The organism is Arthrobacter sp. BG3 (genome assembly GCF_056680185.1).
On the sequence record NZ_CM155270.1, the window covers coordinates 3,142,055 to 3,255,886 of the forward strand.

Consider the following 113,832-nt stretch of genomic DNA (forward strand, 5'->3'; position numbering starts at 1 on the left):
GAACCAGGTCGACGTTTCCGGTTTGCAGGGTTCTTGTGCAACGTATGCCACATTTTCGCATGCCTAGGGGCAATCCGGGATGAAAGTCCGTGGTTCCCGGCGTGCGGTCCGACTATTAAGGCTTCGCCTCAGCCGCTCCGGAGAGAACTTCAAAGCTCGAGCGGCGGGGCGCAGCGACAAGAGAGCGGCTGCCAACGGCCGCTCCGGATAAAACGGAGAACACGAGAGTGCCTACGATTAACCAGCTGGTCCGCAAGGGCCGCACGCCTAAGGTCAAGAAGACCAAGGCCCCCGCGCTTAACGGCAGCCCCATGCGCCGCGGTGTCTGCACCCGCGTTTACACGACGACCCCGAAGAAGCCGAACTCGGCTCTGCGTAAGGTTGCACGTGTGCGCCTCAACGGTGGCGTTGAAGTCACCGCTTACATCCCCGGTGTAGGCCACAACCTGCAGGAGCACTCCATTGTGCTCGTCCGTGGCGGCCGCGTTAAGGACCTTCCGGGTGTCCGTTACAAGATCGTCCGTGGTGCCCTCGATACCCAGGGTGTCAAGAACCGTAAGCAGGCTCGTAGCCGCTACGGCGCAAAGATGGAGAAGAAGTAATATGCCTCGCAAGGGTCCGGCCCCCAAGCGGCCGCTAGTTCTAGATCCCGTTTACGGCTCCCCGCTGGTCACCCAGCTGATCAACAAGGTGCTCGTTGACGGCAAGAAGTCCACCGCAGAGCGCATCGTTTACGGTGCACTCGAAGGTGCTCGTGCCAAGTCCGGCGGCGACCCGGTTGCAGCCCTCAAGAAGGCCATGGAGAACGTCAAGCCTTCCCTCGAGGTCCGCTCCCGCCGCGTCGGTGGCGCCACCTACCAGGTTCCGGTTGAGGTCAAGCCGGGCCGCTCCACCGCACTCGCACTGCGCTGGCTGGTTGGCTACTCCAAGGCCCGCCGCGAGAAGACCATGACCGAGCGCCTCCAGAACGAGATTCTGGATGCCTCCAACGGTCTCGGTGCCGCTGTGAAGCGTCGCGAAGACACGCACAAGATGGCCGAGTCCAACAAGGCCTTCGCACACTACCGCTGGTAATACTTCCCGGACGCCGCCGGCTCTACCGAGCCGGCGGCGAACGTGCAGTCCATCCGAAAGGGAGACACCGTGGCACAGGACGTGCTTACCGACCTTAGCAAGGTCCGCAATATCGGCATCATGGCCCACATTGACGCCGGCAAGACCACTACTACCGAGCGCATTCTGTTCTACACAGGTGTGAACCACAAGATCGGCGAAACGCACGACGGCGCTTCGACGACTGACTGGATGGAACAGGAAAAGGAACGCGGCATCACCATCACGTCTGCCGCCGTGACCTGCTTCTGGGAAAACAACCAGATCAACATCATCGACACCCCCGGCCACGTTGACTTCACGGTTGAGGTTGAGCGCTCCCTGCGCGTCCTCGACGGTGCAGTTGCTGTGTTCGATGGCAAGGAAGGCGTGGAGCCGCAGTCTGAGACTGTCTGGCGCCAGGCTGACAAGTACAACGTTCCGCGCATCTGCTTCGTCAACAAGATGGACAAGCTCGGCGCTGACTTCTACTTCACCGTCGACACCATCATCAGCCGCCTCGGTGCCAAGCCGCTCGTCATGCAGCTTCCGATCGGCGCCGAGAACGACTTCATCGGCGTCGTCGACCTGCTTTACATGCGCGCACTGGTCTGGCCCGGCGACTCCAAGGGTGACGTCACCATGGGTGCCAAGTACGAGATCCAGGAGATCCCGGCTGACCTCAAGGAAAAGGCCGAAGAGTACCGCGCAACGCTCGTTGAGACCGTTGCTGAGTCCTCCGAAGAGCTCATGGAGAAGTACCTCGAAGGTGAAGAAATCACCACCGACGAGCTCAAGGCCGGCATCCGCAAGATGACGATCAGCTCCGAGCTCTACCCGGTCTTCTGCGGCTCCGCGTTCAAGAACCGCGGCGTCCAGCCGATGCTTGACGCTGTCGTGGACTACCTGCCGAACCCGCTCGACGTCCCGCCGATGATCGGTCACGATCCCCGCGACGAAGAAAAGGAACTGACGCGCAAGCCGTCTGCCGATGAGCCGTTCTCGGCTCTGGCGTTCAAGATTGCCACGCACCCGTTCTTCGGTCAGCTCACCTTCATCCGCGTGTACTCCGGTCACGTGGAAGCAGGCTCCCAGGTGGTCAACTCCACCAAGGGCAAGAAGGAGCGCATCGGCAAGCTGTTCCAGATGCACGCCAACAAGGAAATGCCCGTTGACGGCGCTACCGCTGGCCACATCTACGCAGCGATCGGTCTGAAGGACACCACCACGGGCGACACCCTGTGTGATCCGAGCAACCAGATCGTCCTCGAGTCCATGAGCTTCCCGGAGCCCGTGATCTCTGTTGCGATCGAGCCGAACACCAAGGGTGACCAGGAGAAGCTCTCCACGGCCATCCAGAAGCTCTCCGCTGAGGACCCGACCTTCCAGGTCTCCCTCAACGAGGACACCGGCCAGACCATCATCGCCGGCATGGGCGAGCTCCACCTGGATATCCTGGTGGACCGCATGCGCCGCGAATTCAAGGTCGAGGCAAACGTGGGCAAGCCCCAGGTTGCCTACCGCGAAACCATCAAGCGTGCTGTAGAGCGTCACGACTACACGCACAAGAAGCAGACCGGTGGTTCCGGCCAGTTCGCAAAGATCCAGATCGCGATCGAGCCGCTGGACACGTCCGAGGGCGAGCTGTACGAGTTCTCGAACAAGGTCACCGGTGGACGTATTCCGCGCGAATACATCCCCTCGGTCGACGCCGGTATCCAGGATGCGCTGAACGACGGCGTCCTCGCGGGCTACCCGGTTGTCGGCATCAAGGCCACGCTGATTGACGGCGCGTACCACGATGTTGACTCCTCGGAAATGGCGTTCAAGATCGCCGGGCGTATGGCTTTCAAGGAAGCCGCACGCAAGGCGAACCCCATCCTGCTCGAACCGCTGATGGATGTCGAGGTCCGCACCCCTGAGGAATACATGGGTGAAGTTATCGGTGACCTCAACTCCCGCCGTGGCCAGATGCAGTCCATGGAAGATGCCCAGGGCGTCAAGGTCATCCGCGCGCACGTCCCGCTGTCCGGCATGTTCGGCTACATCGGTGACCTGCGCTCGAAGACCCAGGGCCGCGCTGTGTACTCCATGACGTTCCACAGCTACGCCGAGGTCCCGAAGGCATTTGCCGACGAGATCATCCAGAAGAACCGCGGCGAGTAGTCCCTAGGGCTCTCGCAGCAACAAACTCGGGTGCGTTTCCGTCAACGGAGATTCGCCCGGTGCAGGTGGCCGGTTCCGGCCAGCCGCTTTTCCGGGCAAGCCGGGCTGCCATCTGCACCGGCAGACTCGAGGGACTAGTATTAGTTCCTGAATCTGCAATTTCATCAATCCAAAGCCCCCCAAGTAGACTTACTGAAGTTTCGCCGCGACAAGCGCGGTCGAAGAGTAAGTCATTTGAAAACGTTCTAGGAGGAACCTGTGGCAAAGGCAAAGTTCGAGCGGACTAAGCCGCACGTCAACATCGGCACCATTGGTCACGTTGACCACGGTAAGACGACGCTGACGGCCGCGATTTCCAAGGTGCTGTACGACAAGTACCCGACACTCAACGAGCAGCGCGACTTCGCGTCCATTGACTCTGCTCCCGAAGAGCGTCAGCGCGGCATTACCATCAACATCTCCCACGTTGAGTACCAGACCGAGAAGCGCCACTACGCACACGTAGACGCCCCGGGTCACGCTGACTACATCAAGAACATGATCACCGGCGCTGCACAGATGGACGGTGCAATCCTCGTGGTTGCCGCCACTGACGGCCCGATGGCTCAGACCCGCGAGCACGTCCTGCTCGCCCGCCAGGTTGGCGTTCCCTACCTGCTGGTTGCACTGAACAAGTCGGACATGGTCGATGACGAAGAGCTCCTCGACCTCGTCGAAATGGAAGTTCGCGAGCTGCTTTCGGCTCAGGGCTTCGATGGCGATGAGGCTCCGGTCGTTCGCGTTTCAGGCCTGAAGGCTCTCGAAGGCGACCCGGTTTGGGTCAAGTCCGTCGAGGACCTCATGGAAGCTGTCGACAACTCCGTGCCGGACCCGGTACGCGACCGCGACAAGCCCTTCCTGATGCCGATCGAAGATGTCTTCACGATCACCGGCCGTGGCACCGTTGTTACGGGCCGCGCCGAGCGCGGAACCCTCGCCATCAACTCCGAGGTCGAGATCGTCGGCATCCGCCCGGTCCAGAAGACCACGGTTACCGGTATCGAGATGTTCCACAAGCAGCTCGACGAAGCATGGGCCGGCGAGAACTGTGGCCTCCTGCTCCGCGGTCTGAAGCGCGACGATGTTGAGCGTGGCCAGGTTGTCGTCAAGCCGGGTTCCATTACCCCGCACACCGACTTCGAGGCTAACGTCTACATCCTCTCCAAGGACGAAGGCGGGCGTCACAACCCGTTCTACTCCAACTACCGCCCGCAGTTCTACTTCCGCACCACGGACGTAACCGGCGTTATCACCCTGCCGGAAGGCACGGAAATGGTTATGCCCGGCGACAACACTGAGATGACCGTTGCGCTCATCCAGCCCATCGCCATGGAAGAGGGCCTCGGCTTCGCTATCCGCGAAGGCGGCCGCACCGTTGGTTCGGGACGCGTTACCAAGATCCTCAAGTAGTACTTGCTGATCTGAGTTAGACCCCTGATCGGGTGGCCGTCTGACGGCCCCCGTGAAGCAAAGAACAGCCCCGCTGCAGTCGCAGCGGGGCTGTTCTTTTTGCTGCGCCACTGCTGCGACGCCGCTGCGCCGCCTCCGACGGCCCTACTGCGCCTCCTCCGCCACCGACGCCGCGTCCGCCGCCAGGGCGGGCAGGTCCAAGGCCCCTTACCCGGCCGCGCGCGCCGGACCGACGATGGTCTGATGAATGACCTTGTCACGACGGTTCACGGGGTGCTGCGCGGGAGCTTTGCCGACGGCGTTCACACCTTTCTCGACGTACCGTATGCCGCGCCGCCCTTCGGCGCGGGCCGGCTGCGGCCGCCCCGGCCGGTTACGCCGTGGCCCGGCGTGCGTGATGCCACAGCCCTTGGGCCGGAGCCCCCTCAGGTGGCGCCGCCGACCCCCAGCGGCCCGGCCGCCGGGGCATCCGAGGACTGGGAAGCCGTCGGGCCCGCGTTCGCGGCCGTGGACCGGGCTGCCCCGGCCGAGGACTGCCTGAACCTCAACATCTGGACGCCGGAGACCGGCCCGGCAAGGTTGCCCGTCATGGTCTGGATCCAGGGCGGCATGTTCGAGCTCAGCTCGACGGCGGCCTACGACGGTAGCCGTTTCGCCCGGGACGGCGTGGTCTGTGTCGTCATCAACTGGCGTCCGGGCGCGGAAGGCTTCCTCTACCTCGGCGACGGCATCGCCAACCTCGGACTTCTCGACCAGGTCGCTGCGCTCCAGTGGCTACGGGACAACATCGCTGCTTTCGGCGGGGACCCCGGCAACGTCACTGTCTTCGGCGAGTCCGCCGGTGCGATGAGCATCGGGATGCTGCTCGCCATGCCCCGCGCGGACGGGCTCTTCCGGCGGGCGATCCTGCAAAGCGGCGCAGCCCACCAGGTCACGCCCGCCGGGGATGCGCTGCGCATCGCCGGCTACCTGGCCGGCAAGCTCGGGGTGCCCGCGACCCGTGAGGCGATCGCGGGCGCCGGCGTCGCGCGTCTGCTGGCGGCCCAGGCCGGACTGAAGGACGAACTGCTCGCCGACCCCGACCCGGAGCGCTGGGGCGAAGCGGTGGTGGCCAGTACGATGCCGTGGCAGCCCGTCGTCGACGGCGACATTCTGCCGGGGCCGCCGATCGATCGGATCGCTGCCGGAGCCGGCAGACAGGTCGACGTGATCGTCGGCACCAACGCCGACGACTGGCGGCTCTGGCTGGTCGCCAGCGGCGCGATCGCCGGGATCACTGACGAGATCCTGGGCGGACCGGTCCGTTCCTTCGGACACCAGGCTTTGGCCACGTACGGGCTGCCGGCCGGGGAGGCGCTGGCGGCTTACCGGGCGCACTACCCGTCGGCAACTCCCGGTGATCTGCTGGCTGCGGTCCAGACTGACTGGTGGATGCGGATCCCTGCGATCCGTCTGGCCGACGCGCATGCCCGCGCCAGCTCCGCGGCGGGGACCTACATGTACGAATTCCACTGGGCCGCACCGGGTCTCGGTGCAGTCCATGCCCTTGAGGTTGCATTTGTCTTCGACACGGCGACGCCGGACGCACCGCTGTTCGGTCCGCTGCTGGGCAACGATCCGCCGCAGGAACTCGCGCGCACCATGCACGCCGCGTGGGTGGCGTTTGCGGGCACGGGTGACCCGGGCTGGCCGCAGTATGACCCGGGGCGGAGGGCCACGATGCTGTTCGACGCGGTTTCCCGGGTTGTGGAGGATCCCCGGTCGTGGGAGCGTGCCCTGTGGGCAGGCATCCGTTGACTGCCCGCCGGTGATATATTTCATCTAGTCATTGGATTTAATGGGCTGGGCGGATCCGGACAGCCAGAATCACGAAGGGCATCTATGTCGACCGCTGTCCCGCCCCTGCTTGTTCTGCTTCTGCTGGCGGGCGCCCTCCTGGCGGGTGTCCGCTGGGGGAGAGCGCGGGAGCGCCGGCGCAGCGAGGCGGAGAGCAGGGGGACCTTCGCGGCGGGTTTCCGTGCCGGGCACCTTCAGGGCTGGAGGGATGCGGAGGCCGCCCCCGGGCAGGCAGCATCGACCATCCCGTCTTCCGCACTGACAGTGCCGCCAGCCCCAACCCAGCGGTTCCAGCCGGTCCGGCAGGAACTGTCTCGACCCCTGCCACTGCAGCCGCCCGCTCCGCCGCCCCCGCGTCCGGCTGGTCCGCAGGAATCCGCCGCGGAGCGGGCCGCCCGCAAGGAGAAGCGGGACCGCCAGAACATCAACATCACCCTCTACGTCGCCAGCCTCCTGCTGGTGGCTGCCGGCGCCCTGTTCGTCGGCACGGCCCTGCCGGAAGTCCTCCGCTTCGCCGGCGTCGCCGCGATCACTGCACTGTTCTTTACCGGTGGGCTGATCCTGCACGCGAAGGCCCCGCGGCTCAGGCCCGCCGCCGTCGCATTCACCGGTACCGGACTGGCACTGATCCCGGTGGCCGGCCTGGCCCTGTACAACTTCACCCTGCCCGACGGCCCTGCCGCCTGGCTGGTCACCTCAGCCATCGGCACCGTCGCCTATGTTGCCGCCGCCGTCCGGATGGACAGCAAGGTCCTCGCCTATCTGTCCCTGACGTTCGCCGTGTCGACGACGTGGTCCGGAATTTCGGTCCTGGGCGGGGCCCTCGTCTGGTATTTCGCTGCGCTGATCGCCATGGTGGTCGTCCTGACACTGCTGGCCCTGACCAGGCCCCGCTGGATGCCGTCGGTCTTCCTCAAGCCGCTCATGGACCTGCACCCGTTTGTGGTTCCCGCCGTCGCGGTCGCGGTGACCTTCATTCCGCTGCTGCTCGGCAGGGGCGAGTACGCGCTCATCATGTTCCTGTGTGGCGCCTACTTCGCCCTGATGGCGGCTGTTCCGCAGAGCCGATTCCGGGTCGCCCAGTACTACGGGGCGCGCTTCAGCCTCACCGTGGCGCCGGCGGCCGCGGTCTGGGCGGCGAGCGACAGCCTGCCGTGGATGCTGCTGACAGCCCTCGTGCTGGCAGCCCTCCAGGCTGTCCTGTTGGCCTCGGGGCGGGACGTCGTTCCTGCCGCACTGCTGGGGTCGGCCGGCCGCAGGCGGGCGGACGCCCTCGGCACCTTCGGGCTGCAACTGCTCCTGACCCTGTCCTGGCGTGCGGTGACCCTGCTGGATGTTCCGGCCGACCCAAATGCCGACGTGCCGGTATGGGCGCCGCTGCTGCTGGCGTTGCTCACCGCCATGGCCCTCGCGGTGGGCCTCGGCGGACTGGCGGAATGGGCGCCGCTGGCTGCCCTCGTGCTGTCAGCCGCCATCGGTGACCCTGCCGGCGGCTGGACCCCGGCGGGCTTCCTGCTGCTGGCAGCGCTGTTCTGGGCGGGCCGCTCGAGGCCCCCGGCGGAGCCCTTGCGGCTGCACTTCGTTCTCGCCGCCCGCACCGCAGCGACGCTGGCCGTTCCCGCGGCCACCGCGGCGGTGACCGGCGAACTCCCCGGTTCGCTTCCGGTGGTGTCCGCTTTCCTGCTGGCCCTCGTGGCGCAGCAGCTCGCCACCGCGGTCCTCGTCCGGGCGGCCGTGCCCTCGCTGGCCCCCAACCAGACCCTGGCCGCCTTCACCGTCGCGGCGCTTCCCGCCCTCGCCGCCATGGCGTTCGTCGACGACACGCAGGGGAGAGCGCTCACCGGCGCCGCCATCGTGCTCCAGCTCCTCGTCTGCCTGGGTATCGGCTGGGCCCTCACCGCTCAAGCGGCAGCAGGGTCCCCGTGGCGTGCCGGGATCCCTGAGCTGCTGCCCGTGGGCATGGCGGCGGCGCTGTGCGGCATGGCGTTTGCCGGCGTCTCGCTCCGGGCCGGCAACATCAGCCTGGTCCTGACCGTGCTTTATCTGGCGGCAACTGCCCTGCGACGCATCGGGATGCAGCAGCGGTGGAGCTACTGGTGGCTGGCCCGCGGGACCGGCACCGTCCTGGTCCTGACGGGCTACCAGCAGCTCCGGCAGGACGCCGGCCCGCTGCTGATCGGCGGCGGCGAAGTCGCGGGCGCCTCGCTTGCGGAACTGGCGTTGGGGCTGCAGCTGGTATTCCCCCTGCTGGCCGAGGCCCGGGGACGGGCTCCCCGCGGCGTGCTCACCGACGCCGCCGTCGTGCTCGGACTACAGGCTGCCGGCCTGTCCCTGCTCAGGTTCTCCGGCCTCCAGGACCAGGCAGCCGGGGGCTGGCAGCTGACCGCCGCCGTCGTCGTGATGTCCCTCAGCGCAGCGGCTGCGGGGTTCGTGCTGCGTGCCCGCCCAGGGGCGGCTGTGTTTGCCCCCGCGGCGCTGTTGGTGCTGCTGCCGGCCCGTGCGGGTATGGCGCTCGACGTCGAGCTGGTCCTGGGCATCTTTGCGGCCTTCAGTGCCGCGATGGTGGTGGCTGCCACTTCGCGCACGGCCAAAGGCAGCTACTTCGCTGCGGCCCGGGTGCTGACCCTGGCACTGGCACTCGTGCTCAGCTATGACGCAACGGTCTCGGTCACCGCCGTCTCGGTAACGTTCGGGCTGGTCCTCGCGGCCCAGCACGTGATCCGCTGGCTCATGCGGCACCGGCTGCTGGAAGTCCCGTTCCAGCAGGCGGCGGTGTGGATCACGCTCGCCGCCCAGACGGCGCTGCCGCTCGGCTACCTTGCGGCAGCGCCGGACAACGGCGGACGCTGGGTCGTCCTGCTGCACGTGAGCCTGCTGCTGGTTTCCGCCGCAGCCGCCAGCCGGGTGTTCGCGGCCCGCGGGGCGGCCTATCTGACGGTCTATGCCGCCGTGCTCGGCACCGTGGCGCTGGGTCCGCTGGCGCAGTTCGACGGCCCTGCGGCTGCCGGCGTTTTCCTTGGCCGGCCGTTGCTGAGCTCCGACGGGGTCGTGGTTGTGCTGCTCGTACTGGCGCTGGCCGCCACCGGCGCAGGCCTGCTCTTCCGTCGGAACGCGCGGGCCGACGTCGAACGCTGGCTCTGGCTGGCCGGCTCCGGTGCCTTCGTCGGGTCGGCCCTGCTGCTGGCGCCTGCGGCCGCTGACTGGCTGACCGGGGCATCGGTGCTGGTGCTCGCGGTGGTCCTCTTTGGGGCGTCGCACCTGGAGCGGTGGCCGGCGGTGTATGTGCCCGCGGTGGCGGCGGTGCTGGCAGGTGCCACGCTGGCAGCCGCCCAGATGCTGGACGCCGTTCCGGGCGCGTGGGGCAGTTACCTGCCGTGGCTGGCCGGCTGCGCTCCGGCTGCTGCGGCAATGTACGCCATCCGGTGGCTGCGCCGCGGCCCGCTGGGCGCCGATCCGGTCCGGCGCTTCTCGCTCGCGGCCGCCGGAGTCCTGGGTCTGGGCCTCGCCGCGGCCGCCGGGCTGCGGTGGGACGTGACGTCCTGGGCCGGTGCGGTGCTCGTGGCGGCCACCGCCGCGGCCTGCTGCGCCGAAGCACCGGCTCGTGCCCGCCGGGTGGCCGCGGAGCTGGGAGCCTTTGCCACGACGGCGGCCGTGCAGCGCACGGTGCTGTTCACCGGACTCGACGCGGGGTCCGGCTGGCCCGACTGGTTCTGGACCCTGCAGTGGTACGTGGTTCTCGCGGCGGTGCTGGGCGCACTCCGCCAACTGTCCGGAAACCGGGCAGCAGTCCGGGTGCTGTGGTCCGGCGGCGCAGGACTCCTGACGCTGTCCGGGCTGGGAATCATCCTCGGCGGTGATCCGGGGCAGCAGCTCTGGGTCCTGGCGCTGATGGCCGTGCTGCTCATGGCCGGGCTGGCCGTGGGGGAACGGTTGTTTGTCTGGTGGGGCGCCGCGGGGGTGGCGCTGTGTATCCTGTGGGCGATGCGCCAGTACACCTTCGTTTTGCTGGCCCTCATTGCCCTGGCCCTGATCGCAATCGCGGTCTGGCGGCTGAACCGCAGCAAGCCCGCCCCGCCCGAGCCGGCGGCGCACCGCGAGCCGGTGGACCATGGTTGACGGGGACCGGGCGCTGATATCGTTGCTCCCAACGAAGGGAGCTCACAATGGGCTGGTTTATTTTCCTGTTGGTGGCCGTTGCCGTCGTCGCCGGTGTCTTTTGGGCCAAGAAGCACTTCCGCCACGAGATTGAGCGGGCCAAACGCATCAGCCGGGCAAACCGGGAGAAATAGGCGCAAAGACGGGCAGCCGGCCGGAGCACCACGGTCCGGACTGCCTGGTCGTCCGGACTGACCCGTCAGTCCGGCAACGCCCCTGTCCGGTCAGCCTTTGCGGGCCCGGCTGAGTGCCTGGTACCAGTAGTAGGAATCCTTGGGCGTGCGTTCCTGGGTGTCGAAGTCCACATGGACCAGGCCGAAGCGTTGCGAGTAGCCGGCCGCCCACTCGAAGTTGTCCATCAGCGTCCAGACGTAGTAGCCCAGCAGTTCGACGTCCTCGGCGATGCCGCCGGGCGCCGTGGCGGCCAGGGCGTGGCCGAGGTGGGAGGCGATGTAGCTGATCCGTTCGGTATCCGCGATGGGGCCGGACACATGGTCGGGTTCGGGGAAGCTGGCCCCGCTTTCGGTGATGTACAGCGGCGGGAGCGCCCCGGCATACCGGTCCTTCAGCTCGCGCAGCAGCGGCCCCAGATGGTCCGGTGCCACCGGCCAGCCGAAACCCGTGGTGGCATACTCCGGGAACGCTGCCATGTGGAACGGCATCTTCAGCATCGCGTCCGTGGTCCCCACGGGGCTTTCGGCCGGTCCGGCGCCCGTCGCGACCTTCACGGGGTAGTAGTAGTTCAGCCCGTAGAAGTCCAGGGGCTGGTGGATGGTCCGCAGGTCGGCGTCGGAGCTCTTCCCCAGCGAACGGAACCAGGGCTTTGCGATCAGGGGCACCTTCGGGTACCGGCCCAGGAGGATGGGGTCCGCATAGACGCGGTTCAGCACGAGGTCGAAGATGTTGGCCAGGAACCGGTCCGTCACCGAGCGGGACGCTGGCCGTACCGGGGAGTGCAGGTTGGTGACTCCCACGGCGCCGCTGACCCCCTCCGCTCGCAGCGCCTGCACGGCGAGGCCGTGGCCGAGGAGCTGGTGGTGCACAGCGGGCAGGGCATCGAAGAGCAGGTCGCGGCCCGGGGCGTGGACGCCCAGGGCGTAACCGTTGAGCGTCACTGACACCGGTTCGTTCAGCGTCACCCACTGGGCCACACGGTCGCCGAACCGCCGGCCGGCCGCCGCGCTGTACTCGGCGAAGCGTTCCGCGGTGGAGCGGTTCAGCCAGCCGCCGCGGTGTTCCAGCGGCAAGGGGGTGTCCCAGTGGTACAGGGTGGCCATCGGTGAGATGCCGGCCTCGAGCAGCTGGTCGATCAGCCGGTCGTAAAAATCGAGCCCTTCACTGTTGAACGGACCGGTCCCCTCGGGCTGGATCCGCGGCCAGGAAAGGGAGAAACGGTACGAGTCGATGCCGAGCGTGCGCATCAGGTTAATGTCTTCGGGGGTGCGGTTGTAGTGGTCGCAGGCGACGGCGGGGGAGTGGCCGCCCCGGATGCTGCCGGGTTTCTCGACGAAGGCGTCCCAGCCGGAGGGGCCACGGCCGCCGGCGGCAAGGGAGCCCTCGATCTGGAAGGCGGCGGAGGCAACGCCCAGCTGGAAATCGGGGCTCAGGCGCGCGGCGAGGGCCTGAACTGCTACAGAGTCCTGCACAGTCATGTCCCTATCATCCCCACGCGGCCCGCTGAAGGCAATGACCCGCCGGCACCCCTCCACGTTGCCCCTGATTCGCTTCTGCCCGTTAATTCCGGCATACTAGATGAGTTGTTCAAGCGCTCCTTCGCGTCCCGATCCGGATAATGCCGGGTGCCAGGGTCCAAGTGGGAGACCAAACATAACCCACTCCCAATGGAACTGCGGGCTGGTTCGCGTGAAAAGCGCGACACGCCCGACCGCGGGGGTCGGTTACGCCGGCAGATTGAGGAACCCGGATTTATCCGGATTCAGTTTGTGCGGCGGGTGGTAGTTACGACTTCAATTGCTTCGGCAGCCACATGCAACATGCAAGTAAACAGAGCAGCCCTCACTGGAGCAGCACCAACGAAAGAGAGTCAGGCGACATGGCGGGACAAAAAATCCGCATCCGGCTGAAGTCATACGACCACGAGGTCATTGACTCTTCAGCACGGAAGATCGTTGAGACGGTCACGCGCGCAGGCGCCACGGTAGTAGGCCCTGTGCCGCTGCCGACGGAGAAGAACATCTACTGCGTAATCCGCTCTCCGCACAAGTACAAGGACAGCCGTGAGCACTTCGAAATGCGTACTCACAAGCGTCTGATCGACATCATCGACCCCACGCCGAAGGCTGTTGATTCGCTCATGCGTCTCGACCTGCCGGCCGACGTGAACATCGAAATCAAGCTTTAGGGAGGTGCTGAGAAACTATGACCGCAACCCGTAACGTAAAGGGCCTGCTGGGCACGAAGCTCGGCATGACCCAGGTCTGGGACGAGAACAACAAGCTCATCCCCGTCACTGTGGTCCAGGCTGACTCGAACGTCATCACGCAGCTGCGCAATGCAGACACTGATGGCTATGTCGCCGTTCAGATCGGCTACGGCCAGATCGATCCCCGCAAGGTCACCAAGCCGCTGGCTGGTCACTTTGAAAAGGCGGGCGTCACGCCTCGCCGCCACGTCGTAGAACTGCGCACTGCAGATGCTGCATCTTACGAGCTGGGCCAGGAGCTCTCTGTAGAGCTCTTCGAAGCCGGCCAGAAGATCGACGTCGTTGGCACCACCAAGGGTAAGGGCTTCGCCGGTGTTATGAAGCGTCACGGCTTCCACGGCGTTGGAGCTTCCCACGGTGCCCACAAGAACCACCGTAAGCCCGGTTCTATCGGTGGCGCATCCACCCCGAGCCGCGTCTTCAAGGGCATGAAAATGGCCGGCCGCATGGGCGCCGTTCGTCACACCACGCTGAACCTCACGGTCCACGCGGTTGACGTCGAGAAGTCGCTGCTCCTGATCAAGGGCGCCGTCCCCGGCGCCCGCGGCCAGGTCGTACTCGTACGCACCGCCGTGAAGGGAGCCTAGTTCAATGACTAGCACTGTCAAGGTTGACCTGCCTGCAGAGATCTTCGACGTACAGACCAACGTGCCGCTGCTGCACCAGGTCGTCGTTGCCCAGCTCGCTGCTGCTCGCCAGGGTACCCACAAGACCAAGACCCGCGCCGAAGTTTCCGGTGCAGGTCGCAAGCCGTTCAAGCAGAAGGGCACCGGCCGCGCCCGTCAGGGTTCAATCCGTGCTCCTCACATGACCGGTGGTGGCGTTGTCCACGGCCCCACGCCGCGTGACTACAGCCAGCGCACCCCCAAGAAGATGATTGCTGCTGCACTGCGCGGCGCTCTCTCTGACCGCGCCCGTAACGGCCGCATCCACGTTGTTGCTGAACTGGTAGCCGGCACCAAGCCGTCCTCCAGCGCGGCACTGGCAACTCTGCGAGGTGTCTCCGAGCGCAAGAACCTGCTCGTCGTCATCGAGCGCGCCAACGATGTTGCTGCACTCTCCGTGCGCAACCTCACTGATGTTCACGTTCTGTACGCAGACCAGCTGAACACCTACGACGTTCTCGTCTCCGATGACGTTGTCTTCACCAAGGCTGCCTACGAAGCATTCGTTGCTCACCGGGCAGTGGCAAAGAACCAGGAGGATGCCAAGTGAGTGCAGCCACCCTCAAGGACCCGCGCGACGTCGTGCTTGCACCCGTCGTTTCGGAAAAGAGCTACGGCCTGATCGATGAGGGCAAGTACACCTTCCTGGTGGACCCCCGCTCGAACAAGACCGAGATCAAGCTGGCCGTGGAGAAAATCTTCTCCGTCAAGGTCGACTCGATCAACACCATCAACCGTGCCGGTAAGCGCAAGCGCACCAAATTCGGATGGGGTACCCGCAAGAACACCAAGCGTGCAATTGTGAGCCTCAAAGAAGGCACTATCGACATCTTCGGCGGTCCGCTCTCGTAGCGGAGACCACTTTAACGAGGAAATAAATTATGGGAATCCGTAAATATAAGCCGACTACCCCGGGCCGTCGCGGCTCGAGCGTAGCGGACTTCACTGAAATCACGCGGTCGACGCCGGAAAAGTCGTTGGTTCGTCCCCTCCCGAAAAAGGGTGGACGTAACAACACCGGCAAGATCACGACCCGTCACAAGGGTGGTGGCCACAAGCGCCAGTACCGTCTGATCGACTTCCGTCGCCACGACAAAGACGGCGTCAACGCCCGCGTTGCCGAAATCGAGTACGATCCGAACCGCACGGCTCGCATCGCACTCCTGCACTACATTGATGGCACCAAGCGGTACATCATTGCCCCGAACAAGCTGGCCCAGGGTGACACGGTAGAGGCAGGTGCCGACGCTGACATCAAGCCCGGCAACAACCTTCCGCTGCGCAACATCCCGGTCGGTACCGTTATCCACGCAGTCGAACTGCGTCCGGGTGGCGGCGCCAAGATGGGCCGCTCCGCCGGCGCATCGATCCAGCTCGTTGCTAAGGAAGGCCGTTTCGCCCAGCTGCGTCTGCCTTCCGGCGAAATCCGCAACGTTGACGTGCGCTGCCGCGCAACCGTCGGCGAGGTCGGCAACGCCGAGCAGTCGAACATCAACTGGGGTAAGGCCGGCCGTATGCGGTGGAAGGGCGTTCGCCCGACCGTCCGTGGTGTCGCCATGAACCCGGTCGACCACCCCCACGGTGGTGGCGAGGGTAAGACGTCCGGTGGACGTCACCCCGTCAACCCGAACGGTAAGCGCGAAGGCCGCACCCGCCGTCCCAACAAAGAGAGCGACAAGCTTATTGTTCGTCGCCGTCGTACTGGCAAGAACAAGCGATAGGAGCCTGGACACATGCCACGCAGCCTGAAAAAAGGTCCTTTCGTTGACCAGCACCTCTTTGTAAAGGTAGCCAGGGAAAACGAAAAGGGCACCAAGAACGTCATCAAGACCTGGTCCCGCCGCTCGATGATCGTCCCCGACATGCTCGGCCACACGATCGCCGTACACGACGGACGCAAGCACATCCCCGTGTTTGTCACTGAGTCGATGGTCGGGCACAAGCTCGGCGAATTCGCTCCCACGCGGACATTCCGCGGCCATGTCAAGGACGACCGTAAGGGCAAGCGCCGCTAGGCGCCTGCACTTACGTCAAAGACGAGAGAAGGAAAGCAATGGAAGCCAAGGCAATTGCGCGTCACATCCGCGTAACGCCTATGAAGGCCCGGCGCGTCGTCAACCTTGTTCGTGGTAAGCAAGCGAATGAGGCTCTGGCAATTCTGAAGTTTGCCCCCCAGGCAGCTTCGGAGCCGGTATTCAAGGTAGTTCAGTCGGCAATCTCCAACGCCCGGGTCCTCGCGGACCGCGACGGCGTGGCGTTTGACGAGGGTGACCTCATCATCAGCGAAATGTATGTTGATGAAGGCCCGACCATGAAGCGGTTCCAGCCGCGAGCCCAGGGTCGTGCATTTCAGATCAAGAAGCGCACGAGCCACATCACCGTGGTAGTCGCTACCCCGGAGAAAGAGGAGGCTCGCTAAGTGGGACAGAAAGTTAACCCGCACGGGTTCCGACTCGGCATCACCACCGATCACGTATCGCACTGGTTTGCTGACAGCACCAAGCCCGGACAGCGGTACAAGGACTTCGTTCGCGAAGACATCCGTATCCGCCAGCTCATGTCCACGGGCATGGAGCGCGCCGGCATCGCCAAGGTTGAAATCGAGCGCACCCGCGACCGTGTCCGTGTGGATATCCACACGGCACGTCCGGGCATCGTTATCGGCCGCCGCGGTGCAGAAGCAGACCGCATCCGCGGCGAGCTCGAAAAGCTCACCGGCAAGCAGGTTCAGCTGAACATCCTCGAGGTCAAGAACCCCGAGATGGAAGCACAGCTTGTTGCCCAGGGCGTAGCTGAGCAGCTGACTTCCCGCGTGGCTTTCCGCCGCGCGATGAAGAAGGCCATGCAGTCCGCGCAGCGTGCAGGTGCCAAGGGCATCCGTATCGCTTGCTCGGGTCGACTGGGCGGCGCAGAAATGTCCCGCTCGGAGTTCTACCGCGAAGGCCGTGTGCCCCTGCACACCCTCCGCGCGAACATCGACTACGGCTTCTACGAGGCCAAGACCACCTTCGGCCGCATTGGCGTGAAGGTCTGGATCTACAAGGGTGACATCACCGCCAAGGAACTGGCTCAGCAGGCAGCTGCTGCTCCGTCCCGCGGCCGTGGTGCCAGCGACCGCCCGGGCCGCCCGAGTGGCGCTGACCGTGGAGACCGCCGTCGTCGCCCTGACCGCCCGGCCGAGGCTGCTGCACCCGCTGCTGCCGAAGCTCCGGTGGTTGAAGCAGCTGCACCGGCAGTAGAAGGAGGACAGGCTTAAATGCTTATCCCACGTCGAGTCAAGCACCGTAAGCAGCACCACCCGGGTCGTTCCGGCGCTGCAACGGGCGGCACCAAGGTCTCCTTCGGTGAGTGGGGTATCCAGGCTCTGAGCCCGGCATACGTCACCAACCGTCAGATCGAGTCTGCCCGTATCGCGATGACCCGCCACATCAAGCGTGGCGGCAAGGTCTGGATCAACATCTATCCTGACCGTCCGCTGACGAAGAAGCCGGCCGAAACCCGCATGGGTTCCGGTAAGGGTTCTCCGGAATGGTGGGTCTCAAACGTCAAGCCGGGCCGGGTTCTCTTCGAGATCTCCGGTGTCGATGAGGCAACTGCCCGCGAGGCACTGCGCCTGGCGATCCACAAGCTCCCGTTGAAGGCACGCATTCTGCGTCGCGAAGGTGGTGAATAGAAATGTCAGTAGGATCCAAGGAACTTGCATCTGCACAGCTGGACGGTTTCGACAACGAGCGACTCGTTGAGGAACTCCGTAAGGCGAAGGAAGAGCTGTTCAATCTGCGTTTCCAGTCCGCCACCGGTCAGCTGGAGAACCACGGTCGGCTGCGCGCGGTAAAGAAGGACATCGCACGCATCTACACCGTTCTCCGTGAGCGCGAGCTGGGCATTCGTGTCGAGGTTGCCGCACCGGTTGTGGAAGCCAAGGAAGAAAAGAAGTCCAAGAAGGCTGCAACCAAGAAGGCTGACAAGGCTGAAACGGTTGAGACCGAGGAGGACTCCAAGTGAGTGAAAAGGACGAGAACGTGACGGAAACTGTTTCCGGCGCAGCTACGGCTGACGAGCGCGGTTACCGTAAGACGAAGCGCGGTTTTGTGGTCTCGGACAAGATGGAAAAGACCATCGTTGTCCAGGTCGAGGACCGTGTGAAGCACGCCCTCTACGGCAAGGTTCTTCGCCGCAACACGAAGATCAAGGCTCACGACGAAGAGAACAGCGCCGGCATCGGCGACCTCGTTCTCCTCGCCGAGACCCGCCCGCTCTCCGCTACCAAGCGGTGGCGTCTGGTGGAGATCCTCGAGAAGGCCAAGTAATACCTGCAGCCATGCTGTAAGTCGAGAAACCCCCGTTCCCTTCTGGGAGCGGGGGTTTCCCCGTTTCCGAGCGCAGGGGTCCCCGCGTGGCCCGGGACGAGCAACACGCGTCACGGGCCCCGGGACCCGAGTCACGGGACCCGAGTCACGCGTCACGCGTCACGCAGGGCAGCGTTTCGGCAGGCAGGCAGGCGACGCCGGCGGGCCGGGATTCCGGGGGAGTGCGGCACGAGCGGGGCCAAAAGGCTGCCGGGCGTGACGCCGTCGGGGGCTGCTGTGCCGTGCCGGCCTGTACAACCCCGTTCGGCTGCTGCCGCGTTGCCTGCGTTGCCTCGTACTGCCCTGGACTTTGCGGCGTTGGCCTGTGCTGCGGCGGCGAAGCTGTGATATGGGGATACGGCCTAAACGTGCTAAGATTTTGAGTTTGTATGGCGCCCTCTGTGCGCCGTCATCAACCTCGTAAACAAGCGTGCCACGGCATAGTGCCCCCTAGCGCCCCGATCCGTCGGAATCCGCCTGGGAAGCAAATGTTTTTGGCACGGGAGTTTAGGCCTGGTCTGGCAAAATCCAGGCAGGTCAAGAGACACCCCGATCAACCGTTCCGCAAGGCTCATTCCGTAGGAAGACTTTCGGTCTGAGAACCAGCGCGACGCAAGGAGTAAATAGTGATTCAGCAGGAGTCGCGACTCAAGGTCGCCGACAACACGGGTGCTAAGGAAATCCTTACCATTCGCGTTCTCGGTGGATCTGGCCGTCGCTACGCAGGCATTGGCGACGTAATCGTCGCTACCGTCAAGGACGCAATTCCGGGCGGCAACGTAAAGAAGGGCGACGTCGTCAAGGCTGTCATCGTCCGTACCAAGAAGGAACGCCGCCGTGCGGATGGTTCCTATATCAAGTTTGACGAGAACGCAGCTGTGATCCTGAAGAACGACGGTGACCCCCGCGGTACCCGTATCTTCGGACCGGTTGGTCGTGAACTTCGCGATAAGAAGTTCATGAAGATCGTTTCTCTGGCTCCGGAGGTGCTTTAGTCCATGGCTAAGATCAAAAAGGGTGACCTCGTTCAGGTCATCACTGGCGCCAAGGCTGAGCGCGGCGGCGACAAAGGCAAGCAGGGCAAGGTTCTGCGCGTGTTCCCCGAGTCCAACCGCGTGCTGGTCGAGGGAATTAACCGCGTAACCAAGCACACCAAGGTCGGTCAGTCGCAGCGCGGCACCAAGACCGGTGGCATCGAAGTCGTCGAGGCTACGATCCACATCTCCAACGTGGCTCTGGTTGACCCGTCCACCAAGAAGCCCACCCGCGTCGGTTTCCGCACCGAGACCGTTGAGCGCGATGGCGTGAAGCGCGACGTGCGTGTCCGCGTGGCCAAGAGCTCAGGGAAGGACATCTAATGACTGAGACTCTCGAGACTCCGGCAAGCAAGATCGTTCCTCGTCTGAAGACCAAGTACGCGGATTCCATCAAGAGCACGCTCGTTGAGGAATTCAAGTACGAGAACGTCAACCAGGTTCCCCGTCTGGTCAAGGTCGTTGTGAACATGGGTGTTGGAGATGCCGCCAAGGACTCCAAGCTGATCGACGGCGCTGTCCGCGATCTGACCCTGATCACCGGCCAGAAGCCGCAGGTAACCAAAGCCCGCAAGTCGATCGCACAGTTCAAGCTGCGCGAAGGCATGCCGATCGGTGCACACGCAACTCTGCGTGGGGACCGCATGTGGGAATTCCTGGACCGTCTGGTCACGCTGGCTCTGCCGCGTATCCGTGACTTCCGGGGCCTCAGCGGCAAGCAGTTCGACGGCAACGGCAACTACACCTTCGGTCTGACCGAGCAGGTTATGTTCCACGAGATCGACCAGGATTCCATCGACCGCGTTCGCGGTATGGACATCACCGTCGTGACCACTGCCAAGACCGACGACGAAGGCCGCGCGCTGCTCAAGGCGCTTGGCTTCCCGTTCAAGACCGAAGATTAATCTAGCTACGTAAAAGGTCCGTCCGCGCAGGTTCCCCCGGGAAAGACTGCACGGCGGAAACCGTTATGAGGAAGGGCAAGAGCCCACCATGACAATGACAGATCCCGTCGCAGACATGCTTACGCGTCTGCGCAACGCAAACTCGGCATACCACGATTCCGTGTCCATGCCGTACAGCAAGCTCAAGGCACGCGTTGCCGACATCCTGAAGGCCGAAGGTTACATCGCCTCCTGGAAAGAAGAAGACGCGGAGGTTGGCAAGAAGCTGACCCTCGAGCTCAAGTTCGGTCCGAACCGCGAGCGTTCAATCGCTGGCGTTCGTCGTATTTCCAAGCCGGGACTGCGCGTTTACGCAAAGTCCACCAACCTGCCGCACGTGCTCGGTGGCCTGGGTGTCGCAATCCTGTCCACCTCTTCCGGCCTCTTGACTGACAAGCAGGCCGGCAAGAAGGGCGTGGGCGGCGAAGTCCTCGCTTACGTCTGGTAACGGGAAAGGAAGAGAATAATGTCACGTATTGGACGTCTCCCCATCACCGTTCCTGCCGGCGTTGAGGTCAAGGTTGACGGCTCTGTCGTCAATGTCAAGGGTTCCAAAGGCGAGCTGAGCCACACTGTGCCCAGCCCGATCGAGGTTTCCCTGGAAGATGGCACCCTGACTGTCGCCCGCCCGAACGACGAGCGCGCCTCACGTTCGCTGCACGGCCTGACCCGCACCCTGATCGCCAACATGATCCAGGGTGTCACCGCAGGCTACGAGAAGAAGCTTGAAATTGTCGGTACCGGTTACCGCGTTCAGGCCAAGGGTGCTGACCTGGAGTTCGCTCTGGGCTACAGCCACCCGGTTAACATCTCGGCACCGAACGGCATCACCTTTGCAGTAGAGACCCCGACCAAGCTCTCTGTTTCAGGTATCTCCAAGCAGCAGGTCGGCGAGGTTGCTGCCAACATTCGCAAGCTGCGGAAGCCGGACCCCTACAAGGGCAAGGGCATCCGTTACGCAGGCGAAGTCATCCGCCGCAAGGTCGGAAAGGCTGGTAAGTAACCATGGCGATCGCAATTAACAAGAAGCGTACGAACAAGAGCAAGTCTGCCCAGCGCAGCCGCCGCCAGCTTCGTATCCGCAAGCGCATCTCCGGAACGGCTGTACGTCCTCGTCTGGTCGTCAACCGCTCCGCACGCCACGTATTCGTCCAGGTTGTCGATGACACCCAGGGCCTGACCGTAGCGAGCGCCTCCACTTTGGAAGCCGACCTTCGTGCATTCGAAGGTGACAAGACTGCCAAGGCCAAGCGCGTTGGCGAGCTCGTCGCCGAGCGTGCCAAGGCTGCCGGTATCGAAGCCGTTGTCTTCGACCGCGGTGGTAACAAGTACCACGGCCGGATCGCCGCCGTCGCTGACGGCGCACGTGAAGGTGGGCTGTCACTGTGACCGAAAATAACGAAAAGGACATTCAGGTGACTGAAGCTGTAGCTGCTCCGGCAACTGAGACCGCTGCGCCTGCTACCACCGACGGCGCCCGTGGTGGCGCTGCTCGTCGTGGCGAGCGTGGCGACCGCGGCCAGGGCCGTGGCGACCGTGGTGGCCGTGGTGGCCGCGATGGTGGCCGCGAAGCCGAAAAGAGCCAGTTCGTAGAGCGCGTCGTAACCATCAACCGTGTTTCCAAGGTCGTCAAGGGTGGTCGTCGCTTCAGCTTCACCGCCCTCGTCGTCGTCGGTGACGGCAACGGTATGGTCGGCGTTGGCTACGGCAAGGCTAAGGAAGTTCCTGCCGCAATCGCGAAGGGCGTCGAAGAAGCCAAGAAGTCCTTCTTCCGCGTTCCCCGCATCGGCAGCACCATCCCGCACCGCGTACAGGGTGAGGCCGCCGCAGGCGTCGTCATGCTGCGTCCGGCTTCCGCCGGTACCGGTGTTATCGCCGGCGGTCCGGTCCGCGCAGTACTGGAGTGCGTGGGCATCCACGACATCCTCTCCAAGTCGCTCGGATCTTCCAACGCCATCAACATCGTGCACGCGACTGTTGACGCGCTGAAGCGCCTCGAAGAGCCGGCAGCAGTGGCAGCACGCCGCGGCCTCCCGCTCGACGAGATCGCTCCGCCGGCAATGGTGAAGGCGCTTTTGAACCAGAAGGCAGGTGTCTGAGTTGGCTAAGAACGTGCTTGTCTCCGACGCAAAGTTGGAGATCACTCAGATCAGGTCCGCCATTGGCGGCAAGCAGAACCAGCGCGACACCCTGCGGTCCCTCGGCCTGAAGCGGATCGGACACACCGTTGTCCGCACCGCCGACGCCGTGACCGTCGGGATGCTCAACACGGTTCCGCACCTGGTAAAGGTAGAGGAGGCGAAGTAAATGGCAGAGAAGAACACCGCCGAGAAGGCACAGGGCGCCGCTGCTGAGAAGCAGAACGCACTGAAGGTGCACCACCTGCGTCCCGCCCCGGGTGCCAAGACCGCCAAGACCCGAGTTGGTCGTGGTGAAGGTTCCAAGGGTAAGACCGCTGGTCGCGGTACCAAGGGTACGAAGGCCCGCTACCAGATCAAGGCTGGCTTTGCCGGCGGCCAGCTGCCGCTGCACATGCGCCTGCCGAAGCTGCGCGGCTTCAAGAACCCGTTCCGGGTTGAGTACCAGGTTGTAAACCTGGACAAGCTCAACGAGCTGTTCCCGGAAGGTGGCGCAGTCACCGTGGAGAACCTGGTCGAAAAGGGTGCCGTTCGCAAGAACCAGCCCGTCAAGGTGCTTGGCACCGGCGACATCACCGTCAAGGTTGACGTCACCGTCCACGCATTCTCGGCCAGCGCCGCAGAAAAGATTGCTGCAGCAGGCGGAAGCACCACCGCCCTCTAACGAGGCGGCGGGGCAGTTGCCCGTTGTGAAAACTCCCGGCACCCGGGGCTCAGGCCCTTAGGTGCCGGGAGTTTTTTTATTTTCAGGGCCCGGCGATTGTTCGCGGGGCGCGTCCACCCGCTAGACTCGGTTGTTGGGTTTATTTGACCTATCTCACACGACTTTACTTATTACTCAGGAGGACGCTTGCTTAGCGCATTTGGCCGGGCCTTTCGCACGCCTGATCTGCGACGCAAGTTGTTGTTCACGCTGGCAATCATCACAATCTTCCGCTTGGGTGCCTTCATCCCCTCGCCTGGTGTGAGCTACCAGAATGTCCAGCAATGCTTGCAGAACGGTCAGACCTCGGGCGGCATTTACCAGCTCGTCAACCTGTTCAGCGGCGGTGCACTACTGCAGGTGTCCGTCTTCGCCCTGGGCATCATGCCCTACATCACGGCGAGCATCATCGTCCAGCTGCTCCGGGTGGTCATTCCCCGGTTCCAGGAGCTGTACGACGAAGGAGCCTCGGGCCAGTCGAAGCTGACGCAGTACACGCGTTACCTCACGATCGCCCTGGGCCTGCTGAACGCCACGACCCTCGTGTCCCTGGCCCGTTCCGGCCAGCTGCTGCCGAACTGCCAGCTTCCGGTCATCCCCGATGACAGCATCATCACCACGATCCTCATCGTCATCACGCTGACGGCCGGCACCGGCCTCATCATGTGGATGGGTGAGCTGGTCACGGAAAAGGGTGTCGGCAACGGCATGTCGCTGCTGATCTTCACCTCCATCGTCTCGAGCTTCCCCACCTCGCTGGGTGCCATCTGGACCTCGCAGGGTCCGGGGACGTTCTTTATGGTCCTTGTCATCGGCCTGCTGACCGTGGCCGCGGTGGTCTTCGTGGAGCAGTCCCAGCGCCGCATCCCGGTGCAGTACGCCAAGCGGATGATCGGCCGCCGCACCGTGGGCGGCACCAGCACGTACATCCCCATCAAGGTGAACATGGCCGGCGTCGTGCCCGTCATCTTCGCATCCTCGATGCTGTACCTGCCGGGCCTGATCTCCCAGTTCAACCAGCCCAAGCCGGGCGAGGCAATGGCACCGTGGGTTGAGTGGATCAACAACAACCTGACCCGCGGCGACCACCCGATCTACATGGTGCTCTACTTCGCCATGATTGTGTTCTTCACTTACTTCTATGTTGCGATCACTTTCAACCCTGAAGAAGTTTCTGACAACATGAAGAAGTACGGCGGCTTCATTCCTGGTATCCGTGCCGGCAAGCCGACCGCGGATTACCTGCAGTATGTGCTTTCCAGGATCACCCTCCCGGGTGCCATGTACCTGGGCTTTGTAGCACTGATCCCGCTGGTCGCACTGGTCCTGATCAATGCCAACCAGAACTTCCCGTTCGGTGGCACCTCGATCCTGATCATGGTCGGCGTCGGTTTGGAGACCGTCAAGCAGATAGATGCGCAGCTACAGCAGCGTCACTACGAAGGGCTTTTGCGATGACGAGAATGTTGATTATCGGACCTCCCGGATCCGGCAAGGGAACGCAGGCGGAGCGCATTTCAGAGCGCCTCGGCGTCATAGCGATTTCCACGGGAGACATCTTCCGCGCCAACGTTAAGGGTGAGACCCCGCTTGGCATTGAAGCCAAGAAGTACATGGACGCGGGCGACTTCGTCCCGGACAGCGTGACCAACAAAATGGTCCGCGACCGCCTCGGCGAGGACGACGTCGAAAACGGCTTCCTCCTGGACGGCTACCCGCGCACCACCGCGCAGGTGGATTACCTCGACGGGATCCTGGCCGACGGCGACCAGAAGCTCGACGTCGTCCTGCAGCTCACGGCCGACGATGAGGAACTCGTCACCCGCCTGCTGGGCCGCGCCCTGGAAACCGGACGCACGGACGACAACGAGGCAGTCATCCGGCACCGCCTGGACCTGTACCACGGCCAGACGGAGGCTGTGGTCGCCAAGTATGCCGACCGCGGCATCCTGACCCGCGTCGACGGCATCGGCGGCATCGACGAGGTCACCGACCGCGTCATGGAAGCCATCAAAGAGGCTCAGTCGGCCTGATTCAGGCCGCGAACTTTGAGGCCCCTCCCGGGACACCGGGAGGGGCCTCAGCCATTTGGCCGTCCGCCTCCCGGGGCGGCACAGCCCCAACGAAAGGAAGTCGCGGATGGCATTCGGCCAGCCACGCATCGAATACAAGACCAGCGCCCAGATGCGCTCCATGCAGGCGGCCGGGCTGGTACTCAGCCGCGCCCTCGACGCCGCCGTGGCCGCTGCCGCCCCGGGAAAGACCACCAAGGACCTCGACGCCGTGTTCGCCGCGGTCCTCAAGGACGCCGGCGCCACCTCCAATTTCCTTGGCTACCACGGCTTTCCCGCCACGATCTGCACCTCGGTCAACGAGGAAGTCGTGCACGGCATCCCCGGCGGCCGCGTCCTGCAGGACGGGGATATCCTCTCGATCGACGGCGGCGCGATCCTGGACGGCTGGCACTCCGACTCGGCCCGCACCGTGATCGTGGGCACCGCCGACCCCGAGGACCAGCGGCTCTCCGACGTCACCGAGGCCGCGATGTGGCACGGGATTGCCGCCCTGGCGACCGGCAAGTTCGTCGGCGACATCGGCAACGCCGTGGACGATTATGTCTCCTCGGTGCCCGGCAAGCCGCTGGGCATCCTCGAGGACTACGTGGGCCACGGGATTGGCTCCGAGATGCACATGTCCCCGGACGTGCCGAACTACCGCACCAACCACCGCGGCCCCAAGATCCGCCCGGGGCTGTGCCTGGCCATCGAGCCCATGCTGGTGCGCGGAAGCATCGAAACCGCCGTGCTCGAGGATGACTGGACGGTGGTGACCACCGACGGCAAGCGGTCCTGCCAGTGGGAGCACTCCGTGGCTGTCCACGAGAAGGGCATCTGGGTTCTCTCCGCGCCGGACGGCGGAGCCGCGAAACTGGCCCCGCTCGGCGTCGTGCCCGTCCCGATTCCCTGACCTCCGGCACGCGGCGACGCGCAAAGTCGCCGGCGACGCGCAGCGTCGTAGCAGAAGGGACCTTGCGCCGCGTTAGCTCTTGAGCTTGGGCTTGACGTCCTTGGTGTAGATGCCTTCCAGGGTGGCCTTGAGCGCCGTCATGGTGGCCTTGACGTCGCCCTGCTGGGTGAGGATGGCCGCGGCGGACTTGGCCATCTCCTGGTCCGCGCCCGGGAGGAACACCCGGGCGTTGTCCTGCACGCGGGTCACGGTGAGCTGGTCCATGGCGGTCTTGATCTGCGGGGTGGCGGCCAGCACCGCGGTCATGTCGGCCGAGGTGCGGGTGGGCATGTAGCCGGTCGCGGCGGAGAACTGCACGGTGTTTTCCGGCTCCGTCATGAACTTCAGGAAGGTGGCGGCCGCGAGCTGGACCTCCTTGCTGACCCCGCTGGGGATGCCGAGGCCTGCGCCGCCGGTGGGGCACACCGGGCTTTCGTTCTTCGGACCGCCCGGCAGGTAACCGACCCCCACGTTGAACGTCGCGGACTTCAGCACGCCCAGCAGCGAGCCCGTGGACGAGATCGTGGAGGAGGTGATCCCGGCGGCGAAGTCATCGGCGGCTTCCTTGGACGAGACCCCGGCCCACTTGTCCTTGAAGATGGAGTCCTGCGCCCACTGCAGTGCGGCGACCGACTCGGCCGAGTCGCAGTTGACGGTCCACTCGTTGGACCAGCTGCCGCCCCAGCCCCACAGGTTGTTCTGCAGCGTCCAGCCGGCGTAACCGGCCAGTGCCGGGTAGATGTAGGCGTACTGGGCTCCGGAGGTGGCCTTCAGCTTGGGCGCCCACTCGGCAAACTCCTGCCAGGTCTTCGGGGCGCGGTCCGGCAGCCCGGCAGCCTTGAAGTGGTCCCTGTTGTAGTAGAACAGCGGGGTTGAGCGGCCGTAGGGGAGCGCCCACTGCTTGTCGGCGTACTTGTAGTCGGCGACGAGGGACTTCTGGAAGTCATCCACCTTGATGTCCAGCTGCTTGATCGCGCTGTCGAGGGCGATGATGTTGCCGTTGGAGTAGTACCGGAACCACCAGACGTCGGAGAGGACCACGAGGCCCGGGAGGCCGGATTTCGCGGCCTGCGAGGTCTGGAACTTCTGGGCGATTTCCTCGTAGTTGGCCCCGGCGGTGACCAGGTTGACCTTGATGTCCGGGAACTTGGCCTGGAACTGGTCGATGATCGCCTTTTCCACGTCCTGGGACTTGCCCGGGTGGTTGGACCAGAAATCGAACGAGGCTGCGGGCTTGACCCCGCTGAAGTCGATGTCGGCGGCCGCGGTTGGGGCTGCCGAACCTGCGGTGGACGGGCCTCCGCAGGCGGACAGGGCGGCGGCGCCGGCGCCGGCACCTGCCAGTCCCAGGAAATGCCTCCGGTCAAGGTTCAATGCCATGGTGGATCCTCTCGATGATGCTGACTCGTTGATTGGCTGTCTTGCGTTGAACGAATGCGGGTGAAGTGGGAAAGGCGGCGGCGGCGTCACCCGGTGACGCTGCCTTGGGTAAGCCCGGCCACGATGTAACGCTGCAGGGCCGCGAAGACCAGCAGGATGGGAAAGATCACGAGCACGGCACCGGCCATCAGGATGCCCCAGCCGGAGCCGTTGCCTTCAGAGTTCTGCAGCAGTGTCAGGCCCACCGGCAGCGTCATCGTCTCGGGGCGGTCGGTGATGATGAGCGGCCAGATGTAGTCGTTCCATTCGCTTACGACGACGACGAGGGCCACCGTTGCGATCGAGGGGCCGGAGACCGGCACCACGATCCGCCAGAGGCGGCGCCAGTGGCCGGCGCCGTCGATCTCGGCCGATTCGAGGATGGAGGCAGGGAGCGTCATGAAGTGCTGGCGGAGCAGGAAGGTGCCGAACGCCGTGCCCAGGCCCGGCAGGATGATGCCCCACAGGGTGTTCTTGCCGCCCATGCCCGCGATCAGGATGTAGTTGGGCAGGATGGACACCTGCGGCGGGACCATCAGGGCCACGAGGATCAGCACGAAGATGGCGTTCTTGTAGGGGAAGCGGACAAAGACCAGGGCGTAGGCGGTCAGGATGGCCAGGAGGACCTTGATGGTGGCGCCCACACTGGTGACGATCAGGCTGTTCACGAAGAACTGGGTGAACGGCACGGTCGTCATGGCGATGTTGTAGTTTTCGACGTTCAGGCTTTCCGGCAGGATCTTCAGGTCCATCGTGATGATCTCGCCGGGCTGCTTGAGGGAACTCAGCACCATCCACAGCAGGGGCAGGAAAACCACCAGGGTGGCCAGGACCAGCGGAAGGTAGCCGCCGGCAATCGTCTGGGCGAGGTTGGCCCGGGAGAAGGGCCGGTGACGCTGCAGCGGAATCCCGGGGCCGGCGTCGGGAGCGGGCTCCGGCCCGGCGGCAGGGTCAGGGCTGACGGGGGACAGTGTGCTCACGAGTAGTGCACCTTCCGTTCGACGAACCGCAACTGCAGCAGCGTGATGATGAGCAGGATGGCGAACAGCACCACGGAGATCGCGGCCGAGTAGCCCGCCCGGTTGAACGCCCCGAAGGCCTGGAGGTAGGCCTCGTAGATTAGCGTGCTGGTGCCGTTGCCCAGCGGGGTCATGATCCGGATCAGGTCGAAGGCCTGCAGCGAGCTCAGCATCGTGGTGATGAGCAGGAAGAACGTGGTGGGGGAGAGCAGCGGCAGCGACATGCTCACGAAGCGCCGGAAGCCGTTGGCGCCATCGAGCGACGCGGCCTCCATGACATCCTGCGGCAGCGACTGCAGCCCGGCCAGATAGACCACCGCGCAGTAGCCCAGGTTTTTCCAGACGTAGACGATGATGACCATGACCAGGGACAACTGCGGATCATTGATCCACTGCGGGCTCTGCTGGCCGATGCCGCGCAGCAGCCAGGCCAGCACGCCGTAGCCGGGATCGAAAATGAACAGCCAGACGAGGCCGACGCCGACACCGCTCAGCACGTACGGGGCGAAGACTGCTGAGCGCGCGAAGGTTGTGCCGCGGATTTTGGAGTTCAGGGCAAGGGCCACGAGCAGGCCGAGGAGCATGGAGCCGCCGACCGTGATGAGGGTGAACACGGCGGTGGTGCCCAGGACCTTGGTGGCGTCCGTGCTCGTGAAGAACGTGACGTAGTTGTCCAGGCCCACCACCGTGGCCGAGGCTGAGCCCAGGGTCCAGTCGAGGGTGGAGTAGTAGATGTTGTTGAAGAGCGGAAGGTAGGTGAAAACTGCAATCAGGAGAAGGTTGGGCAGAGCCAGGGCCAGAAAGGCAAAGAAGTCCCGGCGGGCTCTGGGCGACCAGCGGCGCCGCGGGGTCTCGGCCGGTTTGGTCTCGACGGCGGCGCGGGGCCGGTCGGTCAATTGTCGCGTCATTCAGGTCTCTAACGGGGCCAGGCCTGCGGTGGCAGGCGGGTGGGCGGGGATACCTTGCTATCACTTCACCACATGGTTGGTGGGCAGAACCCCGCACAAGACCCCAAGGGAGCTTTTGTTGTCCAAGGCTTCGTCGCCTGTTAACGCTGTGTTGCCTGCAGTATTACATACAGCTCGCCCGCGATCCGGATATCATCTCGCGATTCGTCAGGTCGGTGGGGAGTTCCGTTGAGGCGGTGGTGCTGACCCGGAGCGCACAATAGATCCATGACTGCGATAACGGACGTGCCGGGACTGAGGGTCGGCCATGCCGGCCGGACGGGCGGCGGCTGGCTGAGCGGGGTGACGGTCGTGCTGCCTCCGGCCGGGACGGTGGGTTCCGTCGATGTCCGGGGCGGGGGCCCCGGGACGCACGAGACTGACGCCCTCGACCCCACGACGCTGAGCCGTACCGTGGACGCCGTCGTGCTCACCGGGGGAAGCGCCTTCGGCCTCGCCGCGGCCCACGGGGCCCAGCAATGGTGCGAGGAGAACGGCAGGGGCTTCCCGGTCACGGGCGGCGTGGTTCCGATCGTGCCGGCGGCGGCCATCTTCGACCTCGGCCGGGGCGGGGACTTCTCCGCCCGCCCTGACGCCGCCATGGGCTACGCGGCCACCACGGACGCCGCCGCCCGCCAGGAAGGGCACGACGTCGAACGCGGCAACATCGGCGCCGGCACCGGAGCAGCAATCGGCCGCGGGACATACAAGGGGGGAGTGGGCACAGCCTCCATCACCCTCGAGAACGGGGTCGTCGTAGGAGCGATAGCGGTAGTCAATGCGCTGGGCCTGCCCTTCAAGGGCTTCGACAAGCTCGATGACCAGCCGGAGAGGGCGGCGGATCTGGAACCCGGCAGCGTGCGTCTAAGCGGGGGCCACGACGGCGGGGTTCCCTGGCCGAGCTTGCGAGGCGACGGGGCCGGTGGGGAGGAACGAGCGAGCACGCAGAGGGTTTCGGATCCGCCGTCCTTGAACACCACCCTCGTCGTCGTCGCCACGAACGCGGTCCTGGACAAGGCCGAATGCAAACGCACCGCGTCGGCCGCCCACGCCGGGCTGGCCCGGGCGCTGAATCCCAGCCACACCCTGGCGGACGGGGACACGGTGTTTTGCCTCGCCACAGGTGGGCTCGCGCTGGACCGCAGCAGCGAGAGCGCCCGGCAGCTGAGTCTCATCACCCTGCAGAGTGCGGCAGCCGACGTCGTGCGCCTTGCCATCCTTGACGGGATCGCCTGCGCGGAGGCCGTGAGCACGCCGGCGGGCGAATTTGGTGCATACGGGGGCTGAGTAGGCTACGATTGCTGGATTTAACATTCGGCCCGTAATGGCGTAATGTTGTCTGTTGGTTGTCTGCCCTGTTGTGCCCTTTTGGGGCCGGGAGGCATCAGCCAATCAATCAAAAAACGTCCGCGGTGATTTTCGGTGCAAACCGAGGGGCTGCGGCAAACAACAGTTAGCGGAGGGTATGGCCAAGAAGGACGGGGTCATTGAGATCGAGGGCGTTGTGACAGAGGCGCTGCCTAACGCGATGTTTCGCGTTGAGCTCACCAACAAGCACATCGTTCTGGCACACATCTCTGGAAAGATGCGCCAGCACTACATCAGGATTCTCCCTGAGGACCGGGTAGTGGTGGAGCTGAGCCCGTACGACCTGACACGTGGTCGTATCGTCTACCGCTACAAGTAAACACTGGGCGGCCAGAGCAACAGCCGAAGGCCGGTCCAGCTGACCACTGCAACACGCAAAGGAACGCCATGAAGGTCAAGCCGAGCGTCAAGCAGATCTGCGAAAAGTGCAAAGTGATCCGCCGTAATGGCCGGGTCATGGTGATCTGCGAGAACCCGCGCCACAAGCAGCGCCAGGGCTAATTTCCCTCTTCGGGAAATCCTGGGTTGCTAACCCACGCAAGTAAATAAAAGGCAGCACAAGCTGATTTGGGACGTATGGGCCCGTACAGCTAACCCCCGGTCGGAGGCTGGGGCCGCACGGATCGTGCGGGTGTACTGCCTACGACCTCCGGTTTATACAAGGAGCACTGCCTCTATGGCTCGTCTCGCTGGCGTAGACATTCCCCGCGAAAAGCGGTTGGAAATTGCGCTTACTTACATCTACGGCGTGGGCAAGACCCGTGCACACGAAACCCTGGCTGCCACCGGCATCAGCGCGGACGTTCGGGTCAAGGACCTGTCCGACGCCGAGCTCGTCCAGCTGCGTGATTACATTGAAGGCAACTACAAGGTTGAGGGTGACCTTCGCCGCGAAGTAGCAGCAGATATCCGCCGCAAGGTTGAAATCGGCAGCTACGAAGGTATTCGCCACCGTAAGGGCCTGCCAGTGCGCGGACAGCGTACGAAGACGAACGCACGTACCCGTAAGGGTCCGAAGCGCACCGTTGCAGGCAAGAAGAAGACCCGCTAAACCGCTCGTCTTCCCCCCGATAACTTTCTGTAGGAGAAATAATGCCCCCGAAGACTCGTGGCGCGGTTCGCAAGCCGCGTAAGAAGGACAAAAAGAATATCGCGCTGGGCCAGGCGCACATCAAGAGCACCTTTAACAACACCATCGTGTCCATCACGGACCCGAACGGTGCTGTCATCTCCTGGGCTTCCTCCGGTGAGGTTGGCTTCAAGGGCTCACGTAAGTCCACCCCGTTCGCAGCCCAGATGGCCGCCGAAGCCGCCGCAAAGCGTGCGCAGGAGCACGGCATGCGCAAGGTTGACGTATTCGTCAAGGGCCCGGGTTCGGGTCGCGAAACGGCTATCCGTTCGCTGCAGGCTGCTGGCCTTGAGGTTGGATCCATCCAGGATGTAACCCCCAGCGCCCACAACGGCTGCCGTCCGCCGAAGCGCCGCCGCGTCTAAGGCTTTCCAACGCACCGGTGCTTGCCCGGACCTTCACGGGTCCGGGCAAGCCCAGCCGCGTTAAGTCTCAGACCGATCTTTCCACCACCTGTGTTGCGTCATATAGCGGATGCTCGCCGAAAGGAAACCTAAGTGCTCATTGCACAGCGCCCCACCCTCTCCGAAGAGGTCGTCTCTGACAACCGCTCCCGTTTCATTATTGAACCGCTGGAGCCCGGTTTCGGTTACACCCTCGGAAACTCCCTCCGCCGTACCCTGCTCTCCTCCATCCCCGGTGCCTCTGTCACGAGCATCCGGATCGATGGCGTGCTGCACGAGTTCACCACGGTTCCGGGTGTCAAGGAAGATGTCACTGAGATCATCCTGAACATCAAGAACCTGTCGGTGTCCTCCGAGCACGACGAGCCGGTTGTTGCTTACCTGCGCAAGCAGGGCCCGGGAGTCGTCACCGCCGCGGACATCGCTCCGCCGGCCGGCGTCGAATTCCACAACCCGGATCTGCACATTGCCACGCTGAACTCGAAGGGCAAGTTCGAACTCGAACTGACCATCGAGCGCGGCCGCGGCTACGTTTCGGCAGCTCAGAACAAGTCCGGCGACTCCGAGATCGGCCGCATTCCGGTCGACTCGATCTACTCGCCGGTCCTGAAGGTTACTTTCCGCGTGGAAGCTACCCGTGTTGAGCAGCGCACTGACTTCGACAAGCTCATTGTCGACGTCGAGACCAAGCAGGCCATCGCCCCGCGCGATGCCGTTGCTTCGGCAGGTACCACCCTGGTGGAACTGTTCGGTCTGGCCCGCGAGCTGAACACCGCAGCTGAAGGTATCGAGATTGGCCCGTCGCCGACGGATGCTGCCCTGGCAGCAGACATGGCCCTGCCGATCGAGGATCTGGACCTCACCGTCCGTTCCTACAACTGCCTCAAGCGTGAGGGCATCCACACCGTGGGTGAACTCGTGGCCCGCTCCGAGGCCGACCTCATGGACATCCGTAACTTCGGTGCGAAGTCCATCGATGAGGTCAAGGCAAAGCTGGTTGAACTGGGCCTGTCCCTCAAGGACTCGCCTCCCGGTTTTGACCTCGCAGCACGCGCCGCAGCAATTGAAGAGGACGACGCCGCTTTCAGCGACGACGAGCTCTAACAAACAGATCTTGGCCTGCCGGCTGATGCACCATGGTGTGCGCAGCCCAACGGCTTCCATATGAGGAGAAACTATTATGCCTACCCCCGCTAAGGGTCCGCGCCTCGGAGGCGGAGCAAGTCACGAGCGTCTGATGCTCGCGAACCTGTCCGCCGCACTGTTCGAGCACAAGCGGATCACCACCACGGTGACCAAGGCCAAGCGACTGAAGCCGTACGCCGAGCGCCTGGTGACCTTCGCCAAGCGTGGCGACCTGGCTTCCCGCCGCCGTGTACTCGGCTTGATCAGCGACAAGGGCATCGTCCACGAGCTGTTCACCGACATTGCACAGGCAGTGGAGAACCGCAACGGTGGCTACACCCGCATCACCAAGATCGGCAACCGCAAGGGCGACAACGCTCCCATGGCTGTCATCGAACTGGTTCTCGAGCCGGTTTCCGCCAAGCAGGCAGTCGTAGCCGAGGCTACCCAGGCTGCCGCCAAGGCTGCTCCGGCTGCCGAGGAAGCTCCCGCCGAGGCCGAGGTTGTTGAGACCGAAGCCGCTGAGTCCAAGTACGCCGGCTCCAAGCCTGCTACCGCTGACAACGTTGCTCCTGAGGGCTTCGCCGTCAAGGGCAACGAGGACTCCATGAAGTTCCACGTTCCGGGATCCCGCTGGTACGACTCGACGGTTGCTGAAGTTTGGTTCGACTCTGCAGAGTCGGCCGAAGCTGCCGGCTTCGCACCTGCCGGCGGCGACGCTGCGCAGGCTGGCGACGCTGAGTAGTCTCGCCTTTTTTCACTAGTAGACTTAGGTCTATGAACGACCAGAAACCCGCTGCCCCCTTTAGAGGGGGCGGCGGGTTTTTGCGTGTCCGGCTTGATCTTGCGTACGACGGCGGTCCCTTCAGCGGGTGGGCTGTCCAGCCCGGACGGCGCACCGTCCAGGGCACGCTCGAAGAGGCCATTGCCCTGCTCATCCGCCGGCCCATCAGGGTCACCGTCGCCGGGCGGACCGACGCCGGGGTGCACGCCCGCGGCCAGGTGGTCCACGTGGACTTCACCGAGACGGAGTGGACGGGCCTGAACCGCGGCGTGGAACTGGACCCCGCGGTGGCCCTGCTGCGGCGGCTCCGCGGCGCCCTCAGCCGCGGGCTCGGGGACCTGACAGGGGCGATCGAGGTCCACAAGGTCTCCATCGCTCCCGAGGGCTTCGACGCACGGTTCTCCGCGCTCTGGCGCCGCTACAGCTACCGGATCGCGGACGGTCCCGCCCTCTGGGACCCGCTCGGCCGGACCTCCACGCTGTGGCATCAGGACCGGCTCGACGTCGGACTGCTCAACGAAGGCGCCGCGCAGCTGCTGGGACTCCAGGATTTCCGGTCCTACTGCAAGCCGCGGGAAGGCGCCACCACCATCCGGGAACTTCAGCGCTTCGAGTTTGCCCGGGGCGCCGACGGGGTCATTGTGGCCACGGTCCAGGCGGATGCGTTCTGCCACAACATGGTGCGGTCCCTCGTGGGATCGGCCCTGTTCGTGGGGGCCGGCATCGAGAAGCCGGTGTGGCTCCTGGAACGGCTGCTGGCCCGCCAGCGCGACGCGAAGTCGGTCCTCTCGGCCCCGCACCCGCTGGTGCTGGAGGAAGTGGCGTACCCTTCGGCCAGCGGGCTGCTGGCCAGGGCCGAGCTGACGCGGGCCATGCGCCAATAGGGCTGCGCGCCCAGCCCCAACCCCGCTACGAGGCCGGCGTGGCCGCCTGGGCGGGGAGTTCCAGGGTGAAAGTGCTCCCGCAGCCAGGCAGCGTGCGGCAGGAAATGCTGCCGCCGTGCCGTTCGACGATCGCCTTGGTGATGGACAGACCCAGCCCGATCCCGGGAATCGAGCCTGCGCGGACCGCGGGGCTGCGGAAGAAACGGGTGAAGACCCGGTCTGCGTCGGCGGCTGTCATTCCCATTCCGTCATCCTGCACGTGCAGCAGCACCCGGCCACCCTCCTGGCTGGCGGAGACGCGGACGGTGCCGCCTGCGGGTGAATACTTGATGGCGTTGGATACGAGGTTGTCGACGGCCTGACTGATCCGCAACGGATCAACGTCGGCCCAGAGCGGTGCCGGGACGTCCATGGAGAGCGAGACCTGGGCTGCCTGGGCATGGGTCTGGGCTGAGCCGAGGCTGGCTTCGACCAGGGCGGCCAGATCGGTCCGGCGCGGGTGGACGTGCAGTGTTGAGTCGGCGGACACCAGCAGGTCCGAGACCAGGGCCAGCAGGCGTTCGGCGTTCCGTTGCGCGACTTCGATCCGGCGCACGGCGGTGGGGGAGAGTTCTCCCGATTCTCCGAGCACCAGGTCCAGGTTGCCGATGATGGATGTCAGCGGTGTGCGGAACTCGTGCGAGACATTGGCGACGAGGTTGTCCTTGGCCGTCAGGGCGTCGACCACCCCGGCGACCTCATCGCTGAGCTGCCGCTCGCGTTCGAGGCTGACCTCGAGGAGGGTATTGAGTTCGGCTTCGCGGCCACCGGCCGGCCGGAACAAGCTCTGCAGACGCCGCGGGAATCCCGCCAGGTAACCCTCCGGGTTCCGGACCGGTTGCTGTTTAGCCAATGAAGCCGCGCCCCTTTCTCGCTGCCTCGATTGAACAGCACTCGTCACGCTAGCTTGACACACGATGAATATTTGTGGCCACGGCTGTGCCTAAACAGTTATTACCGCCAGTACGTGGGTATTCTGACACTACTGGTGCACCATGAGTGCACAGCAGTAACAACGCGCCGCTATGGGGGTAGCTGCCGCAGCATCAGATGCAGAGGGGGGCCATGACTGATTTGGGAGTTGCAGTCGTCGTCGAGGACGACGAGGACGTACGTCACCTTGTGGAAGCCGTGTTGAGCCAGGCGGGATTTGACGTCCACGGCGCAGCGAGCGGGCGCGAGGGGGTCGAGGTGGTGCGGAGCCAGAAGGCGAGCGTCGTCACCCTGGACGTGGGCCTCCACGATATTGACGGCTTTGAAGTCCTGCGCCGGATCCGGCAGTTCAGCGACGCCTACGTGGTCATGCTGACCGCGAGGACGGACGAGCTGGACACCCTTACCGCGCTGCACACCGGGGCCGACGACTTCATGACCAAACCGTTCCGGCCGCGCGAGCTCCGGGCCAGGGTGGCCGCCATGATGCGCAGGCCCCGGCTGGACCCCGCCGACGGCACGCCCCGGGAGCCGGGATATCCGGCGGCCAAGGGCGCGGAGCTGGCCCAGGACGACGCGTTTCGGCACAACGGGCTGGTCCTCAACCCGCACACGCGCTCGGTCACCCTTGACGGCGTTCCCACCAGCCTGACCCGCAGCGAGTTCGATCTCCTGCACGCCCTGCTGAAGGGGGCCGGCGCGGTCCGGTCGAAGGTCGATCTGGTCCGGGTGGTGCGGGGCGAGTATTACGGCGTGGACGCTTACATCAGCGAATCCGACGAGCGTGCCGTCGAAGTGCATATCGGCAACCTGCGGCGCAAGCTGCGTGAGGACCCGCTGCAGCCCCGCTGGCTCCAGACGGTCCGCGGGGTGGGGTACCGGCTGGCGCCGGCCCTGGACTAGCCCGCACCCCCGCTTCGGGCTGGAAATACCCCTGCCTGGTTCCGGCTCTCTGGCCGGGGTTCAAATAGCTGGCACTTCGTTAGGTGGGATGATCCGCACGTGTTTGAAGTCGAAGCGACTGAAGACGGCCGCGAACACCGTGTCGCCCTCAGGGCCACCGACGTCTACCTGAAGTGGCTGGTGGCGGGTGGCCCCTACTTCACCGAAGTTTTCAAACTCGTACATTCCGGAGGGAGTATTCCCTTTACCACGGTGCGGGAGCCGGGAGTGGACCCTGAATCAGGGCTGCCCTACTTCATATTTAGGTTTTTGACTTTTGGGAGCGCTCCGAAGGCTCACCGAAATACCAAAGATTTGATTAACCGCACCTTCGATGATGAGACCGAAAAGCGATGCTGGATGAAAGTCGCAGCAGAGGCCCTTTTGGTTTTTGGCTGGGCCTATAACGGTCTGAAAGCTCCACATCCGAGCTACACGCGCGTTGATCTAGACGGGAAAATTTACACTCTTGAAGACTTCGGCTACACCCTCAACCCGAAATCGGGTTAGCGCCGCACTGGCAAATTGCGGCCTCGGTCGGTACGGCAGCTCGCAATATGATTTCTGCAATGGCACAGCCAACGAGAACCAGTGGGATACACGCCCTAACGGTCCCGGAGGTTGTAGCTGAGCTGCAGCTCGTCCACCGTTTCGTTTCCGCTCTCTGCGACTTCACGCAGCAGCGACCGCGCGCGGTCGGCGTCGCGGACCCGGATGGCGTCCTCAAGCTCCCGGGCAAGCTCGGCCAGGCGGACGCCGCCGACCATCGCCGAGGATGTCTTCAAGCTCAGGACAGCGTCAATTGCTGCGTCCTCGTCACCGCTGTCGAGGGACGATGCGAGGGACTGGTAGCGCTGGTCCCACATGTTCGTGTAGTCCCTCGCGAAGCCCTTGGCCGCGGCAGGGCTGTCCAGCTGCGATCCGAGTTCCTGGAGCGCTGAGGGGTCCACCAGCGGGGGCGTAGTGTCGGCCGGCGCTGGGGCCAGTCCGGCACTGGCCCGGCTTACGGGGCCAGGGCCCGCGCCGCAGGTGCAGGCGCCGGCGGAGAAGTCATTGTTTGCGTCGCCGCCGTCTGAATCACCTATGAAGGACATGTGACCACGCTACTGCCTGCTCCGGGCGGTGCTTAATAATCCGGTGTTTCCTGTGGCAAACTTGCGGCTTTCCGGGTTCATTCCTAGGTTGATCCCCCGCCTCCGCCGGACCCGCTGTCCCCTGCAACTAGTGACTGAAGGTGTCGATCGCGTTGATGATGGCCGGGCCAAGGATTGCAATGAAGAGTACCGGGAAAATGAAGAAGAGCAGCGGAAACAGGATCATCACAGGTAGCTTCATGGCCTTCTCTTCGGCCCGTTGCCGGCGCTTGACACGCATGACTTTGGCTTGGATCCGGAGCACCCTGCTGATGGCGATGCCGTAGGTATCCGCCTGGACCACGGCCTGGACGAAGCTGCGCAGTTCAGGGAGGCTGGTCCGCTCCGCCAGCGCCAGGTAGGACTCCCGGCGGCTGCGGCCGACCTGCATGTCCTGCAGTGTCCGGACGAGTTCCTCGGCGAGGGGGCCTTTGCCGTTTTCTCCGGCCCGGGCCATGGCTCCTTCGAACCCCAGCCCTGCTTCCACAGAGATGAGCATCTGGTCGAGGGTGTTGGCCAGTTCCATCTGCATGGCCTTCTGCCGCTCCTGGCCCTTGCTGTGGAGCATTAGATCGGGGATGAAGTAGCCCAGCAGGGCCACAAAGATTCCCACCAGCTTCATGAGGGGGGTGGAACCTGTGGCGCCGATGTAAAGGCCGAGCAGGGCACCGGCCAGGCCAAGCACGGGCTTGGCCGCGAGCACGCGTCCTAGCGGAAGGGAGGTGGGGCGGCCAGCAAGGGACAGGAGCTTGTCGAGTTTGCGGACATACCCTGCCGGAGTCAGACCATGACCGATGCGTTCCAGCAGCGAGGTCCGCTGTTCTGCGGTGAGCTCTGCGGTTTCCGTGCCCGCTGCCAACTGCTCGCGGATGGCTTGGTGGGACTTCCGGTCCACGGAGAGCGCTGCCCAGACGAGATAGCCGAGCGGCACGGAAACCAGGAGCAAGGCGAGTAGTACGGAGGGGTCCATGGGTACCTCAGAACTTCAGATCGATGATCTTGCGCATCCACAGACCGCCAATGGTCATCATGACGAAGGACACGCCGATCAGGATCCAGCCCAGGAGGTGGTTGAACATGGAGTTCATGTAGCCGGGGTTGGCAACCGTGAGGATCGCGACGATACCGAACGGCATGGCCATCAGGATATACGCGGAGAATTTTCCCTCGGCCGCCAGGGACTTGATGTGGCCCTTGATTTCGCTGCGCTCGCGGATGGTTTCGCCCACCTGGTCCAGGACTTCGGCGAGGTTCCCGCCCACTTCCCGGTTGATCTGGATGGCCTGTGCTATCCAGACAAAGTCGTCGCTCCGCATCCGTCCGGCTGTGTCGGTGAGGGATGACTGGAGATCCCGGCCGAGGCTCGTTTCGGTGATGACCCGGCGCATCTCTTCCGCAGTGGGACTCTGCGACTCGGCTGCGGCAGCGTCAATGGCCCGCAGGATGCTGTGGCCTGCCCTGAGGCCGCCCGAGAGCAGTTGAAGGGTGTCACCAAGCTGCTGGTCGAACATGACACGGCGTTTGCCGGTGAGGAAGCCGATCACAAGGCGCCCGGCTAGGGGCGCCAGCAGCACGAGGAGGATGGCCAGTAACGGACCCTCTACGACGAAGCCTGCCAGCGCGCCGACGAAGGCGCCGGCCAGCACCAACACAAAGAAGTCGGACTGGCCCATCCGGAGACCTGCGTTTTCGAGTTCTTCCCTGCTGAACAGCCGCACTTTTCGCTGCGCGAAATAGCCGTCGACCAGGTTGACTGCAGAGCCGGCGAACCGGGTCAGCTGGGAGTCTGGCTGGTCCTGGACGGGCTTGCGCCGGTCCAGGGGCACGCGGGCCCTTCGCGGCGCGAGCATGACGAATCCGAGCAGCAGCAGGGCCGCCGAGAACAGGCCAACGCCAATGGGGAGTATCGTCACGTCCAGCTCACTGTCTTCCGGCTGGCGCCAAGGGAGCGGCGAAGACGCTCGGCGAGACCTGGATGCCAAAATCTTCGAATCGGTCGATGAATCTGGGACGGATGCCGGTGGGGACCGGTTTGCCCAGGAACCGGCCGTGGACATCGACGCCGGCGGAGTAATCGAACACGAAGGCATCCTGCAGCGTGACGATGTCCCCTTCCATGCCTTGGACCTCCGTGACGTGGGTGATGCGGCGGGTTCCGTCACGCAGCCGGGAGATCTGGATGATCAGATTAACGGCGGAGGCGATCTGCTCACGGATGGCGCGGAGCGGCAGGTCCATTCCCGCCATCAGGACCAGGGTCTCCAGCCGGGCGACGGCATCTCGGGGCGAGTTGGAGTGCACTGTGGACAGCGAGCCGTCGTGGCCGGTATTCATGGCCTGGAGCATGTCCAGCGACTCCCCGCCGCGAACCTCACCGACAACTATCCGGTCGGGGCGCATTCGTAGGGAGTTCCGCAACAGCTCACGGATGGTGACCTCGCCTTTGCCCTCGGTATTCGGCGGACGGCTTTCCAGCCGCACGACGTGGCGCTGCTGGATTTGGAGTTCGACGGCGTCCTCGATCGTCACGATGCGCTCGTCATGGGGCAGGAAGGAGGAGAGAACATTCAGCAGTGTTGTTTTTCCGGTGCCCGTGCCGCCAGAGACGATGATATTAAGCTTTGCCTTGACGCAGGCATCGAGGAGCTCCGCCATTTCAGGTGTGAGAGTGCCGAACTCGATGAGGTTTTGGACCGTCAGCGGAACCTTGCTGAATTTTCGAATTGTCAGCGAAGAACCACCCACCGCGAGTGGCGGGATGACGGCGTTGACGCGGGAACCGTCCTCAAGGCGTGCGTCGACAAGCGGGGATGACTCGTCGATGCGGCGTCCCACCTTGGAGACAATGCGCTCGATCACCTTGCGCAGGTGGTCTTCGGAGCTGAACCGCGATTCGGTAAGCGTCAACTTGCCGTGACGTTCTACGTAAATCTGGTCCATGCCATTGACCATGATTTCCGTCACCGCGGAATCATCGAGGAGCCGCTGCAACGGTCCATAGCCCAGCACATCGTCTGCCACGTCCTGGACCAGTCGGAGTCGCTCCTCTCCGGACAGCGGCACCTGTTCAGCGTCGATGATGCGGGTGAGTTCTTCACGGGCGGAGGAGCGCAAATCGTCTTCGGTGACGGCGGAATCATTGAAGCGCGCCCCCAGGCGCTCGAACAGGGCGGTGGCGGCGCGCTGCTTGAGGGCAGCGAAGACATCAACCGGCTGCTGGCCGACAGACCGGTGCGCCTCCGTCTGCACTTCGAAAGTGGGGGCGGCGATTGCCGTCCGCGGCCATTCCACGGGCGCCGGCGCCTTAACTATTTTGGGAGGCGCGACAGGGGCTGGAGCGGCCTCCGGAGAAAGCCTGGCCGCAGCAGGGGACCCGCCTTCAGCCGCGGCGAGCCGTTCAGAGAGCCTCACTGGACCACCACGCGCCGGTGCAGTTTCTTCTTTGCCCTGGCACGCCACGCAGGATCGAACCGTTCAACCAGCTGCCGGAGCCCTTTGATGGCCGGGTCCTTGCGACCCTCCTGAAGTACCGGAATGCCCCGGTTCGTGGAGAACGCCACAGCCTTGGACCGCGGAATACTGATGTCAACCGGCGCACCGATGGTGGCTTCAACATCCTGAACGCTGAGTCCGGAAGCGGAATCGGCCAGATTCAGCACCACATGCCGCGTCTCCGGTTGGAGGTCCAGGCGCCGGAGTATTTCGAGACCGGATCTCAGCCCGCGGATGCTGGGGACATCCATGGCGGTCACCCAGACAATGTCTGTGCACTGCTCCATGGCAGCCAGACCCACCTCCGGTAAGCCGGGCGCTGTGTCCACTATGACGTACTGGAACTGTTCCGCGAGCTGGACGAGTAGGCGCGTCACCTGCTCGGGTGTGATGTTGTCCGCTTCTTCGGGGCTCCTCGGAGCACAAAGAGCATAGATATTGCCGGGATGTACGGTCAGGAACGCCTTAAGGACCAGGGAATCGTGGCTCGCCGCCGGGGAGACCGCATCGGTCACAGTGTGCTCGGGATGGAGGTACAACCCCGAGGCGACGTCTCCGAACTGGAGGTCCAGATCCACAATGACAACGCCCATGGGGGCTACCTGCCCCAGCCCGATGGCGATATTGGTGGCAATTGTCGTCTTACCCACTCCGCCTTTGGGCGAGAAGACGCCTATCACCAGACCCTTCGGGGCATCCGGTTGTTCAACGGCCGCAGACCTGCTCTTACTCGCGAAGGACTGGCAGGCTCGTTCCAGCATGACCCGGATCTGGGCTGCGTCGGCGTGTGGGCTGAGGATATCCCGGATGCCGGCGCGCATGGCCAGCAATAAGAAATCAGAGTCCGGTTCGCCCACCAGGATGACGCTGAGCTCGGACAGCTGAACGTCAAAGATCGTGGCCAAACGCAGCGCGTCGTCCACGGGCACATCCGGTCCAAGAATCAGGACCTCGGGACGCTGCTGGTCAAGCTTCGCGAACAACTCCCCGGGATCTGCAGGATTCACGAAGGGGAAGGTCTGAAGGCCCCCGGGCAGGCTTCCGGCCAGAGCCAGACGCACGCGGGCATCGAAGTCGGCATTCGGTGTGATCAGGACAAAACGGCTCATTTGTACACTTCCGGTTTCGTCATGATTCCAGGGCGGCCGCTTTCCTTGGCAGTAAGCGGCTCCTTGCTTAGCCAGAGCGTGCCGAATTCCAGGCCGTAGACAATCTTGGTGGCGTCCACGTCGGTCACGGCGACCGTCAGCAGCAACGATCCGGTGGGCAGCGACGTATCCTCGACCGGGGCCGCTGAGCCGCTGGCAGTCGGCCCGGGCGACGGGGTGGTGCTGGCCGCCCGCTGTACCGACGTCACCAGGAGCTTGTGGAGTGTCATTTGCGTTGTCTCCTTGTCCGGCTTCGCCTCGATGCCGCCAGCTTTCAACGAGATAAAGACGCCGATGTGGTCTCCGGCCACCAGCCGTCCGCCGACAACGCGCTGGGGATCCAGCTGGAAAGAGATTTCCTGAAGCCCCTCCGGCACCTGCACTAATCCGCTGGACTGTAAAGTTTCCGGTGCGATAAGTCGTTCCGCAACGAGCTGCTCACCAGGCAGCAACTCGACTGCGGTGACCTTGCCGGACAAACCATCGAGACTATGCAGTGCCGACTTGGCCACGGCGGTGCCTGGAAGTCTTTGAGGGGTTAGGAAGGGCAGAAGGCTTTCCACGGCAGTGCCGGGCGGAACGGCCTTTGCCACAACGAGGACATCCATGGGCTCAAGAGCCTTGACAGCCCGCGCGTCCGCACCGCTGGCGTAGGACATGACGAGAATGGCCCCGACGATGGCCAGGACGACGGCGGCGATCCCGGCCAATAAGCGTGACTTCAAAGACTGCTCCTGAATTGGTACGACACTCTGTGGTGCTGAGGGATCATTGCGCGAGCCGGACGACAGTGGCGCCGTTGGGGTCTACGGGCCCGAGGCTGAATCCGTTGGCCAGGGACACATATTTGATGAAGCCCCCTATGATTCCCCTGCAGTTGTTATCACAAGCCACGGCAGAGGGGACATCAGGGGAGGTGTTGTGGAACGCGGCTGGAAGGCTGTTGTTGCCGCTGAACTTCCAGCCTGCGACCTTGTAGGCCGCAAATGAGGTCAGGCCGTAAACTGAGCCGGCCCCCGTGCCCGTCACCTTGTTGAAGACCGGAAGCAGGACGACAACGTCTCGACCAGCGGCGATCTCCTTCGCCCAGCTCTGCAGCGTGGCGTCACAGGCGCCAGGCGAGCTATTGCCAGGATCGCTGCCGCTTTCACTCACCGCCAGATTGATCAAGCCGCCGCAGATGCCGAGATCATTGGGGAGCCAACCGAAGCCGCCCTCGACAGCAGCCCCCGAGGGCCCATAGTTGCAGCCGGGATTGGCCCCACTTCCGTGATTCTGGAGCACCTGCAGTCCGCCATCGACATGGCCCTGCACCTGGCAGATCGAAAAGGTGAGGGGGAACGCCGTCGTCCCGGCAGCGGGGCTGCCCCATTGCGCTGTTGAAGATGCGTTTACGTCTGCGCTGCTGAACCCGAGAGTGCGGGCAAAGAATAGCGAAACGGAATTTGGTTCAGTGCCCACCCCCTGGGCGCCCGCCGTGACCGTGACCGTGCGTGCCGTCTTGTCGAGGAGAAGAGACTTCACATTGCTCAGTCGATCGCCGGCGTTGCCGTTCGCGAGGGCGCGGGCCAGGCCAGAGTCAGTGGCGCAATCGGGGTCGTTAAGGTTGAAGGCACACTTTTGCGCCACAGCCAGCGCCGCTGCGTCTGCGCCGTTATGCAGCTGCGTCCGCTCGGCGTACAGGATTCCGGCGTCGACGGCGATTGCGGCGCAACCCAGCAGCGCCACCATGAGGAGGGCGACGACGACGCTGACCGCGCCCAGCTCGCGGTCCTGGGGAGGCGCGACTTCAGCTAGCCGCCGCACAGCATGACCCCTTTGCCTTCCATTTGGAACGGCCCAGCGATGCGTGTCATGGTGGCAAGGGTGTACGTGATCGTGAAGGTCACTTGCGCGCCAGTGGTGCAGCTCGTCGGGCTTATAGTGATGTCGCCGTCTTGCAGCGCGGGTTGCAGCCCGACGGACGCGTTCTTGGCTGCAGTGCGGGCAGCTACGGAGTTATTGCCGATTGCCATCACCCGCACGCCTTCGCGGGCGGCACTCGAAAGCGTGATCTGCGCGTTATAGGCACGGCCGAATTCCGTGATGCCGAGCAGCAGCGTGATCAGGACGGGCGCCAAGAGTGCGAACTCCACAGCTGCAGCGCCATGCTCCCTGCGCTCACGCATGCGTAGTGACCTTTCGTCGGGTGGAAACGTTGGCCGCATCAGGGTCTGAAAGCGAGAAATGGTGCGGTGAGGTAAGACCACCTCGCCGCACCATAATCGGTCCTCGGGAGGATTGGGTCGTTACAGCTTGGCTGCGATGTCGGTGAACATGCCTGACAAGTTGGTACCGAGAGTCGTGACAACGGCGATGATGGCGACGGCGATGAGGGCGACCATGAGGCCGTACTCCACAGCAGTTGCACCCTTCTCCTCGAGAAGGCGGTTCTTGGCCGTGAATCCTAAGGTCTGGAGGGTTGCGATGAGAGAAAGCATGAAGGCTCCTGAGCGAGTTTGGCGGCTGGCCCTGCACCAGCACTGAGAGGAACATAGCAAGCGCCGACACGCCGAAGAACGGATTCTGCGGCATCCTGCGCCAAGACTTCCCAAACTGCACATTTACTGTTCTTTCCCTGCGTGAATTCTGCGCTGGGGTGGCTGGCATCCCTGCCATTTGGGCGGACGCAAAGAGGACCCCCTCGGCTTCTGGGGGCCGAGGGGGTCCGGTCTATGGGGGACCCCCTCGGCTCTGGGTCCGAGGGGGTCCGGTCTATGGGGGCGCTGTTGAAGCCGCCTTAATTTCTCCTACATGTTGGAGAAGGCCGCGATGATGTTGATGACGGCCGGCCCGAGGATGACGATGAAGAGTACGGGCAGGATGCACAGCATCAGGGGGAACAGCACCTTGATGGGTAGCTTCATTGCCTTCTCTTCAGCGCGCTGCCGTCTCTTGATTCGCATTTGCTGGGCCTGCGTCCGAAGCACGCTAGCTATCGCGATGCCGTACACATCCGCCTGGACAACGGCCCTCACGAAGCTCCGCAGGTCAGGCGCGCCGGTGCGTTCAGCCATGGCGAGATAAGCTTCCCGGCGGCTCCTGCCGACCTGCATGTCCTGCAGCGTCCGGAGGAGTTCCGCGGCGAGCGGGCCCTTCCCGTTTTGTCCCGCACGTGCCATTGCAGATTCAAATCCGAGTCCGGCCTCTACCGAAATCAGCATTTGATCCAGGGTGCTGGGCAACTCCAGTTCGATGGCTTCCTGGCGCTTCGCCCCCTGGCTGTGCAGGAGGAGGTCCGGAACGAAGTACACAAGCACCGTCACAAACAACGCCAGAATGACAGTTGTTCCTGTTGGGCTTTTGAGAACATACAAAACCCCCAATAAGCCAACCACCAAGGCGAGTGCCGGCTTGACCACCAGCAGGCGCTCCAACGGCATGCCCGCGGGCCTTCCCGCCTTGGCGAGCAGCTTATCCAGCCATGCCGGATACCCCTTGGGGGCCAAGTGCTGCCCCAGTTTCACGAGCCTTAGGGCGTCGACGCCCCCCGGCCCGTCCCCTGGTGTCCCCTTACTTCGTCCCAGATTGCTGCGGACAGCTGCCAGGCCTGTTCGGTCGACCGAGATGACTGCCCAAACCATAACCGAACAGGGAACAACGATGATTGCCACTATGAACCAGGCCATTACGCTCATGTTTGTTCCCCCTAGAACTTGATCTTGACGACGCGGCTCAGCCAAAAGGACCCGACAGCCAGCAGTACAACGGCAAACCCGAGCATGATCCAACCGAGCACGCTGGTGTATAAAACCCCTAGATAGCCTGGGTTGGAGAAACTAAGGAACAGAAAGATGCCGACGGGCAAAGCGATGAGGATATAGGCTGACAGCTTGCCCTCGGCACTGAGGGATTTCACCTGGCCCTTGATCTGCATCCTTTCGCGGATGGTCGCTCCCACATGATCCAGAACCTCGGCCAAGTCCCCGCCGACTTCCCGGTGAATCTCGATGGCCTGGGCTGTCCAGTCGAAATCTTCGCTCCGCAAGCGTCGCGCCGAGTCGGCCATGGAGTCTTTCAGGTCCCGGCCAAGCCTGGTCTCGTTTACCAGTCGGGCGAATTCCTCTGAAGTCGGGGCATCTGCCTCCTGGGCAACAGCGTCCACCGCTCGAAGCAGACTGTGACCGGCCCGCAGTCCGCCGGAGAGCATCTGTATGGTGTCGCTGAGCTGAGACTCGAATTTCGCCCGACGCCTGCCGGCCATGATGTTCAGGAATAGTATTCCGGCGATCGGCGTCAACAGCACGAACAGCAAAGCCAGTCCCAGGCCGGCCAAAACAAAACCGATGCCTCCCGCAGTCACGGCTATACAGCCGAGCAGAAGGATGTAGTCTGCCTGGCCAATGCGCAGCCCTGCTTCCTCCAACGAATTGGCGGAGCCAAAGCTGGCATTCCGGCTGACATTCCGGTCAACAAAGGAGGATGCTGAGGCCGTAACACGCGTGAGGACCGACGGTTGCTCGGCGACACCTGGCCGTCTGCGTGACAATTCGATGTTGGATTCACGGCCACGAAGAGTTATCACGAACAGGAACACCAGCGCGGCAAAACAAAGCAGGAGACCAAGAACTAACAGAACCGGGCTTGTCGCGGTCACCGGTAACCACCGCCAATTGGAGACTTCCCGAAGACCGCCGGGGAGAGTGCAATACCCAAGTCCGCGAAGTGATCCACGAAACGGGGCCTGACGCCGGTGGGAACCGGCCGTCCCAGGAACCGTCCGTTTGCGTCCATCCCGGCGCTGTAATCGAATGTGAAGGCGTCCTGGAGCGTCACGATGTCCCCCTCCATCCCTTGGACTTCCGTGACGTGCGTGACTCGTCTCGTTCCGTCGCGAAGCCGCGAGATGTGCACGATCAGGTTCACTGCCGAGGCGATCTGCTCGCGGATGGCACGGAGCGGCAGGTCCATTCCCGCCATGAGGACCAGGGTCTCGAGTCTCGCGATCGCGTCGCGGGGCGTGTTGGCGTGCACCGTTGAGATCGAACCGTCATGTCCTGTGTTCATGGCCTGCAACATATCCAGCGACTCGCCGCCGCGGACTTCGCCGATGACGATTCTGTCCGGGCGCATTCGCAGTGAGTTCCGGACGAGATCCCTGATGCTGATCTCGCCTTTGCCCTCGATGTTCCTCGGCCGGCTTTCGAGCCTGACAACGTGTTCCTGCTGCAGTTGAAGCTCGACGGCGTCCTCGATGGTGACGATCCGCTCATCAGTGGGAATGAAGGAGGACAGGACATTGAGCAATGTTGTCTTGCCCGTCCCTGTGCCTCCGGACACGATGATGTTGAGCCGGGCGTGGACGCATGCATTCAGTAGTTCGGCGATCTCAGGGGAGATGGTGCCAAACGAGATGAGGTCGTTGACCGTCAACGGCACCTGGCCGAATTTTCGGATGGTCAGCGACGATCCGTTGACGGCCAGGGGCGGGATGATGGCGTTCACACGCGAACCATCGGACAGGCGGGCGTCCACGAGCGGGGAAGATTCGTCGATTCTTCTGCCGACCTTGGTGACAATCCGCTCGATGATCCGGCGCAGGTGGTCCTCGGACGTGAAGCGGGAACCCGTCAGAAAGAGTTTGCCGCCGCGTTCCACATAGATCTTATCCGGGCCGTTGACCATTACTTCCGTCACGGCATCATCAGCAAGGTATTTCTGCAAAGGGCCGAGTCCGATGACATCATCCAGGATCTCCTGAACCAGACGCTGCCGTTCGGCTGAGGACAGCGGAATCTCATCCTCTTCGATGATGGTGCGCAGTTCGCCTTTGGCGTAGTCATGCAACTCCGCTTCGTCCAGCGAGGTGTCCGTCATCCGGCTGCCCATGCGCTCATAGAGTGCCAGGCCGGCGCGTTCCTTTACCGCTGTCAATGCGTCGTTGGCATCAGCGCCGTGATCTTTGGAGATTGGGTCATTCCAGGCGGACTCGTTCTGTGCCTTCCCCGCCCACGGGATCTCAGTTCGGGGGGAAACTGGCTGCTTGAATGCCTCACTGCGGACGGCTTCAAAGCGATCTGCAAGTGTCATTGGACTACCGCCCTTCGGTGAAGTTTCTTGTGGGGCCGCTGTTCCCAATTCGGGTCAAACCGGTCGACGAGCTTGCGCAGCCCCTTTGCCACGGCATCCCGGGATGCATCCTGCAGCAGCGGAACCCCCTTGTTCGTGGAATACGGCACAGCGTGTGACCGGGGGAGAACCACGTCCACAGGGCAGCCAATGGTTGCCTCGACATCCTGGAGTGTCAGCCCGCTGCGTCGATCCCCAAAGTTGAGCACCACATGCCGGTTTGGGGGGAGCAGGCCAAGCTCGGTGAGGAGTGCGAATCCTGTCCGGAGGCCCTTGATGCTCGGGATGTCCATTCCGCAAACCCACAAGCCGTCCGTGGCTTCTTCGAGGGTCGCAAGTACATGTTCTCCGAGCCCCGGAGCGGTGTCCACGACCACGTATTTGAATTCGCTGGCCAGCTGGACAAGCAACCTGGAGACCTGTTCCCCCGTTATCTGATCCGCCTCTATCGGGTTGAGGGGGGCACAAAGGGCGTAGATGCCGGAGGGATGCAACGTGAGGTATGACTTGAGCACCAGGCTGTCGCCAGCGGCAGCCCCTTTTACCGCGTCGGCCATGGTCTTCTCCGGCTCAAGCCTGAGTCCGGACGCTACGTCACCAAACTGCAGGTCCAGGTCGACCACCACCACGCCCATAGGGGCCAATTTTGCGAGTCCGACCGCGAGGTTGGTGGTAACAGTCGTTTTGCCTACACCTCCCTTCGGCGACATGACGGCGATGATTCTTCCGTTCCCGGTCAAAGGTTCGACGCTGTTCCCGAGGCCGCGCCGGCGTCCCGCAGCCGCGAGGCTGGCGCGTTCGAGCATGACGCGAATGGCGTCTGCATCTGCATCAGGTTCCAGGAGATCTCTGATTCCTGCCCGCATCGCGGGCAATGCGATGCTGGAATCGCCGTCGGTCACCAGTACCACGCTGATCTCCGGGTACTGCAGGTCGAAGAGACTCGCGAGCCTAATGGCGTCATCTACGGGCAGTCCCGGCCCCAGCAGGATGACTTCAATGGGATCGCCCGAGAGGGTGCGCAGGACGTCGTCCGGTCCCGGTGGCAGGAAATTTGCGACGATTCCGTGAAAACTTCCATGAAGGCGGGAAGCCGCCTGCCTGGCGCGTCCCTCGAAATCGGGGTCTGCTGTTATGGCTACGAATCTGCTCATCGGTACAGCTCCGGCTTCTTGACAATTACCGGGGCGCCTTCAGTGGCAGACGACGGTTCTTTGGTCAGCCACAAGGTTCCGAAGTTGGCCCCGAAAGCGATCTTCGCTGAATCCGCGTCGTTGCGGGCAAAGGTCACGAGCAACTGCCCGGTGGGCAATTCGGTATTGGCCTGTTCCTCAGCAGTGGTCCCGTCGCCAGCTTTTGCGGCTGTCTTTGCGAGGGAACGCTGGACGCTCGTCACCAGGACTTTGTGAAAAATCTGCTGCCCGGACTCCACATCGGGTGCGTCCTTCACGGCCCCCTTGTCAAAGAGGACGACGATGCCCACCGTGTCGCCGGCCGCAATCCGGCCGCCGACCACCCGCTGGGCCTCCAGCTGGACCGAGATCTCCTGCATTCCCTCCGGAACCGGAACGGAGCCGGGCGCTGACAAGGTCTCAGGATCAGCCAGCCGTGCACCAAGCAGTGCTTCGCCTGGTAGCAGATCCACGGCGGCGACCTTCCCGTTCAAGCCGTCCAGGCTCTTGAGCGCGCCATTCGGCACCGAGGCCGAAGGCAGCGAAGTCAGTTTCACAGCGCTCTTGACCTTTTCGAGATCAGCGCCTTTCGCAACCTGTTCTTGAACTACAAGTACGTCGACCGGCTGCAGGTCCTTTTGGGCCCGAGCCTCGGACGCCGAAACGTATGAGACCAGTAAGACGGTGCCAACTATTGCCAGCACAAATGCGACGATGCCTCCCAGTAGGCGTGTTTTCACTTTTCATTCCCCTTATTGAATGGATTTAATTCGTGAGTTCGATGACAAAGACGGTGCCGGATGGAGTTGACGAGGTACCAGTGAAAAGGCTTGGATCCGCCGAGTACCCGACGAAGGTCCCGTAGATTCCTTTCTCGCTAGTGCTGAAAACATTGTCGGGGTCGTATTTAGCCTGGCCTCCCAGGTTCCACGCGAGGATCTTGAAGCCTGCCCACTTGGAGATCATGTATTTGGCATTGCTGCCGGTGAGTCCATTCGTGGACGAGTACACCGGAACTGCGACAGTCGATCCTGCGAGACTTGGATTTGTTGATGGATTGAACATATCCAGGCATCCGTTAGGAACGGAGGCGCCGGTGCTTCCAGTGCTGTAGACCCCGATTTCCGCGATGACTTGGCACGGTTCCGTACCATTCGGTTTTAGCCAAGCGAACCCACCCTGGTAGGCCTGATTTGAAGGATTTAGACCGTTGCAGTCCTGTCCCCCGCCTTGGACCAGGAGCTTGTGTGGATGGCCATCATTGTTGAACTCGCAGGGCGCAAAAACGAGCGGCAAAATGGACAGTCCTTTGGTCGGGAAGTACCATCTAGCCCGGGCGGATGCACGGATTTCCACGGAATTGATTCCGAGCACCCTGGCCAGATAGAGCGAAAAGTGTTCCCCGTTCGCGCCGGCAGGTGTCTCTGTTGTGACGTCTACGGTGCCGACAGTGCCGGTGATTGAGACGGTTGCGGACACTACGTTGCTTGAACCGTCCAGGGCGTTACCGTTTGCGAACGGCGCCGCCTGAGTTTTCTGATCGGCAGCACATGGTGCTGAAGCGGCAACTTTTTCGCAGGCCTGCGCGATTGCGAGTGCCGCGGAGTCGGCGCCGTTCTGCAGCTGCGTTTTCTCCGAGTACATTGCGCCCACGTCCACTGCCAGAGCTCCGAAGCCCAGGAGGGCCACCATGAGAATGGCAGCGAGTGGCGCAATAACTCCCCTTTCGTTCTCGTTGTGCTCGACGGCATCCGACGCCGTCCTGGCTATCCTCCGCATCGCATTAACCCTTTTGCTGAAATACTCATGATGTCCGGAAGGAAGGGCAGCAGCGTCGGGAGGCCAGTCAGGTAAGCGGTGTTGGCCGTGATCAGGACGACGGCGTCCTGATCCGGTCCGCAGGTGCTGATGGTGATCTCGCCGGGCTGCAAATCGGCAATGGGTGCCGCGTCAATTGCCTTCTGCTTTGCAGCAGCTGGCGAGAACCCGGTCTCCTTGTAGTGGATCGCCGTATACCGTGCAGCTTCGCGGGCGCCCTCTGCCATGGAGACCTGAATGCTGAAGGCGCGCCCGAATTCCACAACTCCCAGGATTAGCGCGAGGAAGATGGGGAGAATAAGGGCGAACTCGACTGCTACAGCCCCGAGTTCCTTGGGCTTCTTCGTGCCGTTCCGGTTGATCTTCGGTTTCATCACGCGCCACCCGTGGCGGCTTGGAATCCTAAAATTGGCCTTTGCCCGAGTGGACCCACGGAAGCCACTGAATAACGTACGTCAGTCACTCCCGATGAAGTGAACTTCGCTTTAGATTTGAGACCTTGCATGACCCCTCCTGAGCCTCGAGACCTGGCGCCTACCCCTACGCAGACAGAAGAAGCCCAGGGGCAGGTGCCATGGCAGCGGACCTGTCGCCCGAACTGCCGCCGCCCCACCCCTGGGCGTTCGACGCGTATCTCGCTTAGAGGCTGCCGGAGATTGTCGTGAAGAGCCCGGTGAGGTTGGTGCCCAGTGCTGTCACGGCACCGATGATGGCGACGGCGATGAGGGCCACCATGAGGCCGTATTCAACGGCGGTGGCGCCCTTTTCGGATTCGAGCTTGTCCTTGATGCCGGCTACGAATGAAAGCATAGAGACCATGAGACCAGTCATTTTAGTATTCCTTTTCCAGAGTTTTGAATGAAAAACGAAATTCCAGCAAATTCCCTTGTTGCCAAATCCCCTAGAGCTTCGTTGGGACAACATTTGCATGGCGATTAAGGGCACAGCAATGAATCGGAATACTCGACTTTTCGGGGTGGAAAAGGAGACACCACCTAGCTCAATCCGGGGGTGTACTCAGTTTTGCGACGGTCTTTGGGCGACCACTACTTGGATTGATGCGCCAGCTCACTAAAGAGGGCAGAGATACGGCAGTGGCAGGTGTTACGGAAGAAGCAGAATGATGGCCAGTCCGGCTGCCAGCATGGAGGGGCCGTAGGCAACCTCTTTTGGCTTGTTTTCGCGGTTTTTCAGCACGAGAAAAACGGAAGCGAGGCCGCCGGCAACGAAGGCCAGGGCTCCGCCGTAGAACAAGTGCGACCAGCCTAGGTAGCCTAAGTACAGTCCAAGTGGTGCGGCGAGCTTCACGTCACCCATTCCGAGCCCGTTTCTGCTGGTCAGGGCGAGAATTAAGTAGGAAATGAACAAGATTACGGACCCGGCGACTCCGCGATACAGGTTTCCCGCCGCTCCGTGTGACACTGCGGCGGATGCCAGGAGCACAAGGCCGGCCCCCAGCAGGGGCCCGACGAGCCGGTCCGGCAGCAAGTGATGCGCAATATCGATCCGGGCCAGCGGGACGGCAACTATGCCGAGTAATACGTAGGCGGGAAGTTCGGCCGCAATGCCGAAGCGCCACGCCAGCAGGGCCGAGAGGGCAAAGGTGGCCGCCGCCGTCGTGATCCTCAGCCGGGTGGTGGCTTGGCCGGCCAGGTGGGGGAGGGCGCGCCGGATGAGGGCGTCGGCCAGCAGCCCCAGGCACAGGCCGGCGAATCCCACGCCGGCAATGAACAGCGGCGAAGCGGAGCCAGCGGCGGCGGTATCGAACACGGGTTCCTCCAGGGATGCGGCGGGCCGGGGGCGGGCAGGATGCATCCGGACACCCCATTTTGACCCAGCGACACGTCATCCGCTATTCTTGGTAGTCGTTGTGCGTGTCCTTCTCGATGATGCGTGCCCGCTTGGGAATCCGGTTGCAGGATGACTACTCAACGTGCACATTCGAGACTCAGGACAACTGGTTACATGGAGCCCTCACCTCTGTTCCGGTAGCGCATAGATAGTAGGTGCACCTTCGCGTGACGCCTAAAACAAGAACGCCAGAACAAGAACGAGGCAAACACCGTGCGTACGTACACCCCGAAGCCCGGCGATATCAACCGCCAGTGGCACGTCATTGACGCCACAGACGTTGTCCTTGGTCGTCTCGCGAGCCAGACCGCAATCCTGCTGCGCGGCAAGCACAAGGCCACCTTTGCGTCCCACATGGACATGGGCGACTTCGTCATCATCATCAACGCCGAGAAGGTTGCCCTCACCGGCGCCAAGCTGGAGCAGAAGCGCGCATACCGCCACTCCGGTTACCCGGGCGGCCTGACCTCCGTTACCTACGCGGAGCTGCTGGAATCCAACCCGGTCCGCGCCGTGGAGAAGGCCATCAAGGGCATGCTCCCGAAGAACTCCCTCGCTGCACAGCAGCTGGGCAAGCTGAAGGTCTACAAGGGTGCCGAGCACCCCCACGCCGCACAGCAGCCCAAGACTTACGAAATCACCCAGGTCGCCCAGTAGTCCTGGCCACCAAACAACTTATCTATACAAGGAGAATCGTGGCTCAGAACGAAGAGACCACCGAGGCCGTTGTGGCTGAGGAAAACCTGACCAGCTACACCTCGGAAAGCGGTCCTGCGGAAGCAGAAGCGCCCAAGAAGGAACGCCCGGCCCTTACGGTTGCCGGCGCAGCAGTTGGCCGTCGCAAGGAAGCCGTCGCACGCGTTCGCATCGTGCCCGGCACCGGCAAGTGGACCATCAACGGCCGCGAGCTGGCCAACTACTTCCCGAACAAGCTGCACCAGCAGGACGTCAACGAGCCCTTCAAGATCCTCGATCTTGACGGCGCCTACGACGTCATTGCACGCATCCACGGGGGCGGCATTTCCGGCCAGGCCGGTGCCCTGCGTCTCGGCATCGCCCGTTCGCTGAACGAGATCGACACCGAGAACAACCGCGCCACCCTGAAGAAGGCCGGTTACCTGCGCCGTGACGCCCGCGTCATCGAGCGCAAGAAGGCTGGCCTCAAGAAGGCCCGTAAGGCTCAGCAGTACTCCAAGCGCTAAACCCGCTTCCAAGCGCATCTGGCGCTTGCACGAGAGCCCGTCCCGCCATTTGGCGGGGCGGGCTTTCGTTGTATCAGGCTTCAGGCGTCGGGCGGGTCAGATCGAAAAGGTCCGTGTCCCCGAACCTTTCAGGCGTGAAGTTTGCGCGAACCCACGCTGTTATTTCGTCGGCGAATCCGGCTTCGGCAGAGATGTCCTTGCTGCCGCTGCGCGAGACGTAATACTTGACTTGACCTGAAGAAACGAAATCCTGGAATTGTTCGAGAGTCGGAAACGGCGTTCCCCCGTTGAAGCCACCGACGGGAAGAACCGGCAAGGCGGAGCCCAACTGGTAGTTGGCGGAATTAAGGGCCCCCGGAACCGCCGCGGCCCACCGATAGGTGCGCGCATTCAATCTCAGCAGGGTGAGGACCTTAGTGTCAGCGGGGTGACCCATCGCGGATCCGCGGAGCCGGCTGTCGCCCTCCGGCCAGAGTTCCGGGTGCGGGGAATCCAACACCACAGCGCTCCCGAGAAGAGTCGCCATCGGTTCGACGCCGGTGTGTTGAGCCTGGACGGCCGATACGGTGAACGCCGCCGGCCCGAGAAAGCAGGCTGCTGCCGTGGCAATAACGGTGACAATGCTGACCTGCCGCCGGCGGATCCGGAACACGAGGAGCTCGCAGCCGATCACACTGACGATCAAGGCCACCAGCGCCAGCGCCGGCCCGGGTCCACCGCTCTTGCTCAGGTACCCAAAGGCCAGGACTGCCGACGCGAGCACTGATGCGGCCATTGCCAGCCTGAAAGCCAGCCATCTCCTGGCCGCCCACGTCAGTTGCCCGCCGGCAGCTGCGAGGATTGCAGCGGCTGGAGCTATCGCAACCAGGTAGTACGGGTGAATGACGCCGCTCATGAAGCTGAAGACTGCGGCGTAAGTGAGGAGCCAACCCCCCGCAAGGAGGATGAGGGCCCGGCGGGGATCGGACCGAGGGACCCGGCGCAACAGAACCAGGGAACAGACCAAGGCAACGAGGGCCACCGGGATGAGCCACGAACCCTGGGAGCCAAATGATGGATACACCAGGAGCCGCAGGAAGCCCGGGTTTGACATACCCTGCCCGTCCGTTCCGCCGCCTTCAGCGCCAAGGATTCTTCCGAGGCCGTTCTGCCGAAGCAGGACCTCCACGAAGCTGTTGCCAAATGAGCCTCCGGCGTATGGTCTGTCGGCCGGGAGCGTGCTTTCCGCCACAACGACCCATGAGCCGGCAACGACAACAACCCAAGCCATCGCGGTTCCCAGCTGGACGAGCCTACGGCGGACACGGCCAGGGCCCGCATAGAGGTAGACGAGGCCCAGCGCAGGGAGCAAGAGGAGTGCCTGGGCGGACTTGGCCAGGAACGCGGCTCCGATGACGGTCGCTGTCAACAGGATCCACCGCCACCGTCCATCGTCGACGGCGCGGACCAGGAAGTAGACAGAAAGAGTCAAGAGAAACGTCAGCAGGGCGTCAGGATTGTTGTATCGGAACATGATCGCGGCTGCGGGTGTCATCAGAACAGCACTACCGGCCAGGAGGGCCGTTGACATGCGGAAGTGCCGGCGGACTGCCAGATAGGTGACGGCGACCGTCCCCATTCCCAGGAGGGCTTGGGGAGCCAACAGACTCCAGGAACTCAGGCCGAACAACCGGACCGAGAGCGAACTCAACCAGATGCTTGCCGGCAGTTTGTCTACCGTAATTCCATTTCCGCCGTCCGACGAGGCAAAGAAGAACGCTGTCCAGCTGACGGATCCGGCCTGTGCAGCGGCCGCGTAGTAGCCGTTGCCCCATCCGTTCAGCGGCAAGTTCCATAGATAGATAAAAGCTGTGACGGCAAGCAAGGCCGAAAACCAGGCAGTTTCCCGACGACTCATAAGACCACTTTCCAGATACCGTATGCCGCGCGCATCCGCGCTCGCGACGCCTTTTCAAAGGCGAACATACCTCAGGGGTACCAAGACTCCGGACAAGCCGCGGAGATCCGATCGCAACGCCCGCGCTGTCCGCCGGGAACAACTTGGAGGTTTACTCGTCTAAACTTGACCCGATGTCTAGATTATTTGGAACAGATGGTGTCCGGGGCTTGGCGAATGGCCTGCTCACGGCCGAACTCGCGATGCAGCTGGCCCAGGCTGCCGCCGTCGTGCTCGGCCATGACCGCAATACCAACGGAACACGGCCGCGCGCCGTGGTTGCCCGGGACCCCCGCGCCAGCGGTGAGTTCATCGCGGCAGCGGTGGAGGCGGGGCTGTCCAGCTCCGGGATCGACGTTTATGACGCCGGCGTCCTCCCGACCCCGGCCGCGGCTTACCTGGTGGCAGACCTGGATGCGGACTTCGGCGTAATGATCTCCGCCTCGCACAACCCCGCCCCGGACAACGGCATCAAGTTCTTTGCCCGCGGCGGACAGAAGCTGCCTGACGACGTCGAGAACGCCATCGAGGCTCAGCTCGGCATGGAGCCGCGCCGCCCGGTCGGCGGAGACGTCGGGCGCATCCAGCGTTTCTCCGACGCAGAGGACCGCTACATCGTCCACCTGCTCGGCACCCTCCCGCACCGCCTGGACGGGCTCAAGGTGGTGCTGGACTGCGCCCACGGTGCAGCGAGCGGCTGTTCCCCGCAGGTCTTCAAGGACGCAGGCGCCGACGTCATTCTCATCGGTGCCGAGCCGGACGGCTACAACATCAACGAAGGTGTCGGCTCCACCCACCTGGGGCCGCTCGCGCAGGCGGTCCTGGAGCACGGCGCCGACCTTGGAATTGCCCACGACGGCGATGCTGACCGCTGCCTCGCAGTGGACCACGAAGGAAACGTCGTCGACGGCGACGAGATCATGGCCATCCTCGCCGTGGCCCTGAAGGCCTCGGGCAAGCTCAAGGACAACGTCCTCGTCGCGACCGTGATGAGCAACCTCGGACTCAAGATCGCCCTCCGCGAAGCCGGTATCAGCCTGCGCGAGACCGGCGTCGGCGACCGCTACGTCCTGGAAGGCATGCGCGAAGGCGGCTTCAACCTCGGCGGAGAGCAGTCCGGTCACGTAATCTTCGCCGACCACGCCACCACCGGCGACGGCGTTCTCACCGGCCTGCAGATCGCCGCCCAGGTGGCGCTCACGGGCCGCCCGCTGAAGGAACTCGCCAAAGTGATGACCAAACTCCCGCAGGTCCTGATCAACGTCAAGGGAGTGGACCGCACCCGGGTTAACGGCGACGACGCCGTGGCGGCGGCCGTGGCCCTGGCCGAGGCCGAACTGGGCGACACTGGCCGGGTGCTGCTGCGCCCCTCCGGCACCGAGCCGGTGGTCCGCGTCATGGTCGAGGCTGCGTCCCAGGAGACCGCCCAGGACGTCGCGGAGCGCCTGGCAGAGGTAGTCCGGACCGAGCTGGCCCTGGAGCTCGTCGCCGACTAAAGCTGGCGTTGCTGCAAGGCGTCACGGATTTCGGTCAGCAGGGCAATCTGCGGGTCCTCCGCAGCCTCTTCCTTGACGTCCGGGCTGATGCCCAGGCGTCGGTTGCGCCGTTCGATCATGTGGTTCATGGGGACGACAACCACGAAATAGATGGCAGCCGCGATCAGGAGAAAGTTGACGATCGCCGTCAGCAGCACACCGAACTTGATGTCGTTGCCGTTCAGCGTGACGACGCCGAAGCTGTCGAAGTTGGGCGACCCCACCAGGCCCGCAATGAATGGCATCAGCACGCTCTGGACCAGTGCCGTTACCACGGCGCCAAACGCGGCGCCGATGACGACTGCGACGGCAAGGTCCACGACGTTGCCCTTGAGAATGAAGTTCTTGAATCCTGTCAGCATGTGCCCAAACTAGCCCGGCCTCGTGAACACGCCGTGTCCGGCAGGTAAGTTTCGCGGTCCGTGTCGGTGCGTAACGCGTCCGCAGGCCGACTGGCGTGCCGCTACAGGACGCCGTGAAGGCAGAACCGCGTCAGGCCGTGTAGCTGGGAGACGCAGTTTCCGCGGGGCTTTCGTTCGTTCGAAGCGCGCGAAGGGATTCAAACCACAGCGCGGCCAGCGGTAATGCTGCCCACGGAGCGCCGATAATGTCCAATGGCCACCGTGCCATTTGAACTGCGGCAAGGTGGAATGCCGGGCCTAGCCAAAGGAGTCCAATGGCGCCCACAGTCGAAGCCCGGACCAGGGGCGTGGAACGGTGCTCGAGCAGGTAGGCAATCACCGGGACGAGCAGCACCCCATCGTAGGTTGCAATATGTGGGGAGAAGGCAACCGTCGTCGCCAGCGTTGCCAGCCACACCAACATTAGGTTGACCGGCCGCTTCCTGGTCTTGTAGAGGTGAAAAATCAATATGGTTGCGCCCGCCGGCAGTGAAATCACCGTCAGGACCGGTACTGTCCACCCGGCCCAAGAGGGCGGCAGGAGCCCCTGAACGAGCGAAGGTAGCCCAATCATCTTCCAGGCCTGTCCTTGCTGGACTTGCTCTGTGTACAGCGGACTGGAAAGCGCTGAAACCCAGTGAGCCAGGCCGTCCACGCCCACCAAGCCGACGGAGATGCCGGCGAGGAGCGAAAACACTGCCACGAAACTTGCCAGCGCCCGAACGTTGCGCGTTGCCAGAAGAGCTATGGGTACCAGAACAAAAAGCTGGGGCTTCGCGAAGCCCAACCCGAAGATTGCCCCGGCCCAATAACTATGGCCGGTCCCGAGGAGACGTATCCCTAGGAGCCAGACGGCCAGCACGAACGCCGAGTCCTGACCACCCCCCAACAGTTCGAAGACAACCGGTGACGCGAAGACGGCGAGAAGAACCCCTTTGCGCTTGTGCAGCATCAGTTCGGGTGCCACGGACCTCAGGCTCAGGGTGCACGCAACCAGCAGTGTTGCACTCAGAGCCAGCCAGACCAGTGCGCTTAAGTTATACGGAATGAGGGCAAAGGGGGCATAAAACGCGGCGACGACCGGAGGCGAGACGAACCATGCCAGGGTCGTCAGCGATCCGAGCGCGCCGGCTTGGAAGGCCTGCTGGGTCTGGGGGTCATATAGGACCGCGGAACCGCCGGCGAGTAACAGGCCTCCCCCTGTCCAGTGGGCCAGGTAATCGGGCAGGAAGGAGCCTTGGGCGGCCGGGACGAGCACGCGCGTGACCGAGGTGGCCAGCAGTGCGGCGCCAGACATGACCGCAAGGATGATCGGATAGACTCTGAGCCGGTCCGGTGTGATGAAACTGTCAATTTTTCGCACCAAAATAGCGAGCGCCTGCCGACCCCTTGTCATGGTCAGTGAGACTACAGGAACGGCCGTCGCAACGTCTTATTGAGGATCTCCGGTGTGGCTTCTGCTTCCGAAGTATTGCGCTGGACGTACAGGGCGTCCCGGACCTCGGTGAGCAAGGCAATCTCCGGATCCTCCCTCGCCTCTTCCTTGACGTCCGCTGTAATGCCGAGGCGGCGGTTGCGCCGTTCAATCAAGTGGTTCATGGGCCCGACGACGACGAAGTAGATGGCAGCGAAGATCAGCAGGAAGTTGATGATCGCCGTCAGCAACACGCCGAACTTGATGTCGTTTCCGTTCAGGGTAACGACTGCAAAGCTGTCGAAATGGGGCGCACCCACCAGACCCGCGATGAACGGCATGAAGACGCTCTGGACAAGTGCCGTGACGACGGCGCGGAATGCGGCGCCGATGACAACGGCGACGGCCAGGTCCACGACCTTGCCTTTGAGAATGAAGTTTTTGAATCCTGTCAGCATCTGCCCAAACTAGGACCCGCGGGGACAGCCCGAATCGGCAGGGTGCGCGCTGCAGTCCGTGTGGGTCCGGGACGCGCTGGGACTGGGCGCTGCTACAGGTACGCCGGGGCCGCTTCGAGCCCGAAGTACTCCTCGAGGGTCGCAATACCCCGGGTGTTCATGTCGCCCGCGGCCTCGACCCCGACGTAGCGCAGGTGCCACGGCTCGTAGTAGTAGCCGGTGACGGTATGGAGCATCCACGGGTAACGCACCACGAAACCGAACAGGTGGGCGTTGTTCCTGGCCCAAACCGCTGCGGGCTGCTCGGCAAAGCAGGGCTGGAAGCTGCAGGCCCCGCCGCCGTCGCCCACGTCGAAGGACCATCCGGTCTGGTGCTCGGAATAGCCGGGCCGGGCCGACGCGGTGTCGGCCTCCGCCTGCCCGCGCGAGGACACGTACCCGTTGTAGGTGGCGGTCTGCGTCGCATAGGACCGGTAGCCGCTGGCCAGGGTCAGGATGACGCCGGCCCCGGCCGCGGCGGCGAACATCCGCTCCGCCGCGACCGCCGTCGTGCTGTTCAGCAGTGCCGCTTCGCCGGAGGTGGCCAGGCGAACGTCCGGCTGGACGAGGTCGGCCGGCCGATACGTGGCGGGGGAGAGCGGGCGGTGTTTGTTCACCACCACCCAGGGGCTCGCCGGGTCGGTAAGCGAGTGCTGCCGTGCGGCCGCGGCGGAGGGCGCCGGGGCCGGCGGCGCCGTCTCGGGGGCCGTCGCGTCGGGAGTGGCCGGCAGGGCCTCAGCGGACGGCGGGCGCTGGCAGCGGCCGACGGCGTCCCGGCACCCGCCGTCGTCCCTGACGCTGCCCCGGAAGCCGAGGCGGAAGCCGGGTCCGACAGGGCCGGCCGGGGGGATCCGGGGGCGCAGGCGCTCAGCGCCGCGAGGCCGGATCCGGCCAGCAGCAGGCGGCTGAAGGCCCGGCGGCCGGGGGTGCGCAATCCGGGTTCCGGCGCCGACGGAGACCCCGCGAACGCGTCGTAGCACACCTGTGCTAGACCTTGCGGAGCAGCATGCGGCGGATGGAGTGGTCGGCGTCCTTGGTGAGCACCAGCTGGGCGCGGCCGCGGGTGGGGAGCACGTTCTCCTCCAGGTTTGGCTCGTTGATGCGCTTCCAGATTTCGCGGGCAGTCTGTTCCGCCTCCGCGTCCGAGAGCGTGGCGTAGCGGTGGAAGTAGGACTCCGGCTGCGCGAACGCCGTGGTCCGAAGTTTCCGGAAGCGGTCCACGTACCACTCCTCAATGTAGGACGTTTTGGCATCAACATAGATGGAAAAATCGAAGAAGTCACTCAGTGCCAGGCCCTGGCGGCCGTCGTGCCGCGGCCGGGCCGGCGCCAGGACGTTCAGGCCCTCGACGATCAGGACGTCGGGGCGCCGCACCACCACTTCCTTGCCCGGGACGATGTCGTAGGTCACGTGGGAGTACCAGGGCGCCCGGACTTCCTCGGCGCCGCCTTTGATCTCGCTCACAAAGCGCAGCAGTGCGCGGCGGTCATAGGACTCGGGGAATCCCTTGCGTTCCAGCAGCTGGCGCCGCTTGAGTTCCGCCAGCGGGTACAGGAAGCCGTCCGTGGTGATGAGTTCAACATTGGGGGTGCCGGGCCAGCGGCGGAGCATCTCCCGGAGCACGCGGGCAATGGTCGACTTTCCCACGGCCACCGAACCGGCGACGCCGATCACGAACGGTGTGCGCTGGGTCTGCTCTCCCAGGAACGTGGTGGTGGCGGCGTGGAGCTGGCCTGCCGCCTCGACATACAGGTGCAGCAGCCGGGACAGCGGGAGGTAGACCTCGCGGACTTCCTTCATGTCCAGGGGATCGCCGAGGCCGCGGAGACGGAGCACGTCCTCCTCGTTGAGGGGCTGCTCCATCTGGGCAGCGAGCCGGGACCAGGTCTGCCGGTCCAGCTCCACGAACGGGGAGACGCCGTCGCCGTTCGCATCATTGCGTTGCAAAGTCACCCTAGAGATTCTGCCCTCCGCCGGGCCGAGAGCGAAATGGACGTCCCTGTCCGGGCGGCAGGCGGGCCCCGCCCTGTGCGGCGCACGGCGTGTTGCGGCCGCTCGTCCTACGTCCGCTGTCCGGGAAACCCGCTAGGCTTGAGTCCATGTGTGGAATCGTTGGATATGTGGGCCACTCCGCTGGCCGGGTAAATACTGGACACAATGCCCTGGACGTTGTCCTTGAGGGGCTGCGGCGCTTGGAATACCGGGGCTACGACTCTGCAGGCATCGCCGTTGTGGCTGACGGAACCATTTCGTCCCGCAAGAAGTCGGGCAAACTGAGCAACCTGATTGCCGAGCTCGAGGCCAACCCGCTGCCGGAATCGCTGACCGGCATCGGCCACACCCGCTGGGCGACCCACGGCGGCCCGACCGACCAGAACGCCCACCCGCACCTGGCCGATGAGGGCAAGCTGGCCCTGATCCACAACGGCATCATCGAAAACTTTGCCGAGCTCAAGCTCGAACTCGGCCGCAAGGGCGTGAAGTTCCGCTCCGAGACCGACACGGAGGTTGCCGCCGCGCTGCTGGGCGACATTTACCGCAACCAGCTCCAGGGCGACCCCGCCAAGGGCGGCCTGACCAAGGCCATGCAGCTTGCCTGCCAGCGCCTCGAAGGCGCCTTCACCCTGCTCGCCGTCCACGCGGACCAGCCCGACGTCGTTGTGGCCGCCCGCCGCAACTCCCCGCTGGTCGTCGGGCTCGGCGACGGCGAGAACTTCCTCGGCTCCGACGTCTCCGGCTTCATCGACTACACCCGACGCGCCGTCGAGCTCGGCCAGGACCAGATCGTCACCATCACCGCCGACTCGGTGGAAATCACCGACTTCTACGGCGCACCGGCCGAAGGCAAGGAATACCACGTCAACTGGGACCCGGCCTCGGCGGAAAAGGGCGGCTTCCCGTCCTTCATGGAAAAGGAAATCCACGACCAGCCCGACGCCGTGCTGCAGACCCTGCTGGGCCGCTCGGACATCAACGGCAAGCTGACGCTCGACGAGCTCCGGGTGGACCCGGAACTGCTCAAAAACGTCGACAAGATCATCGTCCTCGCCTGCGGCACCTCCGCCTACGCCGGACAGGTCGCCAAGTACGCGATCGAGCACTGGTGCCGGATCCCCACCGAGGTCGAGCTCTCCCACGAGTTCCGCTACCGCGACCCGATCGTGGATGAGAACACCCTGATCGTGTCGATCTCCCAGTCCGGGGAGACCATGGACACCCTGATGGCGGTCCGCTACGCCAAGGAACAGGGCGCCAAGACGGTCTCCATCTGCAACACCAACGGTTCCACGATCCCGCGCGAATCCGACGCCGTGCTCTACACCCACGCCGGCCCGGAAATCGCCGTCGCCTCCACCAAGGCCTTCCTGGCGCAGATCACCGCGGCCTACCTCCTGGGCCTGTACCTGGCGCAGCTGCGCGGCAACAAGTTCCAGGGCGAGATCAAGGACATCCTCGCGGACCTCCACAAGATCCCCGCGAAGATCCAGCAGATCCTCGACAACGAGGCGCAGATCAAGGAACTCGGCCAGTCCATGGCCGACGCCAAGTCCGTGCTGTTCCTGGGCCGCCACGTCGGTTTCCCGGTGGCGATGGAGGGCGCGCTGAAGCTCAAGGAGCTCGCCTACATCCACGCGGAAGGCTTCGCCGCCGGCGAACTCAAGCACGGCCCGATCGCGCTGATCGAGGAGGGCCAGCCCGTCTTCGTGGTGGTCCCCTCGCCCCGCGGCCGGGATTCGCTGCACGCCAAGGTCGTCTCCAACATCCAGGAAGTCCGGGCGCGCGGCGCCAAGACGATCGTGATCGCGGAAGAAGGCGACGAGGCCGTCAAGGCCTACGCCGAGTACGTCTTCTATATCCCGGAGACCCCCACGCTGCTGGCGCCGCTGCTCACCACGGTCCCGCTGCAGATCTTTGCCCTCGCCCTGGCGTCCGCCAAGGGCTACGACGTGGACCAGCCTCGCAACCTGGCCAAGAGCGTGACCGTAGAATAGCCGCATGATTGTTGGCATTGGCGTAGACGTCGTAGACATTGAACGGTTCGGCAAGCAGCTGGAGCGCACCCCCGGGCTGCGCGATAGGCTGTTCGTGCCCGCGGAGCGAGAACTGAACACGCGCTCCCTGGCTGCCCGGTTCGCCGCCAAGGAGGCCGTGGCCAAGGTGCTCGGCGCCCCGGCCGGCATGAACTGGCAGGACTGCTGGATCGGCTTGGACCAGAACGGGCCCACCGTCCAGGTCAAGGACACGGTGCTGGCCGTCGCGGAATCGAAGGGCGTCAAACGCTGGCACCTCTCGATCAGCCACGACGGCGGCATCGCCACGGCCACGGTGATCGCCGAAGGCTGAGCATTCCCCGCCTGAACCGAGCCGGACTTCCCGCAGCGACTGCACCGCGAATGGACTGAAACCATGATCAGCGCCTATACCGGAACCCAGATACGAGAGGCCGAAAAGCCGCTTCTGGAAAGAGGTATGGGCGCTGTTCTGATGCAGCGGGCCGCCTACGGGCTGGCCAACGCGGTGGCCCGCGAACTCCGGGCCCGCGGCGGGCGCCTTTACGGCGCCAGCGTCACGGTGCTCGCCGGCAAGGGCAACAACGGCGGCGACGGTCTGTTCGCCGCCGCGATGCTGGCCGGCCGCGGCATGCGGACGACGGCGGTGCTCGCCGCCGGGGAGGCCCACCCCGAAGGACTCGCGGCCTTCCACAAGGCCGGCGGCCGGGTGCTCCGGCTGACTCCAGAGAACGTGGCCGACGCGTCGGCAGCAGCCGCCGCGTCCGACGTCGTCATCGACGCGGTCCTCGGCACCGGCGCCCAGGGCGGCCTGCGGGGCCCCGCCGCGACAGTGATCGAGGCACTGGGACGTTCGCGGCCCGGGCTCGTGGTGGCCTGCGACATCCCCAGCGGCGTGGACGCCGATACCGGCGAGGCCCATGCCCCGGTGCTCCAGGCCGAGCTGACCGTGACTTTCGGGGCCGCCAAGGCCGGATTGCTGGCCGACCCCGGGGCGGACTTCGCCGGCCGGGTGCTGGTCATCCCGATAGGAATCGACGCCGCCCTCCCGGAGCCGGCCCTGCGCCGCCTCGAAGCGGAGGACCTGTCCGTCCTGCTGCCGCATCCCGGCCGCCGCTCGCACAAATACTCCCGTGGCGTCCTGGGCATCGTGGCCGGCTCGTCGCGCTACCCCGGCGCGGCGGTGCTCGCCTGCCGCGGGGCGCTGGCGTCCGGGGTCGGGATGGTGCGCTACCTCGGCCCGCCGGACGTCGCGGACCTGGTCCGGCACTTCTGCCCCGAAGTCGTCTGCGGATCCGGGAGCGCGGCTGACACCCACGTCCAGGCCTGGCTCCTGGGACCGGGCCTTGATGAAGAAGCCCACGAGCAGCTGGAGCGCGTCCGGGAAGCCGCAGCCACCGGGCTTCCCGTTGCGGCGGACGCCGGGGCCCTTCCCGCCCTGCCCCGGGCCCTCGCCCCGCACTTTGTCCTGACACCGCACGCCGGCGAACTGGCCGCCCTGCTGGCGCGGTACGGCGCCGAACCCGGCCGCTCCGGGGTGGAGGACTCCACCCTCGCCGCGGCCCGGCGTGCCAGCGACCTGACCGGCGCCACCGTGCTGCTCAAGGGCGCCACAACGCTGGTGGCCGCACCGTCCGGTGCCGTCTTCAGCCAGGCCGAGGCGACACCCTGGCTGGCCACGGCCGGCAGCGGGGATGTCCTGGCCGGTGTGCTCGGTTCCCTGCTGGCACAGCTGGCCGAAAGCCCCGGTGCGTTCGCCTCCCTCGGCATCCCCGCAGCCGACCGCTGGGCCGGCATCGCGGCGGTGGCCGCCAGCGTCCACGGCCGGGCCGGACGCCTCGCCTCGGACGGCGCGCCGGTGACAGCGGGCGGCATCGCCGGGGCCGTCCCGGAGGTGCTGCGGACGATGTAACGCCGAGCCCGCCAACCGTCCCGACAGGGATGATAACCCTACTTACAAGTAGTCTGTCTAGAGATTGTCCGCTTATGCATGAGGAGTACACATGGAAGTCTGGCCCGGAACGGCATACCCGCTGGGAGCCACCTTTGACGGCACTGGCACCAACTTTGCCCTGTTCAGCGAACGCGCCGAGCGGGTGGAGCTGTGCATCCTTGCTGATGATTTGAGCGAGACGCGGATTGAGCTGACCGAGGTGGACGGCTACGTGTGGCACTGCTACCTGCCGCACATCCAGCCGGGACAGAAGTACGGCTACCGGGTCCACGGCCCGTACGAACCGGAGCACGGCAACCGCTTCAACCCGAACAAGCTGCTGATGGACCCCTACGCCAAGGCCGTCCAGGGCCAGATCGACTGGGATCCGGCGCTCTTCACCTACGAATTCGGTGACCCCGACTCCCGCAACGACAGCGACTCGGCACCGCACACCATGCACGGCGTGGTCATCAACCCCTTCTTCGAATGGGACGGTGACCGCCAGCTGCGCGTCCCGTACCACGAGTCGGTCATCTACGAGGCCCACGTCAAGGGCCTGACCGAGCTCCACCCGGATATCCCCGAGGAACAGCGCGGCACCTATGCAGGCGTGTCGCACCCGGCGGTGATCGACCACCTGAAGAAGCTCGGCGTGACCGCGATCGAGCTCATGCCGGTCCACCAGTTCGTCAACGACGGCACGCTCGAGGAGAAGGGCCTCAACAACTACTGGGGCTACAACACCATCGGCTTCTTCGCCCCGCAGAACACCTACAGCTCCTCCGGCGATGTCGGGCACCAGGTCCAGGAATTCAAGGCCATGGTCCGCGACCTGCACAAGGCCGGCATCGAGGTGATCCTGGACGTGGTCTACAACCACACCGCGGAAGGCAACCACCTCGGCCCCACACTGTCCTTCAAAGGCATCGACAACCAGGCCTACTACCGGCTGGTCGACGACGACCTGAAGCACTACATGGACTACACCGGCACGGGAAACTCCCTCAACGTCCGGCACCCGCACTCGCTCCAGCTGCTGATGGACTCCCTGCGCTACTGGGTCACGGAAATGCACGTCGACGGCTTCCGCTTCGACCTAGCCTCCACGCTGGCCCGCGAGTTCTACGACGTCGACAAACTGTCCACCTTCTTCGAACTCATCCAGCAGGACCCGATCGTCTCCCAGGTGAAGCTGATCGCCGAGCCCTGGGACATCGGCCCCGGCGGCTACCAGGTGGGCAACTTCCCGCCGCAGTGGACCGAGTGGAACGGCAAATACCGCGACACGGTCCGCGACTTCTGGCGCGGGGAGCCCTCGACCCTGGGCGAATTCGCCTCCCGCCTGACCGGCTCCGCGGACCTGTACGAAAGCTCCGCGCGCCGCCCGGTGGCCTCGATTAACTTCGTCACCGCCCACGACGGCTTCACCATGCGCGACCTCGTCTCCTACAACGAGAAGCACAACGACGCCAACGGCGAGGGCAACAACGACGGCGAATCACACAACAGGTCCTGGAACTGCGGCGAAGAGGGGGACACGGACAACGATCAGGTCCTGACCCTCCGCGCCCGCCAGCAGCGCAACTTCATCGCCACCCTGCTGCTCTCGCAGGGCGTCCCGATGCTCCTGCACGGTGACGAGCTCGGCCGCACGCAGCAGGGCAACAACAACACCTACTGCCAGGACTCCGAGCTGAGCTGGATCCACTGGGAAGCCATGGACCAGCCGCTGGTGGAGTTCACCGCCGTCGTCAACAAGATCCGCCACGACCACCCGACGTTCCGGCGCAGCCGCTTCTTCGACGGCCGCCCGGTGCGCCGCGGTGAGGGCGAGAAGCTGCCGGACATCGTCTGGCTGAACACGGACGGCACCGAAATGCTCCCGGAGGACTGGGACAGCGGCTTCGGCCGGACCATCGGCGTCTTCTACAACGGCCACGGCATCCAGGAACAGGACTCCCGCGGCCGCCGGATCACGGACGACAGCTTTGTGCTCGCATTCAACGCCCACGACGACGACGTGGACTTTGCGCTGCCTTCGGAGGAATACTCGAAGTTCTGGGACGTCCTGGTGGACACCGCAGACCAGGCGAACACCGAGGAGCCGCTCAAGGCGCAGGCTGTGCTGAAACTCGCAGCCAAGTCCATGGTGGTGCTCCGCGCCCATTCCGGCCCCGAGGTGGAAGTGGACTACTCCGCGGCCGCTTCACTGGCCTCCATGGCCGACCACGAGGAGGCCCTCGAGGAGATGGTGGAGGCCCAGGACGAGGCCGCCGCAGCCGTCGCGAAAGCCACCGCCAAATGAGGACACCCGTCTCCACCTACCGGCTCCAGATCCGGCCCGGCTTCACCCTCCAGGATGCTGCCGGGACCGTGCCCTATCTGAAGTCGCTCGGCGTGGACTGGATCTACCTCTCGCCCATCCTGACCGCGGAAAAGGGCTCGGACCACGGCTATGACGTCACCGACCCCTCCGCGATCGACCCGGACCGTGGCGGCGCGGAGGGCCTGCTCGCCGCGTCGCAGGCGGCACGGGAAGCCGGCATGGGGGTGCTCGTCGACATCGTGCCCAACCATGTCGGCGTCGCAACCCCGGTCCAGAACCCGTGGTGGTGGTCCCTGCTCAAGGAGGGCCAGCAGTCCCGCTACGCCCCGGCGTTCGACGTCGACTGGGACCTCGGCGGCGGCCGGGTCCGGATCCCGGTGCTGGGATCGGACTCTGACGTTGACGCGCTGGAAATCAAGGACGGGGAGCTGCGGTACTACGACCACCGCTTCCCGCTCGCCGAGGGAACCTATACCGCAGGTGACCCCACCGCGGATGACCCCCGCGAGGTCCACGACCGGCAGCACTATGAGCTGATCGGCTGGCGCCGGGCCGATAACGAGCTGAACTACCGCAGGTTCTTCGCCGTCAACAGCCTCGCCGGCATCCGGGTGGAGCTCCCGGAGGTCTTCGATGAGGCCCACGCGGAGATCGTCCGCTGGTTCCGCGAAGGGCTGGTCGACGGGCTCCGGATCGACCACCCGGACGGCCTGGCCGACCCGGAAGGGTACCTGCGCCGGCTCCGCGAGGTCACCGGCGGCAGCTACCTGCTGATCGAGAAGATCCTCGAGCCCGGGGAAGTGCTTCCGGACGGCTTCGACTGCGAGGGAACCACCGGCTACGACGCCCTGGCGGACGTGGACCGGCTCTTCGTCGACCCCGCCGGGCAGGAAGCCCTCGACGCCCTCGACGCCGAACTGCGCGGCGGCCAGCCCGCGGACTACGAGGAGATGATCCGGGGCACCAAACGCCGGATCACGGACGGGATCCTGCACTCGGAAATGCTCCGGCTGGCGCGGCTGGTGCCGCCCGGAACCGGGCTCGGCGTCGAACCTGCCGCCGATGCGCTCTCCGAAATCATCGCCGCCTTCCCGGTCTACCGCAGCTACCTTCCCGAGGGTGCGGACGTCCTGCGGGAAGCGTGCGCACTCGCCGTCCGCCGTCGCCCCGAGCTGGCGGACGCCGTCGGGCTGCTGCTCCCGCTGCTGCTCGACGCCGGTCCGGAAGCCGGCGCCGAGCTGGGACGACGCTTCCAGCAGACCTCCGGCATGGTCATGGCCAAGGGCGTGGAGGACACCGCGTTCTTCCGCTACACCCGGCTGGGCACGCTGACGGAGGTCGGGGCCGATCCCACCGAGTTCTCCGTCGCACCGGAGGAATTCCACCACCGGATGGCCCGCCGGCAGGCGGAGCTTCCGCTGTCCATGACCACGCTGAGCACGCACGACACCAAACGCAGCGAGGACACCCGCGCCCGGATCTCGGTGCTCGCCGAGCTGGCGGGCGAATGGAAGGCCGCCCTGGCCCGGCTGCAGGAACTGGCGCCGTTGCCCGACGGGCCGCTCGCGAACCTGTTGTGGCAGTCCGTTGCCGGTGCCTGGCCGGCGGACCGGGACCGCCTGCAGTACTACGCGCAGAAGGCCGCCCGCGAGGCCGGCAACTCGACCGACTGGCTGGACCCGGACGAGGCCTTCGAGAAGCAGCTCTCCGCGGCCGTGGACGCGGTCTTCGACAACCCCAGGGTCGGGGCAGAACTGGAAACCCTCGTGGAGCTCCTGACGCCCTATGGTGCCGTCAATTCGCTCGGGGCCAAGCTGGTGCAGCTGACCATGCCCGGGGTCCCGGACGTCTACCAGGGCACCGAGTTCTGGGACCGTTCGCTGACGGATCCGGACAACCGCCGTCCGTTCGACTACGCCGCGCGGCGCGCTGCCCTGGCGGCGCTCGACGCCGGGGAGCGCCCGGCGTCGTACACCGACGACGCGGCGAAACTCCTGGTCACCTCCCGGGCGCTGCGGCTGCGCCGCGACCGTCCGGAGCTGTTCACCGGCTACCGCCCGGTTGCCGCCACCGGCTCTGCGGCCGGGCACCTGGTCGGCTTTGACCGCGGCAGTGCCGCGGGCGCGGGGGCCCTTACGCTCGCGACCCGGCTGCCGCGGGGACTGGAGCAGCAGGGCGGCTGGCGGGACACCGCCGTCGACCTTGCCGTGGACATGGCGGACGAGCTGACGGGGAACACCTTCGGCGCCGGCACGGTGCCGCTCTCCGCCATCCTCCGCGACTACCCGGTGGCGCTGCTGGTGCCCACCTCCTGACCGCACCCACCGACGAACCCATCCCGGGGAACGGAAGAATGCCATGACCTTGCCTGCACACGGAACCACCTTGCCCGCGCACGAACGCTTCAACCTCTGGGCGCCGGACGCGCACACCGTCACGCTGCTCGCCGGCGGCCGGGAGTACCCGATGCGCCGCATCTCCGGTGACGTTCCCGGCCTGGCCGGCCTGGGCGGCGCGGACGGCACCGGCGGCTGGTGGACCGCCCCGGAGGCCCCGGCCTCCGGGGACGTGGACTATGGCTACCTGCTCGACGGGGACACCATCCCGCTGCCGGACCCCCGGTCCCGGCGGCAGCCAGAGGGCGTCCACTCGCTCTCACGGACCTTCGACGCCGGCAGCCACCAGTGGGCGGACGGGCAGTGGCAGGGCCGCGGGCTGCAGGGGGCCGTGATTTACGAGCTGCACCTGGGGACCTTCACCCCCGAGGGCACGCTGGATGCCGCCGTCGGCAAGCTCGGCTACCTGGCGGACCTCGGCATTGATTTCGTGGAGCTGCTGCCGGTGAACGGCTTCAACGGCACCCACAACTGGGGCTACGACGGGGTCCTCTGGTACGCGGTGCACGAAGGCTACGGCGGGCCGGCGGCATACCAGCGCTTCGTCGACGCCGCCCATGCCGCCGGGCTCGGCGTGATCCAGGACGTGGTCTACAACCACCTTGGCCCCAGCGGGAACTACCTTGGGCGCTTCGGTCCGTACCTGAAGTCGGGGGAGGGCAACACCTGGGGCGACTCGGTGAACCTCGACGGCCCCGGCTCCGACGTCGTGCGCCGCTACATCCTCGAGAACGCCGCCATGTGGCTGCGGGACTACCACGTGGACGGGCTGCGGCTCGATGCCGTGCACGCCTTCAAAGACGAGCGGGCCATCCACCTGCTGGAGGAGTTCGGTGCGCTGGCGGACGAAGTCTCCGCCGAAACCGGGCGCCGTGCCACGATGATCGCCGAGTCGGACCTCAACGACCCGCGGCTGCTCTACCGCCGCGATGCCAACGGCTACGGCCTGGCCGGACAGTGGAGCGATGACTTCCACCACGCCGTCCATGTCAACGTCAGCGGCGAGACCACCGGCTACTACGAGGATTTCGGCTCCGTCGGCGCGCTGGCGAAGGTCCTGGTCGACGGGTTCTTCCACGACGGCAGCTACTCCAGCTTCCGCGGCCGGCACCACGGCCGGCCCATCAACACGGCCGCGGTCCACCCGGCCGCCCTCGTGGTCTGCAGCCAGAACCACGACCAGATCGGCAACCGGGCCACGGGCGACCGGCTCTCCCAGACCCTCGGGTACGGGCAGCTGGCGCTGGCCGCCGTCGCAACCCTGACGTCGCCGTTCACTCCGATGCTGTTCATGGGCGAGGAATACGGCGCCACCACCCCGTGGCAGTTCTTCACCTCGCACCCGGAACCGGAACTGGGCAGGGCCACCGCGGAGGGCCGGATCCGGGAGTTCGAGCGGATGGGCTGGGACCCCGCCGTCGTGCCCGACCCGCAGGACCCGGAGACTTTCTCCCGCTCCCGGCTCAACTGGGCCGAAGCCGAGTCGGGGGACCATGCCCGGCTGCTGGAGTTGTACCGGCAGCTGATCGCGCTGCGGCGCTCGACGCCGGAGCTCGCGGGCCTCGGCTTCGAGGACACCGCCGTGGCCTTCAGCGACGCCGACGGCTGGCTGCGCCTGCGCCGCGGCCGTACGGAGGTGGCGATGAACTTCGCCGCCGAACCGCGCCGGCTCGGCGTTGCCGGTGCCTCGATTGCGCTGGCCACCGATGCCGGGGTGCGCCTCGACGCCGGCCAGCTCGAGCTGCCCGGCCACAGCGCCGCCATTATCACGAAATAGGACAGGATTTTACGAATGACGTATGTTGCAGCAGAGACCCGTTATGACTCCATGCCGTACCGCCGCGTCGGCCGCAGCGGGCTGAAGCTCCCGGCCATTTCGCTGGGCCTGTGGCACAACTTCGGCGACGACTTGCCCTTCGAAACCCAGCGGGCCATCCTGCGCCGGGCCTTCGACCTGGGCGTCAACCACTTCGATCTGGCGAACAACTACGGGCCGCTCGCCGGTTCCGCGGAAACCAACTTCGGCCGGCACCTCAGGGACGACTTCGCCCCCTACCGGGACGAGCTCATCATTTCCACCAAGGCCGGCTACAACATGTGGCCGGGTCCGTTCGGCGAATGGGGCTCCCGCAAATACCTGCTCGCCAGCCTGGACCAGTCCCTGGGCCGCATGGGCCTGGATTACGTGGACATCTTCTACAGCCACCGGCCGGACCCGGAAACGCCGATGGAAGAGACCATGGGCGCCCTGGACTACGCCGTCCGCTCCGGGAAGGCCCTGTACGCCGGCATCTCCTCCTACACCCCGGAACAGACCCTCGAGGCCGCCCGGATCCTGAAGGAACTCGGCACCCCGCTGCTGATCCACCAGCCCAGCTACTCCATGCTGAACCGCTGGACCGAGAACGGCAGCCCCAACCTGTACGAGGCGCTGGAGCAGGTGGGGGCCGGCTCGATCGCGTTCTCGCCGCTGGCGCAGGGCATGCTCACCGACCGCTACCTGAACGGGATCCCGGCCGACTCCCGCGCCGCGCAGGAGAAGTCGCTGGACGAAAACAGCATCACGGAGGACAAACTGGACCGGGTGCGCGGCCTGCACCGGATCGCCGAAGGCCGCGGGCAGAGCCTTGCGCAGATGGCCATCGCCTGGATCCTGCGCGAGCAGGGCAGGGGGTCCTCCGTGACCTCCGCGCTCGTCGGCGCGTCCAGCGTCCGGCAGCTCGAGGACACCCTGTCCGCGGTCAACAATCTCGACTTCACCGCGGCGGAGCTGACGGCGATCGACGAGTTCGCCGTCGAGTCCGACATCAATCTCTGGGCACAGAAGTAGCCGGCTGCGCCCCGCGGGCGGGTAGTCGCCCGCGGGTGACCGGACGCAGGTAATACAGATGGCGCCGGCCGGCGGGAACAAGCAGCCCGCCGGCGCCGTTGACTAGAATGCTAAGGGCGCCGTACGGCGCCATGCCCGTCTGCCGCCGCCGCGCATCAGCGCGTCCACGCCGGGCATTTGAAGTTTGTTCTCAAAGGAGTTCCGTGTCTTCACATCCGATTCGTGTTGCAATCGTCGGCGTAGGAAACTGTGCCACTTCGCTGGTCCAGGGCGTTGAGTACTACCGGGATGCCGATCCCAAGGCCACGATTCCGGGGCTGATGCATGTCGAGTTCGGCAAGTACCACGTCAACGACGTCGAGTTCGTTGCCGCATTCGACGTCGACGCCAAGAAGGTCGGCCTGGACCTGTCCGAGGCCATCCTCGCCAGCGAAAACAACACCATCAAGATCGCCGACGTCCCGCCGACCGGTGTCACCGTCCAGCGCGGGCCGACCCTCGACGGGCTCGGCAAGTACTACCTCGAGACCATCGAGCAGTCCACGGAGGAGCCGGTCGACGTCGTCCAGGCCCTCAAGGACGCCAAGGTCGACGTGATGGTCTGCTACCTGCCGGTCGGGTCGCAGGAAGCCGCGGAGTTCTACGCGCAGTGCGCGATCGACGCCGGGGTTGGCTTCGTCAACGCCCTGCCGGTCTTCATCGCCGGCACCAAGGCCTGGGCGGACAAGTTCACCGCCGCCGGTGTCCCGATCGTGGGCGATGACATCAAGAGCCAGATCGGTGCCACCATCACGCACCGCGTCATGGCCAAGCTGTTCGAGGACCGCGGCGTCACCCTGGACCGCACCTACCAGCTGAACGTCGGCGGCAACATGGACTTCAAGAACATGCTGGAACGCGACCGCCTCGAGTCCAAGAAGATCTCTAAGACCCAGGCCGTCACCTCCAACGTGGAAGCCGACATCGCGCCCCGCGACGTGCATATCGGCCCGTCGGACTACGTGCAGTGGCTTGATGACCGCAAATGGGCCTTTGTCCGGCTTGAGGGCCGCAACTTCGGCGACGCCCCGGTGTCGCTCGAATACAAGCTCGAGGTCTGGGACTCGCCCAACTCCGCCGGCGTGATCATCGACGCCATCCGTGCCGCCAAGATCGGCCTGGACCGCGGCATCGGCGGGCCGCTGCTCTCGGCGTCGAGCTACTTCATGAAGTCCCCGCCGGAGCAGTTCAACGACGACGTCGCCCGCGACAAGGTCGAGGCCTTCATCCGCGGCGACCTGGAGCGCTAACCCTGCCCCACACCCCCCGGTTGCCCTATCACTTACGGTGCTCAAACCCCCGGTTTGACCGCCACAAGTGATAGGGCAACCGGCGTTTAACGTCCGTGGAGTGCGAGCCGGACTCGTCGGACGGCGCCGCGGAAGTCGTCTGCCAGGTCGTCGGCGTTGAACTTGAAATAGCGCCAGCCTGCCGCGTTGAACGATTCGTCGCGTCGGTTGTCGCGGGACTGCTGTTCGCGCGTGCGGTGGTGGCCGCCGTCGTACTGGATGGCGACCCGTTGCCTCCGGTAGCCAAGGTCCGCGGCGGGGGAGTAGGGGTCGCCCGGCACAATCCTCAGCTGCAATTCGGGCTCCGGCAGTCCGGCATCGGTCAACGCCAGGCGCAGGAACGTTTCCGGCGCGGAGTCGGAGCCGGGCCGGATGAGCTCCAGCGCCTGGCGGGCTTTCACGATTCCTTTGAGTTTTGGATGCCGTGCGAGCATCGCCGTGAGCTGGGGAAACGCCGCCCACGGCCGGGTGCGGCCCTCCAGCCCAACGCGGGGCTGCCGCACCAGTTGGTCGCCCACTGCCACGAGGTCCTCCAGCGGCAGGATACGGGCCAGGTCCAGCCAGGTCCGGGCGGGCGTTGAAATCAAGATTCCGTCCCAGACCATAAGCTCGTCGTCGAACACCAGAACGGTATGCCCGACCACGCCTTCACGCCGGACAGGCGGCAGGGCCTTGGGCTTGCTGAGATGGAGTTCCCGGCTGCCTCGGTACCAGGAGGGCAGCTACAGCCCCAGCAGCATTGCGGCCGTGAGGTGCGAGATCCATGCGCCCGGCGTTGCGGCGGACAGGGCACGGGCCAGTCCGCGGAGTTCAAACTCCCATCCGGTGGGCAGATAAAGCAACCGGCCGGCCGTCGCGAGATCGGCAGCGCGAAGCCGGGAGCTGCCCAGAGTCGCAGCCCGTGCCTCGTAGACGGTGAACGGGGCGGAGGCGAGGTGGGCCGGCAGGGCTGCAGGTGGGTGCATGCGGACCATTCTTATCCGAACGCCGGATCCCCGCTCCGGTTATCCACAGGGCCCCGTTGCGCTATCACTTTTGGTGGCCATTCGCCCGAAATGGCAGCCAAAAGTGATAGAGCAACGGGGGGTTAGAAGAGGCCGACGGGGTTGCCTTCGTCGTCGATGTCCATGCGCATCGCGGCCGGGACCTTCGGCAGTCCCGGCATCGTCATGACCGCGCCGGTGAGAGCCACGATGAAGCCGGCGCCGGTCTTGGGGATGAGGTCGCGGACGTGCACGGTGAAACCCTTCGGGGCGCCGAGCTTGGTGGCATCGTCGCTGAAGGAGTACTGGGTCTTCGCCATGCAGACCGGGAAGGCGGACCAGCCGTTCTTCTCGATCTCCGCGAGCCGTTTGAGCGCCGGGACGGAGAAATCCACGCCGTCGGCGCCATAGATCTCCTGCACGATGGTCCGGATCTTCTCCTCCACCGACATCTCCAGCGGGTACAGGTGGCGGAAGGTGTGCGGGGCCTCGATGGCCGCGGCGACCTTGGCCGCGAGCTCGTCGCCGCCGTCGCCGCCCCCGCCGCGGCCCCAGACGTCGGCCACGGCCGCCTGGACGCCTTCCGCGGCGCACCATTCCAGCAGCCAGTCCAGCTCCTCCCGGGCGTCCGTGGCGAACTTGTTGATCGCCACCACCGGCGTGATGCCGAACTTCTCCACGTTCCGCACATGCCGCTGGAGATTGACGACGCCGGCGGCCAGCGCGTCCAGGTTGGGCTCCTTGAGCTGGTCCTTGGGGAGGCCGCCGTGCATCTTCAGTGCCCGGACAGTCGCCACCACGACGACGGCGGACGGCGCCACGTCGGCGACGCGGGACTTGATGTCCATGTATTTCTCCGCACCCAGGTCGGCGCCGAACCCGGCCTCGGTGACGACGATGTCCGCCAGCCGGCGCGCGGTCTGGGTGGCGATCAGGGAGTTGCAGCCATGGGCGATGTTGGCGAAAGGTCCGCCGTGCACCAGGGCCGGGGTCCCGGCGATGGTCTGCACCAGGTTCGGTTTGAGCGCGTCCTTGAGCAGCATCGTCAGGGCGCCCTGGACGCCCAGCTCCGCCACCGTGACCGGCTGCCGGTCGTAGGTGTAGCCGAAGGTGATCCGGCCGAGCCGTTCCCGCAGGTCCGCGAGGTCGGTGGCGAGGCAGAACACCGCCATGATCTCGGATGCCACCGTGATGTCGAAGCCGTCCTGCCGGGGGATGCCCTGGGTCGGCCCCCCGAGGCCGATCACGACCTCGCGCAGCGACCGGTCGTTCATGTCCAGCACGCGCTTGAACGTCATCCGGCGCGGGTCGATGTTCAATTCGTTGCCCTGGTAGATGTGGTTGTCCACGAGGGCCATCAGGGCGTTGTTCGCCGAGGTGACGGCGTGGAAGTCGCCGGTGAAGTGCAGGTTGATCTCGTCCATCGGCAGCACCTGGGAGTAACCGCCGCCGGCGGCGCCGCCCTTCATGCCCAGAATGGGGCCCAGCGACGGTTCGCGCAGGGCGATCATCACCTTGTGGCCGGCCCGGGCCAGGGAGTCCGCCAGGCCCACGGTGGTGGTGGACTTGCCCTCGCCGGCGGGTGTGGGCGACATCGCGGAGACCAGCACCACCTTGCCGGGGGTGCGGGGAACACCGCCGGGGTGCCGGACGGCGAGTTTGGCCGGGTCGATTTTCGCCTTGTACCGGCCGTAGTGCTCAAGGGCCTCGGCGTTGATTCCGGCCGCCGCGGCAATCTCCTCGATCGGCCGCATCGTGGCCCGCTGCGCGATCTCCAGATCACTCAGGGCCGTGGCCGGCGCGGTACCGGCAGCTGCTGCGGATCGGGGAATCGTCGATTCAGACATCGTTGTCCTTTGGCTCGTGGCGTCGGTGGGTGTTCCGGCCAGTGGTTTCAGGCCGCTGCTACCGGCCCGTGGATCCGGGTGAGGGCGTGTGGCCCACCGGAATGGTCAGGTTTCCAAAGTACTGGCTCAGCGCGGTGTGATAGCTCTCCAGCGTAATGGCGGCGGTGCGCTGCCAGCCGAATTCCTGCGCGTGCAGGGAAGCCGCGCGCCCCATGTCCCCGCGGGTCTCCGGGTCGTCGTACAGGGCTTCCAGGGCATCGGCCCAGTCTGCGGGCTTGTGGCCCTCGATGAGCAGCCCGGTCCGTCCGTCGAACACGGCACGGGACAGCCCGCCGACTTTGGTGGCGACCACCGGCGTCCCGCAGGCCTGGGCTTCGAGCGCCACGAGGCCGAAGGATTCGCTGTAAGAGGGCATGACCACGACGTCGGCGGACCGGTACCAGCCGGCGAGCTCCGGTGCGCTGACCGGCGGGTGGTGGGTGACGACGTCGTCCATTCCGGCGGAGCTGATCAGCGACTTCAGATCGAAGTCCTTGGACCCGCTGACCGCTCCGACGATGGTCAGCTGCAGGTCGATGTCCGGGCGCCGGGCCCGCAGCAGGGCGGCGGCTTTCACCAGGATCTGCGGGCCCTTGAGGCGCTGGATCCGGCCGGCGAACAGCAGGTGGAACCGGCCCGGCGGCACCCCATGCTCGGCGCGGGCGCGGGTGCGGAAGGCGGGGGTGAAAATGCCCAGATCCACGCCGGGCGGCGCCACGTCGATGTGGTCGTTGTCCGCGTTGTAGTGCGAGACCAGTTCCGCCGCCTCGGTGCCGGTGTTGGCGATCAGCCGGGTGGCGCCGTCGACAATCCGCTGCTCGCCGTCCTCGCGCCGGCGCGGCTCGGGCTGCTCGCCCGCGGCCAGGTGCAGGTTCTTCACCTTGGCCATGGTGTGCATGGTGTGGACGAGGGGCAGCCGCCACAGGCTGGCGAGTTCAAGCCCGGCCACCCCGGAAACCCAGTAGTGCGAATGGATCACGTCGTAGCGGCCGTGCGGCTGGAGCTGCCGGATCCGGTCGATTTCGGCGACCATGCTGTGCAGCAGTTCAGGCAGTTCCTCCTTGGGCAGCTTCCGGGTCGGGCCGGCCAGGACGTTGTGCACGCAGACCCCGGGGGAGGGGTGCTCGACGGCGGCCTGTCCGGCGGCCGTGGACCGGGTGAAGATCTCCACTTCGACGCCGGTTTCGGCCAGGGCCGCGGCGAGGGCGCGGATGTACACGTTCATGCCGCCCGCATCGCCGGAACCGGGCTGCTCCATCGGGGAGGTGTGCAGCGAGAGGAAGGCCACGCGGCGGATCAGCGACATTCATCTCCCTCTCTGGACAGGCCCTGGCGGACGCTGCCGGAACTGCGTTTCGATAAAACACTACTCCTGAAGTTCCCGCGGGTTCACAGGCAGGCGGGCGGCGCCGGTCACAGCGCCGGGCTTGCTGCTAACGTGACGGCTGTGAGCACACCTGCAGGGACAGATCCCCCCGCCCCCGGCTGGGATATCCGTTCGGCCACCGGCCGGGATTGGCCGGCGATCTGGGAGATCCTCGAACCCGTCATCAGGGCCGGGGAGACCTTCACCTGGGACCGGGACACCACCGAACACCAGGCCCGCGAACGGTGGTTCAAGCAGGCTCCGGGCCAGACCTTCGTCGCCGCCGGGCGGGGGGAGTTCGAGGGTGCCATCCTGGGCACCGGCGAGCTGCACGCGAACCAGGGCGGCGGCGGAAGCCACGTCGCCAATGCCGGGTACATGGTCCACCCGGCCCACGGCGGCAAGGGGGTGGCCCGTGCGCTGTGCGCCTACTCGCTGGACGCGGCACGGGCGGCCGGATTCCGCGCCATGCAGTTCAACGCCGTCGTGGAAAGCAACGTCCGGGCGGTTGCCGCCTGGCAGTCCCTGGGCTTCGAGATCCTGGCCACCATCCCGGAAGCGTTCCTGCACCCGCGGCTGGGCTACGTGGGCCTGCACCTGATGTACCGCAGGCTCTAGCGGTACTGGCCCCTCACGGCAAGCGCCGGCCGCCTCAGGGGTTCCCGGCCCAGAGCGTCCCGAGGTCCGGGAACGCGGCCTCGTAGCCGGCGAGCAGTTTTCCCGCAAGGTCCGCGGAGCCGACCAGCGGGTGCCCGGCGAAAGCCGCCAGGGCAGCTTCCCGGCGGCCCGGGCCCGTTGTCCCGGCGTCCGCGTCCCGGCCGGTGGCCGTCACGACGAGGCGTTCGACGTCCTTGACCTGCCGGAGCAGGGCCAGTTGCGCCGGCGCCGGACGTTCCTGCGGCAGCGGCACCACGCCGTCGGGCGTCACCCGGCAGGGAACCTCGACGACGGCGTCCGCCGGCAGTCCCGGAATCGCCGCCGCCGCTTCGACTCCGGCACCGGCACCTGCCCCGGCAGCGCCGGTGGTGTTCGGGGTGTTCAGGATCAGCTCCGCCGGACCGCCGCCGGAGAGGGCGCGCATGACCGCGAGCGCGACGCGTTCGTAGCCGCCGCCGGCCAGGTCCGTCTCATCCCGGCGCTCGCCGGCGGCCCGGGCCTCGGCGAGGTAGCCCTCTTCGCGGGAGCGGCGCGCGGCGTCCCACAGCCGGTAGGCGTCCTGGCCGGCCGCCGCGAGCCGCGGGTAGAGCTCGGTCTGCTGCCGGTCGATGGACTCGCCGCGGGTCGTGGCGGAGGCCCGGATGCCGGCCAGGGCACGCCCGGTCTCGTAGTAGTAATAGAGGTATTCATTGGGCAGGCATCCCAGTTCCGCCAGGAAGCGCTGCGGAAACAGCCGGCCTTCCTCGAAACCGGCCAGGGCGCTGGCGTCGGCCAGCAGCCCGGGCAGCACGTCCCTGCCGCCGGCCTCCAGCCGGTACAGCCAGCCCAGATGGTTCAGGCCGTAGTACCCCACGCCGTCGAGCTTTCCCTCGGGAAGTCCGACGCCGGCGGCCCGCGCCGCCCGGTACACCAGCCCGCTGGCCGAGTCGCAGATGCCCACCACCTTGCGGCCGAGCACCGGAACCAGGGCTTCGGTGACCATGCCTGCGGGGTTGGTGAAATTGAGCAGCCACGCCTCCGGGCAGCGGCGCCGCATCTGGTCCGCGAGCTCGAGCATGCGGGGGATGGACCGCAGCGCGTAGGAGATGCCGCCCGCCCCTGTGGTTTCCTGGCCCAGGAGCCCCAGGTCCAGGGCGACGCGCTCATCGGCGGTGCGTCCCGCGGTCCCGCCGGGGCGGATCGCGGCGAACACCAGGTCCGTGCCGTCCAGCGCCTCGGCCAGCGAGGTGGTGGCCCGGACCACGGGACGGGGCGCGCCGCCGGACCCGGCGGCCGCGGCGCCGGGGGCGTCTCCGGGGGCCGCGCCGGGCGTTTTCTGCCCCGTGAAGGAGGCCAGGACCGCGCTGATGGCGGCGAGGCGGCCGGGATCGACGTCGTACAGCACCAGTTCCCGGACCAGCCCGGCGAAGGGTCCCGCGCAGAGCGCCCGGTAGACCAGCGGTACGCGGAACCCGCCGCCTCCGGCAATCATCAGCCGCATGCCGACAGTCTATTCACAGTGGTCCTGCCGGGCCCGTCGCCCACCTTTCCTGCGGCACGGGGACGGCGTAATGTGCCATACATGGACGCGATACCGACGCGGCGTTTTGATCCGCTTTCCTCCGTCCGGACCCCGGATGCGGTGGGCTTTGACCTGCTGCTGACCGGAACCGTTTTCCAGGACATCATTTTCACCGGGCTGCCGCACGCCCCCGTCGCCGGTACCGAGATCTGGAGCGACGGGATGGGCAGCTGCCCGGGCGGCGTGGCCAACCAGGCGATTGCCGCGGCACGGCTCGGGCTGCGCACCGGGCTGGCGGCCGCGTTCGGCGATGACGGCTACGGCGACTACAACTGGAAGATCCTGGCCGGACAGGAGCACGTGGATCTGTCCCTGTCCCGGCGCGTGGCAGGCTGGCATTCACCGGTCACGGTGTCCCTCAGCGTGGAGCATGACCGGTCCATGGTGACGCACGGCCACCCGGCCCCGGTGAGCTCCAGCGAACTGGTCGGCTGCCCGCCGCCGGCGCTCGCCGCCGTCGCTGAGCTCGGCGAGGAGCTGGAACCGTGGGCACTCGACGCCCACAAGGCCGGGGTCCGGCTGTTCGGCGACGTCGGCTGGGACCCCACCGGCGTCTGGTCCTCCGCCCGGCTGGACAACCTGCAGTACTTCCACGCCTTTATGCCGAACCAGCACGAGGCGATGGCCTTCACCGGCAACGACAACCCGTGGGCGGCCCTATACGCCCTGGCGGACCGGGTGCCGGTGGCCGTCGTGACCCTGGGGGCGCAGGGGGCGATGGCCGTGGACTCCGAAACGGGCGAGGAGGAGTGGGTGCCCTCCCTGCCGGTGTCCGCCTACGATCCGACCGGCGCGGGCGACTGTTTCGGCGCCGCCTTCATCGTCGGCTGCCTGGCCGGCTGGCCGCTCGGCGACCGGCTGCGGTTCGCCAACCTCTGCGCCGCACTGGCCGTCCAGGAGGTCGGCGGGTCGCTGGCCGCACCCGGCTGGGGGGACATCGCCGACTGGTGGCAGCGGGCCAACGCCCGGAAGGAACGCCAGAGCAGCCAATGGCTCCGACGCTACAGCTTCCTTGAGGACATCATCCGTGACGTGCCGCCGGAGGCGCAGCGGCGGGCGACGGCGACCATCGCCCACCTCTCGGACGCGTAGCCGGCGCGGCCACCCGCCTTTCCCGCTGGACATGCCCTCCGTTCGGGGTGGCGAATGGACATAATGGCATTGTGCCCAGTGGCGGGCGCAAGGAATGGGCATGTCCCTCGGGGAGCCGCGTCGGGCGCGGATCTGGATCGCGCCTGGTTCTGGTGGCCGCTGGACATGCCCTCCGTTCGGGGTGGCGAATGGACAATGGCATTGTGCCCAATGGCGGGCGCAAGGACTGGGCATGTCCGTCGGGGAGCCACGTCGGGCGCGGATCTGGATCGCGCCTGGTTCCGGTGGCCGCTGGGCATGCCCTCCGTTCGGGGTGGCGAATGGACATAATGGCATTGTGCCCAATGGCGGGCGCAAGGACTGGGCATGTCCGTCGGGGAGCCACGTCGGGCGCGGATCTGGATCGCGCCTGGTTCCGGTGGCCGCTGGGCATGCCCTCCGTTCGGGGTGGCGAATGGACATAATGGCATTGTGCCCAGCTGCGGGCGCGAACACTGGGCATGTCCCTCAGGGCGGGGCGGGGTGCTGTCGGGGGCCGAAGGGGGCCGAATTCAGCCGGATGCGCTGCCACCCCTAGAATCGTTAAGTGACTTACCCAGCAGCTACAGGTGACTTCCAGCCCGTCCCGGAGGCTCCGCCGGCCTTCGCCGAGGAACGCTCGGCAGTAATCGACCTCGAAGCCATCCGGCACAATGTCCGCCGGCTGGCCGCCGTGGCGTCACCGGCCCGGGTGATGGCAGTGGTCAAGGCCGATGCCTACGGCCATGGCGCCATTCCCGTCGCCCGCGCAGCGCTCAGCGCCGGCGCCCACTGGCTGGGAACGGCGCACATTTCCGAGGCCCTGGCCCTGCGCGCCGCCGGCATCGAGGCACCCCTGCTGGCGTGGCTGCATACCCCGGAGAGCAACTTCGCCGCCGCTGTGGCCGCGGGGATCGACATCGGCTGCTCGGGCTGGGAACTGGAACGCATTGTGGCAGCCGCCCGCGAGCAGGAACGGCCGGCCCGCGTGCACCTCAAGGTGGACACCGGCCTGGGCCGCAACGGCGCGACCCTGGATGTCTGGGACAGCTTGGTCGGCGAAGCCATGGAATACCAGGACCAGGGCCTGCTGCGGGTGGTGGGCATCTTCTCCCACCTGGCCGTCGCCGACGAACCCGAGCGCCCGGAAACCGACGAGCAGCTGGCGGCCTTCCGCGAAGCCCTCGCCATCGCCCAGGACGCCGGCGTCGATCCCGAGGTGCGGCACCTCGCCAACACCCCGGCCACCCTGTCCCGCCCTGACACCCACTTCGATCTGGTCCGCGTGGGGCTGGGCCTGTATGGACTCTCCCCGTTCGAAGGGCAGGGCTCGGAAGAGCTGGGGCTGCGCCCCGCCATGACCGTCCGCACCGTCGTTTCGCACTGCAAGGATGTTCCCGCCGGCCAGGGCGTGTCCTACGGGTTGAACTACCGCACGGGAAGCACCAGCACCCTGGGCCTGATCCCGTTGGGCTACGCCGACGGCGTCCCGCGGATCGCCACCGGGGGACCGGTCCGCGTCGGCGGCGTGAACTACCCGGTCGTGGGACGTATCGCGATGGACCAGATGGTGATCGACCTCGGCCCGCTCCACGTTTCCGCCGGAGGGTCCAGCGTTCTCGGCGCGGAGGCGGTCCTGTTCGGCAACGGCGCCGACGGCGGCCCCACCGCCGAGGACTGGGCCCGGGCGGCCGGCACCAACAACTACGAGATCGTCACCCGGATCAGCCCCCGGGTGCCGCGCCGCTACATCAATGAAGAACCCGCCGGCGACGAGTCCCGGCCGTGAGCGCGGCAGCCTGGGAACGGACCCTGGAAGTCCGGACCGCGGACGAGACCCACGCCCTCGCGGCCGGCCTCGGCTCCCAGCTCGGGGCCGGGGACCTGCTGGTCCTCACCGGTGAGCTGGGCGCGGGCAAGACCACCTTCACCCAGGGCCTCGGGGAGGGCCTGGGGGTCCGGGCCGGCATCATCTCACCGACTTTCGTGCTGGTCCGCGTCCACCCCAACCTTCCCGACGGCCCGCGGCCGGGCGGACCGGACCTGGTGCACGTTGACGCGTACCGGCTGGGTTCGGCCTCGGAGATCGACGACATCGACCTGGAAAACACCATGGACAGCGCCGTGACCGTGGTCGAATGGGGCCGTGACCGCGTGGAGCACCTGAGCGAGAGCCGGCTTGAGGTGGACCTGGTCCGCAGGCTGGGAGGCGGCGTGTCCGCCCCGCATGCGGCCCCGGCCCCGGAATCCACCGGGGAGCTGGCGGCTGTCCATGACCCCGGTGTGCTGGACTTCGACACCGACGACGACGACGAACCCCGCACGATCGTGATCCGGGGCTTCGGCCCCCGCTGGGTGAACCCGCCGGCACTCCCCGCACCCGCTGAGACCGGGCCCGCCCCCGCACTCCCCGCACCCGCTGAGACCGGGCCCGCGCCCCACATCCCGGAAGGGAACTGATGCTGATCCTTGCCATTGACACCTCAGCCGTGGCCAGCGCCGCGCTCGTCTCTGATGACACCCCGGAGTCCCTCGTGGGCTGCTTTGCCACCGAGGACACCCGGAGCCATGCCGAAGTGCTGGCCCCGGGCATCGAAGCGCTCCTCGCCGAGGCCGGCCTGAGCGGCGCCGACATCGACGCGGTCGTCACCGGGGTGGGGCCCGGCCCGTTTACCGGCCTGCGTTCGGGCATCGTCACCGCCCGGACCCTCTCGTTCGTGTGGGGCAAACCGCTCTACGGCCTGATGAGCCTGGACGCCATCGCCCTGGAAGTGGCGGAATCCACCGACGCGGCGCCGGAGTTCCTCGTCGCCACGGACGCCCGGCGGAAAGAGGTCTACTGGGCCCGGTACGCTCTCGCCGGCGGCCAGCTGCCGCGGCTCCTGGACGGCCCGCACGTCGGCTTCGCCGCGGACCTGCCCGAGCTTCCGGTCTACGGAGCCGGCGCCGGCCTCTATGCAGACGTCCTCAAGGCTGTCCCCGAATTCTGCTCCCGCCAGCCCGAGGCCCTCTCGCTGGGTCAGTTCGCCCTCGCGCGCCTCGCCGCAGGGGAGCAGCTGCTCGATTCCACTCCGCTCTACCTGCGCGAGTCCGACGCCCAGGTACCCGGGCCGCGGAAGAGGGCACTGTGAACGGCGGGGCGGCAGGACAGGACAGGGGGCACGGAGCAGGCCATGGCCCAGGACGGATCGCAGCACGGGTCGCAGCACAGGGCGCAGCGCCCGCAGCCGGACAGGCAAGGGTGCCGGGCGGTGTGACCCTGCGGGAGATGACCGCGGGGGACATCCCCGCCGTGCACGAACTCGAGCGGAGGCTTTTCCCGGTGGATGCCTGGCCGCTGCAGATGTTCGTCGATGAGCTGGCGCAGGCCGAAACACGGCACTACCTCGTGGCCGAGCGTTCCGGGAAGATCGTGGGCTACGCCGGGCTGATGTGCATGGAGCCGATCTCGGACGTCCAGACCATCGCCGTCGTCCCGGAGCAGGAAGGCCAGGGCATCGGGTCGGCACTGCTCACCGAGCTCATCGAAGAAAGCCGGCGGCGCCGTGCCGAGGACGTCCTTCTGGAGGTCCGGGCCGACAACCCCCGAGCCCAGCAGCTCTACCGCCGCTACGGATTCCAACAGATCCACGTCCGGCCCCGCTACTACCGCGACGGCGTCGACGCACTGATCATGCGTCTTCGGCTCGGCACCCGCGGACCCGACACCACGCCCAGGGAAGCAGACCGCCCATGAACAGCACCGACCAGGACCAGCCGCTGGTCCTCGGCATTGAATCCTCCTGCGACGAGACCGGCGTCGGGATTGTCCGCGGCACCCGGCTGCTGACCAACACCGTGTACTCCTCCATGGATGAGCATGTCCGGTTCGGCGGCGTGATCCCCGAGATCGCCTCCCGCGCGCACCTGGACGCCTTCGTGCCCACGCTCCGCGAGGCGCTGGCCGAGGCCGGGGTAACCCTGGAAGACATCGACGCGATCGCCGTCACGTCCGGCCCCGGGCTCGCCGGAGCCCTGATGGTGGGTGTCTGCGCGGCCAAGGCGCTCGCCGTCGCCACTGGCAAGCCGCTCTACGCCATCAACCACCTCGTCGCGCATGTCGGCGTCGGGCTGCTGCAGACCGACGACGGCGGCCCGCTGGCCCCCGCCCGCTCCGCGCCGGAGAGCGCCTCCCCGGAGAGCGCCTCCCCGGAGAGCGCCGCGCCGGGGAATGCCCCGAGGGAGCGCGCCCTGCCGGAAAACCTGGGCGCCCTGCTGGTCTCCGGCGGCCACACCGAAATCCTGCGGATCCGGAACATCACCGGCGACGTTGAGCTGCTCGGGTCCACGATCGACGACGCCGCCGGCGAGGCCTACGACAAGGTGGCCCGGCTCCTGGGCCTGGGCTATCCGGGCGGGCCGGCCATCGACAAGCTGGCACGCACCGGCAACGCCAAAGCGATCCGCTTCCCGCGCGGCCTCAGCCAGCCCAAATACATGGGGACCGCGGAAGAACCCGGACCGCACCGCTACGACTGGTCCTTCAGCGGACTCAAGACCGCCGTCGCACGCTGCGTGGAGCAGTTCGAGGCGCGCGGCGAAACGGTGCCGGTGGCGGACATCGCCGCCGCCTTCCAGGAGGCCGTGGTGGACATCATTACCTCCAAGGCGCTGCTGGCCTGCCGCGAGCACGGCATCACCGAACTGCTGCTCGGCGGCGGCGTGGCGGCGAATTCCCGGCTGCGCCAGCTCACGGAACAGCGCTGCAGCGCCGCCGGAATCCGGCTGACCGTCCCGCCGCTTTCGCTGTGCACGGACAACGGCGCCATGGTCGCGGCTCTCGGCGCCCAGCTGGTGATGGCAGGGATCGCGCCGAGCGGCATCGCGTTCGCGCCCGATTCCTCGATGCCGGTCACAACCGTCTCGGCCTGAAAGCCGCCGGCGAAAGCGGGACTAGGCTTCGGGGCCCTTGCGCATCTGCTGAACCAGGTCCAGGACGACGGCGCGCAGGTCGCCGTTGTGCTCCGCCGCCACGCGCCGCTGCCGCTGGTACCCTGCGCCGCGCTCGATGATCTTCAGGACGTCGGCCAGTTCGGCGACGCAGTCCAGCTTCACGGCCACGGGTTCCAGCCGGGCGACGGTCTCGCGGATGTGGTCGGTGACGAGCTGTTCGTTGCCCGCGGCGTCGAGGATGATGATGGCGTCCAGGCCGTAACGGGCCGCCCGCCATTTGTTCTCCTGCACATGCCAGGGCGGCATGGTGGGGATGGTCCCGCCGTTGTCCAGCGTGGTGGAGAACTCGTCGACGAGGCACTGCGTCAGGGCGGCGATGGCGCCGACTTCCTCGAGCGAGGCCAGGCCGTCGCAAATGCGCATCTCGATGGTGCCGAAATGCGGGACGGGCCGGATGTCCCAGCGGATTTCGGAAAGTGAGTCGATCACCCCGGTGGTGAACATGTCCTGGGCGTAGGACTCGAAGTCCTCCCAGCTGGCGAACTGGAAGGGCAGCCCGGCGGTGGGCAGCTGCTGGAACATCAGTGCACGCTGCGAGGCGTACCCGGTGTCCTCGCCGCCCCAGAACGGGCTGGAGGCGGAGAGCGCCTGGAACTGCGGGAAGTAGTTCACCAGGCCGTCCAGGACGGGGAGGACCTTGTCCCGGCTGTCCAGGCCCACATGCACGTGGACGCCGTAGATCACCATCTGCCGGCCCCACCACTGGGTGCGATCAATGAGCTTGGCGTAGCGCTCCTTGTCCGTCACCGGCTGCAGCTGCGGGGGGCTGAAGGGGTGGCTGCCGGCGCAGAAGATCTCGACGCCCATCGGATCCGTGACGTCACGGACGGCGGCGAGGGAGCTGCTCAGGTCCGCTTTGGCCTCGGCCACGGTGTTGCAGATGCCGGTGACGAGCTCCACCGTGTTCAACAGCAGCTCCTGCTTGATGTGCGGGTGCTCGTCGTCCTCGTTCAGTTCGGGATGCCGTGCGGCGACGCCGCGGAGGACTTCCTTGGCCACGGAGGCAAGCTCCCCGGTTTCGGCGTCCACGAGGGCAAGTTCCCATTCCACACCAAGAGTTGATTGCCTGGATGAAGCGAAATCAATCTTCATGTGGTCCTTTCATTGTTGTGCTGTCCGTTTCCATGCCCCGGCCGGCTTTCGTCATGGGCGGACTCGCCGGACAGTTGGCGAGGCAACAGTGGCTCAAGTCTAGTGCAGGGGCGGCCTGCAGCCCGTGGCCGGACGGCAGCGGAAACGTGAAAGTGTTCACAAAACTGCTCGGATCGCGGCACGGCGTCCGGGAGCGGGGCGGCGGGGGGCCGCCTGGCGTTTAATGGAGTGGTGCCCATCCTGAATAAAGACATGACCCTCTGCATCTCGCTCTCGGCCCGACCGAGCAACAACGGGACGCGCTTCCACAACCACCTGTACGAACAGCTCGGCCTGAACTGGATCTACAAGGCCTTTGCCCCGACCGACCTCGCGCAGGCGATCGCTGGCGTGCGCGGCCTCGGAATCCGCGGCTGCGCCGTGTCGATGCCGTACAAGGAGGACGTCATCGCGCTCGTGGATGTGATGGACCCGTCCGCGAAAGCTATCGACTCGGTCAACACGATCGTCAACGACGGCGGCACGCTCACCGCCTACAACACCGACTACACCGCGATCGAGCAGCTGCTGCAGCGCAACGCCGTGCCTGCCTCCTACTCGGTGCTGCTCAAGGGCGCCGGGGGGATGGCGAAGGCGACGGCCGCGGCGCTGCGCGACGCCGGGTTCCGGGATGTCACCGTGATCGCCCGCAACGAGGAGGCCGGGCGGGCGCTCGCCGGGCTCTATGGTTTCGCCTGGCGCGCCGACGCCGGTCCGTCCCTGACGGCCGACATGATCATCAACGTCACGCCTGTTGGCATGGCGGGCGGGCCCGACGCGGACTCCCTGTCCTTCCCGCAGGAAACGGTGGACGCCGCGAAGGTGGTGTTCGACGTCGTCGCGCTGCCGGCCGAGACCCCGCTGATCAAGGCCGGCCGGGCGGCCGGGAAGACCGTGATCACCGGTGCCGAGGTGGCGACCATCCAGGCGCTGGAGCAGTTTGTGCTGTACACCGGCATCCGGCCCACCGAGGAGCAGGTCCGCGCCGCCGAGGACTTCATGCGGGCCCAGTAGCCTCCGGTAACCAGTAGCCTCCGGTAACCAGTAGCCTCTGGTAATCCGGAAGCCCGGCACGCCGCCGTCCGGCGGCGTGCCTTAAACCGGCTGCACCGAAATGGCCACCCGCTCCTCGCCGATCCTGGTGAGGACCAGGGTGGCCGTTTTTTTGCTCTTATTCTTCCCTGCCGGGAGGAGCTGTTTGCGCAGTTCCTCCGGGGTCACCGAAGTGCCGCGCTTCTTGATGTCCAGCACCCCGATGCCCTGGTCCTTCACCCACGCCTTGAGCGCCTTGACGTTGTATGGCATCACGTCCAGGACCTTGTAGGCCCGGGCAAGGGGGGTGTCCTGCAGGTCCGGGGCGCAGATGTAGGCGATGTGTTCGTCCACGAGGTGCCCGCCCAGCAGGAGGGCGACGTCGGCCACCAGGCCCGCCCGGATAATGGCGCCGTCGGGCTCGTAGAGGTACCCCTCGACGGGCCCCACCGGGGCGACCGGACCGCCGTCGAAGTCCTCGGCGCTGGTGAGTTCCGCCGCGCCCGCGGGGCCGAGCAGCAGCGCCGCCCGCCGGATCCCCGGACGCCGGACCGCGTTGAACCACAGCCCCACCTCGGTGACGGCCCCGCCCACCGAAACCCACTGGGCCTCGCAGTCCTTGGGAACCGAATCGTGCGGCATGCCCGGGCCCATCTTCACACCCACGGCCAGGCCGGCTCCGGCAAGGGACTCGGCGAAGGACAGCGGCGGGGAGAAATCCTCCGGATCCCAGAGCCGTTTTGTCCCCGAGGTCGAGGTGGTCCGGCGGGCCGGGTCCAGCCAGACGCCGTCGATCCCGTCCAGGGCCACTGTGGTCGCGTCGGAATGGACCACCGTGGCGTTCCGGAACGGGATCAGGTTCATCGTGGCGCAGGCGGCCGTCGTCTCGTCCATTTCCACGGCCGTGACCTGGAGGTCCAGCGAGGCGAGCGCCATCGCGTCGGCGCCGAGGCCGCAGCCAAGGTCCGCCACGTGCTGCACGCCGGCTTCCGCGAAGCGTTGCGCGTGCCGTGCCGCCACGGTCAGCCGGGTGGCCTGCTCCAGGCCAGCCTGGGTGAAGATCATCTGCCGGGCGAACTCGCCGAACTTGGCCTCGGCCTTGGTCCGCAGCCGCGACTGGGTGAGCACGGCCGAAACGAGCTCGGGGGAGTGGCCGGCCTTCCGGAGGGAGGCGTTGAGGCGGAACGCCTCATCCTCCCGGTACGGGCCAAGTGACGCCAGCAGCTCCCAGCCTTCGGGGTTGAGGAGCGGGGCGATCTGGTCCTGCGGTGCGTCAGCCATGGAATCAAGCCTAGTTCAGGGCGCCGCCGGAGCTTGCGCCCGATAGGGTTGACGGCATGGATGACAGCGGTACGGCAAACGGCGGCATGGACGAAAGCTACCCGGACGACGGCGCCGCACAGCAGGACGCCGACGGCGGCCGCCCGGCCCGCCAGGGACTCGCCCGCTACGCCCGGCCCGCGCTTATCGCCGGCGGCATCATCGTCGTCGTCTGCCTGGCCCTGCTGGTGATCATCTTCCTGCTGGACTCCTTCAACGCCACCGTCTACTCCGTCGGCGGCAAGTCCGTCACGGACGCCACCGACGAGGCCAAGGCCATCCGCGAGAACTACGCCGGGGTCCGCGCCGGCGGCATCGCCTTCCTGGTCATGGGCGCTGCCCTGGCCGCGGCGGGAGCCCTGGTGATCTACCGGCACCGGAACGACGCCGGCGAAGATGACGGGGACACCGGTGAGGACGTCGACTTCGAGGACCTCGGCGGACGCTGATCCGGCAGCGGCGCAGCGTTCGCCGGGGACATAAATCTGGCACTCGCCTTGACCGAGTGCTAACTCCTTACATAGAGTCTTGCTTAGCACTCTCCCTAGGAGGGTGCTAACACCTGAAGCTTTATCAGCCAGGCTGCTGCCGGCACCGCGACGACGGTCTGTACGCCTTGGCCCCACAGCTTTAATGTCCACGAATTTGCTGACGAAAAGGAGAGGTCATTGTCGGTCTCTATTAAGCCTCTTGAGGATCGTATTGTTGTCCGCCCGCTCGAAGCCGAGCAGACCACGGCTTCCGGCCTGGTTATCCCGGACTCCGCGCAGGAAAAGCCGCAGGAAGGCGAAGTTGTTGCAGTAGGCCCCGGCCGCTTTGACGACAACGGCAACCGCGTTCCGATCGACGTCGCCATCGGCGACGTTGTGATCTACTCCAAGTACGGCGGAACTGAAGTCAAGACCGGCGGCACCGAGTACCTCGTGCTGTCCGCCCGCGACGTCCTGGCGATCGTCGTAAAGTAACTCTCTTGGACCCCGCGCCGCCGACCCCTCTCTGACGGGTCAGTTGCGCGGGGTTCTGTCTTGAAAGGACAAAACCATGGCAAAGCAGCTTGCGTTTAACGACGCTGCCCGCCGGTCGCTTGAAGCCGGCATTGATAAGCTCGCCAACACGGTCAAGGTGACGCTTGGCCCCCGCGGCCGCAACGTCGTGCTGGACAAGAAGTGGGGCGCCCCCACAATCACCAACGATGGCGTCACCATCGCCCGTGAAGTCGAGCTGGACGACCCGTACGAGAACCTTGGCGCGCAGCTTGCCAAGGAGGTCGCCACCAAGACCAACGACGTCGCCGGCGACGGCACCACCACCGCCACGGTGCTGGCACAGGCCCTCGTCAAGGAAGGCCTCCGCAACGTTGCGGCCGGCGCCGCACCGGGCCAGATCAAGCGCGGCATCGAGGTCTCCGTCGAGGCCATCGCCGCCCGCCTGCTCGAAAATGCCCGCCCGGTCGAAGGCACCCAGGTCGCCAACGTCGCCTCCATCTCCGCCCAGAGCGACGAGATCGGCGAACTGCTGGCCGAGGCGTTCGACAAGGTCGGCAAGGATGGTGTGATCACCATCGAGGAATCCTCCACCACGCAGACCGAGCTGGTCCTCACCGAGGGCATGCAGTTCGACAAGGGCTACCTGTCCCCGTACTTCGTCACCGACGCGGAACGCCAGGAAGCTGTCCTCGAAGACGCCCTGATCCTGATCAACCAAGGCAAGATCTCCTCCGTCCAGGACTTCCTGCCGCTGCTGGAAAAGGCGCTGCAGAGCTCCAAGCCGCTGTTCATCATCGCCGAGGACGTCGACGGCGAGGCATTGTCCACGCTGATCGTCAACCGCATCCGTGGCACCCTGAACGTCGTTGCCGTCAAGGCACCGGGCTTCGGTGACCGCCGCAAGGCCATGCTGCAGGACATCGCCACCCTCACGGGCGCACAGGTTGTCTCGCCGGAACTGGGCCTCAGCCTGGACACGGTTGGCCTTGAGGTGCTCGGCACCGCACGCCGCATCACCGTCACCAAGGACAACACCACGATCGTTGACGGCGCCGGTTCGGCAGAGGACGTCGCAGCCCGGGTTTCCCAGCTGCGCGCCGAGCTGACCCGCACCGACTCCGACTGGGACAAGGAAAAGCTCCAGGAACGCCTGGCCAAGCTGGCCGGCGGCATCGGCGTGATCAAGGTTGGCGCTGCCACCGAGGTCGAGCTGAAGGAAAAGAAGCACCGCATCGAGGACGCAGTGTCCTCGACCCGCGCTGCCCTTGAAGAAGGCATCGTGGCCGGCGGCGGCGCCGCCCTCATCCACGCCCTCAAGGCGCTCGACGAGGATCCTGCCGTCCAGGCCCTCGAAGGTGACGCGGCTGCTGCTGTCGGCATCGTCCGCCGGGCACTGACCCAGCCGCTGCGCTGGATCGCCCAGAACGCCGGCTTCGACGGCTACGTCGTCGTCGCCAAGGTGGCCGAATCCGCCAACAACCAGGGCTTCAACGCCAAGACCGGCGAATACGAAGACCTGATCGCTGCCGGCGTCATCGACCCCGTGAAGGTGACGCGTGCGGCCCTCCGCAACGCGGCTTCCATCGCGGCACTGGTGCTCACCACGGAAACCCTCGTGGTCGAGAAGCCTGCCGACGATGACCAGCACGCGGGCCACCAGCACTAAGGCCCACCAGGACCAGCTAGACGAAAGACCGGACCAGCACCAGCTGCTCCGGTCTTTCGTTGTGTGTGGCCCCGACGGCACGGATCAGCTCCCGGAGCGCAGGGCCTTCCGGCGCAGCCGCAGGGAGGCGCCCCGCGGCAGGCGCTTGGTGACCACCCGGTAAAAGACCAGGACGGCAACCGCGGCGGCCACGATTCCCACCAGGTTCACTCCCAGCTGGAGGGCCGAGCCGGCCGCCTTCTGGTACTCGCCCAGGACCAGCGCCACCGCCACGAACCCCGCGGCCGGCACCGTCGTCACGGAGATGAAGACCCCGACCAGCGCAGCGGACCGCCGGCTGATCACGGACAGCATCCCGGCAGTCCCGGCCAGCACGGCAACGATCAGTGAATAGGGCCCCGGATGATAGATGAACTCGACGGCGGAGCCGCGCTCGAGCACGTCCGGGGGAAAGAGGCCCAGCGGCACGGACAGCCACGCCGTGAGGGCTGCCGCCAGCATGGCCACGGGGAAGCCGATGCCGAGCGCCAGGGCAGCACTGCGTCCCAGCGGCCATTGCCGCCGCACAAGAGCCACGGCCAGGGCCGCCAGCGGGCCGAATTCCGGCCCCACGGCCATGGCCCCGACAATGGCGATGGTGGAATCCGTGACGATCCCGATGGCTGCCAGCTGGGTCGCCAGAATCAGGAAGGCCAGATAGCTCCAGGTGAGGCGGGAGTCTTCGCCCGTCTGCCGTGACACCTCGTCCCAGATCACGGCATCCGCGCCCTCGCCGGGGGCCTCGGCGGTGGCTTTGTCGGCCCGGTCGGAGAGCACCAGCTCCGGCATGCTGACCGAGACCGAGCCGTGTTCCTGGACATTCAGGGCCTGGAGTTTCTCCAGGAGCCGCTCCACCGATTCCCGTGCCAGCAGGACGTGGATGATGTCCCCGGGCGGAAGGACGGACGTGCCGCGCTGCCGCGAAACTTCCGCGACGCCAAGCTCGCCGGTGCAGCAGTCCACGACGGCGGCGGACAACTTTTCCGGGACACAAATGCGCAGCTGTGCGATCACGATGCGGCCTCCTCTGGCTCGTTACAGGGTAGCCTCCGGGGACGCAGATCGCCGCCGGCGGGACGGCTCCCGCGCTTCTGTGATTGGCCAGGAAAAATACGGCTCGGTAACATTGAGGCTTTGGAAACCGGCCTGAAGGGTCACGAGTGTCGAACGAGCGAACCATGGCCACCCCGCAGACTGCGGCGGCGGATGCTCAAACGCGCCCCAAACCGGACTACCGTCCCGAAGTCCAGGGCCTCCGGGCGCTCGCGGTCCTGATGGTGGTCACCTACCACGTGTGGCTCGGGCGTGTGTCCGGCGGGGTTGACATCTTCCTGCTGATCTCGGCGTTCCTGATGACCCTCAGCTTCGCCCGCAAGGTCGAGGGCGGCCAACCCCTGCGGCTCCTGGGCCACTGGCTCCACCTGCTCAAGCGGCTCCTTCCCGCCGTCGTTGTGGTGGTCCTTGGTGTCCTGGCCGGCACCCGGGTGATCCTGCCCGAGAACCGCTGGCCGGACGTGCTGGACCAGGCCTGGGCGTCCCTGTGGTACCGGCAGAACTGGGTCCTGGCGGACACCGCCGTCGACTACTACGCGCAGGACCACTCCGGGGCCAGCCCGCTGCAGCACTTCTGGTCACTGTCCATCCAGGGCCAGGTCTTCCTGCTGTGGCCGCTGGTCTTTGCCGCCGCTGCCGTGCTGTGGCGGTTCCTGGGCAGGACCGGCCTGGGTGACCGGGTGAGCTACGCCGCCCTGCTGGCCGCGGCCTTCGGCGCGATCTTCGTGGCGTCGCTGGTGTTTTCCATCGGGCAGACGGCCACCAACCAGGCCTACGCCTACTTCGACACCCGCACCCGGCTCTGGGAATTCGCGCTCGGCTCGCTGCTGGCCCTGGCGCTGCCGTACCTCAAGCCCGGCAAAACGCTGCGGGTTGTCCTGGGCTGGACCGGCCTCGCCGCAATGCTCTCCTGCGGCCTCCTGCTCACCGTGGACCGCTCCTTCCCCGGCTTCATCGCGCTGTGGCCGACGCTGGCGGCAGCCGCCATCATCGCGGCCGGACGCAGCGGCAGCCGCTTCGGGGTTGACCGCTTCCTGAGCTGGAAGCCGCTGGTGGCCCTCGGGGACAACTCCTACGCCCTGTACCTCTGGCACTGGCCGCTGCTGGTGCTGGGCCTCGCCGGGATGGGCATCCCCGCGCCGAACCTGGTCCAGGGCCTGGCCATCGTGGCCGCCTCACTCGTGCTGGCCGTGCTGACCACCCGGTTCGTGGAGAAACCGCTGCGCGAGTGGCACTGGCCGCAGCGCCGGGTCTGGCGCACCGCCGTCGTGATCGCGGCGTGCGGGGCCCTGCTGGCCGGACCGGTGTCCGTGTGGCAGAGCAGGATCCTGGCGGACGAGGCGGCTGCCGCGGCGCAGCCGAAGGAATTGACCCCCGGCGCCGCCGTCCTGTCGCCCGAGAATGCGGGCAAGCCCACGCCGGATGCCAGGATCATCCCGGCCCCGGCCGCGATGAAGAACGAGTGGGCCGACATCGACGGGCTCTGCACGGAGGACAACGTCCCCGGTGACCCGCTGCTGGCCGGATGCCTGCAGAACAGCCGCCCGGACACCGTCACCAAACGCATCGTTGTGCTCGGCGACTCCCACGCCCAGCAGTACATGGCGGCGCTCGGCCCGGTCGCCCGAAGCCACGGCTGGGAGGTGGTCGCCCTCCTGAAGGGCAACTGCCGCTTCGGCGGGGAATCCCCGGAACGGGACGCCGAATGCAACGCCTTCAACCGGGCCAGCGCCAAGTACGTCCTGGACCGCAGGCCCGACGCCGTCTTCACCGTCGCCTCCCTGACTCACAAGGACGCACCTTTCGAAACCGAGGTGCCGGACTACCTTGAAGGCATCCAGGCCTTCACCGGTGCCGGCATGGAAGTGGTCGGCATCCGCGACAACCCGCGCTTCAACATGAACATGCCCGAATGCGTCCAGAAGAACGGGCCCGAGGCCCCGAAGTGCAGGGTGCCGCTGCAGGAATCCCTGGCCGACTCCTCACCTCTGGACGCCTACCGGGGGAGGGTGCCGGGGCTGCGCCTGATGGACCTGAGCGACTTCATCTGCGCCGACGGGATCTGCCCGGCCGTCGTCGGGAACGTGTACGTCTACAAAGACGACAACCATCTGACCAAGACGTACGTCCAAAGCATGATCCCCATGTTCGAGCAGCGCCTGCTCGCGGCCACCGGCTGGACCTGACCCGGCGGCGTCACCGGGCCGGTGCCGTTGCTCACATTACTGCCCCGGAATATGGGGATCGCCGCCAAGGTTCTAGTATTTATTCAACACTTCTGCACAGGCCATGCCCGTAACGACGGGCTGGTCATCTGTTGCAACCCCTACCCGTGAAACCCAAAACCCAAGGTAAGAGGCGCACTCATGACCCAGCCCGAACACGACCCCTTCGGCTTCATCGGACTGACCTACGACGACGTCCTGCTGCTGCCCGGCCACACGAACGTCATCCCCTCCGAGGCTGACACCTCCTCCCGGATCTCCAAGCGCATCACGGTCCAGACCCCGCTGCTCTCCGCCGCGATGGACACCGTCACCGAATCGCGGATGGCGATCGCGATGGCCCGCCAGGGCGGCCTCGGCGTCGTCCACCGCAACCTCTCCATCGCCGACCAGGCGGACCAGGTGGACCGGGTCAAGCGCAGCGAATCCGGCATGATCACCAACCCGCTGACCATCGGCCCGGAAGCCACCCTGGCCGAACTGGACGAAATCTGCTCGCATTACCGGGTCTCCGGCCTGCCCGTCGTGGACGAGGGCATGCGGCTGCTGGGCATCGTCACCAACCGCGACACCCGCTTCGTGCCGGAAGCTGATTTCCCGATCCGGCTGGTCAGCGACGTCATGACCAAGATGCCCCTCGTCACCGGGCACGTCGGCATCAGCCGCGAGGAAGCCTCGCACAAACTGGCGACCAACAAAATCGAAAAGCTCCCGCTCGTTGACGAGCAGGGCCGGCTCAAGGGCCTGATCACCACCAAGGACTTCACCAAGGCCGAGCAGTACCCGCTGGCCACCAAGGACGATGAAGGCCGGCTGCGCGTCGGAGCGGCCATCGGATTCTTCGGTGACGGCTGGGAGCGCGCCATGGCCCTGATCGACGCCGGCGTGGACGCCCTCTTCGTGGACACCGCCAACGGCCACTCGCAGGGCGTTCTGGACATGATCCGCCGGCTGAAGTCCGATCCGGCGGCGGCGCACGTGGACATCATCGGCGGCCAGGCCGCCACCCGCGAAGGCGCCCAGGCGCTCATCGACGCCGGTGCCGACGGCATCAAGGTCGGTGTCGGTCCCGGCTCCATCTGCACCACCCGCGTGGTCGCCGGCGTCGGCGTCCCGCAGATCACCGCCATCTACGAATCCGCCAAGGCCGCCATCCCGGCGGGCGTGCCGCTGATCGCCGACGGCGGGCTGCAGTACTCGGGCGACATCGGCAAGGCGCTGGTTGCCGGCGCGGACACCGTTATGCTCGGTTCCCTGCTCGCCGGCTGCGACGAGTCCCCGGGTGACCTGATCTTCGTCAACGGCAAGCAGTTCAAGCTCTACCGCGGCATGGGTTCCCTCGGGGCCATGCAGACCCGCGGCAAGAACACCTCCTACTCCAAGGACCGCTACTTCCAGGCCGATGTCTCCGGCGATGACAAGCTCATCCCGGAGGGCATCGAAGGCCGGGTCGCCTACCGCGGCCCGCTCGCCTCGGTGGCGTACCAGCTGGTGGGCGGCCTCCGCCAGACCATGTTCTACACCGGCGCACCCACCGTGCCGGAGCTGAAGGCCCGCGGGAAGTTCGTCCGGATCACGGCGGCCGGACTCAAGGAGTCCCACCCGCATGACATCCAGATGACGGTGGAGGCACCGAACTACGGTTCGCGCTAAAGCCCACAGCGCGGTTCACCCAAGTAACTCGCAGCAGGGGCCGTTTTGGGACCCCCATAACGGCCCTGCCGCGAGTTAGTTGGGCAGGCCGGTGTCCTAGGCTGGAGGCATGTCCGAACTCCTGCCCGCGCGTGAGCCGAAGCGCAAACTGGCGCTGAGGCCCTACGCCCGGGCCGTGGCGCAGGTGCTGCGCGTCAGCTTCCGGGCCTCGCCCGCCGCCGTCGTGATGAAAGTTGTCGGCTCGCTGATTTCGGCGCTGCTGCCGCTGGTCACCACCTACTACGCCTCCCTGACCACCACGGCCCTCGCGGCCGCCTATGCGGGCAACGCCGCCGCCGGGCAGCAGGCCATTGTCTACGTCATCATCACGGCCGCGCTCGGGCTGTTCTGGGGCGCCTTCAGCAGCGTGGACCGCTACATCCAGCAGCTCATGAGCTTCAAGGTAGGCGCGATCGTGGGCGACCTCATGTACGAGCGGTTCCTGGCGCTCGATTTCTGGCGCTACGACGACAAAGAGACCGTGGACCTGTACGACCGGGCCAAGCGTTTCTCCGATTCCTACGCCCGGGTCCTGGACCGGATCGCCGCGATCTTCACGCAGCTGGTCTCGGTACTCCTGGCGATCGGCGCGCTGCTGCTGGTCAGCTGGTGGATTGCCGTGATCGTGCTCGTGGCGATCGTGCCCAGCGTCTACCTGCAGTTCAAGCTCTCCCGCGAGCAGATCGCGCACTGGAACACCCAGATCGACTCCCGCCGGCAGCGGCGGATGATCGAGACCAACCTCCTGCGCCCGCAGCACATCGCTGAGATGCGCCTCTACGGGATCGTCGGGTACCTCATGGGGCTCCGCTCCCGGCTGCGCGACGCGGACGAGCGCCGGCGGCTGGATTTCCAGAAGCGCTACATCCCCAAACAGCTCGCCGCGGACGCCCTGCAGTACGGCGCCGAGGTCGTGTCGCTGATCTGGGTGGTCGGGCAGATCATCGCCCGGGCCCAGCCGGTGGGGCAGTTCCTCTACGTCCAGCAGATCGTCAGCCGGGCCCTGTCCACCGCCAACAGCCTCGTCTCCTCCCTGAGCTCCATCGACGAGGACCTCGCCAACCTCAAGGACTACGAGCTCTTCATGGCCCTGCCGGTGCACTCCGACCACGCCCCGCCGCTGCTGCAGGCGCCCACGACCGTGGAGCTGCGGGACATCCGCTTCACCTACACCGGCAGCGAGCTGGAAGTCATCAGGGGCATATCGCTGACCATCCGCGAAGGCCAGCACATCGCGATCGTGGGCGAGAACGGCGCCGGCAAATCCACCCTCATCCGGATCCTCGCCGGGCTCTACCGCCCGGACTCCGGGCAGGTGCTGCTCGACGGCGTCGACCTCGCCGCCGTCGACGTCAAGTCCTGGCACCGCCATCTGGCGGTGCTCAGCCAGGAATTCCTGAAGTACGAGTTCGCCACCGCGGCGGAGAACATCTTCTTCGGCGACGTCGATGCACCGCGCGACGACGGGCGGATCCGCCGCGCCGCAGCCGACGCCGAGGCGCTCGAGTTCATCAACAAACTGCCCAACGGCCTGGACAACCACGTCAGCAACTGGATGGAGGATCCGCGCGGGCGGAAGGGCAGCGGGCTGTCCGGCGGGCAGTGGCAGCGCCTCGCGATGGCCCGGAACTTCTACCGCAACGCACCGTTCATGGTCATGGACGAGCCGACCTCGGCCATTGATGCCCTCGCCGAGCACCGGATCTTTACCCGGCTTTTCGCCGACCGCAGCAGCACGATCATCGCCATCAGCCATCGCCTCGCGACGATCGAAAAGGCGGACGTCGTCTACATGCTCGAGGACGGCCGGATCGTGGAGCAGGGCACCCACAAGGAGCTGGTGGCCCTGCGCGGCCGCTACTTCCGGATGTTCGAGTCCCAGCTCACCGTGGATGACGCCGAGGGGGTCTGAGGAGGCCCGGGCTAGCTTCCGCTGCCGGTGGCCGCCTGGACCACGGTTGTCCGTACGCGCGCCAGGCTGGGCTCCGGGGGAACGCTGCTGAAACCAAAGGTGACGGGAGGCAGGATCGCGGACAGTCCGCCGGCGTCCCCGCCGTCCCGGCCGTCCCAGTCGACGCTCGCCGAGTCGATGCTGTGCAGATCAGTCACGCCGTAGTACTCCTGCCGGCCGCCCTTCGCGGCGCCCGCGGTCCGGGCGCCGACGCCGGCGCGGATCCGGAGCGGTCCGGCGTCCACCCGGAGCCCGTGGGCACCGTGCGACGCCGCGACGTCCAGCACCCGGGTCTCGTCGAAGTTGTACACCGCTGCCAGAGTCCCACGACCGCGCGCAGGCCGGATTCCGTGCCGATCCCGGCGATGTGGCCGTCGAAGACCCAGCTTTTGCCCATCTACAGGGGGCCGTAACCCGCGTTGCCGTGTGGGTCGCGCCAAGTGGCCAGATCGCCCTCCACCGCTGTGCGGAGCCCCGGGTCCGTCTGGATCCTTCGCCGGAAGGACTGCCGGGCCCGTCCCAGGACTACGGACGGGATGAGGATGGCGGCTGCCAGAAGAGCCACAAAAAGTACGTACGCGCCGCTCACCGCAACCACCGTCGCAGTTCCCCGGGACGCGATCCCGGGGACGGCGGTGGCCAGAATGCCGCCCAGTATGAGGGCCAGCACGGCCACCATCATGACGCCGCCGCGCGCCGACCCCGGGCCGCGGGCGATAAGAAGCCTATTGGTGTTCGGCAGTGTGCCACGCACCCGCTTCCAGGAGAGCAGGCCCAGCACTGTCAAAGCAGCGCCCAGCAAGCCGAGGACCAGCACCCAGACGGGGTTCCCTGACATGGCCGAGACGAAGCCGCCGGTCAGGAGCAGGAGCGGCCCGGATCCGATGGCGCTGCCCCAGGCCGCAGCAAGGGTGCCCTGGGCATCAGCCAACTGCCGCAAGCGGGAGGGTGCATCGGGTGGACTGACCCGTGCCAACTCCGGGGAAGCCCAGTAATCAAGGGGATGCGCTGGCTGGCTTGCCGGGAAGGGGATTGGAAGGCTCATACCGGACTAAAGACCCAGCCCCTTGCGAAGGCATTGGTCCAGGTCTTCCGGAGGCAGGGCAGTGGCGGGGAGGTCCTCACCCCCGCCTTCGCGCAGTTCAAGGGAACCGTCCGGCCCCGCCTTGACGTGGACGGCGCGGAATGAGCCGTCGGCAAGGTGCCTGCGGAGCGTGCCCGCGGCCGGTCGGCCGTCGGGTGCGGTGCCGAGGTAAAAATTCACCATCTCGATGGCAGTCGTGAACATGCCGTCAGCGTTGGTGAGCGGGCGCAGCTCGTGCACGCCGTATTTGCTGAGACTGAGGATCAGGGCGCCGTCGGCGGAACCGAAGAGGAAATAGACGTGTTCAGCCTTGGGAGTGACCAACGCGACTTCCAGCCAGGCGTCCGAACCCGCCAGTGCGGCGGTGACGCTGGTGGCGGGACCGGCCGGAAGGAGACCTTCCCCCTCTATTGTCATGAGCCCACGTTCCAGGAGCGTGGCCACGCCTGCCTGCTCCAAGGGTGTGCCGGCGGCGTGGTCGAGCCTAAACATGCGCTGGCATTTGAGGGCCCCGCTGGTTCCCGCCAAAGCGATCAAGGCAATCAATTCGTGTTCGGTGATGAGCAGGGGTGCGTCGTCTTGAGTGGTCATAGCAGCCTTTCGGGCGACAGGTCTCGGTTCTTAGTCTAGGGAGGGTGGGCGCTCAGGTGAGCCAGCCCCAGACCTTCTTGGCACCGTCGGCCACGGTAGCGGCTGCATTTTCGGCGGCATCCCCGATCATCTCCGAGGCGGAACCGTAGCCAAGGTTGCCCGCCAGCAGGCCCAAGCCGCCCCACGCGATGCCGGCAACAGCGAAGAAGGGTCCGGCGCCCGGGATGAAGCTCCCGGCCGCAAGGACGGTGGAGATGCCGCCGTCGATCGCCATCCCGGTGTTGCCGGTGGACAATCCCTGCGTCAGCTGTATCCCACCGGTAACCACGCCCAATCCGCCGGAAAGGCGTCCCAGCATGGACGTCCCGTTGAGAAGCTGGGTTCCCCGGACGTACCCGGCTTCGGCGGCCTGGCCGTACTGTGCGCTGAGCATGGGCCAGCTGGTCAGTTTGGTGACGAGCCCGCCCTTGGACATGGTGGCCAGCAGATCGTCCGCGTAGAGTCCGGCGCCGGTGACTGCGCCATTGGCGGCCCACCATGGCGAGCTTCCGGCCCCGGAGACGATGCCTTCCAGTCCGGTGGGAGGGCTGTCTCCGGCGGTACCGGGCTGGGCCGGTCCGCCGGGCCCGGAACCTGCGCTGCCACCCTGCGTGCTGGCTTCCTGCTGCTCATCGGCTTGCGTGAGAAGAAGTTTGGAGGCCTCGATCAGGGACTGCGTCGCCTTGTTGAGCATGGGGCGCAAAGTGCCGGTCCACTCGCTCCGGAAGCGCCCCGCGTCCGCGCCCTTCCATGCGGTGCTGGCGACCAGGCCGTTGATCCTGTGTTCGGTGTCCGACAGGCGCGACCCGGAGAGCTTCATGGATTTTGAGAGTGACCGCAGCTGTTCAATATCGGCGCCAAAGAGGCCAGGGGCCATGGGTGGTCCTCCTAGGAGTGGGGCAAGGGCGCTCGTCGAGGACCTTTTCCCTCAGGCTAGGGGATTCTGCGGGCGGCTGCCATGGGCACCACTGCCCATGGCAGCTCCCACTGCAGTCCCGGCACATTCCGGCTCCACGGTCCCGCCGGGTCCGTGGCCGGTGCCGCGGCTGGGATAACCTAGAGCAGTGACTTACGAGATTGAGATTGGCCGTGGCAAGCGTGGGCGTCGTGCCTACTCCCTGGATGACATTGCGATCGTCCCCAACCGACGTACGCGTGACCCCAAGGATGTGTCCGTCGCCTGGCAGATCGACGCCTACAAGTTCGATATGCCGGTCATCGCGGCGCCGATGGATTCGGCCATGTCGCCGGAGACGGTTATCGCGCTGGGCCGCCTCGGCGGACTCGGCGTTCTCGACCTCGAAGGCCTCTGGACACGGTATGAGGACCCGCAGGCCGTACTCGACCAGATCGGCGCGCTCCAGGACGAGACCAACAGCCCGGCCGTCACGCGCCGGATGCAGGAGCTCTACCAGGCGCCGATCCAGCCGGAGCTGATCACCACCAGGCTCGCGGAGATCCGCGCCGCGGGCGTCACCGTTGCCGGCTCCCTCACCCCGCAGCGGACCCAGGAGCACTACAAAACCGTCGTGGCAGCCGGCGTCGACATCTTCGTGATCCGCGGCACCACCGTCTCGGCCGAGCACGTCTCCAAAGACCACGAGCCGCTGAACCTCAAGCAGTTCATCTACGAACTCGACGTCCCCGTGATCGTCGGCGGCGCCGCCGGCTACACCCCGGCACTGCACCTCATGCGCACCGGTGCCGCCGGCGTGCTGGTCGGCTTCGGCGGCGGGGCCACGAGCACCACCCGCCGCGCCCTCGGCATCCACTCGCCGATGGCCTCCGCCATCTCCGACGTCGCCGCCGCCCGCCGCGACTACATGGATGAGTCCGGCGGACGCTACGTCCACGTGATCGCCGACGGCGGTATGGGCTCCTCCGGTGACATCGTCAAGGCGATCGCCATGGGCGCCGACGCGGTCATGCTGGGCAGTGCCCTCGCCCGCGCCGAAGAAGCGCCAGGCAAGGGCTGGCACTGGGGCCAGGAGGCGCACCACCTTGAACTTCCCCGCGGCGACAGGGTCAACGTTGGCACCGTCGGAGCCCTCGAAGAGGTTCTCTTCGGGCCGGGCCACCACACCAACGGGACGTCCAACCTGATCGGAGCGCTGCGCCGTTCCATGGCGACCACCGGCTATTCGGACCTCAAGGAATTCCAGCGGGTCGACGTCGTGGTTTCGCCCTACGCCGGCAACTGAAAGCCCCCTGCCCATCCGGGGGAGTTGGAAGTAGTGTGGTGCACTACGAGCGATGATGCTGATGGAGGCGTGACATGAACAGTTTTCCCGGCGGTTCTCCCAAGGCCGGCGGTGCCCTTGGGCCTGCGGAACGCGAAGCTTCACTGGCGGTGCTCAGGGGCACCAGCAGCCCGGGCAAGGAACTCGACATTCTGATTGTCGGCGGAGGGATCGTCGGCACCGGCGCCGCCCTGGACGCCGTCACGCGCGGCCTGAGCGTCGGCATTGTCGAGGCCAACGACTGGGCTGCTGGCACCTCCTCGCGCTCCTCGAAGCTCATCCACGGCGGCCTGCGCTATTTGGAGATGCTCGACTTTGGCCTGGTCAAGGAGGCGCTGCACGAGCGCGGGCTGATCCTCTCGACGCTCGCCCCGCACCTCGCCCGGCCGGTTCCCTTCCTGTACCCGCTCACCAAGCCCTTCTTCGAACGGCCCTACGTGGGCGCCGGCATTGCCCTGTACGACGCCATGTCCATTTCCACCGGTCAGCGCCGGGGCGTGCCGTTCCACAAGCACCTGAGCCGCCGGGGGACCCTTCGGGCCGCGCCGAGCCTTAAGGACGACGCCTTCGTCGGTTCCATCCGGTACTACGACGGCCAGGTCGACGACGCCAAGTACTGCGCCAACCTGATCCGCACGGCGGCGTACTACGGTGCCCACGCGGTGAACCAGATGTCCGTGGTCGACTTCCTGCGGGAGGGCGAACGCGTCGTGGGTGCCAAGGTGGTCAACCACGAGGACGGTTCCAGCTTCAACATCAGGGCGAAGCAGGTCATCAACGCCACCGGGGTCTGGACCGATGAGACCCAGGCCATGGTCACCGACCGGGGCCAGCTGAAGGTCCGTGCCTCCAAGGGCATCCACCTCGTGGTGCCGCGGGACCGGTTCCAGTCGACTGTGGGGCTGATCCTGCGGACCGAAAAGTCCGTTCTTTTTGTCATCCCCTGGGGCCGGCACTGGATCATCGGCACCACCGACACCGACTGGCACCTCGACAAGGCCCATCCCGCCGCGTCGAGCAAGGACATCGACTACCTTCTCGAGCATGTGAACAAGGTCCTGAAACGCCCGCTGACCCGTGAGGACGTCGAGGGCGTCTACGCCGGGCTGCGCCCACTGCTGGCCGGGGAAAACGACTCCACCGCAAAACTTTCCCGCGAGCACGTTGTGGCGCACCCGGTCCCCGGACTCGTCGTGGTGGCCGGCGGCAAATGGACCACCTACCGCGTCATGGCCAAGGACGCGGTGGACGAGGCAACCCGCAGCATGGACGAACGCGTCCCGCCCAGCTGCACGGAGTCCATCCCCCTCCTGGGCGCCAGCGGATTCAAGGCCGCCTGGAACAAGCGGAACCGGATGGCCGAGGAGACCGGCGTCCACGTCGCCCGGATCGAACACCTGCTCAACAGGTACGGTTCGATGGCCCCGGAGGTGCTGGCTCTCATAGCCGGGAACCCGGAACTGGCCGAGCCGCTGCCCGGCGCGGACGACTACCTTGCTGCCGAAGCCGTCTACGCCGCCACCCACGAGGGCGCGCGCCACGTGCAGGACGTGCTGACCCGCCGGACCCGGATTTCCATCGAGGCCTGGGACCGCGGTGTGTCCGCCGCGCCGGTAGTAGCTAAACTGATGGGAGATGTCCTCGGCTGGAGCGATGCGCAGCGTGAGGGCGAGATCAAGCATTACCTGGCAAGGGTCGACGCTGAACGGCTCAGCCAGGAGCAGCCGGACGACGAATCCGCTGACGCAGCACGACTGGGCGTCGAGGACATCGTTCCGCTGCGTTGACCGGCAGCGTCCGCCGGCAGCCTCGACCCGAGCCTGCCGGCGGACTCACGCCATTTTGAAGGGATTACTCTTGGCGGAACCATTGGACCGGTATGACGCCGAGCTCACCACCCCCGAAATGGTGATCCTCGAGATGGACGCCACCGACAAGTTCGACGCTGCCAGCCAGCTGGCGGAACGGATGCACGCCGCCGGGCGCATCTCGGACCTTGAGGGCTTCCTCAAGCACGTCAACGCCCGGGAACACCAGATGGCCACCGGCCTGCCCGGCGGCATCGGCCTGCCCCATGCCCGCAGCGAGTTCGTGTCCCGGACCTCCATCGCCGTCGGCATCACGAAATACGGCAAGGCCCTGGATTTCGGTGCTGCCGACGGGCCCGCCACCGTGGTCCTCCTGATCGCGACCCCGGCAAGCTCCTTCTCCGAGCACCTCGAAGTGCTGGCGACCATTGCCCGGTCGCTGTCCAAGGAAGCCTTCCGCGAATCTCTCCGCCGCGCCTACGACCCCGAAGTGATTGCCGAACTCATCAATTCCAGCCTGGTCTTTTTCGACCACTGAAAAGCGGGGCGCGCTTTTCCGTGTCGACTCCGTCGCCACGCGGCGACCATGCTGCCCAATCTCGCGGGCTGGCCCTGGTCCCGCTCTCCGTTTCGTTGTTCTACGGGCCGACGAAGTACGGTTAAGGGGTGCTGAAAACTGCCCTCAAACCCCGCTGGATCGCCGGACTGGTGTTCGCGATCGTCATTTCAGGGGTGTTTGTGCTGCTCAGCCAGTGGCAGTTCGGCCGCTCGACCCAGCCAGAAGTGACGGTCTCCACCACCACCGAGGAGCCCAAACCGCTCACCACGGTGCTCCGGCCCGGAGATTTCTTCCCCGGATCCGTTGCTGACCAGATCGTCACCGCCACCGGCAGCTACGACCCGCAGAAGCAGGTCCTGGTGCCGGGCCGCCTGAACGACGGTGCCAAGGGATTCTGGGTCGTTTCGGCATTGGCTGTGAAGGATGCCCCCGTCCTGACCGGGGCCGGCGCCTCGCCGCAGACCTGGATCCCGGTCGCCCGCGGCTGGGTTGCGGACCCCGCGGATGCCGGCGCGCCGCCGTCGGGAACCATTGAACTGACCGGGCGGCTGCTGCCGTCCGAAGCCCCGCTGCCCGGGACCGACGCCGGCCCCGGCCGGGCCAGCGCCGTCTCCATCGCGGAACTCATCAACATCTGGGAAGTCAGCAGCTATCCGGGCTTCGTTGCCGCGGGCTCCGAGACCTCCGGCGGCAGCGATGTCAGTGCGGCCGGGTCCGGCGGAGCGCTCAAGCCGCTGAACGTCGGGCCGCAACCGCCTGCCGGGAAGGTCAACTGGCTGAACCTCTTCTACGCCGCGGAGTGGGTCGTGTTCGCCGGCTTCGCCCTGTTCATCTGGTGGCGCCTGGTCAAGGACGACTACCGCCGCGGTCTCGAGGACGCCCTCGACGAGGAGGAGGAAGCCGCGGCCCGGCACCTCCCGGAACCTGACCCCAACGAACCGCACCCCTCCGAACCGAAAGTGCAATCATGATCGAGCCCCAGCCGGCCGTCCAGCCGCAGCAGTCCAACGCCACGGGAAGCGCGCGCGGCAAGAAGCGCCGCTTCGGCGGAACCGAGGCCCAGATCCGGTCGGCGTTGAAGTTCTACAAGGTCCTGGCGTACCTGACCGGCTCCATGCTGCTCCTGCTCTGCGCCGAACTGATCGCCCGGTACGCCTTCGGCCAGTACCTCTTCGCCGGCGGAACCAACGCCGTCACCGGGGAGCCGTTCGGCTTCGGATTCGCCGACGCCGAGCCGCCGGGGGTCATCGGCGGCGTGAACCTCTCCATCGCGGTGCTGATCGTGCACGGCTGGATGTACGTCGTGTACCTCATGTCCAACTTCCGCCTGTGGTCGCTGATGCGCTGGCCGTTCTCGAAGATGGTCATCCTGGCGCTCGGCGGCGTGGTGCCGTTCCTGTCCTTCTTCGTGGAGAAGAAGTTCCATGCCGAGGTGGAGGCCGAGCTGGCCGCCAACCCGCAGGCCCCGCAGCGCTACTGAGCCTGCCCCGGACAGCTTTCCGCCGGCCCCGCGGCGTGCCGCTGGCCGACGTGGGGCCCTCCCATGTGAGTTCGCTTACCCGGCGGCCGTTTCGGGCCTCGGGCGGTCTTCTCAATGTGCGGGCGGACGGCCCCGCAAAGTAGGCTAGGACGGTGACTACTCCCTCTGCATCCCAGACGTCCCACAAGCCCGTGCTGGTTGTTGACTACGGTGCCCAGTACGCGCAGCTGATCGCCCGCCGCGTCCGGGAAGCGAATGTGTATTCGGAAGTGGTTCCGCATACCTACAGCACCGAGCAACTGCTGGCCAAGAACCCTGCCGCGATCATCCTCTCCGGCGGCCCCTCGAGCGTCTACGCCGAAGGTGCACCCAGCGTTGGCGCGGAGCTGTTCGACGCCGGCGTGCCGGTCTTCGGCATCTGCTACGGCTTCCAGGCGATGGCCAACGCCCTCGGCGGCAAGGTGGCCCAGACCGGCCTCCGCGAGTACGGAGCCACCGAGACCACGACCCTCGGCGAAGGCCGCTCCATCCTGGATGGAATGCCGCAGCACCAGAGCACCTGGATGAGCCACGGCGACTCGGTGCACGAGGCCCCGGAAGGCTTTGAGGTCCTCGCGACGACCGCCGGAGCCGAGGTCGCCGCCTTCGCCAACGAGGGGAAGCGCCTTTACGGCGTGCAGTGGCACCCGGAGGTGAAGCACTCGGCCTATGGCCAGCAGGTGCTGGAGAACTTCCTGTTCAAGGGCGCCGGGCTGGAAGCGAACTGGACCGCGGGGAACATCCTCGAGGAGCAGGTCGACCGGATCCGCGCACAGATCGGCGAGGCCCGGGTCATTTGCGGCCTGTCCGGCGGCGTTGACTCCGCCGTGGCCGCCGCCCTGGTCCAGCGTGCCGTCGGCGACCAGCTGACCTGTGTCTTCGTGGACCACGGACTGCTGCGCGAGGGCGAAGCCGAACAGGTCGAACGCGACTTCGTGGCCGCCACCGGCGTCAAGCTCTACGTCGCCAACGAGCAGGAGCGCTTCCAGTCGGCACTGGCCGGCGTCAGCGACCCGGAGACCAAACGCAAGATCATCGGCCGCGAATTCATCCGCGCCTTCGAGGAAGCCGAACTGGCGATCATTGCCGAGGCAGCCGCGCACGGCGAAAAGATCAAGTTCCTGGTGCAGGGGACCCTGTACCCGGACGTCGTGGAATCCGGCGGCGGCGAAGGTGCCGCGAACATCAAGAGCCACCACAACGTGGGGGGCCTGCCGGAGGACCTGCAGTTCGAACTCGTCGAACCGCTGCGCGCCCTGTTCAAGGACGAGGTACGCGCCGTCGGCGCCCAGCTTGGCCTGCCGCAGGAAATCGTCGGACGCCAGCCGTTCCCCGGACCGGGCCTCGGCATCCGGATCGTCGGAGAAGTCACCAAGGAGCGGCTGGACCTGCTGCGCAAGGCAGACGCCATTGCGCGGGCGGAACTGACCGCTGCCGGACTGGACAACGAGGTCTGGCAGATGCCGGTGGTCCTGCTGGCCGATGTCCGCAGCGTCGGTGTCCAGGGCGACGGCCGCACCTACGGCCACCCGATCGTGCTGCGCCCCGTATCGTCCGAAGACGCCATGACCGCGGACTGGTCCCGGCTGCCCTACGACCTGCTGGCCAGGATCTCCAACCGCATCACCAACGAGGTGGACGGTGTGAACCGCGTGGTGCTCGACGTGACCAGCAAACCGCCGGGAACCATCGAGTGGGAGTAGCCTGGTAACAGGCAGGGAAATGGCCGGCCTCCTGTGGGGGCCGGCCATTTTGCGTCTTCCCGGGTCTTCCCGGCAGGGATTCGGACAGCCCGCCGGGCCGGGGACGGCGATCCTGTTAATTCCCGTTGAATTTGGGCCCCGCCAGTGTTGCGGAGCCTCACCGGGCCTGGATTCGGGCTACGCTCGAAAGTATGCCCGTATGGTCCAGGACGTCCCGCGCGAGCACGGATAACGTGAGCAAAGTAAACGCGAGCACAGAAAAGAAGGCAGCAGTGTCAGTTGGTCAAGGCCACCCCGAGGGCTCCGAGGAGCTCAGGAAATGGCTGTCGGGGCTCAAGCCCGTCACCGGAGCAGACACCATGCTGCGCTTTACCAAAACGCCTGAGGGCTCCATCGATCTGACGCATGCCCATCCCTCGGGCCTGGCGCAGTTGATGGCCGGCCGGCGCACCCGGCTCTCCACCCTGATCCGTGACCACCAGCAGTACGTCGTCGCCGCCCGGGCCTCCCGCAACCTGCGGTCCAAGATCTTCGAACTCACCAACGACCGCGGCATCGATGCCGGTTACTTCTCGGCGGGCACCGTCGTCTGGACCTCCGCCGTCGGAGGCAAGCCCCAGCGCGTCTCGGCCCCCGTCATGCTGACGGCCATCTCGCTCACGGTCCGCCCCGGCGAGGACGACTACGAACTGCAGCTGACCGAACAGGCCAAAATCAACCCTGCCCTGATCCGGCACCTGAAGACCGTCCACGGGATCGTCTTCGACGTCAACGCCGTCACCCGCATGGCGTACAGCACCGCCCGGTTCGATCCGCAGCCGGTCCTCGACCGCCTGGGCACGCTCATCCAGCCGATCCACGGCGCCGAGGTGGAGCACAACCTCCTTGTCTCCACCTTCGCCGACCTGTCCGGGAGCCTCGAGGATCCGTGGATCAACGAAAACCATCCCGTCGTGGCCGCGCTGGCGCGTGCCGCCGACGGCGGGGCGGTGGAGATTCCCGAGCTCAAGCCCGGGCGCTTCCCGAGCACCGACGAGCGGGATCCCGCCGACGAACTGCTGCTGCTCGACGCCGACACCGACCAGCAGTACGTCGTCGACGCCGTCCGCGCCGGGGACTCGCTCGTGGTCAGCAGCCCGCCGGGCACCGGCCAGACGCAGACCGCCGTCAACACCATCGGCGCCCTCGTCGACCAGGGCAAAACCGTCCTGGTCGTGGGGGACCGTCGGGCCAGCCTGGGTGAGATCTCCGCTCAGCTGGACACCCTCGGGCTGGACTCCACCCTGTTCCAGCTCGCCGGCAACGCCACTCCACTGCAGCTCAAGGGCCAGCTGGTCCGGGCCATCGTGCGCAACGAGAAATCCCTCGAACCCCAGCTGAGCAACCTGCACACTACACTGATCGAGCACCGCCACGCCCTCCGGGACCACGTCGCCTCACTGCACAACGTCCGCCAACGCTGGGGCTGCTCGCCGTATGAGGCCATGCAGTCGCTGGCCGGGCTGACCGCCCTCCAGCCTGCACCGGCGACCACCGTGCGGCTCAAGCGCAGCGTGCTGGACAGCATCCGGGACCGCGAGGAGCTGGCTGGCCGGCTCCGCCGGGCAGCCGAGCTGGGAAGCTTCAGCCGGGCCTCGACGACGAGCCCCTGGCACGGCGCCCGCCTGCTGACCCGCAAGGAGACCCAGGAGGCCCAGCAGGTCGCCAGCTCCGTGGCCGGGAAGCTGCCGGAACTGCGCGACCGGATGAACGGCGTTGCCGAACACGCAGAGATCCGTCTGGGCCGCACCTTCGCCGAGTGGGGCGACCAGGTTGAACTGCTGGTTGCAGTGCGCGAAAGCCTCGACAAATTCACCCCGGACATTTTTGACCGTCCGGTCCACGACCTCATCTCCGCCACCGCGGCCTCCTCCTGGCGCCGGGAACGGAGCATCGAGATGCCGTCCATGCAGCGGTCCCGCCTGCGCCGGGTGGCGAAGGAATACGTCCGCCCGGGCGTCCACATCGCCGACCTGCACAGCTCCCTGGTCCTCGTCCAGGAGCAGCGGGCCGCGTGGGCCGACTACGCCACGACGCAGCGCCATCCGGCCGTCCCGTCCGGCCTCGGGGAAATCATTTCCCTGTACCGCGAACTGGAAGCGGAGCTTGCCGAGCTGGGCCAGGCCGTCAGGCACACCGCGGCAGGCGGAGACCTGCACGGCACACCCTACGAAGAACTCATGGAGCGGCTGGAACGGCTGGTTGCCGACACCGGCACGCTGGAGACCCTGCCGGAGCGCACGCTCCTGGTGGAAAACATGCGCGAGCATGGCCTCGGTGAACTCCTCGCCGATCTCGCCGAGCGCGAGGTCCCGGCCGAATCTGTGGCTACGGAGCTCGAGCTCGCCTGGTGGCAGTCGGCGCTGGAAGCCATGATCAGCGGCGACGATTACCTGGCCATGTCCGACGGCGACGCCCTGCGCCAGCTCGAAGCCGAGTACCGCCTCGCGGACAACGCCCACATCGCCAGCGGTGCCGCCCGGCTGCGCTGGAACCTTGCCGAACGCTGGCGGGCGGCTCTCGCGGAACACCCGCGCCAGACGGAACTGCTGCGCAGCCTGCTCAAGGACGGTCGTGTCACGCTGGCGGCCCTGACCGGCCAGGCCGCGGAACTGCTGCCGATGCTGGTGCCGGTATGGTCGGTCAGCCCCTATCTCCTGACCGCGGTCCTGCCGGTGGAGCAGCGGTTCGACGCCGTTGTCATCCTCGACGCCGAGGCGACTTCGCTGCAGGCTGTCCTGCCGGCCATGGCCCGCGCCCGGCAGGTCATTGCCTTCGGTGACGACCGGATCGCCAGCCCGCGGACCTTCACGGTCAGTGTGGAGCGGCTTGCCGCCGGCGAGAGCTCCCACCAGGGTGTGGAGAGCGCATACAACGCGCTGGCCGCGGTGCTGCCCGTCTGGAGCCTGAAGACCATCTACCGCGCCGTTGACGAAGACCTCGTGCGGCAGCTGAGCAGGAGCTTCTACGACGGCGGACTGCGCCGGCTGCCGGAGGGCCAGTCCGCTACCGGGCTGGACCGTGCCTTGACGGTGGAGTACCTGCCGGACGGCACCGGACTCCCCAGCGCCGACCAGGACGGTGTCGAATCCGT

General features: G+C 65.9%; 113 protein-coding genes (1 of these 113 running past the window's edge). 72 read left to right on the top strand and 41 right to left on the bottom strand.

The window, feature by feature from the left end; genetic code table 11:
- The first annotated feature begins 227 nt into the window (after positions 1-227).
- From rpsL to AC1MFL_RS14120, 7 genes are all read left to right on the top strand, one after another.
- Positions 228-602 carry a 30S ribosomal protein S12 gene (rpsL, locus tag AC1MFL_RS14090; RefSeq protein ID WP_011692814.1) on the top strand — a complete coding sequence of 125 codons (375 nt, stop codon included), beginning with the start codon at positions 228-230 and terminating at the stop codon, positions 600-602.
- A 1-nt stretch (position 603) separates the two neighbouring features.
- Positions 604-1,074 carry a 30S ribosomal protein S7 gene (rpsG, locus tag AC1MFL_RS14095; RefSeq protein ID WP_011692813.1) on the top strand — a complete coding sequence of 157 codons (471 nt, stop codon included), beginning with the start codon at positions 604-606 and terminating at the stop codon, positions 1,072-1,074.
- Between the two features lie 69 nt (positions 1,075-1,143).
- On the top strand, positions 1,144-3,258 hold the full coding sequence (gene fusA / locus AC1MFL_RS14100; protein WP_479810498.1) for an elongation factor G: 2,115 nt from the start codon (positions 1,144-1,146) through the stop codon (positions 3,256-3,258).
- A 258-nt stretch (positions 3,259-3,516) separates the two neighbouring features.
- Positions 3,517-4,707, top strand: coding sequence for an elongation factor Tu (tuf, locus tag AC1MFL_RS14105; protein WP_069949303.1), 1,191 nt, complete (start codon positions 3,517-3,519; stop codon positions 4,705-4,707).
- A gap of 243 nt (positions 4,708-4,950) precedes the next feature.
- Positions 4,951-6,504, top strand: coding sequence for a carboxylesterase/lipase family protein (locus tag AC1MFL_RS14110; protein ID WP_479810499.1), 1,554 nt, complete (start codon positions 4,951-4,953; stop codon positions 6,502-6,504).
- An 84-nt stretch (positions 6,505-6,588) separates the two neighbouring features.
- Positions 6,589-10,659, top strand: coding sequence for a hypothetical protein (locus AC1MFL_RS14115; RefSeq protein ID WP_479810500.1), 4,071 nt, complete (start codon positions 6,589-6,591; stop codon positions 10,657-10,659).
- A 47-nt stretch (positions 10,660-10,706) separates the two neighbouring features.
- Positions 10,707-10,832: a hypothetical protein gene (locus AC1MFL_RS14120; RefSeq protein WP_264197201.1), complete on the top strand. Its 126-nt coding sequence runs from the start codon at positions 10,707-10,709 to the stop codon at positions 10,830-10,832.
- A 90-nt stretch (positions 10,833-10,922) separates the two neighbouring features.
- Here the strand turns inward: AC1MFL_RS14120 and AC1MFL_RS14125 are convergent, their stop codons facing one another.
- Positions 10,923-12,350, bottom strand: a complete 1,428-nt coding sequence (locus AC1MFL_RS14125; protein ID WP_479810501.1) for a GH1 family beta-glucosidase — start codon at positions 12,348-12,350, stop codon at positions 10,923-10,925.
- A gap of 401 nt (positions 12,351-12,751) precedes the next feature.
- On the opposite strand from AC1MFL_RS14125, the gene rpsJ reads away from it, so the two are divergent.
- The 23 genes from rpsJ to map all read left to right on the top strand — a co-directional run bounded on the left by rpsJ (position 12,752) and on the right by map (position 25,941).
- A complete protein-coding gene (gene rpsJ / locus AC1MFL_RS14130; protein WP_024366135.1) occupies positions 12,752-13,060 on the top strand; it encodes a 30S ribosomal protein S10 in 309 nt (102 codons plus the stop codon).
- 17 nt (positions 13,061-13,077) lie between these two features.
- On the top strand, positions 13,078-13,728 hold the full coding sequence (gene rplC, locus AC1MFL_RS14135; RefSeq protein ID WP_301226767.1) for a 50S ribosomal protein L3: 651 nt from the start codon (positions 13,078-13,080) through the stop codon (positions 13,726-13,728).
- Positions 13,729-13,732: 4 nt separating this feature from the next.
- Positions 13,733-14,356, top strand: coding sequence for a 50S ribosomal protein L4 (gene rplD, locus AC1MFL_RS14140; protein WP_479810502.1), 624 nt, complete (start codon positions 13,733-13,735; stop codon positions 14,354-14,356).
- The gene (gene rplW / locus AC1MFL_RS14145; protein ID WP_056425233.1) at positions 14,353-14,658 is read left to right on the top strand and encodes a 50S ribosomal protein L23; all 306 of its coding nucleotides are present in this window, start codon (positions 14,353-14,355) and stop codon (positions 14,656-14,658) included. The genes rplD and rplW overlap by 4 nt, the downstream gene beginning before the upstream one ends.
- A gap of 29 nt (positions 14,659-14,687) precedes the next feature.
- Positions 14,688-15,527 (top strand): 50S ribosomal protein L2, encoded by an 840-nt coding sequence (gene rplB / locus AC1MFL_RS14150; protein ID WP_211876677.1) that lies wholly within the window; start codon positions 14,688-14,690, stop codon positions 15,525-15,527.
- Between the two features lie 12 nt (positions 15,528-15,539).
- The gene (gene rpsS / locus AC1MFL_RS14155) at positions 15,540-15,821 is read left to right on the top strand and encodes a 30S ribosomal protein S19 (protein ID WP_018773666.1); all 282 of its coding nucleotides are present in this window, start codon (positions 15,540-15,542) and stop codon (positions 15,819-15,821) included.
- Positions 15,822-15,859: 38 nt separating this feature from the next.
- Complete coding sequence (gene rplV / locus AC1MFL_RS14160) at positions 15,860-16,225, top strand: 50S ribosomal protein L22 (protein WP_069949298.1); 366 nt, start codon at positions 15,860-15,862, stop codon at positions 16,223-16,225.
- Complete coding sequence (gene rpsC, locus AC1MFL_RS14165) at positions 16,226-17,062, top strand: 30S ribosomal protein S3 (protein ID WP_479810503.1); 837 nt, start codon at positions 16,226-16,228, stop codon at positions 17,060-17,062.
- Positions 17,063-17,479 carry a 50S ribosomal protein L16 gene (gene rplP, locus AC1MFL_RS14170; RefSeq protein WP_301226756.1) on the top strand — a complete coding sequence of 139 codons (417 nt, stop codon included), beginning with the start codon at positions 17,063-17,065 and terminating at the stop codon, positions 17,477-17,479.
- 2 nt (positions 17,480-17,481) lie between these two features.
- Positions 17,482-17,811 (top strand): 50S ribosomal protein L29, encoded by a 330-nt coding sequence (gene rpmC, locus AC1MFL_RS14175; protein WP_479810504.1) that lies wholly within the window; start codon positions 17,482-17,484, stop codon positions 17,809-17,811.
- Positions 17,808-18,116, top strand: a complete 309-nt coding sequence (gene rpsQ / locus AC1MFL_RS14180) for a 30S ribosomal protein S17 (protein WP_226760326.1) — start codon at positions 17,808-17,810, stop codon at positions 18,114-18,116. Before rpmC ends, rpsQ begins: the two co-directional genes overlap by 4 nt.
- 665 nt (positions 18,117-18,781) lie before the next feature.
- Entirely contained in the window at positions 18,782-19,150 is a 369-nt protein-coding gene (rplN, locus tag AC1MFL_RS14185; protein ID WP_003803789.1) for a 50S ribosomal protein L14, read from the top strand.
- Between the two features lie 3 nt (positions 19,151-19,153).
- A complete protein-coding gene (gene rplX, locus AC1MFL_RS14190) occupies positions 19,154-19,513 on the top strand; it encodes a 50S ribosomal protein L24 (protein ID WP_226760327.1) in 360 nt (119 codons plus the stop codon).
- Complete coding sequence (gene rplE, locus AC1MFL_RS14195; protein WP_024366124.1) at positions 19,513-20,094, top strand: 50S ribosomal protein L5; 582 nt, start codon at positions 19,513-19,515, stop codon at positions 20,092-20,094. The genes rplX and rplE overlap by 1 nt, the downstream gene beginning before the upstream one ends.
- A gap of 88 nt (positions 20,095-20,182) precedes the next feature.
- Positions 20,183-20,581, top strand: a complete 399-nt coding sequence (gene rpsH, locus AC1MFL_RS14200) for a 30S ribosomal protein S8 (protein WP_056425243.1) — start codon at positions 20,183-20,185, stop codon at positions 20,579-20,581.
- A gap of 18 nt (positions 20,582-20,599) precedes the next feature.
- Positions 20,600-21,136: a 50S ribosomal protein L6 gene (gene rplF / locus AC1MFL_RS14205; RefSeq protein ID WP_479810505.1), complete on the top strand. Its 537-nt coding sequence runs from the start codon at positions 20,600-20,602 to the stop codon at positions 21,134-21,136.
- Positions 21,137-21,138: 2 nt separating this feature from the next.
- Positions 21,139-21,522, top strand: a complete 384-nt coding sequence (gene rplR / locus AC1MFL_RS14210) for a 50S ribosomal protein L18 (protein ID WP_226760329.1) — start codon at positions 21,139-21,141, stop codon at positions 21,520-21,522.
- 26 nt (positions 21,523-21,548) lie between these two features.
- Positions 21,549-22,232 (top strand): 30S ribosomal protein S5, encoded by a 684-nt coding sequence (rpsE, locus tag AC1MFL_RS14215; protein WP_301226746.1) that lies wholly within the window; start codon positions 21,549-21,551, stop codon positions 22,230-22,232.
- A 1-nt stretch (position 22,233) separates the two neighbouring features.
- Complete coding sequence (rpmD, locus tag AC1MFL_RS14220; protein WP_226760331.1) at positions 22,234-22,440, top strand: 50S ribosomal protein L30; 207 nt, start codon at positions 22,234-22,236, stop codon at positions 22,438-22,440.
- Positions 22,441-22,935, top strand: coding sequence for a 50S ribosomal protein L15 (gene rplO / locus AC1MFL_RS14225; protein WP_011692793.1), 495 nt, complete (start codon positions 22,441-22,443; stop codon positions 22,933-22,935).
- 186 nt (positions 22,936-23,121) lie between these two features.
- Positions 23,122-24,432 carry a preprotein translocase subunit SecY gene (gene secY, locus AC1MFL_RS14230; protein ID WP_301226743.1) on the top strand — a complete coding sequence of 437 codons (1,311 nt, stop codon included), beginning with the start codon at positions 23,122-23,124 and terminating at the stop codon, positions 24,430-24,432.
- Positions 24,433-24,437: 5 nt separating this feature from the next.
- Positions 24,438-25,007, top strand: a complete 570-nt coding sequence (locus tag AC1MFL_RS14235) for an adenylate kinase (RefSeq protein WP_479815470.1) — start codon at positions 24,438-24,440, stop codon at positions 25,005-25,007.
- A gap of 106 nt (positions 25,008-25,113) precedes the next feature.
- The gene (gene map / locus AC1MFL_RS14240) at positions 25,114-25,941 is read left to right on the top strand and encodes a type I methionyl aminopeptidase (protein ID WP_479810506.1); all 828 of its coding nucleotides are present in this window, start codon (positions 25,114-25,116) and stop codon (positions 25,939-25,941) included.
- 72 nt (positions 25,942-26,013) lie between these two features.
- Here map and AC1MFL_RS14245 read toward each other — a convergent pair whose 3' ends face one another.
- From AC1MFL_RS14245 to AC1MFL_RS14255, 3 genes are all read right to left on the bottom strand, one after another.
- Complete coding sequence (locus AC1MFL_RS14245) at positions 26,014-27,360, bottom strand: ABC transporter substrate-binding protein (RefSeq protein WP_479810507.1); 1,347 nt, start codon at positions 27,358-27,360, stop codon at positions 26,014-26,016.
- A gap of 86 nt (positions 27,361-27,446) precedes the next feature.
- Positions 27,447-28,379, bottom strand: coding sequence for a carbohydrate ABC transporter permease (locus tag AC1MFL_RS14250; RefSeq protein WP_479810508.1), 933 nt, complete (start codon positions 28,377-28,379; stop codon positions 27,447-27,449).
- Complete coding sequence (locus tag AC1MFL_RS14255; RefSeq protein ID WP_479810509.1) at positions 28,376-29,326, bottom strand: carbohydrate ABC transporter permease; 951 nt, start codon at positions 29,324-29,326, stop codon at positions 28,376-28,378. The genes AC1MFL_RS14250 and AC1MFL_RS14255 overlap by 4 nt, the downstream gene beginning before the upstream one ends.
- A 267-nt stretch (positions 29,327-29,593) precedes the next feature.
- On the opposite strand from AC1MFL_RS14255, the gene AC1MFL_RS14260 reads away from it, so the two are divergent.
- From AC1MFL_RS14260 to AC1MFL_RS14295, 8 genes are all read left to right on the top strand, one after another.
- Positions 29,594-30,652 carry a P1 family peptidase gene (locus AC1MFL_RS14260; protein WP_479810510.1) on the top strand — a complete coding sequence of 353 codons (1,059 nt, stop codon included), beginning with the start codon at positions 29,594-29,596 and terminating at the stop codon, positions 30,650-30,652.
- Between the two features lie 178 nt (positions 30,653-30,830).
- Complete coding sequence (gene infA, locus AC1MFL_RS14265; RefSeq protein ID WP_009358723.1) at positions 30,831-31,052, top strand: translation initiation factor IF-1; 222 nt, start codon at positions 30,831-30,833, stop codon at positions 31,050-31,052.
- 68 nt (positions 31,053-31,120) lie between these two features.
- Positions 31,121-31,234, top strand: coding sequence for a 50S ribosomal protein L36 (gene rpmJ, locus AC1MFL_RS14270; RefSeq protein WP_009358722.1), 114 nt, complete (start codon positions 31,121-31,123; stop codon positions 31,232-31,234).
- 175 nt (positions 31,235-31,409) lie between these two features.
- A complete protein-coding gene (gene rpsM / locus AC1MFL_RS14275) occupies positions 31,410-31,784 on the top strand; it encodes a 30S ribosomal protein S13 (protein ID WP_024366110.1) in 375 nt (124 codons plus the stop codon).
- Positions 31,785-31,825: 41 nt separating this feature from the next.
- A complete protein-coding gene (gene rpsK, locus AC1MFL_RS14280; protein ID WP_018773682.1) occupies positions 31,826-32,227 on the top strand; it encodes a 30S ribosomal protein S11 in 402 nt (133 codons plus the stop codon).
- Positions 32,228-32,359: 132 nt separating this feature from the next.
- Positions 32,360-33,370, top strand: coding sequence for a DNA-directed RNA polymerase subunit alpha (locus AC1MFL_RS14285; protein WP_024366109.1), 1,011 nt, complete (start codon positions 32,360-32,362; stop codon positions 33,368-33,370).
- Positions 33,371-33,446: 76 nt separating this feature from the next.
- Positions 33,447-34,136 (top strand): 50S ribosomal protein L17, sunset domain variant, encoded by a 690-nt coding sequence (rplQ, locus tag AC1MFL_RS14290; RefSeq protein WP_226760340.1) that lies wholly within the window; start codon positions 33,447-33,449, stop codon positions 34,134-34,136.
- Between the two features lie 32 nt (positions 34,137-34,168).
- A complete protein-coding gene (locus AC1MFL_RS14295) occupies positions 34,169-35,059 on the top strand; it encodes a tRNA pseudouridine synthase A (protein ID WP_479810511.1) in 891 nt (296 codons plus the stop codon).
- A 25-nt stretch (positions 35,060-35,084) separates the two neighbouring features.
- On the opposite strand, the gene AC1MFL_RS14300 is transcribed toward AC1MFL_RS14295, so the two are convergent.
- Positions 35,085-35,951, bottom strand: a complete 867-nt coding sequence (locus AC1MFL_RS14300; protein WP_479810512.1) for a sensor histidine kinase — start codon at positions 35,949-35,951, stop codon at positions 35,085-35,087.
- Positions 35,952-36,163: 212 nt separating this feature from the next.
- Between AC1MFL_RS14300 and AC1MFL_RS14305 the strand changes: the two genes are divergently transcribed.
- Positions 36,164-36,934, top strand: a complete 771-nt coding sequence (locus tag AC1MFL_RS14305; RefSeq protein WP_479810513.1) for a response regulator transcription factor — start codon at positions 36,164-36,166, stop codon at positions 36,932-36,934.
- A 99-nt stretch (positions 36,935-37,033) separates the two neighbouring features.
- Positions 37,034-37,483, top strand: coding sequence for a hypothetical protein (locus tag AC1MFL_RS14310; protein WP_479810514.1), 450 nt, complete (start codon positions 37,034-37,036; stop codon positions 37,481-37,483).
- Between the two features lie 95 nt (positions 37,484-37,578).
- Here the strand turns inward: AC1MFL_RS14310 and AC1MFL_RS14315 are convergent, their stop codons facing one another.
- From AC1MFL_RS14315 to AC1MFL_RS14400, 18 genes are all read right to left on the bottom strand, one after another.
- Positions 37,579-38,067 (bottom strand): Hpt domain-containing protein, encoded by a 489-nt coding sequence (locus tag AC1MFL_RS14315; RefSeq protein ID WP_479810515.1) that lies wholly within the window; start codon positions 38,065-38,067, stop codon positions 37,579-37,581.
- A gap of 127 nt (positions 38,068-38,194) precedes the next feature.
- Complete coding sequence (locus tag AC1MFL_RS14320) at positions 38,195-39,076, bottom strand: type II secretion system F family protein (RefSeq protein WP_479810516.1); 882 nt, start codon at positions 39,074-39,076, stop codon at positions 38,195-38,197.
- 7 nt (positions 39,077-39,083) lie between these two features.
- On the bottom strand, positions 39,084-39,956 hold the full coding sequence (locus AC1MFL_RS14325; protein ID WP_479815472.1) for a type II secretion system F family protein: 873 nt from the start codon (positions 39,954-39,956) through the stop codon (positions 39,084-39,086).
- A 70-nt stretch (positions 39,957-40,026) separates the two neighbouring features.
- The gene (locus AC1MFL_RS14330) at positions 40,027-41,355 is read right to left on the bottom strand and encodes a TadA family conjugal transfer-associated ATPase (RefSeq protein ID WP_479815473.1); all 1,329 of its coding nucleotides are present in this window, start codon (positions 41,353-41,355) and stop codon (positions 40,027-40,029) included.
- 158 nt (positions 41,356-41,513) lie between these two features.
- Positions 41,514-42,707 (bottom strand): CpaE/TadZ family protein, encoded by a 1,194-nt coding sequence (locus AC1MFL_RS14335; RefSeq protein ID WP_479810517.1) that lies wholly within the window; start codon positions 42,705-42,707, stop codon positions 41,514-41,516.
- The gene (gene cpaB / locus AC1MFL_RS14340) at positions 42,704-43,456 is read right to left on the bottom strand and encodes a Flp pilus assembly protein CpaB (protein WP_479810518.1); all 753 of its coding nucleotides are present in this window, start codon (positions 43,454-43,456) and stop codon (positions 42,704-42,706) included. Before cpaB (AC1MFL_RS14340) ends, AC1MFL_RS14335 begins: the two co-directional genes overlap by 4 nt.
- 58 nt (positions 43,457-43,514) lie before the next feature.
- On the bottom strand, positions 43,515-44,552 hold the full coding sequence (locus AC1MFL_RS14345; protein ID WP_479810519.1) for a pilus assembly protein TadG-related protein: 1,038 nt from the start codon (positions 44,550-44,552) through the stop codon (positions 43,515-43,517).
- A complete protein-coding gene (locus AC1MFL_RS14350) occupies positions 44,540-44,914 on the bottom strand; it encodes a TadE/TadG family type IV pilus assembly protein (RefSeq protein WP_479810520.1) in 375 nt (124 codons plus the stop codon). The genes AC1MFL_RS14345 and AC1MFL_RS14350 overlap by 13 nt, the downstream gene beginning before the upstream one ends.
- A gap of 120 nt (positions 44,915-45,034) precedes the next feature.
- Complete coding sequence (locus tag AC1MFL_RS14355) at positions 45,035-45,226, bottom strand: Flp family type IVb pilin (protein ID WP_479810521.1); 192 nt, start codon at positions 45,224-45,226, stop codon at positions 45,035-45,037.
- 309 nt (positions 45,227-45,535) lie between these two features.
- A complete protein-coding gene (locus tag AC1MFL_RS14360) occupies positions 45,536-46,423 on the bottom strand; it encodes a type II secretion system F family protein (RefSeq protein WP_479810522.1) in 888 nt (295 codons plus the stop codon).
- An 11-nt stretch (positions 46,424-46,434) separates the two neighbouring features.
- Positions 46,435-47,382 carry a type II secretion system F family protein gene (locus tag AC1MFL_RS14365; protein ID WP_479810523.1) on the bottom strand — a complete coding sequence of 316 codons (948 nt, stop codon included), beginning with the start codon at positions 47,380-47,382 and terminating at the stop codon, positions 46,435-46,437.
- Positions 47,379-48,815 carry a TadA family conjugal transfer-associated ATPase gene (locus tag AC1MFL_RS14370; protein ID WP_479810524.1) on the bottom strand — a complete coding sequence of 479 codons (1,437 nt, stop codon included), beginning with the start codon at positions 48,813-48,815 and terminating at the stop codon, positions 47,379-47,381. The genes AC1MFL_RS14365 and AC1MFL_RS14370 overlap by 4 nt, the downstream gene beginning before the upstream one ends.
- A complete protein-coding gene (locus tag AC1MFL_RS14375; RefSeq protein ID WP_479810525.1) occupies positions 48,812-50,008 on the bottom strand; it encodes a CpaE/TadZ family protein in 1,197 nt (398 codons plus the stop codon). Before AC1MFL_RS14375 ends, AC1MFL_RS14370 begins: the two co-directional genes overlap by 4 nt.
- On the bottom strand, positions 50,005-50,766 hold the full coding sequence (gene cpaB / locus AC1MFL_RS14380; protein WP_479810526.1) for a Flp pilus assembly protein CpaB: 762 nt from the start codon (positions 50,764-50,766) through the stop codon (positions 50,005-50,007). The genes AC1MFL_RS14375 and cpaB (AC1MFL_RS14380) overlap by 4 nt, the downstream gene beginning before the upstream one ends.
- Positions 50,767-50,791: 25 nt before the next feature.
- Complete coding sequence (locus AC1MFL_RS14385) at positions 50,792-51,805, bottom strand: pilus assembly protein TadG-related protein (RefSeq protein ID WP_479810527.1); 1,014 nt, start codon at positions 51,803-51,805, stop codon at positions 50,792-50,794.
- Positions 51,793-52,218, bottom strand: a complete 426-nt coding sequence (locus AC1MFL_RS14390) for a TadE/TadG family type IV pilus assembly protein (RefSeq protein ID WP_479810528.1) — start codon at positions 52,216-52,218, stop codon at positions 51,793-51,795. Before AC1MFL_RS14390 ends, AC1MFL_RS14385 begins: the two co-directional genes overlap by 13 nt.
- A gap of 265 nt (positions 52,219-52,483) precedes the next feature.
- Positions 52,484-52,675 carry a Flp family type IVb pilin gene (locus AC1MFL_RS14395; protein ID WP_479810529.1) on the bottom strand — a complete coding sequence of 64 codons (192 nt, stop codon included), beginning with the start codon at positions 52,673-52,675 and terminating at the stop codon, positions 52,484-52,486.
- 273 nt (positions 52,676-52,948) lie between these two features.
- Positions 52,949-53,614 (bottom strand): prepilin peptidase, encoded by a 666-nt coding sequence (locus AC1MFL_RS14400; RefSeq protein WP_479810530.1) that lies wholly within the window; start codon positions 53,612-53,614, stop codon positions 52,949-52,951.
- 294 nt (positions 53,615-53,908) lie between these two features.
- On the opposite strand from AC1MFL_RS14400, the gene rplM reads away from it, so the two are divergent.
- Together rplM and rpsI are read left to right on the top strand one after the other, a co-directional pair.
- Positions 53,909-54,352: a 50S ribosomal protein L13 gene (gene rplM / locus AC1MFL_RS14405; RefSeq protein ID WP_024367145.1), complete on the top strand. Its 444-nt coding sequence runs from the start codon at positions 53,909-53,911 to the stop codon at positions 54,350-54,352.
- Between the two features lie 38 nt (positions 54,353-54,390).
- Positions 54,391-54,897, top strand: a complete 507-nt coding sequence (rpsI, locus tag AC1MFL_RS14410; protein WP_226760362.1) for a 30S ribosomal protein S9 — start codon at positions 54,391-54,393, stop codon at positions 54,895-54,897.
- 73 nt (positions 54,898-54,970) lie between these two features.
- On the opposite strand, the gene AC1MFL_RS14415 is transcribed toward rpsI, so the two are convergent.
- Positions 54,971-56,725 (bottom strand): ArnT family glycosyltransferase, encoded by a 1,755-nt coding sequence (locus tag AC1MFL_RS14415; protein ID WP_479810531.1) that lies wholly within the window; start codon positions 56,723-56,725, stop codon positions 54,971-54,973.
- 242 nt (positions 56,726-56,967) lie between these two features.
- On the opposite strand from AC1MFL_RS14415, the gene glmM reads away from it, so the two are divergent.
- Complete coding sequence (gene glmM, locus AC1MFL_RS14420) at positions 56,968-58,329, top strand: phosphoglucosamine mutase (protein WP_479810532.1); 1,362 nt, start codon at positions 56,968-56,970, stop codon at positions 58,327-58,329.
- Here glmM and mscL (AC1MFL_RS14425) read toward each other — a convergent pair.
- The 5 genes from mscL (AC1MFL_RS14425) to coaA form a co-directional block, all read right to left on the bottom strand.
- Positions 58,326-58,730 (bottom strand): large conductance mechanosensitive channel protein MscL, encoded by a 405-nt coding sequence (mscL, locus tag AC1MFL_RS14425; protein ID WP_479810533.1) that lies wholly within the window; start codon positions 58,728-58,730, stop codon positions 58,326-58,328. The two genes, glmM and mscL (AC1MFL_RS14425), sit on opposite strands and share 4 nt — an antisense overlap.
- Before the next feature lie 130 nt (positions 58,731-58,860).
- Positions 58,861-60,165: a glycosyltransferase family 87 protein gene (locus AC1MFL_RS14430; protein WP_479810534.1), complete on the bottom strand. Its 1,305-nt coding sequence runs from the start codon at positions 60,163-60,165 to the stop codon at positions 58,861-58,863.
- A gap of 11 nt (positions 60,166-60,176) precedes the next feature.
- Positions 60,177-60,641, bottom strand: a complete 465-nt coding sequence (gene mscL / locus AC1MFL_RS14435) for a large conductance mechanosensitive channel protein MscL (RefSeq protein ID WP_479810535.1) — start codon at positions 60,639-60,641, stop codon at positions 60,177-60,179.
- A 92-nt stretch (positions 60,642-60,733) separates the two neighbouring features.
- On the bottom strand, positions 60,734-61,660 hold the full coding sequence (locus AC1MFL_RS14440; RefSeq protein WP_479810536.1) for a M15 family metallopeptidase: 927 nt from the start codon (positions 61,658-61,660) through the stop codon (positions 60,734-60,736).
- A 7-nt stretch (positions 61,661-61,667) separates the two neighbouring features.
- The gene (gene coaA / locus AC1MFL_RS14445) at positions 61,668-62,633 is read right to left on the bottom strand and encodes a type I pantothenate kinase (protein WP_479810537.1); all 966 of its coding nucleotides are present in this window, start codon (positions 62,631-62,633) and stop codon (positions 61,668-61,670) included.
- A 146-nt stretch (positions 62,634-62,779) separates the two neighbouring features.
- Here coaA and glmS point away from each other — a divergent pair, with 146 nt between their 5' ends.
- From glmS to AC1MFL_RS14485, 8 genes are all read left to right on the top strand, one after another.
- A complete protein-coding gene (glmS, locus tag AC1MFL_RS14450; RefSeq protein ID WP_479810538.1) occupies positions 62,780-64,672 on the top strand; it encodes a glutamine--fructose-6-phosphate transaminase (isomerizing) in 1,893 nt (630 codons plus the stop codon).
- Between the two features lie 4 nt (positions 64,673-64,676).
- Complete coding sequence (locus AC1MFL_RS14455; protein ID WP_479810539.1) at positions 64,677-65,024, top strand: holo-ACP synthase; 348 nt, start codon at positions 64,677-64,679, stop codon at positions 65,022-65,024.
- A 63-nt stretch (positions 65,025-65,087) separates the two neighbouring features.
- Complete coding sequence (locus tag AC1MFL_RS14460; RefSeq protein ID WP_479810540.1) at positions 65,088-66,602, top strand: NAD(P)H-hydrate epimerase; 1,515 nt, start codon at positions 65,088-65,090, stop codon at positions 66,600-66,602.
- Between the two features lie 91 nt (positions 66,603-66,693).
- Entirely contained in the window at positions 66,694-68,931 is a 2,238-nt protein-coding gene (gene glgX / locus AC1MFL_RS14465) for a glycogen debranching protein GlgX (RefSeq protein ID WP_479810541.1), read from the top strand.
- On the top strand, positions 68,928-71,267 hold the full coding sequence (treY, locus tag AC1MFL_RS14470; protein ID WP_479810542.1) for a malto-oligosyltrehalose synthase: 2,340 nt from the start codon (positions 68,928-68,930) through the stop codon (positions 71,265-71,267). The genes glgX and treY overlap by 4 nt, the downstream gene beginning before the upstream one ends.
- 43 nt (positions 71,268-71,310) lie before the next feature.
- A complete protein-coding gene (gene treZ / locus AC1MFL_RS14475; RefSeq protein WP_479810543.1) occupies positions 71,311-73,125 on the top strand; it encodes a malto-oligosyltrehalose trehalohydrolase in 1,815 nt (604 codons plus the stop codon).
- Positions 73,126-73,140: 15 nt separating this feature from the next.
- The gene (gene mgrA, locus AC1MFL_RS14480; protein ID WP_479810545.1) at positions 73,141-74,178 is read left to right on the top strand and encodes an L-glyceraldehyde 3-phosphate reductase; all 1,038 of its coding nucleotides are present in this window, start codon (positions 73,141-73,143) and stop codon (positions 74,176-74,178) included.
- A gap of 203 nt (positions 74,179-74,381) precedes the next feature.
- Positions 74,382-75,467, top strand: a complete 1,086-nt coding sequence (locus AC1MFL_RS14485) for an inositol-3-phosphate synthase (protein WP_479810547.1) — start codon at positions 74,382-74,384, stop codon at positions 75,465-75,467.
- 86 nt (positions 75,468-75,553) lie between these two features.
- Here AC1MFL_RS14485 and AC1MFL_RS14490 read toward each other — a convergent pair whose 3' ends face one another.
- The 4 genes from AC1MFL_RS14490 to mshA form a co-directional block, all read right to left on the bottom strand.
- Positions 75,554-76,150 carry an endonuclease domain-containing protein gene (locus AC1MFL_RS14490; protein WP_479810549.1) on the bottom strand — a complete coding sequence of 199 codons (597 nt, stop codon included), beginning with the start codon at positions 76,148-76,150 and terminating at the stop codon, positions 75,554-75,556.
- A 78-nt stretch (positions 76,151-76,228) separates the two neighbouring features.
- Positions 76,229-76,471, bottom strand: coding sequence for a hypothetical protein (locus AC1MFL_RS14495; protein WP_479810551.1), 243 nt, complete (start codon positions 76,469-76,471; stop codon positions 76,229-76,231).
- A 122-nt stretch (positions 76,472-76,593) separates the two neighbouring features.
- Positions 76,594-78,336, bottom strand: a complete 1,743-nt coding sequence (locus AC1MFL_RS14500) for a formate--tetrahydrofolate ligase (RefSeq protein WP_479810553.1) — start codon at positions 78,334-78,336, stop codon at positions 76,594-76,596.
- 58 nt (positions 78,337-78,394) lie between these two features.
- Positions 78,395-79,681 carry a D-inositol-3-phosphate glycosyltransferase gene (gene mshA, locus AC1MFL_RS14505; protein ID WP_479810555.1) on the bottom strand — a complete coding sequence of 429 codons (1,287 nt, stop codon included), beginning with the start codon at positions 79,679-79,681 and terminating at the stop codon, positions 78,395-78,397.
- A gap of 141 nt (positions 79,682-79,822) precedes the next feature.
- Between mshA and AC1MFL_RS14510 the strand changes: the two genes are divergently transcribed.
- Complete coding sequence (locus AC1MFL_RS14510) at positions 79,823-80,359, top strand: N-acetyltransferase family protein (protein WP_479810557.1); 537 nt, start codon at positions 79,823-79,825, stop codon at positions 80,357-80,359.
- 34 nt (positions 80,360-80,393) lie between these two features.
- Here AC1MFL_RS14510 and AC1MFL_RS14515 read toward each other — a convergent pair whose 3' ends face one another.
- Entirely contained in the window at positions 80,394-81,878 is a 1,485-nt protein-coding gene (locus AC1MFL_RS14515; RefSeq protein ID WP_479810559.1) for a family 4 glycosyl hydrolase, read from the bottom strand.
- A gap of 81 nt (positions 81,879-81,959) precedes the next feature.
- Between AC1MFL_RS14515 and AC1MFL_RS14520 the strand changes: the two genes are divergently transcribed.
- The 6 genes from AC1MFL_RS14520 (at position 81,960) to AC1MFL_RS14545 (ending at position 87,980) form a co-directional block, all read left to right on the top strand.
- Complete coding sequence (locus tag AC1MFL_RS14520; RefSeq protein WP_479810561.1) at positions 81,960-83,051, top strand: PfkB family carbohydrate kinase; 1,092 nt, start codon at positions 81,960-81,962, stop codon at positions 83,049-83,051.
- A gap of 586 nt (positions 83,052-83,637) precedes the next feature.
- Entirely contained in the window at positions 83,638-84,858 is a 1,221-nt protein-coding gene (alr, locus tag AC1MFL_RS14525; RefSeq protein WP_479810563.1) for an alanine racemase, read from the top strand.
- Positions 84,855-85,529 (top strand): tRNA (adenosine(37)-N6)-threonylcarbamoyltransferase complex ATPase subunit type 1 TsaE, encoded by a 675-nt coding sequence (gene tsaE, locus AC1MFL_RS14530; RefSeq protein WP_479810565.1) that lies wholly within the window; start codon positions 84,855-84,857, stop codon positions 85,527-85,529. Before alr ends, tsaE begins: the two co-directional genes overlap by 4 nt.
- Positions 85,529-86,200 (top strand): tRNA (adenosine(37)-N6)-threonylcarbamoyltransferase complex dimerization subunit type 1 TsaB, encoded by a 672-nt coding sequence (gene tsaB, locus AC1MFL_RS14535; RefSeq protein ID WP_479810567.1) that lies wholly within the window; start codon positions 85,529-85,531, stop codon positions 86,198-86,200. Before tsaE ends, tsaB begins: the two co-directional genes overlap by 1 nt.
- Before the next feature lie 137 nt (positions 86,201-86,337).
- Positions 86,338-86,805, top strand: a complete 468-nt coding sequence (gene rimI / locus AC1MFL_RS14540; RefSeq protein ID WP_479815475.1) for a ribosomal protein S18-alanine N-acetyltransferase — start codon at positions 86,338-86,340, stop codon at positions 86,803-86,805.
- Positions 86,802-87,980, top strand: coding sequence for a tRNA (adenosine(37)-N6)-threonylcarbamoyltransferase complex transferase subunit TsaD (locus tag AC1MFL_RS14545; protein ID WP_479810569.1), 1,179 nt, complete (start codon positions 86,802-86,804; stop codon positions 87,978-87,980). Before rimI ends, AC1MFL_RS14545 begins: the two co-directional genes overlap by 4 nt.
- A gap of 21 nt (positions 87,981-88,001) precedes the next feature.
- Here AC1MFL_RS14545 and AC1MFL_RS14550 read toward each other — a convergent pair whose 3' ends face one another.
- Complete coding sequence (locus AC1MFL_RS14550; protein WP_479810571.1) at positions 88,002-89,153, bottom strand: glutamate--cysteine ligase; 1,152 nt, start codon at positions 89,151-89,153, stop codon at positions 88,002-88,004.
- A 231-nt stretch (positions 89,154-89,384) separates the two neighbouring features.
- Here AC1MFL_RS14550 and AC1MFL_RS14555 point away from each other — a divergent pair, with 231 nt between their 5' ends.
- The gene (locus tag AC1MFL_RS14555) at positions 89,385-90,206 is read left to right on the top strand and encodes a shikimate 5-dehydrogenase (RefSeq protein ID WP_479810573.1); all 822 of its coding nucleotides are present in this window, start codon (positions 89,385-89,387) and stop codon (positions 90,204-90,206) included.
- Between the two features lie 81 nt (positions 90,207-90,287).
- Here AC1MFL_RS14555 and AC1MFL_RS14560 read toward each other — a convergent pair whose 3' ends face one another.
- Positions 90,288-91,505: a THUMP-like domain-containing protein gene (locus AC1MFL_RS14560; protein WP_479810575.1), complete on the bottom strand. Its 1,218-nt coding sequence runs from the start codon at positions 91,503-91,505 to the stop codon at positions 90,288-90,290.
- Positions 91,506-91,561: 56 nt separating this feature from the next.
- On the opposite strand from AC1MFL_RS14560, the gene AC1MFL_RS14565 reads away from it, so the two are divergent.
- The 3 genes from AC1MFL_RS14565 to groL all read left to right on the top strand — a co-directional run bounded on the left by AC1MFL_RS14565 (position 91,562) and on the right by groL (position 94,196).
- Complete coding sequence (locus AC1MFL_RS14565) at positions 91,562-91,993, top strand: hypothetical protein (RefSeq protein ID WP_479810577.1); 432 nt, start codon at positions 91,562-91,564, stop codon at positions 91,991-91,993.
- A 219-nt stretch (positions 91,994-92,212) separates the two neighbouring features.
- Positions 92,213-92,509: a co-chaperone GroES gene (gene groES / locus AC1MFL_RS14570; RefSeq protein ID WP_056635831.1), complete on the top strand. Its 297-nt coding sequence runs from the start codon at positions 92,213-92,215 to the stop codon at positions 92,507-92,509.
- A gap of 76 nt (positions 92,510-92,585) precedes the next feature.
- Complete coding sequence (groL, locus tag AC1MFL_RS14575; protein WP_226762074.1) at positions 92,586-94,196, top strand: chaperonin GroEL; 1,611 nt, start codon at positions 92,586-92,588, stop codon at positions 94,194-94,196.
- Positions 94,197-94,280: 84 nt separating this feature from the next.
- Here groL and AC1MFL_RS14580 read toward each other — a convergent pair whose 3' ends face one another.
- Positions 94,281-95,249 carry a DUF389 domain-containing protein gene (locus tag AC1MFL_RS14580; RefSeq protein WP_479810579.1) on the bottom strand — a complete coding sequence of 323 codons (969 nt, stop codon included), beginning with the start codon at positions 95,247-95,249 and terminating at the stop codon, positions 94,281-94,283.
- Positions 95,250-95,413: 164 nt separating this feature from the next.
- Between AC1MFL_RS14580 and AC1MFL_RS14585 the strand changes: the two genes are divergently transcribed.
- The 3 genes from AC1MFL_RS14585 to AC1MFL_RS14595 all read left to right on the top strand — a co-directional run bounded on the left by AC1MFL_RS14585 (position 95,414) and on the right by AC1MFL_RS14595 (position 101,117).
- On the top strand, positions 95,414-97,474 hold the full coding sequence (locus AC1MFL_RS14585; protein WP_479815477.1) for an acyltransferase family protein: 2,061 nt from the start codon (positions 95,414-95,416) through the stop codon (positions 97,472-97,474).
- Positions 97,475-97,654: 180 nt separating this feature from the next.
- Positions 97,655-99,166, top strand: a complete 1,512-nt coding sequence (gene guaB, locus AC1MFL_RS14590; RefSeq protein WP_479810581.1) for an IMP dehydrogenase — start codon at positions 97,655-97,657, stop codon at positions 99,164-99,166.
- A gap of 109 nt (positions 99,167-99,275) precedes the next feature.
- Entirely contained in the window at positions 99,276-101,117 is a 1,842-nt protein-coding gene (locus tag AC1MFL_RS14595) for an ABC transporter ATP-binding protein (protein ID WP_479810583.1), read from the top strand.
- 11 nt (positions 101,118-101,128) lie between these two features.
- On the opposite strand, the gene AC1MFL_RS14600 is transcribed toward AC1MFL_RS14595, so the two are convergent.
- From AC1MFL_RS14600 to AC1MFL_RS14615, 4 genes are all read right to left on the bottom strand, one after another.
- Complete coding sequence (locus AC1MFL_RS14600) at positions 101,129-101,467, bottom strand: hypothetical protein (protein WP_479810585.1); 339 nt, start codon at positions 101,465-101,467, stop codon at positions 101,129-101,131.
- Positions 101,468-101,553: 86 nt separating this feature from the next.
- A complete protein-coding gene (locus tag AC1MFL_RS14605) occupies positions 101,554-102,087 on the bottom strand; it encodes a hypothetical protein (RefSeq protein WP_479810587.1) in 534 nt (177 codons plus the stop codon).
- Between the two features lie 120 nt (positions 102,088-102,207).
- Positions 102,208-102,831: a hypothetical protein gene (locus AC1MFL_RS14610; protein WP_479810589.1), complete on the bottom strand. Its 624-nt coding sequence runs from the start codon at positions 102,829-102,831 to the stop codon at positions 102,208-102,210.
- A 52-nt stretch (positions 102,832-102,883) separates the two neighbouring features.
- Positions 102,884-103,747 (bottom strand): WXG100 family type VII secretion target, encoded by an 864-nt coding sequence (locus AC1MFL_RS14615; RefSeq protein WP_479810591.1) that lies wholly within the window; start codon positions 103,745-103,747, stop codon positions 102,884-102,886.
- Between the two features lie 187 nt (positions 103,748-103,934).
- Between AC1MFL_RS14615 and AC1MFL_RS14620 the strand changes: the two genes are divergently transcribed.
- The 7 genes from AC1MFL_RS14620 to AC1MFL_RS14650 all read left to right on the top strand — a co-directional run.
- The gene (locus AC1MFL_RS14620) at positions 103,935-105,071 is read left to right on the top strand and encodes a GuaB3 family IMP dehydrogenase-related protein (protein WP_226762066.1); all 1,137 of its coding nucleotides are present in this window, start codon (positions 103,935-103,937) and stop codon (positions 105,069-105,071) included.
- 74 nt (positions 105,072-105,145) lie between these two features.
- Entirely contained in the window at positions 105,146-106,897 is a 1,752-nt protein-coding gene (locus AC1MFL_RS14625) for a glycerol-3-phosphate dehydrogenase/oxidase (RefSeq protein WP_479810593.1), read from the top strand.
- Positions 106,898-106,967: 70 nt separating this feature from the next.
- Positions 106,968-107,456, top strand: a complete 489-nt coding sequence (locus tag AC1MFL_RS14630; protein WP_301224966.1) for a PTS sugar transporter subunit IIA — start codon at positions 106,968-106,970, stop codon at positions 107,454-107,456.
- Between the two features lie 128 nt (positions 107,457-107,584).
- Positions 107,585-108,448 (top strand): SURF1 family protein, encoded by an 864-nt coding sequence (locus AC1MFL_RS14635; protein WP_479810595.1) that lies wholly within the window; start codon positions 107,585-107,587, stop codon positions 108,446-108,448.
- Positions 108,445-108,957 (top strand): DUF3817 domain-containing protein, encoded by a 513-nt coding sequence (locus AC1MFL_RS14640; RefSeq protein WP_479810597.1) that lies wholly within the window; start codon positions 108,445-108,447, stop codon positions 108,955-108,957. Before AC1MFL_RS14635 ends, AC1MFL_RS14640 begins: the two co-directional genes overlap by 4 nt.
- A 152-nt stretch (positions 108,958-109,109) precedes the next feature.
- On the top strand, positions 109,110-110,699 hold the full coding sequence (gene guaA / locus AC1MFL_RS14645) for a glutamine-hydrolyzing GMP synthase (RefSeq protein WP_479810599.1): 1,590 nt from the start codon (positions 109,110-109,112) through the stop codon (positions 110,697-110,699).
- Positions 110,700-110,971: 272 nt separating this feature from the next.
- Positions 110,972-113,832 carry the 5' portion of an AAA family ATPase gene (locus AC1MFL_RS14650; protein ID WP_479810601.1) on the top strand. The gene runs 1,261 nt beyond the window's last position, so only the first 2,861 of its 4,122 coding nucleotides appear in the window; the start codon lies at positions 110,972-110,974; its stop codon lies off the right edge, out of view.

Bases quoted from the DNA above. Each gene is read 5' to 3' on its own strand.
- groL (WP_226762074.1), top strand. From the start codon at position 92,586: ATGGCAAAGCAGCTTGCGTTTAACGACGCTGCCCGCCGGTCGCTTGAA.
- rplC (WP_301226767.1), top strand. From the start codon at position 13,078: ATGACCGCAACCCGTAACGTAAAGGGCCTGCTGGGCACGAAGCTCGGC.
- AC1MFL_RS14295 (WP_479810511.1), top strand. From the start codon at position 34,169: ATGAACGACCAGAAACCCGCTGCCCCCTTTAGAGGGGGCGGCGGGTTT.
- AC1MFL_RS14115 (WP_479810500.1), top strand. From the start codon at position 6,589: ATGTCGACCGCTGTCCCGCCCCTGCTTGTTCTGCTTCTGCTGGCGGGC.
- AC1MFL_RS14360 (WP_479810522.1), bottom strand. From the start codon at position 46,423: ATGAGCGTAATGGCCTGGTTCATAGTGGCAATCATCGTTGTTCCCTGT.
- AC1MFL_RS14125 (WP_479810501.1), bottom strand. From the start codon at position 12,350: ATGACTGTGCAGGACTCTGTAGCAGTTCAGGCCCTCGCCGCGCGCCTG.
- AC1MFL_RS14120 (WP_264197201.1), top strand. From the start codon at position 10,707: ATGGGCTGGTTTATTTTCCTGTTGGTGGCCGTTGCCGTCGTCGCCGGT.
- rpsG (WP_011692813.1), top strand. From the start codon at position 604: ATGCCTCGCAAGGGTCCGGCCCCCAAGCGGCCGCTAGTTCTAGATCCC.
- AC1MFL_RS14335 (WP_479810517.1), bottom strand. From the start codon at position 42,707: ATGAGCCGTTTTGTCCTGATCACACCGAATGCCGACTTCGATGCCCGC.
- rpsS (WP_018773666.1), top strand. From the start codon at position 15,540: ATGCCACGCAGCCTGAAAAAAGGTCCTTTCGTTGACCAGCACCTCTTT.
- rplD (WP_479810502.1), top strand. From the start codon at position 13,733: ATGACTAGCACTGTCAAGGTTGACCTGCCTGCAGAGATCTTCGACGTA.
- AC1MFL_RS14325 (WP_479815472.1), bottom strand. From the start codon at position 39,956: ATGCTCGCGCCGCGAAGGGCCCGCGTGCCCCTGGACCGGCGCAAGCCC.
- rplP (WP_301226756.1), top strand. From the start codon at position 17,063: ATGCTTATCCCACGTCGAGTCAAGCACCGTAAGCAGCACCACCCGGGT.
- AC1MFL_RS14495 (WP_479810551.1), bottom strand. From the start codon at position 76,471: ATGCACCCACCTGCAGCCCTGCCGGCCCACCTCGCCTCCGCCCCGTTC.
- AC1MFL_RS14565 (WP_479810577.1), top strand. From the start codon at position 91,562: ATGGATGACAGCGGTACGGCAAACGGCGGCATGGACGAAAGCTACCCG.
- rpsM (WP_024366110.1), top strand. From the start codon at position 31,410: ATGGCTCGTCTCGCTGGCGTAGACATTCCCCGCGAAAAGCGGTTGGAA.
- AC1MFL_RS14430 (WP_479810534.1), bottom strand. From the start codon at position 60,165: ATGACAAGGGGTCGGCAGGCGCTCGCTATTTTGGTGCGAAAAATTGAC.
- AC1MFL_RS14395 (WP_479810529.1), bottom strand. From the start codon at position 52,675: ATGACTGGTCTCATGGTCTCTATGCTTTCATTCGTAGCCGGCATCAAG.
- AC1MFL_RS14500 (WP_479810553.1), bottom strand. From the start codon at position 78,336: ATGTCTGAATCGACGATTCCCCGATCCGCAGCAGCTGCCGGTACCGCG.
- AC1MFL_RS14560 (WP_479810575.1), bottom strand. From the start codon at position 91,505: ATGGCTGACGCACCGCAGGACCAGATCGCCCCGCTCCTCAACCCCGAA.
- guaB (WP_479810581.1), top strand. From the start codon at position 97,655: ATGACCCAGCCCGAACACGACCCCTTCGGCTTCATCGGACTGACCTAC.
- infA (WP_009358723.1), top strand. From the start codon at position 30,831: ATGGCCAAGAAGGACGGGGTCATTGAGATCGAGGGCGTTGTGACAGAG.
- glmS (WP_479810538.1), top strand. From the start codon at position 62,780: ATGTGTGGAATCGTTGGATATGTGGGCCACTCCGCTGGCCGGGTAAAT.
- rplQ (WP_226760340.1), top strand. From the start codon at position 33,447: ATGCCTACCCCCGCTAAGGGTCCGCGCCTCGGAGGCGGAGCAAGTCAC.
- AC1MFL_RS14520 (WP_479810561.1), top strand. From the start codon at position 81,960: ATGGACGCGATACCGACGCGGCGTTTTGATCCGCTTTCCTCCGTCCGG.
- AC1MFL_RS14370 (WP_479810524.1), bottom strand. From the start codon at position 48,815: ATGACACTTGCAGATCGCTTTGAAGCCGTCCGCAGTGAGGCATTCAAG.
- AC1MFL_RS14550 (WP_479810571.1), bottom strand. From the start codon at position 89,153: ATGAAGATTGATTTCGCTTCATCCAGGCAATCAACTCTTGGTGTGGAA.
- rplX (WP_226760327.1), top strand. From the start codon at position 19,154: ATGGCTAAGATCAAAAAGGGTGACCTCGTTCAGGTCATCACTGGCGCC.
- mscL (WP_479810533.1), bottom strand. From the start codon at position 58,730: ATGCTGACAGGATTCAAGAACTTCATTCTCAAGGGCAACGTCGTGGAC.
- mgrA (WP_479810545.1), top strand. From the start codon at position 73,141: ATGACGTATGTTGCAGCAGAGACCCGTTATGACTCCATGCCGTACCGC.
- rplV (WP_069949298.1), top strand. From the start codon at position 15,860: ATGGAAGCCAAGGCAATTGCGCGTCACATCCGCGTAACGCCTATGAAG.
- rplF (WP_479810505.1), top strand. From the start codon at position 20,600: ATGTCACGTATTGGACGTCTCCCCATCACCGTTCCTGCCGGCGTTGAG.
- AC1MFL_RS14595 (WP_479810583.1), top strand. From the start codon at position 99,276: ATGTCCGAACTCCTGCCCGCGCGTGAGCCGAAGCGCAAACTGGCGCTG.
- AC1MFL_RS14350 (WP_479810520.1), bottom strand. From the start codon at position 44,914: ATGCGTGAGCGCAGGGAGCATGGCGCTGCAGCTGTGGAGTTCGCACTC.
- AC1MFL_RS14245 (WP_479810507.1), bottom strand. From the start codon at position 27,360: ATGGCATTGAACCTTGACCGGAGGCATTTCCTGGGACTGGCAGGTGCC.
- treY (WP_479810542.1), top strand. From the start codon at position 68,928: ATGAGGACACCCGTCTCCACCTACCGGCTCCAGATCCGGCCCGGCTTC.
- AC1MFL_RS14390 (WP_479810528.1), bottom strand. From the start codon at position 52,218: ATGAAACCGAAGATCAACCGGAACGGCACGAAGAAGCCCAAGGAACTC.
- glmM (WP_479810532.1), top strand. From the start codon at position 56,968: ATGTCTAGATTATTTGGAACAGATGGTGTCCGGGGCTTGGCGAATGGC.
- rpmJ (WP_009358722.1), top strand. From the start codon at position 31,121: ATGAAGGTCAAGCCGAGCGTCAAGCAGATCTGCGAAAAGTGCAAAGTG.
- AC1MFL_RS14255 (WP_479810509.1), bottom strand. From the start codon at position 29,326: ATGACGCGACAATTGACCGACCGGCCCCGCGCCGCCGTCGAGACCAAA.
- map (WP_479810506.1), top strand. From the start codon at position 25,114: ATGGCATTCGGCCAGCCACGCATCGAATACAAGACCAGCGCCCAGATG.
- AC1MFL_RS14305 (WP_479810513.1), top strand. From the start codon at position 36,164: ATGACTGATTTGGGAGTTGCAGTCGTCGTCGAGGACGACGAGGACGTA.
- AC1MFL_RS14615 (WP_479810591.1), bottom strand. From the start codon at position 103,747: ATGGCCCCTGGCCTCTTTGGCGCCGATATTGAACAGCTGCGGTCACTC.
- AC1MFL_RS14375 (WP_479810525.1), bottom strand. From the start codon at position 50,008: ATGAGCAGATTCGTAGCCATAACAGCAGACCCCGATTTCGAGGGACGC.
- AC1MFL_RS14110 (WP_479810499.1), top strand. From the start codon at position 4,951: ATGAATGACCTTGTCACGACGGTTCACGGGGTGCTGCGCGGGAGCTTT.
- mshA (WP_479810555.1), bottom strand. From the start codon at position 79,681: ATGTCGCTGATCCGCCGCGTGGCCTTCCTCTCGCTGCACACCTCCCCG.
- rpsJ (WP_024366135.1), top strand. From the start codon at position 12,752: ATGGCGGGACAAAAAATCCGCATCCGGCTGAAGTCATACGACCACGAG.
- rpsH (WP_056425243.1), top strand. From the start codon at position 20,183: ATGACAATGACAGATCCCGTCGCAGACATGCTTACGCGTCTGCGCAAC.
- glgX (WP_479810541.1), top strand. From the start codon at position 66,694: ATGGAAGTCTGGCCCGGAACGGCATACCCGCTGGGAGCCACCTTTGAC.
- AC1MFL_RS14585 (WP_479815477.1), top strand. From the start codon at position 95,414: ATGGCCACCCCGCAGACTGCGGCGGCGGATGCTCAAACGCGCCCCAAA.
- AC1MFL_RS14315 (WP_479810515.1), bottom strand. From the start codon at position 38,067: ATGTCCTTCATAGGTGATTCAGACGGCGGCGACGCAAACAATGACTTC.
- AC1MFL_RS14385 (WP_479810527.1), bottom strand. From the start codon at position 51,805: ATGCGGAGGATAGCCAGGACGGCGTCGGATGCCGTCGAGCACAACGAG.
- rpsK (WP_018773682.1), top strand. From the start codon at position 31,826: ATGCCCCCGAAGACTCGTGGCGCGGTTCGCAAGCCGCGTAAGAAGGAC.
- rplR (WP_226760329.1), top strand. From the start codon at position 21,139: ATGGCGATCGCAATTAACAAGAAGCGTACGAACAAGAGCAAGTCTGCC.
- mscL (WP_479810535.1), bottom strand. From the start codon at position 60,641: ATGCTGACAGGATTCAAAAACTTCATTCTCAAAGGCAAGGTCGTGGAC.
- AC1MFL_RS14320 (WP_479810516.1), bottom strand. From the start codon at position 39,076: ATGGACCCCTCCGTACTACTCGCCTTGCTCCTGGTTTCCGTGCCGCTC.
- treZ (WP_479810543.1), top strand. From the start codon at position 71,311: ATGACCTTGCCTGCACACGGAACCACCTTGCCCGCGCACGAACGCTTC.
- AC1MFL_RS14610 (WP_479810589.1), bottom strand. From the start codon at position 102,831: ATGACCACTCAAGACGACGCACCCCTGCTCATCACCGAACACGAATTG.
- AC1MFL_RS14235 (WP_479815470.1), top strand. From the start codon at position 24,438: ATGTTGATTATCGGACCTCCCGGATCCGGCAAGGGAACGCAGGCGGAG.
- AC1MFL_RS14640 (WP_479810597.1), top strand. From the start codon at position 108,445: ATGATCGAGCCCCAGCCGGCCGTCCAGCCGCAGCAGTCCAACGCCACG.
- AC1MFL_RS14515 (WP_479810559.1), bottom strand. From the start codon at position 81,878: ATGCGGCTGATGATTGCCGGAGGCGGCGGGTTCCGCGTACCGCTGGTC.
- AC1MFL_RS14625 (WP_479810593.1), top strand. From the start codon at position 105,146: ATGAACAGTTTTCCCGGCGGTTCTCCCAAGGCCGGCGGTGCCCTTGGG.
- rimI (WP_479815475.1), top strand. From the start codon at position 86,338: ATGACCGCGGGGGACATCCCCGCCGTGCACGAACTCGAGCGGAGGCTT.
- tsaB (WP_479810567.1), top strand. From the start codon at position 85,529: ATGCTGATCCTTGCCATTGACACCTCAGCCGTGGCCAGCGCCGCGCTC.
- AC1MFL_RS14455 (WP_479810539.1), top strand. From the start codon at position 64,677: ATGATTGTTGGCATTGGCGTAGACGTCGTAGACATTGAACGGTTCGGC.
- rpmC (WP_479810504.1), top strand. From the start codon at position 17,482: ATGTCAGTAGGATCCAAGGAACTTGCATCTGCACAGCTGGACGGTTTC.
- AC1MFL_RS14545 (WP_479810569.1), top strand. From the start codon at position 86,802: ATGAACAGCACCGACCAGGACCAGCCGCTGGTCCTCGGCATTGAATCC.
- rplO (WP_011692793.1), top strand. From the start codon at position 22,441: ATGGCAGAGAAGAACACCGCCGAGAAGGCACAGGGCGCCGCTGCTGAG.
- AC1MFL_RS14260 (WP_479810510.1), top strand. From the start codon at position 29,594: ATGACTGCGATAACGGACGTGCCGGGACTGAGGGTCGGCCATGCCGGC.
- rplE (WP_024366124.1), top strand. From the start codon at position 19,513: ATGACTGAGACTCTCGAGACTCCGGCAAGCAAGATCGTTCCTCGTCTG.
- rplB (WP_211876677.1), top strand. From the start codon at position 14,688: ATGGGAATCCGTAAATATAAGCCGACTACCCCGGGCCGTCGCGGCTCG.
- AC1MFL_RS14460 (WP_479810540.1), top strand. From the start codon at position 65,088: ATGATCAGCGCCTATACCGGAACCCAGATACGAGAGGCCGAAAAGCCG.
- AC1MFL_RS14355 (WP_479810521.1), bottom strand. From the start codon at position 45,226: ATGCTTTCTCTCATCGCAACCCTCCAGACCTTAGGATTCACGGCCAAG.